Origin of the sequence: Clostridium vincentii, assembly GCF_002995745.1 — a bacterium.
Taxonomy (GTDB): domain Bacteria; phylum Bacillota; class Clostridia; order Clostridiales; family Clostridiaceae; genus Clostridium; species Clostridium vincentii.
Genome location: NZ_PVXQ01000004.1, coordinates 1 through 115,343 on the forward strand (window position 1 = coordinate 1; position 115,343 = coordinate 115,343).

The 115,343-nt window shown below is 30.8% G+C and carries 110 protein-coding genes, 1 other RNA gene and 3 riboswitches (1 of these 114 running past the window's edge); of the genes, 30 read left to right on the forward strand and 81 right to left on the reverse strand.

Features of this window, described 5'->3' with window-relative positions; translation table 11 throughout:
* Positions 1 to 352: 352 nt before the first annotated feature.
* From CLVI_RS02500 to CLVI_RS02510, 3 genes are all read left to right on the forward strand, one after another.
* Positions 353 to 1,600 (forward strand): ammonium transporter, encoded by a 1,248-nt coding sequence (locus tag CLVI_RS02500; protein WP_106058541.1) that lies wholly within the window; start codon positions 353 to 355, stop codon positions 1,598 to 1,600.
* 14 nt (positions 1,601 to 1,614) lie between these two features.
* Positions 1,615 to 1,953 (forward strand): P-II family nitrogen regulator, encoded by a 339-nt coding sequence (locus CLVI_RS02505; RefSeq protein WP_106058542.1) that lies wholly within the window; start codon positions 1,615 to 1,617, stop codon positions 1,951 to 1,953.
* A gap of 146 nt (positions 1,954 to 2,099) precedes the next feature.
* Positions 2,100 to 2,846, forward strand: a complete 747-nt coding sequence (locus CLVI_RS02510) for a TSUP family transporter (protein ID WP_106058543.1) — start codon at positions 2,100 to 2,102, stop codon at positions 2,844 to 2,846.
* 96 nt (positions 2,847 to 2,942) lie between these two features.
* Here CLVI_RS02510 and CLVI_RS02515 read toward each other — a convergent pair whose 3' ends face one another.
* The 3 genes from CLVI_RS02515 to CLVI_RS02525 form a co-directional block, all read right to left on the reverse strand.
* The gene (locus tag CLVI_RS02515) at positions 2,943 to 4,622 is read right to left on the reverse strand and encodes a cell shape-determining protein (protein ID WP_242980527.1); all 1,680 of its coding nucleotides are present in this window, start codon (positions 4,620 to 4,622) and stop codon (positions 2,943 to 2,945) included.
* A 141-nt stretch (positions 4,623 to 4,763) separates the two neighbouring features.
* Positions 4,764 to 5,267, reverse strand: coding sequence for a permease (locus CLVI_RS02520; RefSeq protein ID WP_106058544.1), 504 nt, complete (start codon positions 5,265 to 5,267; stop codon positions 4,764 to 4,766).
* Complete coding sequence (locus CLVI_RS02525) at positions 5,264 to 5,743, reverse strand: permease (protein WP_106058545.1); 480 nt, start codon at positions 5,741 to 5,743, stop codon at positions 5,264 to 5,266. Before CLVI_RS02525 ends, CLVI_RS02520 begins: the two co-directional genes overlap by 4 nt.
* 113 nt (positions 5,744 to 5,856) lie before the next feature.
* Between CLVI_RS02525 and CLVI_RS02530 the strand changes: the two genes are divergently transcribed.
* Both CLVI_RS02530 and CLVI_RS02535 read left to right on the forward strand, forming a co-directional pair.
* Complete coding sequence (locus tag CLVI_RS02530) at positions 5,857 to 6,603, forward strand: AzlC family ABC transporter permease (protein ID WP_106058546.1); 747 nt, start codon at positions 5,857 to 5,859, stop codon at positions 6,601 to 6,603.
* Positions 6,590 to 6,919, forward strand: a complete 330-nt coding sequence (locus tag CLVI_RS02535) for an AzlD domain-containing protein (RefSeq protein ID WP_170065571.1) — start codon at positions 6,590 to 6,592, stop codon at positions 6,917 to 6,919. The genes CLVI_RS02530 and CLVI_RS02535 overlap by 14 nt, the downstream gene beginning before the upstream one ends.
* Before the next feature lie 49 nt (positions 6,920 to 6,968).
* Here the strand turns inward: CLVI_RS02535 and CLVI_RS02540 are convergent, their stop codons facing one another.
* Both CLVI_RS02540 and CLVI_RS02545 read right to left on the reverse strand, forming a co-directional pair.
* Complete coding sequence (locus tag CLVI_RS02540; protein WP_106058548.1) at positions 6,969 to 8,270, reverse strand: homoserine dehydrogenase; 1,302 nt, start codon at positions 8,268 to 8,270, stop codon at positions 6,969 to 6,971.
* A gap of 91 nt (positions 8,271 to 8,361) precedes the next feature.
* Positions 8,362 to 9,456, reverse strand: a complete 1,095-nt coding sequence (locus CLVI_RS02545) for an AI-2E family transporter (RefSeq protein ID WP_106058549.1) — start codon at positions 9,454 to 9,456, stop codon at positions 8,362 to 8,364.
* 180 nt (positions 9,457 to 9,636) lie between these two features.
* Between CLVI_RS02545 and zupT the strand changes: the two genes are divergently transcribed.
* The 3 genes from zupT (at position 9,637) to CLVI_RS02555 (ending at position 10,956) form a co-directional block, all read left to right on the forward strand.
* The gene (gene zupT / locus CLVI_RS02550; protein WP_106058550.1) at positions 9,637 to 10,416 is read left to right on the forward strand and encodes a zinc transporter ZupT; all 780 of its coding nucleotides are present in this window, start codon (positions 9,637 to 9,639) and stop codon (positions 10,414 to 10,416) included.
* Between the two features lie 80 nt (positions 10,417 to 10,496).
* Positions 10,497 to 10,673, forward strand: coding sequence for a hypothetical protein (locus CLVI_RS17355; RefSeq protein ID WP_170065572.1), 177 nt, complete (start codon positions 10,497 to 10,499; stop codon positions 10,671 to 10,673).
* A 19-nt stretch (positions 10,674 to 10,692) separates the two neighbouring features.
* A complete protein-coding gene (locus CLVI_RS02555; protein ID WP_106058551.1) occupies positions 10,693 to 10,956 on the forward strand; it encodes a spore coat protein in 264 nt (87 codons plus the stop codon).
* Positions 10,957 to 10,999: 43 nt separating this feature from the next.
* Here the strand turns inward: CLVI_RS02555 and CLVI_RS02560 are convergent, their stop codons facing one another.
* Complete coding sequence (locus CLVI_RS02560) at positions 11,000 to 12,757, reverse strand: helicase-related protein (RefSeq protein ID WP_106058552.1); 1,758 nt, start codon at positions 12,755 to 12,757, stop codon at positions 11,000 to 11,002.
* 312 nt (positions 12,758 to 13,069) lie between these two features.
* Here CLVI_RS02560 and CLVI_RS02565 point away from each other — a divergent pair, with 312 nt between their 5' ends.
* Both CLVI_RS02565 and CLVI_RS02570 read left to right on the forward strand, forming a co-directional pair.
* A complete protein-coding gene (locus CLVI_RS02565; RefSeq protein ID WP_106058553.1) occupies positions 13,070 to 13,981 on the forward strand; it encodes a patatin-like phospholipase family protein in 912 nt (303 codons plus the stop codon).
* A gap of 63 nt (positions 13,982 to 14,044) precedes the next feature.
* A complete protein-coding gene (locus CLVI_RS02570; RefSeq protein ID WP_106058554.1) occupies positions 14,045 to 14,566 on the forward strand; it encodes a J domain-containing protein in 522 nt (173 codons plus the stop codon).
* A gap of 85 nt (positions 14,567 to 14,651) precedes the next feature.
* Here the strand turns inward: CLVI_RS02570 and CLVI_RS02575 are convergent, their stop codons facing one another.
* The 5 genes from CLVI_RS02575 to CLVI_RS02590 form a co-directional block, all read right to left on the reverse strand.
* Positions 14,652 to 16,040 carry a glycoside hydrolase family 1 protein gene (locus CLVI_RS02575; RefSeq protein ID WP_106058555.1) on the reverse strand — a complete coding sequence of 463 codons (1,389 nt, stop codon included), beginning with the start codon at positions 16,038 to 16,040 and terminating at the stop codon, positions 14,652 to 14,654.
* Positions 16,041 to 16,161: 121 nt separating this feature from the next.
* The gene (locus tag CLVI_RS02580) at positions 16,162 to 17,148 is read right to left on the reverse strand and encodes a lactonase family protein (protein WP_106058556.1); all 987 of its coding nucleotides are present in this window, start codon (positions 17,146 to 17,148) and stop codon (positions 16,162 to 16,164) included.
* Positions 17,149 to 17,167: 19 nt separating this feature from the next.
* Positions 17,168 to 17,458, reverse strand: coding sequence for a nitroreductase family protein (locus tag CLVI_RS02585; RefSeq protein WP_106058557.1), 291 nt, complete (start codon positions 17,456 to 17,458; stop codon positions 17,168 to 17,170).
* Positions 17,459 to 17,499: 41 nt separating this feature from the next.
* Positions 17,500 to 17,604, reverse strand: a complete 105-nt coding sequence (locus CLVI_RS18090; protein ID WP_170065573.1) for a nitroreductase family protein — start codon at positions 17,602 to 17,604, stop codon at positions 17,500 to 17,502.
* Between the two features lie 116 nt (positions 17,605 to 17,720).
* Complete coding sequence (locus tag CLVI_RS02590; protein ID WP_106058558.1) at positions 17,721 to 20,246, reverse strand: HAD-IC family P-type ATPase; 2,526 nt, start codon at positions 20,244 to 20,246, stop codon at positions 17,721 to 17,723.
* A gap of 131 nt (positions 20,247 to 20,377) precedes the next feature.
* Positions 20,378 to 20,466: riboswitch (NiCo riboswitch) on the reverse strand.
* 119 nt (positions 20,467 to 20,585) lie between these two features.
* On the opposite strand from CLVI_RS02590, the gene CLVI_RS02595 reads away from it, so the two are divergent.
* The gene (locus tag CLVI_RS02595) at positions 20,586 to 21,107 is read left to right on the forward strand and encodes a nitroreductase family protein (protein WP_106058559.1); all 522 of its coding nucleotides are present in this window, start codon (positions 20,586 to 20,588) and stop codon (positions 21,105 to 21,107) included.
* A 73-nt stretch (positions 21,108 to 21,180) separates the two neighbouring features.
* Here CLVI_RS02595 and CLVI_RS02600 read toward each other — a convergent pair whose 3' ends face one another.
* From CLVI_RS02600 to CLVI_RS02610, 3 genes are all read right to left on the reverse strand, one after another.
* Positions 21,181 to 21,957 carry a GNAT family N-acetyltransferase gene (locus tag CLVI_RS02600; protein ID WP_106058560.1) on the reverse strand — a complete coding sequence of 259 codons (777 nt, stop codon included), beginning with the start codon at positions 21,955 to 21,957 and terminating at the stop codon, positions 21,181 to 21,183.
* A gap of 5 nt (positions 21,958 to 21,962) precedes the next feature.
* Entirely contained in the window at positions 21,963 to 22,880 is a 918-nt protein-coding gene (locus tag CLVI_RS02605) for an aldo/keto reductase (RefSeq protein ID WP_106058561.1), read from the reverse strand.
* A 151-nt stretch (positions 22,881 to 23,031) separates the two neighbouring features.
* A complete protein-coding gene (locus CLVI_RS02610) occupies positions 23,032 to 23,616 on the reverse strand; it encodes a hypothetical protein (protein ID WP_106058562.1) in 585 nt (194 codons plus the stop codon).
* A 142-nt stretch (positions 23,617 to 23,758) separates the two neighbouring features.
* Between CLVI_RS02610 and nadA the strand changes: the two genes are divergently transcribed.
* Genes nadA through nadC form a run of 3 tightly spaced genes read left to right on the forward strand, consistent with a single transcriptional unit; the run spans position 23,759 to position 26,751 of the window.
* Complete coding sequence (gene nadA, locus CLVI_RS02615) at positions 23,759 to 24,667, forward strand: quinolinate synthase NadA (RefSeq protein WP_106058563.1); 909 nt, start codon at positions 23,759 to 23,761, stop codon at positions 24,665 to 24,667.
* Between the two features lies 1 nt (position 24,668).
* Positions 24,669 to 25,934: an L-aspartate oxidase gene (locus CLVI_RS02620; protein WP_106058564.1), complete on the forward strand. Its 1,266-nt coding sequence runs from the start codon at positions 24,669 to 24,671 to the stop codon at positions 25,932 to 25,934.
* The gene (gene nadC / locus CLVI_RS02625; protein ID WP_106058565.1) at positions 25,912 to 26,751 is read left to right on the forward strand and encodes a carboxylating nicotinate-nucleotide diphosphorylase; all 840 of its coding nucleotides are present in this window, start codon (positions 25,912 to 25,914) and stop codon (positions 26,749 to 26,751) included. The genes CLVI_RS02620 and nadC overlap by 23 nt, the downstream gene beginning before the upstream one ends.
* A gap of 42 nt (positions 26,752 to 26,793) precedes the next feature.
* Here the strand turns inward: nadC and CLVI_RS02630 are convergent, their stop codons facing one another.
* The 7 genes from CLVI_RS02630 to hflX all read right to left on the reverse strand — a co-directional run bounded on the left by CLVI_RS02630 (position 26,794) and on the right by hflX (position 34,692).
* Positions 26,794 to 27,669 carry a radical SAM/SPASM domain-containing protein gene (locus CLVI_RS02630; RefSeq protein ID WP_106058566.1) on the reverse strand — a complete coding sequence of 292 codons (876 nt, stop codon included), beginning with the start codon at positions 27,667 to 27,669 and terminating at the stop codon, positions 26,794 to 26,796.
* 246 nt (positions 27,670 to 27,915) lie between these two features.
* The gene (locus CLVI_RS02635; protein WP_106058567.1) at positions 27,916 to 28,581 is read right to left on the reverse strand and encodes a TIGR01906 family membrane protein; all 666 of its coding nucleotides are present in this window, start codon (positions 28,579 to 28,581) and stop codon (positions 27,916 to 27,918) included.
* A 418-nt stretch (positions 28,582 to 28,999) separates the two neighbouring features.
* On the reverse strand, positions 29,000 to 29,740 hold the full coding sequence (locus CLVI_RS02645; protein ID WP_106058569.1) for a YebC/PmpR family DNA-binding transcriptional regulator: 741 nt from the start codon (positions 29,738 to 29,740) through the stop codon (positions 29,000 to 29,002).
* Positions 29,741 to 29,816: 76 nt separating this feature from the next.
* Positions 29,817 to 30,470 carry a YigZ family protein gene (locus tag CLVI_RS02650; protein ID WP_106058570.1) on the reverse strand — a complete coding sequence of 218 codons (654 nt, stop codon included), beginning with the start codon at positions 30,468 to 30,470 and terminating at the stop codon, positions 29,817 to 29,819.
* Positions 30,458 to 31,879 carry a MocR-like pyridoxine biosynthesis transcription factor PdxR gene (gene pdxR / locus CLVI_RS02655; RefSeq protein ID WP_106058571.1) on the reverse strand — a complete coding sequence of 474 codons (1,422 nt, stop codon included), beginning with the start codon at positions 31,877 to 31,879 and terminating at the stop codon, positions 30,458 to 30,460. The genes CLVI_RS02650 and pdxR overlap by 13 nt, the downstream gene beginning before the upstream one ends.
* A gap of 11 nt (positions 31,880 to 31,890) precedes the next feature.
* A complete protein-coding gene (locus CLVI_RS02660; RefSeq protein WP_106058663.1) occupies positions 31,891 to 32,793 on the reverse strand; it encodes a nucleotidyltransferase domain-containing protein in 903 nt (300 codons plus the stop codon).
* Between the two features lie 102 nt (positions 32,794 to 32,895).
* Entirely contained in the window at positions 32,896 to 34,692 is a 1,797-nt protein-coding gene (gene hflX / locus CLVI_RS02665) for a GTPase HflX (RefSeq protein ID WP_106058572.1), read from the reverse strand.
* Between the two features lie 202 nt (positions 34,693 to 34,894).
* On the opposite strand from hflX, the gene hpt reads away from it, so the two are divergent.
* Positions 34,895 to 35,419: a hypoxanthine phosphoribosyltransferase gene (hpt, locus tag CLVI_RS02670; RefSeq protein ID WP_106058573.1), complete on the forward strand. Its 525-nt coding sequence runs from the start codon at positions 34,895 to 34,897 to the stop codon at positions 35,417 to 35,419.
* 100 nt (positions 35,420 to 35,519) lie between these two features.
* Here the strand turns inward: hpt and yunB are convergent, their stop codons facing one another.
* On the reverse strand, positions 35,520 to 36,167 hold the full coding sequence (gene yunB / locus CLVI_RS02675) for a sporulation protein YunB (protein ID WP_106058574.1): 648 nt from the start codon (positions 36,165 to 36,167) through the stop codon (positions 35,520 to 35,522).
* Between the two features lie 97 nt (positions 36,168 to 36,264).
* Here yunB and CLVI_RS02680 point away from each other — a divergent pair, with 97 nt between their 5' ends.
* A complete protein-coding gene (locus CLVI_RS02680; protein ID WP_106058575.1) occupies positions 36,265 to 38,811 on the forward strand; it encodes a transglycosylase domain-containing protein in 2,547 nt (848 codons plus the stop codon).
* 74 nt (positions 38,812 to 38,885) lie between these two features.
* On the opposite strand, the gene CLVI_RS02685 is transcribed toward CLVI_RS02680, so the two are convergent.
* Entirely contained in the window at positions 38,886 to 39,719 is an 834-nt protein-coding gene (locus CLVI_RS02685) for a hypothetical protein (RefSeq protein WP_106058576.1), read from the reverse strand.
* Positions 39,720 to 39,997: 278 nt separating this feature from the next.
* On the opposite strand from CLVI_RS02685, the gene CLVI_RS02690 reads away from it, so the two are divergent.
* The 5 genes from CLVI_RS02690 to CLVI_RS02710 are packed head-to-tail and all read left to right on the forward strand — an operon-like array spanning position 39,998 to position 44,267.
* Complete coding sequence (locus CLVI_RS02690; protein WP_106058577.1) at positions 39,998 to 40,537, forward strand: helix-turn-helix domain-containing protein; 540 nt, start codon at positions 39,998 to 40,000, stop codon at positions 40,535 to 40,537.
* Positions 40,538 to 40,561: 24 nt separating this feature from the next.
* Positions 40,562 to 41,611: a spermidine/putrescine ABC transporter ATP-binding protein gene (gene potA, locus CLVI_RS02695; protein WP_106058578.1), complete on the forward strand. Its 1,050-nt coding sequence runs from the start codon at positions 40,562 to 40,564 to the stop codon at positions 41,609 to 41,611.
* Positions 41,604 to 42,443: an ABC transporter permease gene (locus CLVI_RS02700; RefSeq protein WP_106058579.1), complete on the forward strand. Its 840-nt coding sequence runs from the start codon at positions 41,604 to 41,606 to the stop codon at positions 42,441 to 42,443. The genes potA and CLVI_RS02700 overlap by 8 nt, the downstream gene beginning before the upstream one ends.
* Positions 42,437 to 43,240: an ABC transporter permease gene (locus CLVI_RS02705; protein ID WP_106058580.1), complete on the forward strand. Its 804-nt coding sequence runs from the start codon at positions 42,437 to 42,439 to the stop codon at positions 43,238 to 43,240. Before CLVI_RS02700 ends, CLVI_RS02705 begins: the two co-directional genes overlap by 7 nt.
* On the forward strand, positions 43,224 to 44,267 hold the full coding sequence (locus CLVI_RS02710) for an ABC transporter substrate-binding protein (protein WP_106058581.1): 1,044 nt from the start codon (positions 43,224 to 43,226) through the stop codon (positions 44,265 to 44,267). Before CLVI_RS02705 ends, CLVI_RS02710 begins: the two co-directional genes overlap by 17 nt.
* 68 nt (positions 44,268 to 44,335) lie before the next feature.
* Here the strand turns inward: CLVI_RS02710 and ndk are convergent, their stop codons facing one another.
* A complete protein-coding gene (gene ndk, locus CLVI_RS02715; RefSeq protein WP_106058582.1) occupies positions 44,336 to 44,740 on the reverse strand; it encodes a nucleoside-diphosphate kinase in 405 nt (134 codons plus the stop codon).
* 116 nt (positions 44,741 to 44,856) lie between these two features.
* On the opposite strand from ndk, the gene CLVI_RS02720 reads away from it, so the two are divergent.
* A complete protein-coding gene (locus tag CLVI_RS02720; protein WP_106058583.1) occupies positions 44,857 to 45,129 on the forward strand; it encodes an acylphosphatase in 273 nt (90 codons plus the stop codon).
* A gap of 78 nt (positions 45,130 to 45,207) precedes the next feature.
* Here CLVI_RS02720 and CLVI_RS02725 read toward each other — a convergent pair whose 3' ends face one another.
* The 5 genes from CLVI_RS02725 to CLVI_RS02745 all read right to left on the reverse strand — a co-directional run bounded on the left by CLVI_RS02725 (position 45,208) and on the right by CLVI_RS02745 (position 53,009).
* Positions 45,208 to 46,647 (reverse strand): alanine/glycine:cation symporter family protein, encoded by a 1,440-nt coding sequence (locus CLVI_RS02725; protein ID WP_106058664.1) that lies wholly within the window; start codon positions 46,645 to 46,647, stop codon positions 45,208 to 45,210.
* An 8-nt stretch (positions 46,648 to 46,655) separates the two neighbouring features.
* A riboswitch (glycine riboswitch) is annotated at positions 46,656 to 46,744 on the reverse strand.
* A gap of 2 nt (positions 46,745 to 46,746) precedes the next feature.
* Positions 46,747 to 46,825, reverse strand: a riboswitch (glycine riboswitch).
* 163 nt (positions 46,826 to 46,988) lie between these two features.
* Entirely contained in the window at positions 46,989 to 48,659 is a 1,671-nt protein-coding gene (gene leuA / locus CLVI_RS02730; RefSeq protein WP_106058584.1) for a 2-isopropylmalate synthase, read from the reverse strand.
* 445 nt (positions 48,660 to 49,104) lie between these two features.
* Positions 49,105 to 49,785: a fructose-6-phosphate aldolase gene (locus CLVI_RS02735; RefSeq protein ID WP_106058665.1), complete on the reverse strand. Its 681-nt coding sequence runs from the start codon at positions 49,783 to 49,785 to the stop codon at positions 49,105 to 49,107.
* A gap of 28 nt (positions 49,786 to 49,813) precedes the next feature.
* Complete coding sequence (locus CLVI_RS02740; RefSeq protein ID WP_106058585.1) at positions 49,814 to 52,222, reverse strand: glycyl radical protein; 2,409 nt, start codon at positions 52,220 to 52,222, stop codon at positions 49,814 to 49,816.
* A gap of 34 nt (positions 52,223 to 52,256) precedes the next feature.
* The gene (locus CLVI_RS02745) at positions 52,257 to 53,009 is read right to left on the reverse strand and encodes a DeoR/GlpR family DNA-binding transcription regulator (RefSeq protein ID WP_106058666.1); all 753 of its coding nucleotides are present in this window, start codon (positions 53,007 to 53,009) and stop codon (positions 52,257 to 52,259) included.
* Between the two features lie 201 nt (positions 53,010 to 53,210).
* Between CLVI_RS02745 and CLVI_RS02750 the strand changes: the two genes are divergently transcribed.
* Positions 53,211 to 53,993 carry a glycyl-radical enzyme activating protein gene (locus tag CLVI_RS02750; RefSeq protein ID WP_106058586.1) on the forward strand — a complete coding sequence of 261 codons (783 nt, stop codon included), beginning with the start codon at positions 53,211 to 53,213 and terminating at the stop codon, positions 53,991 to 53,993.
* A 92-nt stretch (positions 53,994 to 54,085) separates the two neighbouring features.
* Here CLVI_RS02750 and lon read toward each other — a convergent pair whose 3' ends face one another.
* Together lon and CLVI_RS02760 are read right to left on the reverse strand one after the other, a co-directional pair.
* Positions 54,086 to 56,473 carry an endopeptidase La gene (lon, locus tag CLVI_RS02755; protein WP_106058587.1) on the reverse strand — a complete coding sequence of 796 codons (2,388 nt, stop codon included), beginning with the start codon at positions 56,471 to 56,473 and terminating at the stop codon, positions 54,086 to 54,088.
* Positions 56,474 to 56,597: 124 nt separating this feature from the next.
* A complete protein-coding gene (locus CLVI_RS02760) occupies positions 56,598 to 57,161 on the reverse strand; it encodes a TetR/AcrR family transcriptional regulator (protein ID WP_106058588.1) in 564 nt (187 codons plus the stop codon).
* Positions 57,162 to 57,295: 134 nt separating this feature from the next.
* Here CLVI_RS02760 and CLVI_RS02765 point away from each other — a divergent pair, with 134 nt between their 5' ends.
* The gene (locus tag CLVI_RS02765; protein WP_341458731.1) at positions 57,296 to 58,132 is read left to right on the forward strand and encodes an HAD family hydrolase; all 837 of its coding nucleotides are present in this window, start codon (positions 57,296 to 57,298) and stop codon (positions 58,130 to 58,132) included.
* Positions 58,133 to 58,240: 108 nt separating this feature from the next.
* Here the strand turns inward: CLVI_RS02765 and CLVI_RS02770 are convergent, their stop codons facing one another.
* Positions 58,241 to 59,197, reverse strand: a complete 957-nt coding sequence (locus CLVI_RS02770) for a D-2-hydroxyacid dehydrogenase (protein WP_106058667.1) — start codon at positions 59,195 to 59,197, stop codon at positions 58,241 to 58,243.
* Between the two features lie 144 nt (positions 59,198 to 59,341).
* Here CLVI_RS02770 and CLVI_RS02775 point away from each other — a divergent pair, with 144 nt between their 5' ends.
* Positions 59,342 to 60,208, forward strand: coding sequence for a 50S ribosomal protein L11 methyltransferase (locus CLVI_RS02775; RefSeq protein WP_106058590.1), 867 nt, complete (start codon positions 59,342 to 59,344; stop codon positions 60,206 to 60,208).
* A 37-nt stretch (positions 60,209 to 60,245) separates the two neighbouring features.
* Here the strand turns inward: CLVI_RS02775 and CLVI_RS02780 are convergent, their stop codons facing one another.
* The 8 genes from CLVI_RS02780 to CLVI_RS02815 form a co-directional block, all read right to left on the reverse strand.
* Positions 60,246 to 60,659, reverse strand: coding sequence for a hypothetical protein (locus tag CLVI_RS02780; RefSeq protein WP_106058591.1), 414 nt, complete (start codon positions 60,657 to 60,659; stop codon positions 60,246 to 60,248).
* 112 nt (positions 60,660 to 60,771) lie between these two features.
* Positions 60,772 to 61,113: RNase P RNA component class A (rnpB, locus tag CLVI_RS02785), an RNA gene on the reverse strand.
* Between the two features lie 49 nt (positions 61,114 to 61,162).
* On the reverse strand, positions 61,163 to 61,369 hold the full coding sequence (locus tag CLVI_RS17640; protein WP_106058592.1) for a hypothetical protein: 207 nt from the start codon (positions 61,367 to 61,369) through the stop codon (positions 61,163 to 61,165).
* Between the two features lie 107 nt (positions 61,370 to 61,476).
* Positions 61,477 to 62,265, reverse strand: a complete 789-nt coding sequence (locus tag CLVI_RS02795; RefSeq protein ID WP_423237129.1) for a Nif3-like dinuclear metal center hexameric protein — start codon at positions 62,263 to 62,265, stop codon at positions 61,477 to 61,479.
* Positions 62,266 to 62,273: 8 nt separating this feature from the next.
* A complete protein-coding gene (locus tag CLVI_RS02800; protein WP_106058594.1) occupies positions 62,274 to 62,972 on the reverse strand; it encodes a tRNA (adenine(22)-N(1))-methyltransferase in 699 nt (232 codons plus the stop codon).
* 60 nt (positions 62,973 to 63,032) lie between these two features.
* Positions 63,033 to 64,142 (reverse strand): RNA polymerase sigma factor RpoD, encoded by a 1,110-nt coding sequence (rpoD, locus tag CLVI_RS02805; RefSeq protein ID WP_207655311.1) that lies wholly within the window; start codon positions 64,140 to 64,142, stop codon positions 63,033 to 63,035.
* Positions 64,143 to 64,149: 7 nt separating this feature from the next.
* Complete coding sequence (dnaG, locus tag CLVI_RS02810; RefSeq protein ID WP_106058596.1) at positions 64,150 to 65,946, reverse strand: DNA primase; 1,797 nt, start codon at positions 65,944 to 65,946, stop codon at positions 64,150 to 64,152.
* Positions 65,947 to 66,094: 148 nt separating this feature from the next.
* Positions 66,095 to 67,132, reverse strand: coding sequence for a deoxyguanosinetriphosphate triphosphohydrolase (locus tag CLVI_RS02815; RefSeq protein WP_106058597.1), 1,038 nt, complete (start codon positions 67,130 to 67,132; stop codon positions 66,095 to 66,097).
* Between the two features lie 183 nt (positions 67,133 to 67,315).
* Between CLVI_RS02815 and CLVI_RS02820 the strand changes: the two genes are divergently transcribed.
* Positions 67,316 to 68,380 carry a CotS family spore coat protein gene (locus tag CLVI_RS02820; protein ID WP_106058598.1) on the forward strand — a complete coding sequence of 355 codons (1,065 nt, stop codon included), beginning with the start codon at positions 67,316 to 67,318 and terminating at the stop codon, positions 68,378 to 68,380.
* Between the two features lie 49 nt (positions 68,381 to 68,429).
* Here the strand turns inward: CLVI_RS02820 and ppdK are convergent, their stop codons facing one another.
* From ppdK to gpr, 28 genes are all read right to left on the reverse strand, one after another.
* Positions 68,430 to 71,057, reverse strand: a complete 2,628-nt coding sequence (ppdK, locus tag CLVI_RS02825; RefSeq protein ID WP_106058599.1) for a pyruvate, phosphate dikinase — start codon at positions 71,055 to 71,057, stop codon at positions 68,430 to 68,432.
* A 77-nt stretch (positions 71,058 to 71,134) separates the two neighbouring features.
* On the reverse strand, positions 71,135 to 71,770 hold the full coding sequence (gene ccpN, locus CLVI_RS02830) for a transcriptional regulator CcpN (RefSeq protein WP_106058600.1): 636 nt from the start codon (positions 71,768 to 71,770) through the stop codon (positions 71,135 to 71,137).
* 178 nt (positions 71,771 to 71,948) lie between these two features.
* Entirely contained in the window at positions 71,949 to 72,563 is a 615-nt protein-coding gene (locus CLVI_RS02835) for a DUF4342 domain-containing protein (RefSeq protein WP_106058601.1), read from the reverse strand.
* A 5-nt stretch (positions 72,564 to 72,568) separates the two neighbouring features.
* Positions 72,569 to 73,318 carry a DNA repair protein RecO gene (gene recO / locus CLVI_RS02840; RefSeq protein ID WP_106058602.1) on the reverse strand — a complete coding sequence of 250 codons (750 nt, stop codon included), beginning with the start codon at positions 73,316 to 73,318 and terminating at the stop codon, positions 72,569 to 72,571.
* A gap of 15 nt (positions 73,319 to 73,333) precedes the next feature.
* A complete protein-coding gene (gene era / locus CLVI_RS02845) occupies positions 73,334 to 74,218 on the reverse strand; it encodes a GTPase Era (protein ID WP_106058603.1) in 885 nt (294 codons plus the stop codon).
* 9 nt (positions 74,219 to 74,227) lie between these two features.
* Complete coding sequence (locus CLVI_RS02850) at positions 74,228 to 74,629, reverse strand: cytidine deaminase (RefSeq protein WP_106058604.1); 402 nt, start codon at positions 74,627 to 74,629, stop codon at positions 74,228 to 74,230.
* A 149-nt stretch (positions 74,630 to 74,778) separates the two neighbouring features.
* Positions 74,779 to 75,480 (reverse strand): diacylglycerol kinase, encoded by a 702-nt coding sequence (locus CLVI_RS02855; RefSeq protein ID WP_106058605.1) that lies wholly within the window; start codon positions 75,478 to 75,480, stop codon positions 74,779 to 74,781.
* A 23-nt stretch (positions 75,481 to 75,503) separates the two neighbouring features.
* Entirely contained in the window at positions 75,504 to 76,004 is a 501-nt protein-coding gene (gene ybeY, locus CLVI_RS02860) for an rRNA maturation RNase YbeY (protein WP_106058606.1), read from the reverse strand.
* 64 nt (positions 76,005 to 76,068) lie between these two features.
* Positions 76,069 to 78,126 (reverse strand): HD family phosphohydrolase, encoded by a 2,058-nt coding sequence (locus tag CLVI_RS02865; protein ID WP_106058607.1) that lies wholly within the window; start codon positions 78,124 to 78,126, stop codon positions 76,069 to 76,071.
* 35 nt (positions 78,127 to 78,161) lie between these two features.
* Positions 78,162 to 79,289 carry a sporulation protein YqfD gene (gene yqfD / locus CLVI_RS02870; protein WP_106058608.1) on the reverse strand — a complete coding sequence of 376 codons (1,128 nt, stop codon included), beginning with the start codon at positions 79,287 to 79,289 and terminating at the stop codon, positions 78,162 to 78,164.
* Complete coding sequence (yqfC, locus tag CLVI_RS02875) at positions 79,286 to 79,573, reverse strand: sporulation protein YqfC (RefSeq protein WP_106058609.1); 288 nt, start codon at positions 79,571 to 79,573, stop codon at positions 79,286 to 79,288. The genes yqfD and yqfC overlap by 4 nt, the downstream gene beginning before the upstream one ends.
* 91 nt (positions 79,574 to 79,664) lie before the next feature.
* The gene (locus CLVI_RS02880; RefSeq protein WP_106058610.1) at positions 79,665 to 80,114 is read right to left on the reverse strand and encodes a GatB/YqeY domain-containing protein; all 450 of its coding nucleotides are present in this window, start codon (positions 80,112 to 80,114) and stop codon (positions 79,665 to 79,667) included.
* A gap of 30 nt (positions 80,115 to 80,144) precedes the next feature.
* Positions 80,145 to 80,321, reverse strand: coding sequence for a 30S ribosomal protein S21 (gene rpsU / locus CLVI_RS02885; protein ID WP_106058611.1), 177 nt, complete (start codon positions 80,319 to 80,321; stop codon positions 80,145 to 80,147).
* A gap of 127 nt (positions 80,322 to 80,448) precedes the next feature.
* Positions 80,449 to 80,793, reverse strand: coding sequence for a histidine triad nucleotide-binding protein (locus CLVI_RS02890; protein ID WP_106058612.1), 345 nt, complete (start codon positions 80,791 to 80,793; stop codon positions 80,449 to 80,451).
* A 91-nt stretch (positions 80,794 to 80,884) separates the two neighbouring features.
* A complete protein-coding gene (gene mtaB / locus CLVI_RS02895) occupies positions 80,885 to 82,192 on the reverse strand; it encodes a tRNA (N(6)-L-threonylcarbamoyladenosine(37)-C(2))-methylthiotransferase MtaB (protein ID WP_106058613.1) in 1,308 nt (435 codons plus the stop codon).
* Positions 82,192 to 82,953, reverse strand: coding sequence for an RsmE family RNA methyltransferase (locus CLVI_RS02900; protein ID WP_106058614.1), 762 nt, complete (start codon positions 82,951 to 82,953; stop codon positions 82,192 to 82,194). Before CLVI_RS02900 ends, mtaB begins: the two co-directional genes overlap by 1 nt.
* Before the next feature lie 97 nt (positions 82,954 to 83,050).
* Positions 83,051 to 83,992: a 50S ribosomal protein L11 methyltransferase gene (gene prmA / locus CLVI_RS02905; protein ID WP_106058615.1), complete on the reverse strand. Its 942-nt coding sequence runs from the start codon at positions 83,990 to 83,992 to the stop codon at positions 83,051 to 83,053.
* 83 nt (positions 83,993 to 84,075) lie between these two features.
* On the reverse strand, positions 84,076 to 84,714 hold the full coding sequence (locus CLVI_RS02910) for a pentapeptide repeat-containing protein (protein WP_242980533.1): 639 nt from the start codon (positions 84,712 to 84,714) through the stop codon (positions 84,076 to 84,078).
* Positions 84,715 to 84,876: 162 nt separating this feature from the next.
* Entirely contained in the window at positions 84,877 to 85,992 is a 1,116-nt protein-coding gene (gene dnaJ, locus CLVI_RS02915) for a molecular chaperone DnaJ (protein ID WP_106058616.1), read from the reverse strand.
* Positions 85,993 to 86,091: 99 nt separating this feature from the next.
* A complete protein-coding gene (dnaK, locus tag CLVI_RS02920) occupies positions 86,092 to 87,939 on the reverse strand; it encodes a molecular chaperone DnaK (protein WP_106058617.1) in 1,848 nt (615 codons plus the stop codon).
* Positions 87,940 to 87,994: 55 nt separating this feature from the next.
* The gene (gene grpE, locus CLVI_RS02925) at positions 87,995 to 88,606 is read right to left on the reverse strand and encodes a nucleotide exchange factor GrpE (protein ID WP_106058618.1); all 612 of its coding nucleotides are present in this window, start codon (positions 88,604 to 88,606) and stop codon (positions 87,995 to 87,997) included.
* A gap of 23 nt (positions 88,607 to 88,629) precedes the next feature.
* Positions 88,630 to 89,664, reverse strand: a complete 1,035-nt coding sequence (gene hrcA, locus CLVI_RS02930) for a heat-inducible transcriptional repressor HrcA (RefSeq protein WP_106058619.1) — start codon at positions 89,662 to 89,664, stop codon at positions 88,630 to 88,632.
* A gap of 173 nt (positions 89,665 to 89,837) precedes the next feature.
* Entirely contained in the window at positions 89,838 to 90,962 is a 1,125-nt protein-coding gene (hemW, locus tag CLVI_RS02935) for a radical SAM family heme chaperone HemW (RefSeq protein ID WP_106058620.1), read from the reverse strand.
* 47 nt (positions 90,963 to 91,009) lie between these two features.
* Positions 91,010 to 91,450 (reverse strand): hypothetical protein, encoded by a 441-nt coding sequence (locus CLVI_RS02940; RefSeq protein ID WP_106058621.1) that lies wholly within the window; start codon positions 91,448 to 91,450, stop codon positions 91,010 to 91,012.
* A gap of 176 nt (positions 91,451 to 91,626) precedes the next feature.
* On the reverse strand, positions 91,627 to 93,432 hold the full coding sequence (gene lepA, locus CLVI_RS02945; protein WP_106058669.1) for a translation elongation factor 4: 1,806 nt from the start codon (positions 93,430 to 93,432) through the stop codon (positions 91,627 to 91,629).
* Between the two features lie 125 nt (positions 93,433 to 93,557).
* Positions 93,558 to 93,920 (reverse strand): hypothetical protein, encoded by a 363-nt coding sequence (locus CLVI_RS17645; RefSeq protein ID WP_207655312.1) that lies wholly within the window; start codon positions 93,918 to 93,920, stop codon positions 93,558 to 93,560.
* Positions 93,921 to 93,983: 63 nt separating this feature from the next.
* Entirely contained in the window at positions 93,984 to 95,018 is a 1,035-nt protein-coding gene (locus tag CLVI_RS02955; protein WP_106058622.1) for a stage II sporulation protein P, read from the reverse strand.
* Positions 95,019 to 95,102: 84 nt separating this feature from the next.
* A complete protein-coding gene (gene gpr, locus CLVI_RS02960) occupies positions 95,103 to 96,080 on the reverse strand; it encodes a GPR endopeptidase (RefSeq protein WP_106058623.1) in 978 nt (325 codons plus the stop codon).
* Positions 96,081 to 96,254: 174 nt separating this feature from the next.
* Between gpr and rpsT the strand changes: the two genes are divergently transcribed.
* Positions 96,255 to 96,518: a 30S ribosomal protein S20 gene (gene rpsT, locus CLVI_RS02965; protein ID WP_106058624.1), complete on the forward strand. Its 264-nt coding sequence runs from the start codon at positions 96,255 to 96,257 to the stop codon at positions 96,516 to 96,518.
* A gap of 62 nt (positions 96,519 to 96,580) precedes the next feature.
* On the opposite strand, the gene holA is transcribed toward rpsT, so the two are convergent.
* The 6 genes from holA to spoVAC all read right to left on the reverse strand — a co-directional run bounded on the left by holA (position 96,581) and on the right by spoVAC (position 103,817).
* On the reverse strand, positions 96,581 to 97,615 hold the full coding sequence (gene holA, locus CLVI_RS02970) for a DNA polymerase III subunit delta (protein ID WP_106058670.1): 1,035 nt from the start codon (positions 97,613 to 97,615) through the stop codon (positions 96,581 to 96,583).
* Between the two features lie 14 nt (positions 97,616 to 97,629).
* On the reverse strand, positions 97,630 to 99,333 hold the full coding sequence (locus CLVI_RS02975) for a ComEC/Rec2 family competence protein (protein WP_106058625.1): 1,704 nt from the start codon (positions 99,331 to 99,333) through the stop codon (positions 97,630 to 97,632).
* A gap of 20 nt (positions 99,334 to 99,353) precedes the next feature.
* Positions 99,354 to 101,843, reverse strand: coding sequence for a P-type ATPase actuator domain-containing protein (locus CLVI_RS02980; protein ID WP_106058626.1), 2,490 nt, complete (start codon positions 101,841 to 101,843; stop codon positions 99,354 to 99,356).
* 88 nt (positions 101,844 to 101,931) lie between these two features.
* Positions 101,932 to 102,288, reverse strand: coding sequence for a stage V sporulation protein AE (gene spoVAE, locus CLVI_RS02985; protein ID WP_106058627.1), 357 nt, complete (start codon positions 102,286 to 102,288; stop codon positions 101,932 to 101,934).
* A gap of 34 nt (positions 102,289 to 102,322) precedes the next feature.
* Entirely contained in the window at positions 102,323 to 103,345 is a 1,023-nt protein-coding gene (spoVAD, locus tag CLVI_RS02990; protein WP_106058628.1) for a stage V sporulation protein AD, read from the reverse strand.
* Between the two features lie 13 nt (positions 103,346 to 103,358).
* The gene (gene spoVAC / locus CLVI_RS02995) at positions 103,359 to 103,817 is read right to left on the reverse strand and encodes a stage V sporulation protein AC (RefSeq protein WP_106058629.1); all 459 of its coding nucleotides are present in this window, start codon (positions 103,815 to 103,817) and stop codon (positions 103,359 to 103,361) included.
* A 153-nt stretch (positions 103,818 to 103,970) separates the two neighbouring features.
* Between spoVAC and CLVI_RS03000 the strand changes: the two genes are divergently transcribed.
* On the forward strand, positions 103,971 to 105,152 hold the full coding sequence (locus CLVI_RS03000; RefSeq protein ID WP_242980534.1) for a 3D domain-containing protein: 1,182 nt from the start codon (positions 103,971 to 103,973) through the stop codon (positions 105,150 to 105,152).
* A 174-nt stretch (positions 105,153 to 105,326) separates the two neighbouring features.
* Entirely contained in the window at positions 105,327 to 107,060 is a 1,734-nt protein-coding gene (locus CLVI_RS03005; RefSeq protein ID WP_106058630.1) for a methyl-accepting chemotaxis protein, read from the forward strand.
* Between the two features lie 75 nt (positions 107,061 to 107,135).
* On the opposite strand, the gene sigF is transcribed toward CLVI_RS03005, so the two are convergent.
* The 7 genes from sigF to CLVI_RS03040 form a co-directional block, all read right to left on the reverse strand.
* Positions 107,136 to 107,891 carry an RNA polymerase sporulation sigma factor SigF gene (sigF, locus tag CLVI_RS03010; RefSeq protein ID WP_106058631.1) on the reverse strand — a complete coding sequence of 252 codons (756 nt, stop codon included), beginning with the start codon at positions 107,889 to 107,891 and terminating at the stop codon, positions 107,136 to 107,138.
* Between the two features lie 10 nt (positions 107,892 to 107,901).
* A complete protein-coding gene (gene spoIIAB / locus CLVI_RS03015) occupies positions 107,902 to 108,333 on the reverse strand; it encodes an anti-sigma F factor (RefSeq protein ID WP_106058632.1) in 432 nt (143 codons plus the stop codon).
* A 14-nt stretch (positions 108,334 to 108,347) separates the two neighbouring features.
* Positions 108,348 to 108,683, reverse strand: coding sequence for an anti-sigma F factor antagonist (gene spoIIAA / locus CLVI_RS03020; RefSeq protein ID WP_106058633.1), 336 nt, complete (start codon positions 108,681 to 108,683; stop codon positions 108,348 to 108,350).
* Positions 108,684 to 108,864: 181 nt separating this feature from the next.
* Positions 108,865 to 111,168: an AAA family ATPase gene (locus CLVI_RS03025; RefSeq protein WP_106058634.1), complete on the reverse strand. Its 2,304-nt coding sequence runs from the start codon at positions 111,166 to 111,168 to the stop codon at positions 108,865 to 108,867.
* Between the two features lie 197 nt (positions 111,169 to 111,365).
* Positions 111,366 to 112,532, reverse strand: a complete 1,167-nt coding sequence (gene trpB / locus CLVI_RS03030; RefSeq protein ID WP_106058635.1) for a tryptophan synthase subunit beta — start codon at positions 112,530 to 112,532, stop codon at positions 111,366 to 111,368.
* A gap of 373 nt (positions 112,533 to 112,905) precedes the next feature.
* A complete protein-coding gene (locus CLVI_RS03035; RefSeq protein ID WP_106058636.1) occupies positions 112,906 to 113,952 on the reverse strand; it encodes a DNA polymerase IV in 1,047 nt (348 codons plus the stop codon).
* A 13-nt stretch (positions 113,953 to 113,965) separates the two neighbouring features.
* Positions 113,966 to 114,916 carry a DUF4003 family protein gene (locus CLVI_RS03040; RefSeq protein WP_106058637.1) on the reverse strand — a complete coding sequence of 317 codons (951 nt, stop codon included), beginning with the start codon at positions 114,914 to 114,916 and terminating at the stop codon, positions 113,966 to 113,968.
* A gap of 270 nt (positions 114,917 to 115,186) precedes the next feature.
* On the opposite strand from CLVI_RS03040, the gene CLVI_RS03045 reads away from it, so the two are divergent.
* Positions 115,187 to 115,343, forward strand: partial view of a hypothetical protein gene (locus CLVI_RS03045; protein WP_106058638.1) — the beginning only. The gene runs 257 nt beyond the window's last position; the window shows 157 of its 414 coding nt (coding positions 1–157); the start codon lies at positions 115,187 to 115,189; the stop codon falls past the right edge of the window.

A 115,343-nucleotide genomic window follows, 5' to 3' on the forward strand; every position in this document is an offset into this window, starting at 1 on the left:
CATAAATCCAACTCCATTCTTTTTATCTTAGCAATAAAATTATAATGGATAATTTATGTATTGGGGAGATGTTTTTACATCTCCTTTATTTTTTTGCTACCTTTGCCTACTAAAATTATACTCTAACGCAAACCATTGTAATACATTTCCATATAATTATGAATTAAATATTAATATACTCTTTAAAGTTCAATTCAGCAAAAAAAATCTTTTCTTTTTATGAAATTTGTGATATATTATGTGAATAATAAAGATTTAACATACACAAAATATAGTATTACTGTCAATGAAGATAGTAACTTTGTCGAAAGATAGGGTTCCTATCTTTATTTTTTTGAAAGGAATGGTAAAAATGGAAATTAATTATGGAGATAGTGCTTTTATGCTAGTAAGTACAGCATTAATATTTCTCATGACTCCCGGTTTAGCTTTTTTCTACGGAGGGATGGTTAAACGAAAAGATGTATTAAATACTATTCTTTCATCTTTTTTCATGTGCGGTTTAGCATCTGTACTTTGGATAGTTGTTGGATATTCTTTATCCTTCGGAGATGATATAAAAGGTATAATAGGTGGATTTAATCATTTGTTTTTTATTGGAGTTAGTATGGAGCCCAATCCTCTTTATGCTGCTACAATACCAGAAACATTGTTTGCAGCTTTTCAGATGATGTTCTCAATTATAACACCTGCATTAATTACAGGTTCTTTAGTTGGTAGAATGAAATTTAAAGCATTAGCTATTTTCGTTACGGCATGGCTAATTCTAGTTTATTATCCTCTAGCTCATATGGTATGGGGAGATGGTGGACTTATACGTGAACTAGGAGCAGTTGATTTCGCTGGTGGTAACGTTGTTCATATTAGTTCCGGTATTACAGGCTTAGTAGCTTGTATTATGCTTGGGAAGCGTCGTGGATATGGTGCAGTCTCATACAAACCTCACAATATTCCATTTGTTTTCTTAGGAGCTAGTTTGCTTTGGTTTGGTTGGTTTGGTTTTAATGCTGGAAGTGCTTTAAGTTCAGGAGCCCTTGCTGTACATGCGTTACTGACAACTAATTCTTCAGCTGCAGCCGCTTTAATGAGCTGGATGCTTATTGAAAGAATTAAATTTGGAAAACCAACACTTCTTGGAGCTGCTACCGGTGCAGTCGTTGGACTTGTTGCTATAACTCCTGGAGCAGGATTTGTACCAATCTGGGCCTCCCTAATAATTGGTGCATTAGTAAGCCCTATATGTTTCTTCTTCATGTCTGTGATTAAAACAAAATTTGGATATGATGATGCCTTAGATGCCTTTGGATGTCATGGTGTAGGCGGAATATGGGGATGTATTGCAACTGGATTATTTACACAAACCTCCATTAACTCTGCTGCAAAGTGGAATGGCCTTTTCTTTGGAGATACTGAATTATTTGTGGCTCAGCTTATAAGCATAGTTATAACAATAGCTATTGCTTCTATAATGACCTTTATAATTATCAAAGTGATAAAATTATTTATGGATATTAGAGTTAGTACCTCAGATGAAGCTAATGGTTTAGATATATCTGAACATAGTGAATCTGCTTACCCATCATTTATGGGACTTGATTAAAGGAGGAATTTAATATGAAAAAAATCGAAGCTATAATCCGACCTGAAAAGCTTGAAGAGCTTAAAGATGCATTACACACTGCTCAAGTAGCAGGTATAACTTTATCCCAAGTTCTTGGTTGTGGCCAACAAATGGGATGGACTGAACACTATAGAAGTAATGAAGTTTTAATTAATGTCTTACCAAAGGTAGAAATTAAAATAGTCGTTGATGATGATAAGGTTGAAGACATAGTTAAAATTATTATTGATACAACAAGGACTGGTGAAGTTGGCGATGGTAAAATATTTGTATCAGATATAATTGATTGTATTAGAATTCGTACTGGCGATCGTGGTACCGCTGCTTTATAGTAAGAGAAAAGACTGTTAGAGGTTTTACTTCTATCAGTCTTTTCTTTTATCTTAAATTGAAGGCTTACCTTATAGTTCTATCTTTATTAAAAATTCCTCTCTATGGTATAATTAGCGAGTACTTATTTTAAAAGAGGTGTTAATTCTTGATTAGTATTATATTTTTATGCGCCGCAGGTTTCCTTGCTGCCTTTGTAGATTCAATTGCAGGCGGAGGTGGACTCATTAGTGTACCTGCATTTTTAATGGCAGGTATCCCTCCACATATTGCACTAGGAACAAATAAATTTTCCTCCTCTACAGCCTCATTTACAAGTTCTTTGAAGTTCGCTATTTCTGGAAAAATAAATTTTAATCTTATTAAATTTATGGCTCCACTAACTTTAGTAGGATCTATACTTGGAGTAAAGACAGTTCTACTTGTAGATCAAAGAATTCTTTACCCTTTAGTTATGGTATTAGTTCTCTTTGTTGGTGTGTATACTTTTTTTCAAAAGAACTTAGGAATGAATAATAACTTTACAGAAGTTACTAAAAACACTTTAGCTTTAGGTATGCTTTTAGCTTTCACTGTAGGTTTTTACGATGGCTTTTTTGGTCCTGGTGCTGGTTCATTTTTAATTTTTGGATTTATAAAGATATTTAAGTTTGACTTTGTAAATGCTGCTGGAAATGGTAAAATTCTTAACTTTGTTAGTAATATAACTGCTTTTATTGTATTTGCAATCGAAGGTAAAATATGGTTTTTTCAAGGTATATTCGTTGCAATATTTATGATATTTGGTGCACACTTTGGCACAAAAGCAGCCCTAACTAAAGGGGCAAAACTTATAAGACCTATCTTCATAATAATGAGCTTTGGAGTTCTAGTAAAGCTTGTACTTACTCTATAATAATATAAATGCTCTACTAAACTTTTAATTTCTATCCTTTTCTATACATAAAAAAAGAAGACCATTTTATTGGTCTTCTTCTTATTTTTATATATACTATTTTATATTTTCAAAACCACTAACAAGTATATATTTACTGTCCCCAACATTTATATATTTAATTCTTACCATATCTCCAGCCTTACTTAGAGCAACATTTCTTGATGTCTCCGTAGATACAGAAAATATTTTTTCCTCTTCTCCTTTTAATTTTACATCATATATACTAGTTCCTTCTTTTACCACTACTCCAATTCTTTCAATTTCTCCATCAATTGATTCATCTTGATTTGTTCCTTCAAGAGAAATATTTGTACTAGTTAAAACCTCTAAATATTTATTTAAAGTTCCTTGAAGAGTATCTCCAACTGCAACAGTATTATAATTCTTAACATTTACCATAGCAAATTGTTTCACTAGTCCACTTGAATCCTTTAATGTTGTAAAATAAGTTGATTCTCCTTGAATGTTTATTAAATATGGGAAAGTAGCTGTGTACCCAAATTGCTGAACTTTACCCTCTGCAGACTTCATTGCTGCGGACTCTATAGCTCCTGCAGTTTTATACATTGTAGTCTCAGCTGTTCTAGTATTAGTTAGTGTAAATCCAACTAATCCTTCATCATTTCCTATTGAAGTTATACCTGTATAATAAAAACATTCATTCTTATTAAAGATTAAATTCATTCCTTCTGTTGTCTTCAGTTTATCCTTATCAGCAAAGTTAAAGACACCATGTACTAATGATCCCCACTTATCTAAATAATTAACAATAAAATTAGTTGGCTGTATTCTATCTACCCAAACTGGCAAATCACTTATATCATAAGTTTCTGAAGTTCCTGTTTGTGCATTCATTACTAATGCCCCTGTGGCCTTTCTCTCGGAGATACCTACAGCTGTATCATATCTTGTTATTACCCAATAAGGATTTCCGTCATCATCCAACTCAAAAGTAAAATCTGTATGTCCAGCTTTCATATCCCTAAGATAGGAAGCTCTTCTTAAATCACTAAAGAAATATGATGAGTCCAAATACTTAATGTTTAACGCTACTCCATTAAGTTCTGTAATAAGCTGAACATCATTTTGATTAGTTGCACTTACTTTAATATATCCACTAGTTCCTTTTCTATTTGTTAACCATTTGATTATTGATGAATGTTCAAGGGGTGCTACATAATATAACTCTCCTTTAATACTTTGCAAAGTTAATTCTCCAATACTAACTTGACTTCCTAAAGATGGTATCTCTCCAAGCTTTTTATCAGCAAGTTTTTCCGCTAATTCCGTATCTATAATAGGTAATTGATTTAAATCAATATTTTCGATTTCATCTGAGAATTCAATCTCATTAACTGTTCCTATAAGATCTCTATGGCTTTTATAGCTAACCATTGGGCTAGATATAAATACTAATGCAAAGTATGCTATACCTGCAATTACTCCTATTAGACTTAAGCTCTTCATAGAATTTATAATTCCATAAACCAAAGAAACTACAGCCAACGGCATAATAATTATAAATGCATTTAATGAAAAATCAAAGACTAAACTAGAAGTCAATAACAATACCAAGGCTATAGCGAAATATATAATAAATAGCCACTTTAAAAATGATTTTATTGACCCATGTTTTATTTTATTTATATCATTTTTTTTGACTCCTCCAAAGAAATGTGAAAATATTTCTTTTATTTTTTCAGTATCAAATCCACCAAAATTTCTATTGTCCATTTTTCCCTCCATTATGTTGATTATTACTTATTTTATTTATTATTACATATCTAGAAGTATAACATATAACTCGCTTTTTAAATTCATAAAATATTATATATTCTCGCTAATATTTAAAGTTTTTCTACTATTTTATATATATTATTTTGTTCCTTTTTTTGATAGACTTCTTTCAATTATATGAGCAACTATAATGATACCAATAATTTCCACTATTAATCTTGTAATTGTAAATTTAATGCCTAATGATGATATCTCTATCAGTATCATTGGTACTTTAGTACACGCCCATGCGCCAGTAAAAAGCATTACATTTTTTATAGTTGATCCCTTTCTTAAAAGCATAGCTCCCACAGGAAAAGCTGCATATAGAGGTCCTGCTGAAAATGAACCTAATAAGAATGCTAATATACATCCTTTAAACCCTGAATTTACTCCCATAAACTTAATCATTTTTTCATTTGGAATCCATATATCCATTAGCCCGAGTAGTACAAACACAGGCGGTACTAATTTTATTAGCTCTAAAATATTCTTTAAAGTACCCTCTATTGCTTTTGATCCAATTTCTCTATTAACTAAATACATTACTATTAGTATAAACAGGAATATAATTGCATATTCATATCTAATAATTGTTTTCATCCACATACCAATCCTATTACTATTGCTACAATAAACGATATTATTATTCCCAAAATATTTCTCATAAGAGTTACTTTTCTACCCCAATATTTTATTTCTAATGGAATAGTTATTAGTCCTACCATCATTAAAGCAGAAATAAATCCAGCTATCTGAGCTACCCCTGCTCCTTTCTCCATAAGTACTGCACCTAAAGGGAATGCAACAAAACCTGCCATCATTGTAATTGAACCAACAGCAATTGATCTCAATATTCCTACCACACCTGAATTTGGTCCAATTACCGCGACTATAACCTCTTCATCTATAAGACTTAACGTTATGCCCACCACTGCCATTACTGAAAGTACCGTTGGTAGGATATTTTCAAAGGCTGTCCAGCCTTTTTTTAATGCTTTTTTTGTTTTTTCTTTATTCTTAACAAAAGATACTATAGTTAATGTAATAGCTATAATATATAAAAACACTTGAATCATATTATCACTTTTTATTATTGTTATAGTATTATTCTATGCTTAACCCAACTTTTGGTTTACCTTGTATTTTATGCTATACTATTAGGGTATTTTACCAATAGGGGGCATATAATATGGTACAAAACACAAAATCTAAAAAAACCATCAAATTTTTAAGTAGATGTGATCTTCTTGAAGGCTCTAAGGCTTCTATTCCAATCTGCTTAGGCTATATTCCTCTTGGAATAGCTTGTGGCATATTGTGCCAAAAAGCAGGTCTTTCAGCACTTCAAATCGGCACGTTATCTCTATTTGTTTATGCAGGCAGCGGACAATTTATAACTGCATCTTTATTAATAGCTAGTGCATCTATGTCTGCTATAATTTTTACAACATTTATACTTAATTTACGACATATGCTTATGAGCTCCACATTATCACCATATTTCACTAAATCTAGCCACAGATTCCTAATGCTATTTTCTCATGAAATTACAGATGAAACCTTTGCTATAAATTTATTGAAATTTAAAGAAAAGAGCTGGACTCCTAATCGAGCAATGTCGTTAAATATCATCTCTCATATTACGTGGATATTAAGTACTATTCTTGGAGGAGTGACCGGTTCTATTTTTAATTTTAATGATATAATTATAAATTTTGTATTAATTTCCATGTTTATTTGTTTACTCTGTCTTCAATTTAAAGGAGCAATCTATGTATTATGTGCACTAATATCTGGAATCATAGCAGTGTCATTATCCTTAATTATGAATAATACATTATACATAATTATAGCAAGCTTACTTGCTGCTACAGCTTGCTATTTTATAGAAAAGTTTATAAATGAGAGGAAGTCCTTACATAATGGAGTTAAGTAACTTAAATATTTATTTATTGATTATAGGAATAGCTATTGTCACCTATATACCTAGGTGCTTACCAATTCTTTATTTATCTAAAAAGGATCTTCCAAATTGGCTTAAGGATTGGATGAAATTTATACCTTCAGGTGTTTTTGCGGCTTTAATCTTACCTAGTGTCTTAATACAAGATGGTAGGTTAAATTTAGGTTTTACAAACATAAATCTGATTACTTCTATTTTAGTAGTTATAATTGCGGTAAAAAAGAAATCTCTAGGTTTATCAATAGCCGTAGGAGTATTTTCTATAACCCTATTAACTTTTATAATATAAATAAAGATAAAAAAAAGATGGAGAACTAATTGTAGTTCTCCATCTTTTTTTAATTTTCAAAATCTTCAATTCTTATTAAATTATCAATACTTTTAACTGCATCTAACTTTTTTATTTCTTCTAATGATTTATTAATATTATCTTCACGAGTTAAATGTGTAACTAATACTAAGTCTACCTTTTCTTCATTTTTAATTTCACCTTTTTGAATTACAGAACGCAGGCTAACATCTTGATTTCCCAAAATCGCTGTTATATCACCAAGAACCCCTGGTCTATCATCTACTGTAAGTCTTATGTAGTACTTGCTTTTGACTTGACCTACATCCATAATTTCCTTATTCCATAAATTATTCTTTACTACTAAATTAGTATTATCGAATTCTATGTTATTTCTAATTATTGAAACTATATCTGAAACTACAGCACTTCCTGTTGGCAAGTCTCCAGCTCCTCTGCCGTAAAACATTAAATCCCCTACTGCATTTCCTTTTATGAAAACGGCATTAAATGAATCATAAACATTAGCTAGTGGATGAGTCTCAGGTATCATTGTTGGATGAACCCTAAGCTCCAACTTTCCATCAGTATCCTTAACTATAGCTAAAAGTTTAATCACCATTCCAAAAGTTTTAGCATATTCCATATCTACCTCTGTTATATTTGTTATACCTTCTCTATAAACCTTCTCTACAGCTACCTTTGTACCAAAGGCTAATGATGCTAGAATAGCCAGCTTATATTGGGCATCAAAACCTTCTATATCTGATGTTGGATCTGCTTCAGCATATCCTTTTGCTTGAGCTTCCTTTAATATATCGTCAAACTTACTTCCTTCAAGTTGCATTTTACCTAGAATAAAGTTTGTTGTTCCATTTACTATTCCATATAATTGTTCTATCTTATTTCCAGTTAAGCTTTCATTTATAGCCTGAATTATTGGAATTCCACCTGCTACTGAAGCTTCGTAATTAAATCTTACTCCTTCTCTATCCGCCTTATGGAAAAGTTCATCTCCACCAGTTGCTATTAACATTTTATTAGCAGTAACTATCTGTTTCTTTTTTCCCATACACTGCAGCATATATTCTCTTGCAGGTTCAATTCCTCCCATAACTTCTACTACAATCTTAATAGAATCATCATTTAAAATATCATTAAAATCAGTAGTTACTATATTTTCTGGAACTTCCACACCTCTTTGTTTGCTTTTATCTCTTACAAGGATTTTTGCAATTTCTACTTTAAATCCAGAACGCTTTGCTATCTCTTCTTGATTTTCCTTTAATATTGTCCAAACTCCACGACCAACATTACCTAAACCAAGTAATGCTATTTTTACTTTCTTCATGTTTATATTTCCCCCTTTTTTTATCTTCCCCAACTTTTATATACATTACTTATTATATTACTTTTCCTACGAGAATTCTATACTTTACTCATTATTTCGGAAGTGAAATGATTTTATATAACAAACATCCTCCTATAAGGTAAAACGTTCCTATAAATCCTATAGGTGTTAATGCAAGGAACAATCCTATTATTATAACTAAAGGATGTAATCCTAAAAGTGATGATACTAGCTTTTGTTCTAGGAATTGTCTTATAAAAACGGCACCTATATATCCTACTAATACTATAATTGCGCCTTTAATATCCCCAGTAAAAAGACTTCCCATTGCTACAATTCCATAAACCATTCCTGCTCCAATTAATGGAAGTGCATCTAAAAGGGCAGTTATAATACCAATTACTATGGCATATTTAAATCCTGCTACTTTATATATTAATATACTATATATACATATTGCTATCATAATCAAGGAATAAGCCTTTATATATCCTCCAACAATAACATTTTTTTTATCTTGAATTCTTCTTAGAACCTGTAATCCCTTCTCTGAAAAAGCTCCCTTAATCTTTTGTAGAACCTTATCAATATCTTTTACAAGAAATATTGTAGCTATAATAGTTATAATTATCATTAATACTGCTATAGGTATAGAAACTATTATATTAAGTAAACTACCTACTAACTCTGATGTTAATGATGAAACTATGGAAATTATCTTCGTTAAAATTTCACTTAACTTATCTTCAATATCAGGACTAATATTATCCATACCCACAAGGACTTTTTGCAGGCTTTCATTAGCTGTATTTAATAGATTATTTAAAGTTTCCTTATCTGTTATATAACTATAATAACTTTTAAATTGTTCCGTAATCTTATACCCTATTACAAATATCAATAAGGATACTATGACTATAATCAATAAAGTTAATATTATTGATACTAATCCCTCTGAAATTTTGAATTTTTTATATTTACTATTTATTGATAATATCTTATTTTTTAACGGTCTTAAGGCCATTGCTATAAAGAATGCTATTACAAATGGAATGGCATATTTAAATCCAACTGCTACTATAAAGAAGCCAATTGTATATATAAACAAGAACTTCAATATTCTTTTAGTACTACCTATTAATTCAGGCGAAAAATATTTAAGAATACTATTCATAAAGTTTTTCATTTGCTTAACTCTCCTCTTATTTTTACTTTGGTTTATTAAAAATTATAGAATAATATAGCCTATTTTACAAGGTTTATATCTCTATATTTACATAATTTATATAAAAGTTAAAAATAGAGTACTTTTTATTTTTTATTTAAATAAAATTATTATTGACAAATAATTTTATAGGAGTACTATATGTTCAATTTACAATCACTACTTCCAATTTTTCTTTCCTTACTTGCAGGGTTATCTACAGTAATAGGTGCATTTATAGTTTTCTTTTCTAAATCCGGAAATAAAAAAATGATTACCTTCGCATTATCATTTTCTGCTGGAGTTATGATAACACTATCCTTTACAGACCTATTGCCTACTGCAGAAAAAGCTTTAAGTGAGCATTTTGGTATATTCACAGGTATTATGCTTTCTTTACTTTTTTTAATTATTGGTGTTTTAATTGCCATGCTTATTGATTTATTTCTCTCTTCAGAAAAAGAATATAGTTCTTCTAAAAATCAAAATAATAATTTATATAAAGTAGGTTTTGTATCTATGATTGCTCTAATGCTACATAATTTTCCAGAAGGTATTGCAACATATATCTCTGGTTATCAAAATATATCCCTAGGAATTAATTTAGCTATTGCTATTGCCCTTCATAATATTCCAGAGGGAATTGCTATAGCTATGCCTATATACTACTCTTCAAAAAGCAAAGGAAAAGCATTTAAATATACCTTTATATCTGGAATTGCTGAACCCATTGGTGCAATTTTCGCTTTTTTATTTTTAAAACCTTATATTAATGATTTAATTTTGGGTGTGATTTTTGCCCTAGTAACTGGGATAATGCTTTATATTTCCTTTGAAGAACTTATACCTGAAGCTAGACTCTATGGCTATAATAAACTTTACATTTTTTCTCTTGTTCTAGGTATATGTATTATTCCAATTAGTCATATTTTTCAAATATAAATCTTTTGTTTTATAGAATAATTAAAATTCCTAAGGGGAAAATAGAATTGTTCCACTTTATAAAAAGGAGGTAAATTAAAATGACTCAAAAAGAATTATTATATTTAGAAGATTTATTATCAGCTGAGAAGTTAGCACAAAGAACATGTGCTGATTATAGTACTAAAAGTCAAGATCAACAATTAAAAACTCATTTCAATACTTTGGCTAATTACCATCAACAAAACTTAACTAAACTATTTGGATTATTAAACTAAGAGGAAGGTGATTATAATTATGTTAACAGATCAAGATTTAGCAACTGAAGTACTTACTTTAGAAAAATCTCTATCTTCTATTTATCATTTTGCAGTACAGGAATCAAGTACAGAGCCGCTTCATAGCGAATTAAAAACTAATTTAAATGATGTTATATGTAAAGAAAGTGATACTTTCAAATTAATGGCTCAAAAGGGATGGTATCAAATAGAACAAGTACCTATGCCTCAAATTGAAAAAGTTAAAACTAAATTTGCACAAGATGCACAATCTGCCAGCTAATTTTAGTTAAAATATAAGAGATAAGGACAAAAGTCCTTATCTCTTATATTTTAACTAAAATTTCATTAATTTCTTCACTAACTTCAGCTCTTTCATCATAAATCCATTGCATATTAAATTCTAGGTTAAATAATTTACAAAAAGAGTAGTACATATTAATTTTTTGATAGTATATCTCTAGCTCCTCTAAATTAGCACCAATTATTATAGGTATTGATATTACTTTTAACTTAGCTACAAATATCTCATCTACATAAAATAAAAATTGTTTCATAAGTTCCTCTGATAAAACATCAAAGGGAACCTTAAGTAACTTCCATTGAATTTGTTCTTTAAGTTTAAATCTCTTAATACTGTCTAAAACAATAATGTAATCACTGATATCCATTTTTCTATAATATTCAAGTTTTTCTTTCCTAGTACTCCAAAGGGCAAGTTTTTCAATTAGGGGCAAAGTTTTTATTCTTAAAATAGCATCCGATGGTCCTATAACTGCTTGAGTTATTATTTTATCATCTTCACTTAGTTTCTCTTTTAAAAATTCACTATTATTTCCTAAGGCTGCTACATACCCTATATCATATATACCTTTTCTTCCTGCTCTTCCTGCGATTTGCTTAACCTCTTGTGACGTCAAATACCTCACTTCTTCTCCATCAAATTTTTTAATAGATAGGAATATAATTCTTCTAATTGGTAGGTTTACACCCATTCCAATAGCATCGGTTGTAATTAAAATTTTAGTTTTTTTATTAATAAACTGCTCATATTGTCTTCTTCTAACATCTGGTGGAAGATCTCCGTATATAATACTCGCCTTTTCTCCTCTTTGTGAATAAGCTTGAGCAAGTTCTAAAACTCTTTTCTTAGAAAATAAAACTATAGCGTCTCCATCTTCAATATCTTTCTGTAAAAATTCTTTTTTTTCAACCTCTAGAGGAATACTTCTAGTGTACTCGATAATTTCATATGGATCCTTACAATCCTCTAATATTGTCTTAATAATGTCCTTTGCATTAATTGCTCCACAAACATGAATTTCTCTAGATCTAATTCCAAGTATTGCTCGACTCCAAGCTGCTCCTCTTTGAGAATCATTAATCATTTGAATTTCATCAATTACTGCTACCTCATATTGCTTATTTAAATCAAGCTTCTCAATAGTACAAGATGTATGTGTTGCTCCAACGCTTATTATTTCTTCTTCACCAGTCTTGAGGTCACATAGAATTCCTTCTCTATTAAGCCTTTCATAATTCTCAAGAGCTAATATTCTTAGAGGAGATAGGTATACTCCATTTTTACATTCTTTAAGTCTTTCAACAGCATTATATGTTTTTCCTGTATTTGTATCTCCTAAATGTATTATAAATTTTCTCTCAATACCCCGTGCTTCTCTATATTCATTTTTAGGATTATCAGGAAAATTTTTTTCAAATTCTTCTGAAATCATTTTGGGAATATGATGTTTTGTAAGAACAGTCATTATACCTGAATTGAGTAAACTATTATAGTCTCCTCTAACTACTTGATAATAGTCAAATTTAGAATCATTTTTTTTATTATAGCTCTCTAATATTCCCTTAGCTACATATTCTAAAACTTCCTGATATCTATCTAAAAGGTCCTGATAATCCTTAAGCCCTTCATTTCCCATATCCATTAAAAGTAATATTTTTTTTCTGACAGTAGACTCATGTTCATGGAATGCTCCACCTTTAGAGTTTTTAACAATTTCTTCAATTTGATTGATTTGACTTTTAAGTTTTTTAAATTCCCTTTGTCCTGTAATCTTTTTCATCCTTATTGACCTCCTCTAGACGTTTTCATTCCATTTATTTTATAAGATAAAAAATAAAGCTAGAGAATTTAACCCCTAGCCCTACTATCTAATTTTTTTAATATTTCTAAAATCTTCTTATCCATATTTCACCTCATGCACTTTTAGTAAGTTATTTAATTATAACATATATTTACATTAATAATAATTTCTTTGCAGAATTATATTTTTATTCTTCCCATATATTATTTCATTTATGTATATAAAAATTAATAACATATTTATTAGTATTTCATAAATTATTACAAAGCACTTTAAAAAGGAGAGACATTTTTGCCAATTTTTAGAATTATTTCCTTCGATGGCGGTGGTGTTAGAGGAGCTTTATCTAGTAGCCTTTTCAATCGACTTATTCTTGATAACCCAAGCCTTATAAAGTATACTAACTTATTTGCTGGCACTTCAACTGGGGCATTAATTTCATTATCTTTAGCTTACGGGTTGACCGCTGACAAGGTCGATGCCCTTTATTCATTTATTAACATGAAAAAAGTTTTTACTCCTAAAAGATTTAATATTTTTCATCCTAAATATAAAAACAAAGCTCTAAGAGATCTTATATCAACTTCTATTTCACCAGATGCTACTTTAAATGATTTAAATAAATTTATATTTATTCCTTCTTTTAATCTAAAAGGAATCACAAAAAAACATTGGCAGGGGGTATTCTTTACTAATTTTAATAAAACATCCAATCATAGTGATAAGATTGTTGATGTAGCATTAGCTACTTCTGCAGCTCCAACCTATTTTCCATCTTATAATAATTTTATAGATGGAGGTGTAATAACAAATTCACCTGCAATGGCATCAGTTGTAACTGTTATGCACAAATTTCCTGGTAAATATAGATTACAAGACTTTAGAGTTTTATCAATAGGATGCGGAGATTATCAAAAAAGAATAGCGACTAATACATCGAAATGGGGAATACTTCAGTGGAGCATCAGACCATTTTCTTCTGTTAATCTTCCTATTATTTCCATACTACTAAATGATACATCTTCTTTAGAAGATCTTTATTGTAGAGAACTTCTTGGTAATGCTTACTTAAGAATTAATCCAAAACTTAGTGAAGATATTGAACTTGATGACTATAAAAAGGTTACTTTACTAAAAGATACTGCAAATAAATATGACTTGACTAATGCTAATTTATTTATTAGTCAGATTTTTCTAAAATAGGATGAATATTTTCAACAAATCTATACTATATTTATTATATAGCAATGCTAGGAGTATATAATAATGGATCCTTATAAAATACTAGGAATATTACCTCACTCCTCAGAAAGTGAACTAAAGGATGCTTATAATCATCTTATTGAAACCTACGATTTAGATGATTTACAGGATGATTCTGTAAAATCATTCTATGAAGATAAGCTAAGTGAGGCTAATGAAGCTTATAGAATAATTACTCACAACTTAACCTGCGACGAGGTAAGGGATCTAATTGAAAGTGATGATTTTATAGCAGCTGAAACTAAGTTGAATTATATCTCAGATTTATCTTCTGCAGAATGGAATTACTTAAAGGGTGTTCTTTTAATTAAAAAAGGATGGGTTGATTCAGGAGTGAATCATATAAAAAAAGCAGCAACCTTAAATCCTTATAATACTGAGTATGTTTCTACTATGAATAAACTTTCTGACAAGGTAGGTTCTTATAAGAAGAACTACTCTAAAAACGAAAAGCAAGGTGGTAATGCTTTAAATATGTGCGGTGGCGGAAATGATACCGGGGGTAACAAGGGCGGACTTTGTTAAATTTAGTATAAATAAATCTATAAAAATATTACTGGAAATTAGGCTTTCCAGTAATATTTTTCTTATATTCAGATATATTCTTTATCTAGTCTTCAAAACCATTATTTTTTCCTAATAGTTTATAAAATTCTCCACTCTTTTTTACTGTTCTCTTTTGAGTCTTTAAATCTAAACTAACTAGCCCATATCTATTTTTATATGCGTTCATCCATGACCAACAATCAATAAAGGTCCATAGATGATATCCATTTATATTACATCCTTCTTCAATGGCTTTATGAATATATTTCAAATGTCCTTTTATAAATTCAATTCTATAGTCATCATTAATTTGCCCATTTTCTATAAATCTTGCTTCATCAGCAACTCCCATTCCATTTTCTGAAATAAAAGCTTCTATGTTTCCATAATTATCTTTAACATTGTTACAAAGATCTAATATTCCCTTTTCGTAAATTTCCCATCCTCTATACTGATTAAATTTTCTTCCTGGAAGTACATAAGTATCAAAAAGCCATTCCGGCATAAATGGGGACTTAGTATTCACAGCATTATCCCTAGCTTTTGCTCTTCTTGGCTCATAGTAGTTAATACCCAAAATTTGAGCTGTATTCTCTTTTATTATTTTTAGGTCCTCTTTTGTATACTCAGGCATTTGATCATACTTTTTAAGAGTATCAACCAATTTCTTAGGAAATTCTCCCTTTACACATGGATCTAAGAAACTTCTATTATAAAACAAATCACAATACTCTGCTGCTTCTAAATCATATTTATTAGAACTTCTTGGATATGTTGGACTAAGGTTTAATACAATTCCGATTTTGGATTTAAGATTATGTTTCTTAAATTTCCTAATTGCCTTAGCATTTGCAAGTATTGTATTAAAAGCTACTTGTGTAGCTCTTTTAAAATCAATTACATTTGGATAATGAAAATCTTGCATATATCCACCAAGTACTGGTCCTAAAGGTTCATTAAATGTAAACCAACGTTCAATCCTATCTCCAAATAATTCAAAACATTTATCTGTGTAGTTTGCATAAGCTTTAACAACTTTTTTACTCTCCCATCCACCTTTTTCTTGCATAGCCATTGGCATATCAAAGTGATATAGATTAACAAAAGGAGTCACTTCATTTGCGATAAATGTATCAATTACTTTATTATAAAACTCTACTGCTTTTTCATTTACTTCTCCATCTCCATTGGGAAATAATCTTGCCCATGAAAGAGACATTCTAAATGAATTATGTCCTAGCTCTTTCATTAGCTTTATATCATCATCATATCTATTAAAAAAATCTGATGTTACATCTGGCCCAACTTCATCAAAGAATCTATTCTTTTCAATTTCAAACCAATGATCCCAAATAGTTTTTCCTTTACCTGTATTACCTTTCCCTTCTGATTGTTCTGCTGAGGAGGCACTTCCCCAAAAGAAACCTTCTGGAAAATTATAAAATTTCTTCATATACAACACTCCATTTATTTTATTTTACTAACAAAAAACATTTTCTTCTTTAATTATATATTTTTTTGCAAAATCGTCAATATCTTTATATTTAAATAGCATATCTTTTAAATTCAACATATTATTTTAAATTATTATTCCTAAACAATATACAAACAGAGCTATCTATACTTATCTCATCTGTTATTTCTTCTAGCATTCCATTATTTTTGTTACGTTTAAAACTTACTCCATTACTGGTGTCTTGATTTACTACAAGTAAAAATTCCTCACTAGGATCAAAATTAAAATCCCTAGGGGCCTGACCCTTAACATTATAGTAATCAATTATTTCCAATATCCCCTTATTTATTTTAAACGCTGCAATAGAATCATGTCCTCTATTACTTGTGTATAAAAACTTTTCATCACTACTTAACCTGATAGCAGCTGAACTACTTTCACCCTCAAAATCATTTGGCAAAGTAGAAATTGTTTGTTCTAATACATACTTTTCATTATATTTTTTAAATACAAATACTTCATTTGATAATTCAGACAGTACATAGAAATTATTATTATCTTTAGAAAACAGACCATGACGAGGACCACTACCTTCAGGAAATATTAATTCATCTACATATGCGAAATTATTATTTAAATCATATACCTTCACCCTGTCTAGTCCTAGAAAACATACATATATATACCTGTCTTTATTATCTAAAATAACACAATGGCATTTTGCATAGGATTTTTCATGGATTGTATGCACTGAATGTAATTCCTTGTTTGAAACTTTATATATATAGCATTTACCTTCATGATAATTACTGGCAAAAATATATTCTTTATTACTTGTAATATAGCAACAAGGAAATTTATTATTTATTACTGCATTAACTAATATTAATTTATCATTCTCATCTATAAAATAACTTATCCCGGCTATTTCATTTTCCTTAGTTATTGAAAAAACTTCTTTTCCTCTTACATTTAAATATGTAGGATTTTCAATTTCAGCCACTAAACCTATATCCGAAAATTTTCCTTCATCAAAATTAAAACTATATATTCCTTTGCTATCTTTTTTTGTATATGCTCCAAAATATCCTCTGCTTTTACTCATCGTTTTCTCACCTCTCTAACTAATTCTCTTGTATCCAACTTATAACATATTTATAATCATCTGACTCTACCTTTAATTCAGTATTAGTCTTTATAAATTTTCCCTTAATTCCGAATTCTATACAGCTTAAATCAAAGTGACACATGGCAATTCCCATATCCATTTTATAATTTTTATAGCCTTCTACTTCTAGATTTTTCTTTCCTATCTTGAAAAAGTAAAAATCATTCCCAGATTTTAATATCCTCCAAGGTTGTTTATTTACAGCTGAAGATGCTAACCTAACATTTTCAAGAACTTGTTTCATCATTCCAAGGTCTTCCTCCCCTGTCAATGGAGTATTGAAGTTCTCTAAGTAATATCCATAGCTTTATGAAACTCACTTCTTTTGAATGTTCCTGCCATCCAGCAAGTTCCAAGCCCAATACTTCTTGCATAAAGCACAAGAATTTCCATCTCATAATTAAACCTCTTCACCTAAATTTATTCGTTTATTTATTATACTCCAAATTTTCTACAAAAAAATAAGGAGTATAAATTAAAATACTCCTTATCTACCTCTTAAATTCTTATTAGCTTTTTCTATCTCTATAAGATTTAATAATCTTTACAAATTCATACCACATTACAGAAATTATTGCTATACCACTAACTATTAATAGTTGTTTCACATTTAATGAAGCCAAATTTAAAAATCCTGAAATAGGAGTATATATTATTATAAATAATCCTATTATAGTTCCTCCAGTTATTGCCCACATAACAGGGTCTTTAATTGTATTTTTAAATGAATTATACGCAAGCTCAGTTTCTGAACTATTAACATGAACAAGTATAATATTTGAAATCATAATTATTGCCAATCCCATTGTTCTAGCTGTTTTTCCTTGATCTACAGTATTTTGCAGGCATAGATAATAGGCCCCAAAAGATGCAACAAATATAACTAATCCTTGAATTATACTTTTCATTAGAATATGAGAAGTTAAAATATTCTCTTTTGCATCACGAGGCTTACGATTCATAATATCGTGTTCAGCAGGTTGCCTCTCTAAAACTATTGAACAAGTTGGATCTATTATTAATTCCAAAAGCACAACATGTACTGGCAAAAGAAATAACATAGATGCACTTATTCCAAGTATAGGTGCTAACAATGAAGCAAGGGCTATTGGAATGTGTATTGTAAATACATATCCTACTGCTTTTCTGATATTAATATAGATCCGTCTTCCATCCTTAACTGTATCAACGATAGTAGAAAAATTATCATCTAAAAGGATTAAGTCCGCTGCCTCTTTTGATACTTCAGAGCCTCTTTTTCCCATAGCAATTCCTATATCTGCATATTTAAGTGCAGGTGCATCATTTACACCATCACCAGTCATAGCAACAATATCTCCATTATTCTTAAAGGCTTTAACAATTCTCATTTTATGCTCTGGTATTACTCTAGAAAAAATACTAACCTCTTTAACTTTTTTCATTAGTTCTTCATCATTCATTTTATTTAAATCATCCCCTGTAATAATGTTACTGCTATGAGGTATTCCTACCTGTTTTGCAATTGAGCTTGCTGTAACTCCATTGTCACCAGTTATCATTACTACTCTTATCCCAGCATTTATACATCTTTGTATGTCATCTTTAATATCTCGCCTTGGTGGATCTTCGAGACCTACTAAACCTACTAATTCTAAATTGCATTTCTCTAATGTATCTGGAACTTCCTCTTTATTATTCACCTTCATTTCTCCAACAGCTATAACTCTAAGCCCAACAGATGACATTTTGTATATTTCTTCTTCTACTTTTATTATTTCCTTTTCTGATAAATTACAAAGTTTTATTATCCTCTCTGGTGCTCCCTTTACAGCTATAATAATTCCCTCTTTTCTTTCCCAAACATGCCCCATCATTTTAAGTTCATTTGTAAATGAATACTCTGCTAATAATTCACCTTCAAATAAATATTTCTTTGAAATATTCTTATTTTCACAATAACTAAGTATTGCTTTTTCCATAGGATCATAGGGGTCAGTCTCACATGCCATTCCAATAACTTCACACATTCTTATTTCTTCACCAAATGAAAAAGTATCAACTACAGTCATCTTATTTATTGTTATAGTACCTGTTTTATCAACGCACAACACCGAAATAGCCCCTAAAGTTTCTACCGATGGTAGCTTTCGTACTAGAGATTTCTTTTTTGCTAATCTCCATGCTCCCATAGAAAGAAATACAGTTAAAATAACAGGAAATTCTTCGGGTATCATTGCCATTGCAAGAGTTATTCCTGACAGAATACTTTCGATAATTCTATCTTTTAAAATATGGTCAATAAGATTTAGAAATGTTATTCCACTAACTAAAGCGCAAAATAAAGCTGCAATACCTGCACATATTTTAATAAGTTTTCCTGTTTGTTTTTGAAGAGGTGTAGGATCATCTGGCGCAGCTATAACATTCATACCAATTTTCCCATATTCAGTTTCTGCTCCAATTTTATCTACTAATATTATCCCACTTCCTTGGGTAACTAGTGTTCCTGCATAACAATAATCTTTTTTCCAATAATCATTATTCTCATCATCAAATATAATTTTCCATACGCCCTCAGCTTCACCGGTAAGGGAAGATTCGTCTATACACAGATCACTAGCTTTAATCACTTGGCCATCTGCTGGAATTTTCACACCCTCAGCAATTATCATCAAATCTTTTGGAACTAAATTTTCACTATGAATCAGCTTTTCTTCACTGTTTCGAATTACAGTTATATGAGGTGCTGATAAATTCTTTAATGATTTTAAAGTTTTATCAGTTTTCCACTCTTGAATAACATCAATACTTATAACGCCAGTAACAAACACTAACATTATAATTCCATCCTTTGGCTCACCTAATATAAAATAAATAATAGATGCTACAATTAGTAATAAAAACATTGGTTCCTTTAAAACTTCTAAAATTTTAAGAAAAAAACTCTCTTTTTTCTCAGGAGTTAGTTGGTTTTTACCAAATTTTTTTTGAGCTAGTTTAACTTGTTCTTCTGTTAATCCTCTCATATCATAGATTTTTTCTTGTCCTGTCATAAAAGTTACCTCCATTTTAATTCCTGGTTTTTCCCAAGAATAATTTACTTTGATAGCTCCATGGCATTGCATTGAACTTCTTGTTTTCAGCTAATGTTCTAAGGCAAATGAAAAATGCCCGTAGAACATTTTACTGTCCCACAGGTATTATAATAATCCTGTTGCCTAAAGGCCCGGCTCCAAAAATCAATACGATTTTGGCCTGATCAGTTTGTACTGTAGATATTTATGCAGTGCAAAGAGATTTCAATATTATTATATGCATGCCTTGCAATTTCTCCACTAACATATAAACTAATAATATAGATTAATCTAAAATATTTTAAGGAGGAATTATTAATGAATGAAGTTCTAGAAAATATATTAACAAGAAGAAGTGTAAGATCCTTTAAATCAGAACAAATAAAAGATGATGAGTTAAACCTAATATTAAAAGCTGGTACTCATGCTCCTAGCGCAATGAACAAACAATGCTGGCAATTTACAGTTATTCAAAACAAATCTAAAATTGAAGTTCTAGCTAAGGTTATCAGAGAAGCCCTAGGTAGAGATGAAAGTTATAATTTTTATGCCCCACCTACATTAATTCTATTATCTAATGAAAAGGATAATCCTAATGGGTTAGCAGATTGTGCCTGTGCACTAGAAAATATATTCTTAATGGCTAACTCTCTTAACATAGGTTCTTGCTGGATAAATCAATTAAAGGCTATCTGTGATGAAGCGGCTACACGAGAGATACTTACGAGTCTTGATATACCAGAAAATCATATAGTTTGGGGAATGGCAGCTATAGGTTATCCTAATGCAACACCAAAACCTCATTCTATAAAAAATGGAACAATTAAATTTATAAAATAAGGCATATAAAAAGAAGTAGCAGCTTAAAATTTAATTTAAGCTGCTACTTCTTTATTTCTTTTTTTAATAATTTCTAAGTAAAAGAAAAAATTAACTGTGTTTTTTCTCCTACCTTTTTAAATCCACATTTTTTATACATATCATTAGATGTATCTTCACTATCTGTAATTACATAAGCAATTTCAGCGTCAAGCTCATTTGCTCTTTTTAGCATATCTCTAAGTATTGTTGTTCCAAATCCTCTTCTTTGATATTTTTCACTTACTCCAAAGTCTTCGATCTTTGCGACCTTATTATAGCTTAATAATTCACAAGAACCCATTGGGATAGCATCTTTATAAGAAAGAAATGCTTTTAACTTATTATTATCCTTATAAGCTTTAACTTTCCTTCTTATTCTATCTTCAGAAAACTCCAAGCCCCAATTAGAGGCATTATCCAATATACTTAACTTTATCATTTCTTGAAATTCAAGTTTTGTTTTTACTTCTTCTATTTTACATTCTTCATTGAAAAACATATTTTTATATTCCATTGTTGGAATGCCCATATAATATAGTTTGTCTATACTTGAAGGCTTCATTTTTAAATCACCTAAAAATTCCTTCGACGGGCTACCATTTACTTCAATAACTAAGAATTCTTTCTTTAGCCTTCTACTATGTTTAAATTCATTAGATATAATATTGTTTATGTCATCAATAGATATAAAATCCTGAACTACGGTTAAATTATATGCATACATATCATCTAGTTCATTATCCCAAAATCTACTGAATTGTTTTGTTTTTAGTTCCTTTGAAAAACACCTTACATACTCAAGTTCTGCATCCATTAATAAATTAAACATAGACTTTATGGGAGTTTATTTCCTGCAGCTAAGTATATTTCATACCATTCTTGTCTAGTTAACACAATGTTTGATGCCTTACAGATGTCCTTAAGGCGATCAGAATTCATAGTTCCTACTATTGTTTGAATCTTAGCTGGATGTCTTAAAATCCATGCAGTAGCTATGGCAGTATTTGTTACACCTTTAATCTGTGCAATTTCATTTATCTTTTTATTAAGCTCTGGGAACTTATCATTATCTAAAAAGACTCCTTCAAACATTCCATATTGGTAAGGAGACCAAGCTTGAATTGTTATATCATTAAGACGGCAATATTCAAGTACGCTTCCATCCCTATCTATAGAAGAATCAACTTTCATATTTACGTTTATACCTGAATCTATCATTCCAGTGTTCATTATACTAAATTGAAGTTGATTTATAACTATCTTATTATCTAAATACTTGTTAAGTAATTGTATTTGCATTGGGTTATGATTACTTACTCCAAAATTCTTAACCTTTCCTTTACTATAAAGTTCAGCAAAAGCTTCACAAACCTCTTCCGGTTCCATAAGAGTATCTGGTCTATGCAATAATAAAGTGTCTACATAATCAGTTTTTAATCTTTTTAAACTAGCATCTACAGAACTTATAATATGCTCCTTTGAAAAATCATAAGAACCCTTCCTTATGGAACACTTAGCTTGAATAAGTATTTTTTCTCTTATATCATCATTCATATTAATAGCTTCTGCGAAAACTTCTTCTGATTTTCCACCACCATATATATCTGCATGATCGAAGAAATTAATCTCTTCTTCTAAAGCAGTCTTAACTATTCTCTCTGCAATATTTTTATCTTTACCTGCAATTCTCATACAGCCAAGTCCAATTTCACTAACCTCTAAATTACTATTTGCTATTTTAATTTTGTTCATTTAATTACCTCCCTAAATGTTATATCTTATGATAACATCGTTTTCATTTTTTCTCAACATCTAATAAATTTCAAAATTAAATATGGACATAAGAAAAGTAACCCCTATTTTTATTATTATTAAAAATATAGGTTACTTTAAATTATATCGATTATGATATTAATTCAGATATCTTATCTTCTGTTTCATTTCTATCTGTATATTTAAACTCTAAATTATTAATCATATCTTGATCACTCTGAGGTAATTGGCTAAATTGCTTTTTATCCTTAAATATATCAGTAGTTGGATTTTCTATAAGTAGATTTCCATCGCTATCACTTTTATAAATTGCAAAATATCCTTCGTATTCTTTTATATAATATTTGTTAGCCTCTATACTTTCCTCTATACTTCTCTTATAAGTAAGTTCAGTATCCTCTACAGCTTCTAAACTATATCCTTTCTTTTCTAGGACTTTGGTTAAATTCTGCTCACTTACTTGCCCTTCAAGAGCTAATTCATTTTTAATATCTTTTAAAGTAGTAACCCTTTCTTGGGTCTCTCCTTTAAACAATATTATTAAAACATCTTCACTTAAAACTGCTGCTTTATCTCTAGTAATAGCTGTTTGTTCTGCTTCTTCTTGTTCCAAGTTTTTATTTTCTAAATACTTATTGAATTGAAAAAAACTTCCTACAAAAATAATTGTTAAAATAATTACACCAATAAGTATACGTTTTTTAGTATCCTTCATCTTAATCACTCCCTATCGAGATTATTGACCCTTACCTTATATTTTATACATTTATATAAAATTAATTGACAAAAGCTCATAGCCAGCTTAAACTCTATACAGATGTATATACATCTAAAGTAAGTTTAAGGAGTTGTTAAAATTGATTTTAATTGAAGAGATTAAAAGACTAAAGAAAGAAAAAAATGCTCTCATACTAGCTCACCTTTATCAATCTCCAGAAATCCAAGATATTGCTGATATTGTAGGAGATTCTTATTTCTTAAGTAAAAAAGCAATGGAATCTGAGTCAAATCTTATCGTCTTTTGCGGTGTTAGATTTATGGCAGAAAGTGCAAAAATATTATCACCCAATAAAACAATACTCTTGCCTGCGAAGGATGCAAGATGTCCTATGGCTGATATGGCAGTTGTGTACAAGCTTCAAGCTTTAAAGGAAGATCATCCTAATGCTAAAGTAATTAGTTATATAAATACTAACCTAGATATAAAGGCTATGTCTGATGTTTGTGTCACTTCATCCTCAGCACTAAAAATAATGAATAATATTAAAGAAGATGAAATTATATTTGTTCCAGATAGAAATCTTGGAGAATATATAGGCGAGCATTTTCCTAATAAAAAGTTCATTTTATATGACGGTTTCTGCCCTGTTCATGAAAGAGTTGAAGAGAGTGATATTTTTGAACTTAGAACATTATACCCAACCTTTGAAGTATTAGTTCATCCAGAGTGTAATAAGCCTGTTCGTCTCTTGGCAGATTATATTGGAAGTACTTCTGAACTTATAACTTATTCTGCTACCTCGAGTGCTGATGGCTTTATCGTTGTTACTGAAGAGGGTGTACTTCATCAAATGAAAGCTAAAAGTCCAAACAAGAAATTTATTCCCCTCAAAAATTCAATGATTTGTCCTAATATGAAAATGACAACTCTTCAAGAGGTTTATAATTGCTTATTAAATGAATCAAATGAAGTTATTATAGATGAACAATCAAGATTAAAGGCTTTAAAAGCGTTACAAAACATGCATCTGTTAGGAGATAATTAATATGATTAAAACCTGTGACGTATTAATTGCCGGGACTGGTGTGTCTGGAGTATACTCTGCTTTAAATTTAAAAGAAAATCTAAAGATATTACTTATATCAAAGGAGGGTTTAAGGGATTGTAATTCTTATTTAGCCCAAGGAGGTATCTCTACTGCCTTAAATAGAGATGATATTGAGCCTTATATAAAAGATACCCTTATTGCTGGTAATTATAAAAATGATAAGGAAGCCGTAGAAGTTCTAGTTAGAGAATCAAGATCCAATATAGAAAGACTTATAAAGTATAATGTACCCTTTGATAGAACTGAAAAAAACACGTTGCAATATACAAGAGAAGGGGCACATAGTACATTTAGGATAGCTCATATTAAGGATCAAACAGGGAAATATATAATGGAAGCTCTATACAAAGAACTTGAAAAGAGAAGTAATATAGAAATTTTAGAAGAATGCACCCTTGTTGATATCATAAAAAAAGATAATAAATGTCTAGGTGGAATTTGTAATTATAAGGGAGAAGAAATTCAAGTACATGCAAAGTCGACCCTACTTGCAACAGGTGGCTTAGGCGGATTATTTACCTCTACTACAAATTTTTCTTCCTTAACTGGAGATGGAATATCTATTGCATTGAAAAACAATGTTGCTATAAAGGATATAAACTATCTTCAATTACACCCTACTGTTCTTTACGAAAAATTTTCTTCTGGTAAGAGACTCTTATTATCTGAATCCTTAAGGGGAGAAGGTGGAAAGATAAAAAATTTAAAAAGCCAAGAATTTGTAGATTCTCTTAAACCTAGAGATATAGTATCTAAAGCGATTCTTAATGAAATCGATAAAACTCCAGATACTCCTTTTGTTTACCTAGACTTAACTCATATAAACAAGGATTATTTAATTAAACGATTCCCCTTTTTATATAATGAGTGTTTAAAAAGAGGATATCATATGGAAAAAGACCTCCTTCCTATTTCCCCTGCTCATCACTATGCCATGGGAGGTATTAAGGTTAATTTATCGGCTCAGACAAGCCTTCCTAATCTTTATGCAGTTGGAGAAACAGCCTGTACTGGAGTTCATGGGAATAATAGATTAGCTAGTAATTCTCTTTTAGAAGGGGTGGTCTTCGGTTATAGATGTGCTCAAAAGATTAATAGTGACCTATACTTTTCGAATAGCTCTAATTACCCGACTAAAGAAGATTTAGTAGAATATTTAAAAGAAAAGGTGGATGAAAATTATGCTAAATTATTTAATTGTTGATGATTTAATCAGAAGAGCCCTTCAAGAGGATATGCCCTTTGGAGATATTACAACAAATGCTACAGTAGATGAAACCTGTATTGGGACTGTATCTGTATATGTTAAGGACGATGGAATTATTTGTGGAGTTAATGTCTTTAAAAGAGTTTTTGAAATTCTAGGTAATGTTGAAGCCTCCTTTACTGTACTAGATGGAAATCCTGTTGAAAATGGAGATAAAATTGGAGAGGTTTCTGGTAATGCCCGAAACATTTTGATGGGAGAAAGGATTGCCCTTAATTTAATGCAAAGAATGAGCGGAATAGCTACCACTACTAATAGATATGCTAAAGAAATTGAAGGACTAAACTGTAATGTTGTGGATACTAGGAAAACTACTCCACTATTTAGGCATTTAGATAAATATTCTGTCCTTTGTGGTGGAGGAGCAAATCATAGGTTATCCCTTTCTGATTCTGTATTAATTAAGGACAATCACATAGATGCAGCTGGTGGAATAAAAAAAGCTGTTGCTCTTGCTAAAAAGAATTCTTCCTTTACTACTAAAATTGAAGTTGAGACTGAAACTAAGGAAGATGTGCTAAACGCTATTGAAGCTAAGGCTGATATTATCATGTTAGATAATATGTCTACAGCTATGACTAAGGAAATGGTGGAACTTATTAATGGAAGAGCACTTATTGAATGTTCTGGAAATATTACTTTAGAAACCATTAGAGAATACGGCAAAACTGGAGTTGACTATATTTCCGTGGGCGCCCTTACCCATTCCTTTAATGTTTTAGATATATCCTTAAAAAACTTAATAATAAAGTAAAATGCAGCTAGTTAATCTTTTCTTATTAACTAGCTGCATTTATTATTTAGAGAACCTTTCACTATATCCGCATCTTTTGCAAAGTTCTTCTACTTTTTTTCTATTAGAGAATCCATTGTAAAAGTTCTTAGATCTATCCCCATTTAATATTTCATGAAGACTTTCTTTATATATATTTCCTAAGCTCATATCCCCTTCTCCATCAAGACAACATGGAACCACAGTGCCATCCACTAATATTCCAAAATGATCCCTTAAGCCATGGCAGAAACCAGTGTCCCCTAAGGGTTCAATATTCATATTAGGCCATTGAAATTTATCCGCCACATTTAAATATAAATTACCCATAAGTTTTGTTCTTTTTTGATTATTAAGAAGAGTTTTCAAATCCTCTTTATAATCGAAAACTTCCTTTATTTTATCCACTATATCAGCATTTAAGCTATTATCTCCCTTAATGCTATAGCTATCAAGATTCCATAGTCTCATAGCAGTTACGATACCTGTATTCTCATTAGCTTCCTTAATAAAGCCTAAAACTTCATCAAAATACTCCAAAAAGGAAACATCCTTATTATTTGCCTCAAAGCTATGTAGTGAAATATTAATTTGTCTTAAGGCTTTTGACTTAAATAATATATCCTTAACTTTCTTTAGGAGAGTTCCATTTGTAGTTATATTAACCTTAAAGTCCTCTTCATAGGCAATTTTCAGGAACTCCTCTAGATTTGGATTTAGTAAAGGTTCTCCCATTAGATGAAAATAAATATATTTTGTGTAAGGCTTTATTTCCTTTAGCACTATCTTAAATTCATCTACTGATAAAAATTTGCTTTCCCTCTGAGTTTTAGGACAAAAACTACAACTCAAATTACATACATTTGTTATTTCTATATATACCTTTTTATATGTTTTCATTTTATATTCCTTTTTATACTTTAGTTTATTTTTTCATACCCCTGTTATTATAAGCTGAATCTATGGTATTTTACAAATTTAATTCTACTATACCTCTTGTATATATCTATTATTTATGTTATTGTTAACAAGCAGTTGGTACAATAGTGCTAATTGGGGAGCCTAGGTGTCTTTCGCCGGATACTAGGCTCCCTCTGTTTATCCAATATTTTTTTACTAAATTATAATAAATATAAAAGCACTATATCAAATAGCGCTTTTTTTTGTGTCATATAATTTATATTTTTTATATACTAGTCTTAAAATAATACTCATTAACATTATCAATATCAATATCAATACAGCACAATGATAAAAAAATTCTTGTGGCAGTATATTAATAATCTGATCTACCCTTGGATTAAATATCCAATAGTCATTACTAAAAAATATTTTATGAAAAGCAGTGAAAGCACTGTCAAAATCAATAATAAAAATTATAAAAAGAACTACTGGAAGAATTATCAGCATTGAAGAACTTCCCTTTAAAAACCCAAGTCTTCTATTCTTAACATTAAAAAACACTCCTATAGCACTAAATATTCCCGTTATAACCAGAAGGTAATTAATAGCTGTAAAAAGTCCCTTAACATCTTTAAAATGTATTGCGCCATACTCTGTATATGGGATTGATGGTAGCTTAAACTCATCTTCCTTTGGACTTAATAAATAATCAATAACATAATCATAATTTTTTATTATTTCATCTCTACCAAACTTAGAATCTTCTTCAATATTTAAATAATCAATATCAAAATAATATAAAGGCTTAAACATTAACGTTAACTTTACTGCTGAAAAAATAATAAATAAGCTAAGGGTTATTGTTAGTAATATTTGAAATAGCTTATTTATGTAATTATGTCTATTCATTTAAAATCCTCCACTTGTTTATAGTTTATCCTCTGATTTCAACATCATTTTTTATTTAATAAATCTCTGCTATAATAAAATCCTCTATTTAAAATTCTTTGCTGCATTTTATTTTTCTGTATCTATAATTTCATATTATCATAACATTCCCTTTAAAACTATAAACTAGGTCTATGAGCCTTTATTATCTTCTCTATATTTTATACAAAAAGGCCTTTACACCCTTATGTTCCTATAACTTCTTTTCTATATATCTTCTTTTCTATTTATCTCGATATCTTTTTTTCTTCTTATCATTCTTGAATTTTCTGTATATATCTTAAATATAAAGATTAAGGAGGAGTATATTATGGCTAGAAAAAAACCTTTTAATCCCATTATAATTGAAATTAAAAGGTTTTTAAATTTAAATACTATATTATTCTTCCCATCCATCAGGGAACTCAGCATTATAATAAACTTCAGTCACATCGTCATTATCATCAAGTAAGTCCAACATCTTTTGGAACTTCTTAGCATCGTCTTCGTTAATTTCTGTATATAAATCTGGTATCATCTTAACTGCCGCATCTAGAAATTCTATCCCTTTGGATTCTAAACCTTCTCTAACTTGAGTGAAATCTTCTGGAGTTGTTGTTACTACGAAAATTTCTTCTTCATCTGCATTGAAATCTTCTGCCCCTGCATCAAGAGCCAGCATCATCATTTCATCTTCGTCTCTATCTTCTTTTTCAATAATGATTTCTCCTTTTTCTTGAAACATAAATTCTACACAGCCTGCATTTCCCATATGCCCGCCACCTTTAGTGAAAGCACTTCGAACAGTAGCTGCTGATCTATTTTTATTATCAGTAAGAGTTTCAACGATTACAGCTACTCCATTTGGTCCATAACCTTCATATACTATTGTTTCATAACTTACTGAATCCATTTCTCCTTCAGCCTTTTTAATAGCTCTAGTTATAACATCATTAGGCATATTTGCAGCCTTTGCCTTTGCAATAGCATCTCTAAGTTTAGCATTAGTATCTGGGCTAGCTCCACCACTTTTAATAGTCATAGCTAGTTCCTTACCTATTTTAGTAAATATTTTACCTCTTCGAACATCTACTTTACCTTTTTTTTCTTTAATATTACTCCATTTTGAGTGTCCTGACATGTTGATCCCTCCTAATATTTTCTAAATTAAGTTTATAAAATTATATCATATTTCTATACGGAATAAAATAATATACTTAAATAATAACTTCACTATATAATCTATTTTCTTCCATAAAATAAGCTCCCTCTTCACCTTTTTCAATAACTACCTTTCCGGAAGTCGCATCAACAATCTCTTTTTCTACAATATCTACTTTTCCAAATTCAGCCAAAATAAATATCTGAACCTTATCTGAATAAACAGAATCCTCTATATGCCAAAGACTTTGTGAACAAACATGTTGAACCTTTCCAAGTAAATCATAATCAAGGGTAATTGATATCCTAATACCTCGCACTTTCTCAACTACTCCAGCTGCTTTAATTGCAATTGAAGCACCCTTAGTATAGGCACGAGTAAGTCCTCCAGCTCCAAGCAAAACTCCTCCAAAGTATCTAGTTACAACAACAACACAATCTGTTATGCCACTTTTTTTTATAACCTCAAGTATTGGTATTCCTGCAGTCCCCTGAGGTTCTCCATCATCTGAATATCTTTGTATATCCATATTTTCACCCAGAGCGTATGCAAAACAATTGTGTCTTGCTTGCTTATGTTTTGACTTTATTTCATCTATAAACGCCCTTGCTTCCTCTTCTGAATCAACTCTCTTTGCATATCCAATAAATTCAGACTTTTTCTCTTTAAAAGAATCTTCACCAAAATTTCTAACAGTTATATACGACATAGCTCAAGTTCCTCCCTAATTATTTTTAGGCCCTTTGAAATTTTGTCTTTATCTGTTTGAGAAAACCCTATCCTAAAGGTTTTATTGCCATCCTTTATATTTCTAAAGAATAAGGCTCCTGGAGTTATATATACCCCTTTTTTTACAAGTCTTTGGAATAATAACTTTGATGTAATATGTTCATCTCTTAACGTTAAATAAAAACTTAATCCTCCACCAGGTTTATTGTAGCTTACACTATCCTTAAGTTCACTATCTATAAGTCTTGTCATAAGTTTATATCTCTTACGATATTCTATGCTTAAAGAAGAAATATTTTCTTTCCATTTCCCCTCTGCAATATACATTTCTAATGCTCTTTGCATAAGACTAGATGTTGCAATATCCGTATTAATTTTTGAATTTTGTATGCTTTCTTTAAATATCTTAGGTGAAACAATATATCCTATTCTTATCCCTGGTAGGAATATTTTAGAAAAACTTTTTATATAAACAACTCTATCATTTTTATCTAACCATTTAAAGGGTATGTAATCAACGGACTCATCATAAATTAATTCTGATAGATAATCATCCTCTATAATATAAAAATCATATTTCTGTGCTAACTCCATTATCTTCTTTTTCTTTTCTAATGAATAGCTAATTCCTGTAGGATTTTGAAAATAACTCATGGTATAAAAACAACTGATCTTATTTTTCTTTAAAACCTTCTCAAAGCTTTCAATATTAACTCCATCTTCTTCCATATCTACTTCAAATATATTTGCCCTTCGCCATCTAAATACTGATAAAGCACCACCATATGTAGGCTTTTCAACTATAACATTATCATTAATATTTAGGATAGCTTTAGAGGCAATATCTATTCCCTGTTGAGCGCCTGAAACTATAAGTATATCTTCATTATCTAGATCATTTCCCCAGAAAACTTTATTAATTGTTTTTCTCAAATTTTCATATCCAAGAGGATTTTGAGACACTAACGCCTCTGCTCCGTCCCTATCTAAAACTTTATTTATAATATCCTTAAAGTCCTTAATAGGAAATAGTAACTCCCCTGTGGTTTCCCCTGCAAAATCAATAGCTTCCTCTAAATTACCTGTGCTTAATCTTTTAAAAGTATTGGAATACTCCCTCATAAAGGTAGAAACCACCTCTTTTTTCTTAGCATATGTTCCACTACCTACCTTTTGATACGCAAATCCTTCTTGTTGAAGCTTTTTGTAGGCATTTACAACTGTTATCTTATTAACTTTTAGAAACTCTGTATAATCTCTGATTGGAGGAAGTTTTTCCCCATCCTCAATCACCTTAGTTTCAATTAGATTTTTTAAGTTATTTGCTATCTGAACATATTTAGGTACTTCTATCTCAAAATTCACTTTGAAAAATTCTTTAATATCCATAAATCCCACCTTCAGATTGTCTTATATATATAAACATTTTCTTCTAATATTTTATTTCCCTCTGAGTCTCTTAATATTCTTTTATTTTTTGTCACTACTTTTCTTTTTAAGAGCTCCTTTAATATATTCTCAATTTCAATATTAAATTCTCTAAAATCTTCATTATCTTTTATTTCATAGGCACTAAGGAATTCATTTTCCTTAGATAAATAATCTAATAGGAATTTGCTTGATAAAATTATGTTTTCATCTAAAAATTTATCTATGTATTCTATTGTATTTTGAATTGTTTTTCGTGACGGACTCTTTAAAAAAAGTTCTTCTACGATTACCTTAAACCTATTATCAATATTTGATGCCATGTTTAAAGAATCCTTAGATACTTGGTAGCCCATTAAGACTATAAGTAACTTTGAAAAACTGTCCAAGGTCCTAATTAATACTTCGTATGAGGTACTAATTCCACCAGTTTCAAGATATTTCTTACAAACATATGAGTCCTTTAGAAATTCGCCAAGATATACAAGTTTCAATCTTTCACTATGAATATCTATTGAATATCTAACTTTATCATATACTTTTACTATATCATTATCCTTATTAAAAACTAATTTAGATGTAAGTAATAGATTTCTTATTAGGCCCCTTTTCCCCTCTTTCTCATATAATTTAAAAAAGACCTCTTTATGTAATAATTTTGTATGAACAGGAATGCCTAGAACCTCTGAATGTACATCTCTTATTTTAGGAAACCCTGTTTCATATACAACAAATAAATCTATATCAGAGTCTTCCCAAACGTCCCCTGAAATTATACTGCCAAATGTAAAAATAGCTAGCACTTTTTTGTTTTTTTTCAGGGTATTCACTACGGATTGAAAAGCATTTTGTAACTGAGCAACAGTTTTTGCCATAGGCATTATCCCTCCTAAGGATTGTTACAGATAGTATAACATATTTATAATGCAAAAAAAATCCTGTAATGATTTCTATTAATATCATTACAGAACTTTATTTTATTTTATAACATTAATTATATATTCAATACTTTTATTATAAACTTCCTGATCTACCTCTACTTCCATAAAGGTACCTTCATCCCTGTAGTCTTCTGCTAATATCCTTCCATTTCTATGAAGAAATGATACCATATCTCCTTTGTCATAAGGGATTATATATTCTGCCTTAATTAAATTATATGGTAATTTTCTCTCTATTAATTGAAGTAACTCGTCTAAGTTATTTCCTTCCTTTGCAGATACTTCAATTATTTCATCATAATTCAAAGACTCTCTAAGGCTTATTAAAACTTCTTTATCTACCATATCAATTTTATTTAAAACTAATATAGTTTCCTTTTCCCCAGCACCAAGCTGTCCTAAAACGTCTTCTACAGCCTCCATTTGCTCTAATGCTACATCAGATGATGCATCTACAATATGGCAAAGTAAATCAGCATAAAGGACTTCCTCTAGAGTTGATTTGAATGCCTCTACTAAATCATGGGGTAGTTTTCTAACAAAACCAACAGTATCTGTTAATGTAACTAAACCTTTATTCTTAAGTACTATAGCTCTAGTTGTAATATCTAATGTTGCGAATAACATATCTGCTTCAAATACCTTTTCTTTACCCTTATTTTCTTTTACTGCTGCCATTTCACATAAAGCATTTCTTAGTGTAGATTTTCCTGCATTTGTATATCCCACCAAAGAAATATTAGGAATACTTTCTTTACTTCTCTTTACCCTTTGAACATCTCTATTTTTCTTGATTTTCTTAAGCTCGTCATTTAAATCATAAATACTTTCATCTATATTTCTTCTATCTGTCTCAAGTTTCTTTTCACCAGGTCCTCTAGTACCAATTCCTCCACCAGTTCTAGATAAAACAATTCCAAGACCTTGAAGTCTACTTTTTCTATATTTAAGTTGGGCAAGTTCTACCTGTATTTTTGATTCCTTACTTTTAGCCCTTCTTGCAAATATTTCTAATATAAGAGTAGTTCTATCTATAACCTTTGCTCCTGTAGCATTTTCTAAATTTCTAACTTGAGATCCAGATAGTTCATCATCAAAAATTATTAAATTTGCTTTTTTTATTTGTCTTAAAGATGTTATTTCTGAAACTTTACCCTTTCCTATGAAAAAGGCTGGGTCAATTCTGCTTCTACTTTGATATACTGTATCTAATACTGGTATATCACAGGCACTTGCAAGTTCCACTAATTCTGCTAAACTTTCTTTTGTATCAGAGCCAACTAGAATTGCTTTTTCCTCATCGTCCTCATTAATATCATTTTCTTTTATTAAGCTATCAATATGCCTTGCCCTATCTAAAATATTAGTTGCAAGTAGTTCTTCCATTGATAAATTACTCTTCTCCTCACAGATTAAAGTATCATTATATACATTTAACATTCCAATGGAAAAATCTATTACTTTTCCTTGTTGTATTCCAATAGCAACAATAGCATCTAGCTTTAATTTTGATAAAGCTGATAAATCTAATGCAGATAAATTACAGTAACCATTTGGATGGGTATGTATTACCCTAACTCCTGAAAGTCTTCCCTCTCTAATATCAAGTAAGGGTAATTCAACAGATGCTGAGTCTCCTATAGCAACTGAATGTACTTTTCCCTTCCTATCTATAGCTACACTAACTTCTCTATCAATTAAAGTTGATATTCTAGTCATTATATCTACAATACTTTCATTTACTACTTCATCTTTTGTAACTCTAACGGTATAAATTTGTTCTAATTCCTCTAAAAACAAATCTTTAACTCCACCTATATTTCCATTAATCATAATATTATCACCTCGTATATATTCCTATTTTTACACCTTTACTCTAATTTTATACTAACAATTACAAGTTGTAAACATAACCCTTGTTTTATTAAGCTATAATTTAAAGTTGCAACATTAATAAAAATTATGTAATATGAATTAGTATTAAATAAATAATAATACTAAAATTAAAAATATTTTATTTAGGCGGAGGATAATTATGGATACTAAAAAGCGTAATATTCTTTTATCAAAGGAGACTATAGATGAGAGAGTTAATATCCTTGGTAGGGAACTAGCAAAGGATTATGAAGGCAAGAATTTATATGTTCTTTCTTTATTAAGAGGTAGTTTTATATTTACAGCAGATTTAGTTCGTGCTATCGATGGCAAAGTTAAGGTAGGATTTATGACTACTTCAAGTTATGGCCATAGTGAGACAAGTTCCGGTGAAGTTAAAATTATAAATGATATTCCAGATAACATACAAGGTTATGATGTATTAATAGTTGATGATATCGTTGATACTGGATATACAATGGAATTTATAATAAACCACATTAAGAATCTTGGGGCTAATTCAGTTAAAAGTTGTGTTCTATTAGATAAGCCTTCAAGACGGAAGGCTAATATTCATCCAGATTATTGTTGTTTCGAAATAGAAGATGTTTTTGTTGTTGGATACGGGCTAGATTATGGTAATTATTATAGAAATGTTCCTTATGTTTTTAATTGGGAAAACTAGCTAGTAACTTTTTAATCATTATAAATTAATACATATTATTTAATTTATTAAGAATCAACAAATATATTTTTCATTGATTCTTAATAAACAAATATTTTACTTATTTGGTTTCTCCAAGATTAATTGCAGTGTTTGGAATTTTCCCTACTATTATTGTTTCCGATACTGGTATTTCACATGTAACAGTCATTTCTTCGTTATGTAAAGGGATGATTGTTTTAACAGTTGCCTCAACATTTAAATATATTTTATGTCGAGTTTGATTTATACCAGCACTTTCAAACACTGATTCATAAGAAACTTTAATACTCCCAATAGGCTTTATTTTCACAGTTACATTCGGTCCTAAATTATACATAACACTTTTATCAGTTATCCATCCAACAGGAACTTTCACCCCTAAATCCCCCATTTTTTGAAGTTTCTCATTACATTTTATTGAAAGTTGTGAGGATAAATAATTAAGTTTTACAGTATCTGCTCTTATTAGATTTATATCCCCCGCCTCATCCTTATCAATTATTATCATCTCATCATACTTAAACTCATCATTGAAAAGCTCCAGGCTAGTTTCACTTATGGTTTGAACTGTTTGCGCCTTAACCATACTTTGAGATTTTAATAAAACAGCAGGAAGAACTCTTGTATCAAAAAAATATAGAAAAAGATTAAATAAGGCAAAAATGGTAATTATAACTAGTATATAGGGCTTTATTTTTACTTTCCTCCGTTTTACATAATATTTCATATTCCACCTTTGTATTGAGTTATTAGTTTAATCATATTATAATTATGCTATGAGATAAATTATTATAATCAAATTGAATAAAATTCAGGAGGAACAAATGGCTATAGATAAAAATTTAAATAAACCAATTAGTTCTAAGACCTCTCCAGGGAATAATAATTCTCCCAACAAAAAAGAAAAGAAACCCAAAAGTAAGTTTAGAACTATTTTAAAAAGAACTTTCTTTGTATTCTTATTTTTATCATTAACTTTAATGGTTATAGGAGCTGGCTATATTTTTGCTGTTCTTAAGAGTACACCACCTTTAGATGTTAATGCAGTTACTAATTTAAGTCAGCCTACATCATTGTATGACGACAAAGAAGCCTTTATGGATACTTTGCATACAGAAGTCGATAGAACAATAATAACCTTCGATAAAATTCCTTTGGATTTAAGAGATGCTTTTATTTCCATAGAAGATGAGCGATTTGAATCCCATAGCGGTATAGATATTAGACGAATTGTTGGCTCTTTTTTAACAGATGTATCTAAAGTATTCTCTGGTGAAAGCGGGCTACACGGAGGTTCAACTTTAACTCAACAACTACTTAAAAACACAATTTTAACTGATGAAGATTTTATCGTAGAGAGAAAAATTAAAGAAATTTGGTTAGCTCTTAACCTAGAAAAAGAATTATCAAAGGATGAAATATTAAATCAATACTTAAATACAATTCCTCTAGGAGGAACATCTTACGGAGTGGAAGCAGCTGCAAAGCTTTATTTCGGTAAATCTGCATCTGAACTTACTCTTATACAATGTGCTTATATTGCTGGGGTTGCACAAGCACCAACCTACTACAGTGGTTATAATGAAAATAATATTAAAGACCCTACTCCTTACATTATTAGAACTAAATCTGTTTTAGGTAAAATGAAGGAGCTTGAGAAAATATCTGTTGATGAATACAATCAAGCTATAGCAGATATCGATGCTGGTAGTCTTGTGTTCTCATCTAAAAAAGAAAATTATACTCTTCAATATGAATGGTATATTAATCCAACAGTCTCTCAGGTTAAAGCGGATTTAAAAACAAAATATAAATATTCTGATGAGGAAGTATCAAAATTATTAGCAAATGGTGGTCTTAAGATTCAAACTAATATGAATAGAGAATTGCAAGATTACACACAAACTGCATTAAATAATTTTGGTGCCGGAAATGTTGGCCATGCAGAAACCTATATAGAGGGAACTAAAACTCCAGAATTTCAAGCATCAGCTACAATAGTTGACTATAAAACTGGTAAAGTTATTGCTATGATAGGTGGTCGTGGTGAACATGCTGCTCAATCAGCAAATAGAGCCTATACTTCCCTAAGGCCAATAGGTTCTACTACTAAACCTCTTACTGTTTATGGCCCAGCTATTAATGAAAAAATATTAACAGCTGGTTCAACAATTGATGACTCACCTATTCCTGAAAGCATAGGTAAACTTTATGGTCCAAGCGGAGATCCTTATGCTCCTAATAATGATGATTTTGCCTTTGCCGGTAATATTAGCTTAAGGGACGGTTTAACCAAATCAAAAAATGTGGCTGCTGTTTCAGTTGAACATGCCATAGGGTTAGAAACTGGTATTGCCTACGGTGAAAAAGTTGGTCTAATTTATAATGACGCTTCAAAATCTTCCATGGCGGCTTTGGCCCTTGGACAATTTAATAATGATAAAGATGGTGGTAATACTTATATAACTGCCTCGGCATTTGGAGTATTTGGTAACGGAGGAACTTACACCTCACCAAAACTTTATTCTAAGGTATTAGATGCTTCAGGCAATGTTATTCTAGAAGCTGAAGTTCAACAAAAGGAAGTATTCTCACCCCAAACTGCCTATATATTATATGATATTTTAAAGGGTTCTCGTGGTACCACAGGACCTGCTGCAAAATGGGGTGACATGCCTGTATCTGGTAAAACAGGTACTACAACTGATACCAAGGATTTATGGTTTACAGGTGTAACTCCATACCTTTCAGCCTCTGTATGGTTAGGTTATGATATTCCTGAAACAATGTCTGCTAATTCTAATAGTGCAGCAGGCGTCTGGGCTAAAATAATGGCTAAAGCTCATGAGGGTTATGAAGTTAAAGACATTGAACAACCTGATGGACTCGTGAAGGTTGCAGTTTGTAAAGACTCTGGCAAACTGCCTACGTCTCTTTGCTCTAGCGATCCAAGAGGTGATAGGGTTTATGAAGAACTTTTCATTGATGGAACTCAGCCCACAGGCTTATGTGAAAATCATGTTTTAGTTAAAATTAATAGGTTAAATGGTAAGCTTGCAACAGCTAATACACCACCTGGTCTAATTGTGCAGAAGGTATTTGTTAAGAAAGCTATTGCAAATCCTGCAGCAGATGATTATGAATCAACTGTTCCAACAGCAACTGATGATACAGTTGACACTTCAGTTGCTGACGCTGCAGCTGCTAAAGCTATTGCTGATGCAAAGAAAGCCACTGCTGATAAGGCTGCTACTGATAAGGCCGCTGCCGATAAGGCTACTTCAATAAAAGATGCTGCTACTAAAGCGGCTAAGGACGCAGCTAAAGCTATTACAGATGCCGCCAAGGACATTACTAATAAAAAGACATAAACTATATATAACTAAAAGAGTACTGATATTAATCTTATATTGATTAATATCAGTACTCTTTATTATTTGTTTTTTTATGCAGTTGTATTTGTAATATTACTCTTCTCAGTGTTATTTATATTTCCTGTATCTGTTGATATGAAATATCTTAACTTTATTTCTTTACTATTTTCGTCTGTTCCTTTAATAGTAATTATATAACATAATTCTAATGAATTATTATCCTTATTCGCATAAAATGCCTCATAACTATCTTCAGCAACTACTCCACCTTTATATAATTTAGAAAAATCTTCTAGTGCTATCTTTTGCCCTGTTTTAAAATCTAAATTAATAGCAATTGTACTTGGTTCCTTATCAATTGAAGAATTTGAATATCCATCAAGGATACCTGTCTCTTTATTAATATTTAGCGATAAATCATAACTGTAAAAAGCGTAACCATTTTCAAATTTAGAAAATACTATTGTATAATATGGTGAGCTCTTACCCACTTCTTCCTTTGTAACTTCCTTAAATTTGAATCCACTTTTATATATTTCATTTAAATACTCTTCTCCTAAATTTTCTGCCTCATCAGGTTTTATTTTAATCTCTGTAGCCTTACTATTCTTATTACTAAAGCCTAATACATTATAATCTGAATCCACATTAATTCTATAGTCTCCTACTGTTATACTATAATATTCTTTTTTGTTTTCAGAATCACTTTTCTTAGTAGATTTATAATCATTATTTCCCTCATCCATCGTAATTATATTATTACTCTGTAGTTCGTTCATAAATTTTTCAGCAGCCTTAATTTGTTTCGAGCCGGCACCAACAAAAACATACACTGATATTATTGCACCTATCAAAAGAAAAATGAAGGATCCGAAAATTATAATAGTTTTACTTTTATAACTCATTAGTTACCTCCAACACACAACTTTATTTAATATTTTTTGTCTTCTCTTGCTTCTTATTCTACAACACTAATTATTTTTAATAAAGGTTTTTATTGTTTCTCTTCATATTTAATGCTCAGTATAAACAGTATTAATCTCTTGCTATTCATAATTTTAGTATAAAAGCATGAAAACTATTGATTTTATTGAAAAAAATTTATATAATGGCTTTGTTTAGTAATTTTAAACTTTAAGTTTAGTAATAGTTATTATTAATAAATAGATTGTAGGTGTAAATTTTGCAAATAGGTGAAAAAATTAGAAAATTAAGAACAGAAAAACAGTTAACTCAAGAAGAGTTAGCAAATAGATGTGAGCTTTCAAAGGGCTTTATATCTCAGGTAGAACATGATTTAACCTCCCCGTCTATTGCAACTCTTATGGATATGTTAGAAATATTAGGTACAAATTTAACTGAATTTTTTAGCGAAGTGGAGGAAGAGAGAGTAACCTTTGGCTATGAAGATATGTTTGAAACTGAAGATGATAATCTAAAATATAAACTTATGTGGCTAGTTCCTAATGCTCAGAAAAACGCAATGGAACCCATTATGGTAACTTTAGAGGCTGAGGGCAGATATGTAGATGAGGCGCCTCATGAAGGTGAAGAGTTTGGCTTTGTTTTATTAGGAAGTATTCTTTTGCATTTAGGTAATAGACAATATAAAGTGAAGAAGGGTGAAAGCTTCTACTTTAAAGCTAAAGAAAGTCACTACATTTCAAACCCTTGTAAAACTCAAGCTAAGATTATTTGGATTAGCACTCCCCCATCCTTTTAAATATAAAAAGAAAGAGGTGTTTGAATGACTAAAAATATAATTGAATTAAAAGGAATTACAAAGCACTATGGAGATACCATTGTTTTAAATAATTTATCCATAAATATTAAGAGTAATGAATTTCTAACTCTTCTGGGTCCTTCTGGTTGTGGTAAGACTACCACCCTCAATATAATAGCGGGGTTTGAGACCTCAGACTCTGGCGAAGTTATTTTTAAAGGCAATGATATTTCAAATACTCCACCAAACGAACGACAATTAAACACAGTATTTCAAAAATATGCTCTATTTCCTCATATGGACGTTTATGAGAATATAGCCTTTGGGCTTAAAATAAAAAAGCTTCCTAATGATACAATAGATATTAAAGTTCAGGAAATGTTAACCTTAGTCTCCTTATCTGGCTTTGAAAAAAGAAATATTCAATCTCTAAGTGGTGGACAGCAACAAAGAGTTGCTATTGCAAGAGCGCTTGTAAATGAGCCCGAAGTCCTTCTTTTAGATGAGCCTTTAGGTTCTCTAGATTTAAAACTTAGAAAAGAAATGCAATTAGAGCTTAAAAGTATACAACAAAGACTTGGAATAACCTTTATTTTTGTAACTCATGATCAAGAAGAGGCTTTAACCATGTCAGATACCATTGTAGTTATGAACAAAGGTGGGATTCAACAAATGGGGTCTCCTGAAGATATTTATAATGAACCTGCTAACTCTTTTGTGGCTAATTTTATTGGAGAAAGCAACATATTAGATGGAATTATGGTTGAAGACTTAAAGGTTATTTTTTGCACCAAGGAATTTAACTGTGTTGATAGGGGTTTTAATCCTAATGAAAAGATTGATGTAGTTATTAGACCTGAGGATATTAAAATAGTTTCTAGTAAAAAGGGGATGCTTCAAGGAACCGTTAGATCTGTTATTTTTAAGGGTGTTCATTACGAAATGATAGTTGAGGGAAATAACAGATCCTGGATTATACAGAATACTAAATGTCATGATGTAGATTCTATTATTGGATTAGATATTTATCCAGAGGATATTCACATTATGAGAAAGGTAGCACGTAATGAATAAAAAAAGAAACACCCTAGCAGCATATCCTTATATTCTTTGGTGTTGCTTATTTATTATAATCCCCTTATTAATAGTTTTATTTTTCAGCCTAACTGAAGTTTCAGGTGATAGTTATGAATTTTCATTAGGAAACTATACTAGATTATTAAATCCTCAGTATGGAATGATATTCTTCCGTTCTATTAGACTTGCTTTAATTTCAACCTTAGCTTGTTTAATTATAGGATATCCAGTGGCTCATATAATTTCAAAAATTTCCTCTCCTAGAAGGAATCTTGTAATTATGCTTTTTATAGTACCTATGTGGATGAATTTTCTCTTAAGAACCTATGCATGGTTACCTATCCTAGGCAAAAATGGTTTAATCAATAATATAGTAGGATACTTTGGGATAAATCCTATTCAATTTTTATATAATGATGGTGCTGTTCTTCTTGGAATGATATATAATTTTCTTCCATTTATGGTGCTACCAATATATACAATTTTAATTAAGATGGATACCAATTTAATTAATGCTGCTCGAGACCTTGGAGCTGACAGAAAAACTATCTTTAGTAAAATTGTTTTTCCTTTAAGCATTCCTGGAGTAATATCAGGATTTACTATGGTATTTATGCCAGCTGTATCAACTTTTATTATTTCAAGTTTACTTGGTGGTGGACAATCTATGCTCCTTGGAAATTTAATAGAGCAACAATTTACCACCATGGGTGATTGGAATTTAGGATCTGCTATCTCCTTACTTATGATGCTTGTAATATTAATTTCTATGGCAATTATGAATAGGTTTGATAAAACTGATAAGAAAGGAAGTGCTACACTATGGTAAATAAATTTGAAAGCTTTCTTACAAAGTTTTATCTTATTATTGTTTTTATTTTTCTATATACTCCCATAGTTACATTAATGGTTTTTTCATTTAACGATTCGAAATCTATGGCCAATTGGGATGGTTTTACCTTTAAATGGTATGGAGAATTACTTCAAAATGATAAGATATTAAGTGCTTTATACTATACTATATTGATTGCTGTCTTAGCTTCAGTTATTTCAACTATTATTGGAACTATAACTGCAATAGGTATTCATAATATGAAAAAGGGTGCATCAAAGAAACTTTTACTTAATACAAACTATCTTCCAATATTAAATCCTGATATTGTTACCGGTATTGCGCTTATGTCCTTATTTATATTTTTAAAAATGAACTTTGGATTTATTACAATGTTACTTGCACATATTACCTTTTGTATACCTTATGTAATATTATCTGTTTTACCTAAACTTAAACAGCTTCCTCAGAATACTATCGAAGCTGCCCAAGACTTAGGTGCCACTTATTTCTATGCCATAAAAAAAATAATCATCCCTCAGATAAAACCAGGGATATTCACAGGCTTTCTAATGGCCTTTACTATGTCTATAGATGACTTTGTTATTTCTTTCTTTACAGCAGGTCCTGGAGTAACTAACCTATCAATAGAGATATACTCCATGGCAAGACGTGGTATTAAACCTGAAATTAATGCTTTATCTACTCTTATGTTTATAGTAGTATTAATTTTATTACTTATAGTAAATAAAAAACAAATGGTAGGAGGTAAAGCGTTTGAAAAAACTAAATAGATTTCTTGCTTTAGCTTTAGCTAATATTTTATCTGTAGCTTTATTGGTTAGTTGTGGACAAGATGCTGGTGATTCTAAAATAATTAATGTTTTTAACTATGGTGACTACATTGATGAAGATCTGATAAGTAACTTTGAAGAAGAGACTGGATTTAAGATCCAATACTCAACCTATGATACAAATGAAAAGATGTACTCTAAAATCAAATCTGGAAGTAACAGCTATGATTTAGTTTTTCCCTCAGATTATATGATTGAAAAGATGATTGCAGAGGATATGGCTGAGAGAATTAACTTTGATAACATTCCTAATTATCAATATATAGATGAAGATTATAAAAACCTTGATTATGATCCATATAATAAGTACTCAGTTCCTTATATGTGGGGAACTATTGGTATAATCTACAATCCTGAGGTCATAACAAGCCCTGTTACGAGTTGGGATATCCTTTGGGATGAAACTTACTCTAAGGATATAGTAATGTTTGAATCAGTTCGTGAGACCATGTCCATCGGTCTCAAAAAACTTGGATACTCAATGAACTCTACAGACCCAGATGAAATTAGACAGGCTGCTGACTTACTGATTGAACAAAAACCTTTAGTAAAAGCTTGGTTTGTGGATCAAGTTAAGGATTGTATGATAGAAGATGGGGCTTCCATTGCTACTGTATGGTCTGGAGATGCAGCTTATATTATGGCTGAAAATCCTAAACTTAAATATGTAGTTCCAATTGAAGGTTCAAACAAATGGTTTGATTCTATGGTAATTCCTAAATCATGCACTAATAAAGAGGGCGCAGAAGCATTTATAAACTTTTTGACAGACCCTGAAAATTCCAAACAAAATGTTGATTATATCGGATACTATACTCCTAATTCCGAAACATTTGAAATGCTGGATGATCAGGTAAAGGAAACTTATCCTTCTGATGAAATCTTAGATGATTGTGAAGTTTATAGAAGTCTTCCAAATGACACACTTAAATTCTATAACGATGAATGGATTAGAATAAAAAGCTAATGAAAAAATTCCTGAAGAAACTTTTTTTAATAAAGATTTCTTCAGGAATTTTTTATTCCATTATAAATTTAATTTGGAAACCACATTGCAATTTCTCGTTTAGCAGTCTCTACTGAATCTGAAGCATGAACGCAATTTTCAGTAAGATTTACTCCAAAGTATTTTCTTATAGTACCATCTTCTGCTTTTGCTGGATTTGTATGTCCATTAAGCTGTCTTATCTTGCTTATAGCGTCTTTACCTTCTAATATTATTGCACAAAGTGGACTTCTTGTAATATACTTTATCAATTCATCATAAAAAGCTTTACCTTTATGCTCCGCATAATGTTTGCTTGCAACTTCTTCAGTAATGTTTTCCATCCTCATTGCCATGACCTTAAGGCCCACCTCTTCATAGCAATTAATTATCTGACCAATTAAATTTCTTTCAACCGCATCTGGTTTTATTAGTATTAAACTTCTCTCTCTCATACCCTTGACCTCCTAAACAAATGTTGTGAGTTAAATTATACCATAATTTTCTGAATATTTGAAATATTTTATTTTCATGCTATAATTAATTTATATTTTGTATTGGAGGACATATAATGGTTAGATATTTTTTAGTAGTAGATGGACAAGTTCAAGGTGTAGGATTTAGATTTTTTGCTCAATGTAACGCCGCTAAATATTCCTTAACAGGCCTAGCTAGAAATATGGATAATGGTATGGTTGAAATGGAAGTTCAAGGGTCTGAAGAAGATATTCAGAAATTCATCTCTATAATAAGAAAAGGAAATAGATTTATTAGAGTTAATGATTTTTCTATGAAAAGGATAGATGTTATTACTAATGATAAAAAATTTAAAATTACATATTAATAGAAAAAAATAAACTCCTTCGAAATTCTTTGAAATAAAATCCAAAGAATTTAAAAGGAGTTTTATTTAATATTATATTTAAGCTTCTATCTTTTTTTGTTCCTTGAGATCTTTAAAAAACGCTTCGGTTTCCTGTACAATTACTTTCCTAAGTCCTATAATTCCAATTAAATTAGGTAGGGCCATAAGTCCATTAACTATATCCGCTATTATAAATATTAAATTTAGTGGCATAAAAGGTCCTACTGCTACAAGAACAATGAATATTATTCTATACGGCATAATAGCTTTTACACCAGCTAGATATTCCATACATCTCTCACCATAGTAATTCCAGCCTAGAATTGTAGTAAAGGCAAAGAATATTAGCCCTATATTTACTACATATTTGCCTATTTCAGCAAAAGGTAGTCCTGTTTCAAAGGCTGCTGTTGTTAATGCTGCCCCTTCAAGCCCAGTATCTAGTGAACCTGTAAGTATTATAGCAAGACCAGTCATAGTGCAAATTATGATAGTATCAAAAAATGTACCTGACATTGAAATTAGCCCCTGTCTAACAGGAGAATTAGTCTTTGCTGCAGCTGCGGCTATTGGAGCACTTCCAAGGCCAGCTTCATTTGAAAAGACACCTCGTCCAACACCCTTTTGAATAGCCATTTGAACTGTTATACCTGCTACTCCACCCAAAGTTGCTTCCGGGTTAAATGCACTGTTTAATATTAATGATACCGCTGCTGGAATTGCAGTATAATTAAAAATCAGTACTAACATAGCTCCCAGAACATATAAAACTGCCATAAAAGGTACAACCATTTCAGAGACCTTAGATATTCTCTTGATACCACCTAAAATTACAAGAGCAACAACAATTGTAACAATTACTGAAGTTACAATTACTGGTACATTAAAAGTGATACTAGCAGCATCTGAAATTGATTTAACTTGTCCAAAAGTTCCAATTCCAAAGAATGCAACCCCCACACCTAGAATAGCAAATATCTTAGCAAGCCACTTAAGTCCAAGACCATTTTGTATATAATACATAGGTCCCCCTGCCATTTGGCCATTCTCATCTACTTCTCTATATTTTATAGCAAGTACCCCTTCAGCATACTTAGTAGCCATACCAAAGAAAGCTGCTATCCACATCCAAAACAATGCTCCAGGTCCCCCTGCTGTAATAGCAGTTGCGACTCCTACTATATTTCCAGTTCCGATCGTTGCAGATAAAGCTGTACATAATGCAGCAAAACTTGTTACATCACCCTTTGTGCTTTCATCCTCTGACTCTTCATCTTTACCAAAAACGTATTTAAGCGCCAGTGGTAGTTTGAAAATCTGTAATAGTTTTAATCTTATTGTTAGATATACCCCTGTACCAACTAATAGTACTAATAAAGGTGTCCCCCATATAAGTTCACTAATCTTTTGTAAAATACCTTGTAGATCCACGAAAAAAATCCCCCTTAAAATAATAATTTTTAGAGGAGATAATAAATGATATGCCAAAATAAGCATACCTATATCCCCTGTCCTTTTTACCTGAGAGTTTCGACCTTTATTTTGTAAAGGCCATGCTCCTTCGGTGCTCCTCGTTTGTGAGTCTCTCCAGAGGCCCGTCCAGCAACGGTTCTTTATACCTGAAAGATTTACTTCTTCGGTGAACAATTTAATGTTTCTCTCCCGCCACCTTCAACCGGACACAATTCAATTATATATACAACATAGCAATTTTACACCATATTCTACTAAAAAGTATACCTTTATCGGTGGTTAACTAAAAACTTTTTGATAATATTGTAGAATTTATGAATAGACAGATTAAAAACCAGATAAAAATTTATCTGGTTTTTAGACTTTTATTTATATAATCTGTTAATTGCACTAAATATGGATTTTATGGATGCAAGGGTTATATTACTATCAACACCTACACCAAATGTAGTAATTCCAGTATCTATCCTCTTCATTTCAACATAGGCCGCAGCTTTAGCTTCTGACCCCTTACCCATAGAATGCTCAGCATAATCTACAACATGAGTATCAACTAAGTTAGATTTAACCAATGCCTTTTTCAATGAATCTATAGGACCATTTCCTTCCCCTACAAGAATCTTTTCCTCACCCTTATACAAGAATTTAACAGTAACTCTTGTATCATTATTAGGATCATCAGACTCTGGAATATCTGATATTGCACATTTAATTAACTTAAATATCTCTTCTCTATCAATATATTCTTCTTTAAACTTCTCCATAATTGTGTTAGGTGCAACCTCACCTTTTTGTTCAGATATCTTTTGAATTACATCTGCAAATTCCTTATGCATAGCCTTAGGCATCTTGTAACCGAAATACTTATCCATTACAAATGCAATTCCACCCTTACCAGATTGGCTATTTATTCTAACTAAGGCTTCATATTCTCTGCCTAAGTCCCCTGGGTCAATTGGAAGATAAGGAACTTGCCAGTATTGTCCTTCCCTTTCCTTATACTTAGCCATCCCTTTATTAATAGCATCTTGGTGTGACCCTGAGAAAGCCGTAAATACTAATTCCCCAGCATATGGATGTCTTACATGAACTGGAATCTTGCAACATTTTTCATAAACATCAATAATTTTTTGAATATCCTCAAGATTAAGTTCTGGATCAACTCCTTGGGAGAACATATTATACGCAATATTTAAAATATCTACATTTCCAGTTCTTTCACCATTACCAAATAAAGTTCCTTCAACTCTATCAGCTCCAGCAAGTATACCTAGTTCCGCAGTTGCAACTCCAGTTCCTCTATCATTATGAGGATGAACGCTTATTATAATACTTTCTCTATCTTTAAAATGAGTACTCATCCATTCTATCTGGTCTGCAAATATATTTGGAGTATCCATTTCTACTGTAGATGGAAGATTAAGAATAACCTTATTCTCTTTAGTAGCCCCCCAAGTTTCACAAACTGCTTCACAAATTTCAAGAGCATATTCAACTTCTGTTCCAGTAAAACTTTCTGGAGAATATTCAAGAACTAGTTCTCCCTTAAAATCTTTAGCATATTCCTTAACTATTTTTGTTCCTTCAATAGCAATTTGTTTTATTTCTTCCTGACTCATATTAAATACAACATCTCTTTGAAGAACTGATGTGGAGTTATATATATGAAGTATTGCCTTTTTAACGCCCTCTAAGGCTTCAAATGTTCTTTTTATAAGATGACCTCTAGCCTGAGTTAAAACTTGTATTGAAACATCTTCCGGTATTAAATTTTTATCCACCAAGGTTCGTAAAAAATCAAATTCTATTTGTGAAGATGATGGAAACCCTATCTCTATCTCTTTAAATCCAAGCTCTACTAAAAGCTTAAACATTTCAATTTTTTCTTCAATGGTCATGGGATTAATTAGAGCTTGATTACCATCTCTCAAATCAACAGAGCACCAAATTGGAGCCTTTGTAATTAACTTATTAGGCCATTTTCTGTCCTTAAGTTTAATTGTTTCAAATCTTTTATACTTTTTACTATTTAACATTTTAATAATCCCCCTTTTAAAATAAAAAAAGCATAATGACTCCAATTCGGAGCAATTACGCGGTACCATCCAATAAATTTATACTTAATTAAAATAACGGCTATAAACCGGCAAAGCCTACTAATTAGTTCAGCCCCACAGCTCGTGAGCGAGTTCAAAATGAAGACTTGCGGGCTCTCATCATACCCCTACTCTCTTTGAAGTCTCTTACCTTCTACTACTCTCATTCTTAGCTTTTAATTATCTATTTATATTGTATGTTACTATAATATGTATTATATGTCAATGAGTTAATTCTACAGATTAAATTTCTGTACCATTGCATTTCATTAACCTTCACTGCCATAATATAATATTATTAATTCCTAAGCTCTATAATGTGAAAATAGAGGGGACAGTCACCATGTGACTGCCCCCTCTTAATTCAAGAAATAACAATTCTTTTTTATACTAATTCAGTAATTGATTTATCTCCAAATATGACTTTCCAGTCGATTCCAAAATCATCAACAGCCTTTTTTATTGCAGGCATTTTTAATGCAGTCTCAAGGATTTCAGGTGCCATTGTAGCAGTTTGTGCTCCACATAAAAAAGCATCATTTACTTGACCCATATTCTTAAAGCTTGCTGCTAAAATCTTAGTTTTATATCCGTCTCTATCAATAATATCAGCAAATGCGGTGATTACTTCACGAGGATCAATATCCATATTCTCCATACGATTGAAATATGGTGCAATAAAATCTGCACCTGCCTCCATTGCTAAAAAGCCCTGTGCTTTTGTATATATAGCCGTTGCAGTAACTCCAATATTTAGTTTCTTTAATGCCCTGATTGCTTTTAAGCCCTCCTGTGTTACTGGGACTTTAATGAATACATTTTTATCGACATTTTCTAATATAACCTTTGCTTCTGACATAATACCTTCATAATTTTCTGCAATAACTTGTATATGAAGAGATTTATCTAAACCGATAATTTTTCTAATTTCTTTGAAATGATTGAAAAAGTCAATTTTACCTGTGGCCTTAATAATACTTGGGTTACTTGTTACTCCTGTTATATGAAAGTATTCATTGTATTTTCTAATATCCTCAATATTTACTGTATCTAACATGTATTCCATTATTATAATCTCCCTTTTTATATATTTTTTATAAACTCTGCTCTGTTCTTGCAATAATATCATCCTGTGTTTGTTTTGATAATACATTAAAAAATGCACTATACCCTGCAACTCGTACAATTAGGTCTCTATATTCTTCCGGATTTTTTTGTGCATCTATTAGTGTATCTCTTGAAACAACATTATATTGAACATGAAATCCTTTTAAACGATTGAAAAATGTCCTTACCAACGCAATAATTTTGATTTTATCTTCCTCTGTGGACAATAATTGCGGAGTAATTTTTTGGTTTAATAATACTCCCCCTGTAATCTTATCTGTTGAAAGCTTTGCAACAGATTTAAATACTGCTGTAGGACCATTTCTATCCATAGAATGAACTGGTGCACATCCTTCTGCTAAAGGTGTATGAGCATTTCTTCCATCAGGCGTTGCAAGTGTTCCATTTCCTTGTGGTACATTTGCGGAAATAGAAGATGTCCCTGCATAATAAACTCCACCTATTGGGCCACGTCCATATCTTGTATTATGATATTTTGATATTTCATCAATATATACATCATAAGCTCCACTTATAAGAGTATCTACATAATCATCATCATTACCAAACTTAGGCGCTTTGTTAATTAAAATGTCTTGAATACGATTTCCATCTTCGCCTTCAAAGTCACTTAGCATAGCATTCCACAATTCTTTTGTTGTTATTAATTTATCATCAAATACACATTTCTTAATAGCTGACAAAGAATCGGCTAAATTTGCAATACCAACCTGTAGATCACTTATAAAGTCATAAACTGCACCGCCTTCTTTTATTGTCTTTCCTCGTCCGATACAATCATCTACTAATGTTGAACATAGAATATCCGCAGTATCTTGTTCAAGAATCATATCAACAGTAGTATCTATAATGACACTATGTTTTGTAAATTCACGAATAATCTTATCCCATGCTGCTAAAACCTGATCAAAGGACGTCATATCTATAAATTGTCCCACCCCTTCTGATAATTTTGTTCCAGATTCTAAATCTATACCATTATTTAATGCAATAAGTAATGATTTTGGAAAGTTTAAGAAACTCATACCTGTACAACGATAACCCCATTTTCCAGGAACAGCTACCTCTACGCACCCAATTGCACTATAGTTATAAGCATCCTCTTCCTTTACACCTTTTTCTATGAATGATGGAATTATAATCTCATCATTATTAAATGCAGGCATTCCTGTTCCCAAACGAACTACTTCAATACATTCCTTCATAAATTTATCATCAAGACCTTTATGATATCTTACTGTAAGGTTAGGTTGCGGAAGTTTTACTTGTGCAACACTTTGAAGAATCAAGTAACTCAAAGGATTTACTGCATCCTTTTTATCAACAGTCTGACCACCAACAGTTACATTTTGATAAAGGGGACTTCCTGCGCTGAACTTTGTGTGAGACCAACTTCTTATTTTATTAATCGTAAATGTTTTTAACCAAAGATTTGTTAATAATTCAACTGTTCTATCCTCAGTAATTATTCCGTTTTCAAGGTCTTTTTTATAATAAGGATATAAAAACTGATCCATTCTTCCATAAGATAATGAATGTCCATTTGACTCAATCTGAAGTATTAGATGAATAAACCACATTGACTGAACTGCTTCATGGTAAGTATCTGCAGGTTCATAGGGAACCTTATTTAAAATACGTGCCATTTCAACTAATTCTTCAGCACGTTTTTTATTTTTTTCTGTTTTTGCCATATCAGAAGCTAAATTAGCATACCTCTTTGCAAAGGCCACTACTGAATCAATAACAATTATGATTGATTGATAAAAATATAATTTTTTCAAATTATGGTAATCAGTTAAATCTAAATTTTCAATTTGTTCAAGAGTTCTCTTTTTATAATCCTTAAGTCCGAGCTTCATTACCTCTTCATAATTAACAGCAAGATGTGCGTCCCCTGAGGTAATATTGCCTTCCGCTTTAATAATTCCTAAATCATAAAATACTTTACTAGCCTTTGGCATTGCAGCAAGGGCTTTTTCTTTTAGCGTATTATTCATCCAATAAGGTTGAATTTCTCTTAATTTCTTTTTGCTTTCCTCTGTTATATAAAACACATCACCATCACGCTTTTCAAATTCATCTAACTCATCTATAACCCAGTCCATAGCATATTCAGGAAAAATAGGAGCAGAACGATTTGAAGATGCCTGATTTCCAGCAATCAATGTATCTGTCTCAATAAATATACTCATATGCTCTAGAATATTTTGTAACATATATGCACGTTTTATTACCAAAGGTTTATCACCATGTTTTTTATAGCTCTGGGTTGTTAGAATTGCTCTTTCTACACATACATAAGGTTTTGCTTTTAATAATTCCTCACGAAAATTATCCATTCTATCCGTAAGTTTTCCAAAATAGTTATTCATAAAATGCCTCCTTTAATATTTTTTCAAAAAACTATTATCTTTTCACTGTTCGTAATTCCACGTTATTCTCTAATAAAATCTCTCGTGCATATTCAGGTATTGCATCATCTGTAATCACAAAGTCTACTTCTTCTTTTCTGAACTGTGCTACCACCCCTTGTTTTTTGAATTTTGAGGCGTCTGTAAGAACAACTACATGACTTGCGGATTCTGCCATTGATTGCACAGTTTCAGTTCTCATTAAATCATTGCCAGTAAACCCAAACTTTTCTGTAAACCCATCTGTACCTACAAATAGTTTGTCTACAAAAAAGTCTTTAGCACATTTTTTAGTAATAGGACCAACCATCACCTGAGATTTCGGTTGATAATCCCCTCCAAGTAGAACTATTTTAACAGAAGGAATTTCTCTAATATAGGAAGCAATAAAAGCTGAATTTGTAATTATTCTAACATCTTTCTTGTTAGCTGCAAGTTCTTCTGCAAGCAATGCGCAACTCGAACCTGATTCAATCATTACAGTCTCACCATCTTTTACAAGTTCTGCTGCTAATTTTGCAATACTTCTTTTTATTTGATAATTAAAGGCTAATCTATTATTAATATCATCGCTTGCATTCATAACTGCGTAACCATGTTCTCGTCGTAACAAACCTTTTTCTTCTAATATATCAAGATCTTTACGTACTGTAACTTGAGAAACTTTCAAAAGTTCAGCTAACTGCTTTACCTCAATACGTTCATTATCTCCTACAATTTCAAGTATTCTTGTATGTCGTGTTTCTATTTTAACCACCCTTTACATAAATTATTATTTCTATGAGTTCTATGAGCTGATTTTTTACTATAACTATATTTTAGCTACTCTCTTTCATATTGTCAACATTTATGTTTCATTCGTAAGTATTTATTTTTTAAATGTAAGTTTTGCGTTTACATAATCCTATTGTAATGCTACTATTGATATAAAGAAAGGTTTGGTGTTTTTATGAATGAAAAGAAAGCTAACATCTTTAATATACAAAAATTTAGTATACATGACGGTCCAGGAATAAGAACTGTGGTATTTTTTAAGGGATGTCCTTTAAGATGCTTGTGGTGCTCAAATCCTGAATCCCAAAGTAGTACAATAGAAATTCCTTGGAAAGATACCTCTTCTTCTGTGGCACTTTCAATTGTAGGATATTCTAAAACTGTATCTGAAATAATGATTGAAGTAATGAAAGATATAGATTTTTACGAAGAATCAGGCGGTGGTGTTACTCTATCCGGAGGTGAAGTTCTACAACAAGCGGATTTTGCAATTGAACTATTGCAAGAATTGAAAAATAAAGGTATACATACAGCAATTGAGACAACTGGTTATACGTTCTCTGAAGTGTTTAAGAAATGTATAACTAATGTAGACCTATTGCTCTTTGATATAAAACACTATGATAGAGATAAACATCTCACAGCTACAGGTGTCTACAATGATATGATTATTAAAAACATGAAATATGCTGCCTCAATTGGTAAAACAATAATAGCACGTATTCCTGTTATACCAGATTATAACAACAGTCTAGAAGATGCCAAAGAATTTAGTAGTCTCTTAAATAAAATAGGGATAAAAAAAGTAAACCTATTACCTTTCCACCAGTTTGGACAAAATAAATATGACCTATTGGGAAGGCCTTATACCATGGAAGGTATTAAACAGCTTTATCCAGAAGATTTAGAAGAATTTAGACAAGTATTTCTTGAAAAAGGGTTAGATTGTAGTTTCTAATCTCACCTAATTTAGATAATTTCAGTTATAACCCCTAGATATTTAAAATGCAGTTGATATAAATTTCTTTATATCAACTGCATAAGTCTTATTTATATTTGGTTTAGATTGAAAACTCCTTCTGTAGATCCACTTGGATTAAATACATGCTCTACTCTAGGTAATGATATTCCCAAGGTTTCCCTAAGAACATCCTCTACAGTTTCTACTGTTAAAATAGTTAACTGACTCTTAACCTCTTCTGGCACATCCTTTAGATCTATTAAATTATCCTTTGGAATTAATATTTTTGTTATTCCAGCTCTTTGAGCTCCGAGTAATTTTTCCTTAAGACCTCCTATTGGAAGTACTGCTCCCCTTAATGTAATTTCTCCTGTCATTGCAAGTTTTGGATTTACCTTTATACCTGTAACAAGGGATGCAAGGGCAGTAAATAATGTAATTCCAGCTGATGGCCCATCTTTAGGTACAGATCCTGACGGAACATGTATATGTAGATCTCTTTCCTTAAAGTTTATAACATTTATTGGTAATCTTGACTTCAAAAGACTTAAAGAAATCTTTGCAGATTCTTTCATAACATCTCCTAATTGACCCGTTAAAGTAACTTGTCCACTCCCTACCATATCAGTAGCTTCAATGAAGAGTATCTCTCCCCCTACAGCTGTCCAAGCTAAGCCTGTCACAACCCCCGGTGGATTATCCTTTTGAGCCTTATCATGACTTGAAACCTTTCTTCCAAGCAAATCATCTAGTTTATCCACAGTAACTTTAAATGGTAATTCTACCTTGTTAGATACAATTTTCTCTGATGTAACTCTTGCAAGTGTAGCCAACTGTTTTTTAAGACCTCGAACTCCAGCTTCTTGAGTATATTCACTAATAATTTTTTCCATAGCTTCATCTTCTACTACTAATTGATCTTTATTCAATCCATGTTCTTCAAGTATTGAAGACATTAAATGATTTTTACCAATATGAAATTTTTCATTCATAGTATAACTAGATATTGGGATTATTTCCATTCTATCTAATAAAGGTCTAGAAATATTATCTAAGGAGTTAGCTGTAGCTATAAAAAACACCTCTGATAAGTCATATGGTAAATCTAAATAATGATCAGTAAAGCTATTATTTTGTTCTGGGTCTAGTACCTCAAGTAATGCACTTGCGGGATCTCCATTATATCCTGTCATTAATTTATCTACTTCATCTAAAACCATAACTGGATTTCTTTCTCCTGCCTTCTTAATGCTTTGAAGAATTCTTCCTGGCATTGCTCCTATATAAGTTCTTCTATGCCCTCTAATTTCAGCTTCATCACGTATACCGCCTAGACTTAATCTTATATACTTTCTATCAAGTGCTTCAGCAATACTTTTACCTAAGCTTGTTTTTCCAGTTCCAGGAGGTCCGACTAGTAATAAAATAGAACCTTTTTTGTCCTTTTTAAGTTGCATAACTGCTAAATGTTGTATTATTCTATCCTTTACCTTTTCAAGTCCATAATGCTGTTCATCTAAAATACGTCTTGCTTGTCCTAAATCAATGGCTTTAGGTTCACTCTTTTTCCACGGAAGTTTAACTAATAGATCTAAATAGCTACGTATAATATTGTAGTCAGAACTATTTGGACTTTGACTTTCTAACTTTTCTAATTCCTCAAGTGCAACTTCCTTTATTTCAATTGGCATTTGAGCCTCTTCAATCTTAGTTAAATAATTTTTGTCTTTTTTAGCACCCTTACTTTTGCCTTCATTTAGTTCAGTTTGAATAACTTTTAATTGTTCTCTTAGAACTGATTCTCTATAACTTTTGTTAGCTTTTTCTGTTAACTTCTCTGCCATCTCAAATTGCAATTTCAAAGTTTCTTTTTGTTTCAAGATGTAATCCATAAATTTTAGACTTCTCTCTTTTAATGATTTAGTTTCTATTAAATCATACTTTTCCTTGTTTGAAAGTGGCATAAATTGAGTAAGATAACCTATAATTTTATTTAGATCTGTTTGTTCCTCTACGGTTGTCATAAACTCATCTGCGCCCTTGAAATTCTTACTAACTTCACGAGTAATTTTTTTAATATATTCAACTATTTCTTCTTGACTCTCTTTTGTAAGATCACTAACATCTGATGCAAACTCAAATTCTGCGCTAATAAAATTATCACTCACATTAAGTCCTTTAATTTCTACTCTATCTAACACTTCAATTTTTGCTTCATATCCTTTTTCTGTTTTTTCAATCTCGTTTAAATTAAAAGATACTCCAATACTATTAAAATCTTCCTCTTTTAGCTGACTTTGATTAAAATTTTGCTTCAAAGATAATGCAATACTAACTTGATCTTCTTTAGCTAAATTTTCAAGTTCTCTTTCACTGATGTTATTTAATTTCAGGGTATAAGTCATTCCTGGTAATAAAACTATACCAGCTACAGTAATTACCATTCCTTCTTTATTATTTTTATCTAAGTTCATCATTATAATCATCCTTTCTTTTAATAACATTCATAAGTGAATGTTCGTTTAATTATTTATCTAATAACAGCGAGATATTTCTGCGATTATTTCTTCACAAAATTTTCTCGCTTTAATAACTCTTTTTTTATACTAGTAAAGCATCCTGAACAATCCTAATCATTTCTTTTAGTAATTCAAGCTGTTGAGCTTGTCCAATACATGGCTTAGTTGCAATGGATTTTATTGGATAAAAAAGTATTGCTATCAAATTTTCGTTTCTAAAATCTTTAAACACTTTTTTTATTTTCATATCTTCCAATAAATTATTTAAAATAGTGATACCCCTTCGTTCTGAACATTGATTTGCTAGAGCTGGACAACTTGAAAATTGATCTACAAAGTGAAAAATTTCACCATTTTCTTGAATGTAAGTGTAATATCCTGTGACTAGTATTTCAATAAGCTGTCGTCCATCCATGTCATTATCAAGCTTACTAAGTAAATAATCGAAGATTTCTTCCGAATACTCAAGATATATGTCCTGAAGCATTACTTCTTTATTTTCATAATAAATATAAACTGTGGCTGGAGAAATTCCTGCTTCTTTAGCAATTTTTGAAATAGAAGTACCATGAAAGCCTTGTTCAAGTATTAACTTAATAACTGCTTCTTTTATCTTCTTCTCTTTCTCATCATCTTTTCTTCTCACTGTGAACACCTCTATTATATTCTATAATAAACGACCGTTCATTTATTGTCAAGTGCTTTGCCATATTAATAATTTCTTCTATGATGCTATTCCCCAGATGTTCTATATGAGACTTTCATTTTGCAACACTTCTATTGTATACTAGACTTACCCTAATAAAAACAAAAGAAATGAGTGATATGATGATAAAACTAATAGTAACAGACATGGATGGTACCTTATTGAATCAAGAAGGGAAACTTCCAAAAGATTTTTTTAGCACTTTAGATAAATTAAAAGCTAAAAACATAAAATTTGTAGTAGCTAGCGGACGCCCCTATGTTACTCTTCATAACAATTTTGATCCGATATCTGATGAGTTAGATTTTATATGTGATAATGGAGCTTTCATAGTTGAGAATGGACAAGTTGCCAGTATAGCCATTATGGACAAGACTAAGGTAAATGAAATTATAAAATTTTACGATAATATTCCTGATATTGAAATTGTCCTTTGTGGAATTAAAAACGCTTACCATCATAGTTTATCTACTGACTTTGCGAAAGAAATAGACAAATATTATCTTAAATATGAAACTATTGACGATCTTACAACTGTTGATGATGATATTTTCAAGGTATCAATTTGTAATTTAAATGGTTCAGCTACTAATTGTTACAAAGTTTTAGAACCAATATTTAATGAATATTTTAATATAGTAGTTTCCGGAGCGACCTGGGTAGATCTAATGAGGAAAGGTATTAATAAAGGCTCTGCTCTAGAGAAAATTCAGAAAGATGAAGGCATATCATATGAAGAGACTATGGTTTTTGGAGATTTCTATAATGACGTAGAAATGCTTGGGAAAGCACACTATAGCTTTGTTATGGAAAATGCTAATGACGACATGAAGCAATATGGAAATTTCATAGCTAAGAGAAATACTGAAAATGGAGTTATCAAAGCTATTGAAAAATATGTTTTAAAATAAAAAAACAGGACACAAACTTAATTGTGTCCTGTTTTATTTTATCCAAATACCTTATTAGCATTCAATATCCCTTTGTCATCAAAAACTTTTTTTACACTTCTTATAAGACTAAACTATTCTATTTCTTCTTTCTCCTTTATAATAAGCCCGAATATTCTCAATTAAATCAGAAAACAATCTATTTCTAGCCTCAACACTTGCCCAAGCTATATGAGGTGTTAGAACAATTTTGTCCTTATTTTTAACCTGTAGCAAAGGATTATCTAAAGACATTGGTTCAACAGAAAACACATCTAGGGCAGCTCCTGCAATAATTCCTTCATCAATGGCTCTTGCTAAATCCTTATCGACAACTATAGGACCTCTTCCCATGTTAACAAGAACAGCTTCTTTTTTCATTTTTTTTAAATTATTATAGTTAAATAACCCTTGAGTATTATTATTTAAAGGTGCGTGAATCGAAATTATATCGCAATTTGCAAGTAATTCTTCTAGTTCAACTCTTTCATAATCATAATTATTATTTATACCTGAAGTTGAATAGTATACAACCTTTGCTCCAAAGGCATCAGCTATTTTAGCAACCTTTTTACCTATAGCTCCAAGACCTATTATTCCCCAAACTTTGCCTTCAATATCATTATATGGTTTATCCAAATTCGTGAACATTCCACTCTTTGAATATTCTCCACTCTTAACAAAATTATCATAATAAGCTATCTTATTATAAAGGTGTAGCAATGTGGCAAAAGTGTGTTGAGCAACAGTTGGAGTTGAATAACCAGCTACATTTGTAACTGCTATCCTTTTATCTTTTGCATAATTAATACCTATATTATTGTACCCTGTAGCTGTTTCACATATTAATTCTAGTTTATCAGCATTCTCCATTACATCTTTATTTAATAAAAGCTTATTTGTCAAAACTATAGACGCATTCTTTATTCTTTCTTTAACATCGCAATTTTCGGTTTTATCATAATATACTACATTTCCAAATTCTTTTAGTTTATCAAAATCAACATTCCCTATTGTAATTCCATCTAATACTACTATTTCCTTCAAGTTCATGATATTTTCCCCCTTATTTTCTACTAATTTCATAATAACCTAAAGGTATATTTTTGTAAACGTACAACCATTAGGACTTTTCATTCTTTATTTGATATAATACTAGAGTATTAATTTAAAATTGAAAGGAGAATTCCGATGTTTATTATTTGTTATGAAATGTCTTCAGATAAAGTTGAGGCTGCTATTGAATTACTTCAAATTAATGATATTTATGATGCTTTCTACGAAAGTGCTTTAGAGATAACTACTGACGAAAATGGTTATGGTTACACAGAAAAGGAAGAAGAAGATATAACCCTTAAGGTAGCCTTTGAAAGCAAAAATGAGGATTTAGAGGATTTAGAAATATTTATGAATAAAGTTACTTCTTTAGTTGGTAAAAAACCCTTTGATGTTTTTGAAGAGTCTTCCAACTATGAAGATTTCTCCATGCCCGCTATTCACATAGATGATAATTGGGTTCTAGCTTCCCCTGATGAGGAGTTTGAAGGTAAAAATAAAATTAATTTTGTCTCTCAAGGGGCCTTTGGTACAGGTCTTCACGAAACTACTCAAGACCTTTTAAAAATCATATTATCAAAGGATTTCTCCAACAAAAGAATATTAGATATAGGAACTGGCTCTGGTATACTTTCTTTAGCTACTGCTATAAAGGGGGCAAGTGAAGTTATCGCCCTTGATATACGAGATGTTGCTGATGAAGTATTACTTAATGCTTCCTTAAATAATATTAATACCATCAGACCTGTTATTGGAGATGTTCTAGCGAAAGAAGTCACTATAGAAGGTATTTTTGATTGGATATATATAAATATCGGCGGTGAAGAAACTCATATGTTTATGGATCTAATTAAAGAACATCTTAAAGAGGATGGGTACCTCTTAGTATCCGGCTTGGTTGAATGGAGCTTCAATAAAGTCTCTGATATGATTGAAAGCTATGGATACACACTTGTTGAAAAGCACCAAAGTAAAGAATGGGTTACAGCTATATATAAGTAAAAAAAGATTAAATAAGAGGGCACTTTTCAGTGCCCTCTTAAATTACATCTTTTTTATTTTCTCTCCTAGTTATCTCCTCTTCTTCTAACAACTTTCTATACATCTTTTTCTTTTTATTGTCAATCTTCCTCCCCAAAACAATTATTTCAGTCTTTAACCTTATATCATTTATTATCTTCCTATTTATATCTTCTTCTTTGATACGACGCTTGTCCATATCAGTCACAAACATAATAGAAAAAATAGCCCACATAATTCCCATTATGATAGCTATTCCACCAGCTATTATTGCACTATCTATAGATGGTAGTTTATTAACTCGTTTATTATATGAAAAAGATGTTATCCCTACAAAAACAGTAAAAATAGAAGCGAATTTTACTACATTCCATTTGCTTATTCTGATTTTATTTACATATTTTTTAATTACTTTATCAATAAATTTCATCATACAATTCTACCTTCCTTCTTGTTGTTCCTGACTAATTATACCATTTAATTCTTATTTTGTCATTTTTATATAATAAAAGAAGAACACTTGGTATTAACCAAGTGTTCTTCATGTTACGAGATAAGCCGTAAGCGGGGTCCTGTCGTGGGCAATCATCTATCTAGACCTACCGTTGCCGATAGGTTCAAGCGACGCACCCGGAGGCGGAGCGGGCAACTCCAAAAAGCCTCTCTATTCGGTCTTGCTCCAAGTGGGGTTTACATAGCCGTGAAGTCGCCATCACGCTGGTGAGCTCTTACCTCGCCTTTCCACCCTTACCTACAAAGTAGGCGGTATATCTCTGTTGCACTATCCTTCAAGTCACCTCGACTGGACGTTATCCAGCACCCTGCCCTGTGGAGCCCCGACTTTCCTCTCCTAGCTCAAGGCTAGAAGCGATTGCCTGTCTTACTCGCAAGACCTATAATATCATATTATAGTACACATTACAAGTCATCTTTTTTCTAAGGTAGAAATATAAAAAGTAATACAAGTAATATAAGTACTATTAATCCATATAATCCAACTCCTGAAATCAATAAAGTAATAAACAGTCCAACCAAAGCACACCATTTAAAGGGACTTAGCAAATGGAAAATAGCTAATTTTCTCCATCTATTTAAGTAATTATTATTACAATTGTCCCAGCCATCTTTAAAATTGTTAAACATACCTTTATATTTTTTACTAATTATAGCTCACTCCCATTTAATTGTTAATTGCTATTATTAATATAATATTCTATTATGTTTATAAATAGATGTGAATATTCTTTTTTTTAAAAGAATATATAGGGATCCTTATTTACTTTAGAGTGAATAAATTCTATATCCTTAAATAATTCTTCTATTTTTTTCATAACCTTTAAAAACATAATCCATTCTGTAGAAAAATGTCCTGCATCTATAATTGTCACTCCCATTTCCTTATAATCAAGAGCAAAATGATATGTAGTATCCCCAGTTATTATACAATCGGCTCCTAAATCTAATGCTTTAGCGAAAAAATCTTGTCCACTACCATTTATAAATGCAATTTTTTTAATCCCTTTATCTGCAACTACAGCTCTAAGACTTTTAATTAAAAGCTTTTCTTTAACTAAATTTATAAGATCTTCAACTAGAATTTCCTCTTCAAGCTCTACTATTCTTCCTATTCCGGCCTCTTCATATCCCTTAATATTCTTATTATCTATTAATTTACTATTTTTGAATCCTAATGACTTAACTAATTCTTCATTTATTCCACCTTTAGCTGCATCTAAATTAGTATGGCTAGAATAAATAGAAATATCGTTTTTGATAAGTTCTATTATCTTCCATCCTTGAAGATCTTCACTTATTATTCTACTTGGTTTTCTAAATATTAAAGGATGATGGGTTATAATTAAATCCACATTGTTCTCTTTAGCTTCTTCTATTACATCTTTAGTGCAATCTAAGGCTAAAAGAATTTTTTCCACTTTCTTTTCCTCTGTACCGACCATAAGTCCCACATTATCATAACTTTCCTGCAAAAAAGGTGGCGCTAAAATTTCCATTTCCCGTATTATGTCCCTTACATTTATCTCCAAAATTACCTCATTCCTCTCTTAAACCCTTTTATATACTTAAGTTTCTTTTCAATATCTTCTTTTCTTTTCACAGCACTCTCACTATTCTCATTTAAAAACCCTAATATCTTATTATATTTTTCTTCTTTACTCTCCAAATAAGAATTCATTAACGGATGTTTATTCTTTAAGAGCACTGGAGATATTTCATATGAAATGGGATTTAGTTCAATAACATTAGCCTTTCCAGCTTTTTTAACTTTAAATAGTTCATAATATACTCCCTCATCAAAGCATAAATCCTCATCTAATATTTCATATCCATTACAATATAAATATTCTCTAAGAACCTCTGGATTCTGAGCCGGCTGAAGGATTAAAAATTCGAATGTAGGGACCTTATATCTATCTTTCTCCAATATTTCTTTAATAAGGTTTCCACCCATTCCCGCTATTATAACTCCTTGAACCTCACCCTTAGTAATAGTATTTAGCCCTGCCCCAAGCCTTACTTCAACTTCCTTGGAAACTCCTTCTGAAACTACATTTAATCTTGCTTTTTTCACTGGATCTTCATTAATATCAGAGGCTATTACCCTTTCACATAAATTATTTTTTATGGCGTAAATAGGAATATATCCATGATCCGTTCCTACATCTACAATACTTCTACATTTATCTATATGATTTGCAATAAACTTGAGTCTTTTACTTAATTCCATACTATTACCTACTCCTTAGCTAGTAAAAAACATCTGTCCTAAAACAGATGTCTTTATATATTAATCTAAATAATCTTTAAGTTTTTTACTTCTTGAAGGATGTCTAAGCTTTCTTAAAGCCTTAGCTTCTATCTGTCTAATTCTTTCTCTTGTTACGTTAAATTCTTTACCTACCTCTTCGAGAGTTCTTGCCCTTCCATCGTCAAGTCCAAATCTAAGTCTTAATACTTTTTCTTCTCTTGGAGTCAAGGTATCTAAGACATTTATTAATTGTTCCTTAAGCATAGTGAAAGCTGCTGCTTCCGCAGGAGCTAGTGCATCATCATCTGGAATGAAATCTCCTAAGTGACTATCTTCTTCTTCTCCAATAGGTGTTTCTAATGATACTGGTTCTTGAGCTATTTTCTGAATTTCTCTTACCTTTTCAACTGGTAAATCCATAACTTTAGAAATTTCTTCTGGGAATGGATCCCTTCCAAGCTCCTGAAGTAATTGTCTTTGTACTCTGATCAGCTTATTTATAGTTTCTACCATATGAACTGGTATTCTAATGGTTCTTGCTTGGTCTGCAATAGCTCTTGTTATTGCTTGCCTAATCCACCAAGTTGCATATGTAGAAAATTTAAATCCTTTTCTGTAATCAAACTTTTCAACTGCTTTTATTAAACCTAAATTACCTTCTTGTATTAAATCTAGGAAAAGCATTCCTCTACCAACATACCTTTTTGCAATACTTACTACAAGTCTAAGGTTTGCTTCTGCTAATTTCTTCTTAGCATTTAAATCTCCTGCCTCTAGTCTTTGTGCAAGATCCATTTCCTCTTTTGAAGTTAATAACGGAACCTTTCCTATCTCTTTTAAGTACATTCGTACTGGATCATCTATAGATATTCCTTCTGGTACTGATAAATCTATATGTTCTTCTTCTTCTTCTTTTTCACTTGCTTCCCCAATAACTTCTATACCCATTGATTCTAAAACTTCATAAATCTTTTCTATTTGCTCAGGACCTAAATCTATATTTTCTGCTTCATCAATTAACTCTTTATATGTTAAAGTACCAGTTTTTTTACCTTTTTCTATTAGATTTTTTACTATTGTCATACGATTACTTTTATCTTTAATATCTCCATTATTTTTACCTGTCTTAGTTTTTGTTTGTTCTGCCATCTTTTTATTACCTCCTTCCGTCATGATCTTTAGCCCCTCTCTGTATCTTTGATTCTTCATTTAATTTTTTAATCTCTATAGCAATTTTTATAGATTCTTCTAGCATTCCTCTATTTTCCAATACTTTTAGCTCCTTCTTTAGGTTTTCGAGTTTTTCCTGTAGTTTAAATTCTTTGATTTTATTTATATAATCTCTAATTGATTTTTTGGTATCTTCTGCTTCTAATACTGTAAGCTCTGTAATCTTTACCCATCCCTTGGAGGATTCTATATCATCACAGCCACTTTCTACATAGGTTAAAAGATTACTTGAACTTTCTTCTATTCCCTTACATAATAAAGAAAATATTTTTTTATGAGCATTTAAATTAAAATCCTCTACTGTTAGAGTCTTTATTATGATTGCATAATATTCATTATTAAGCATTAATTTTAATAAAGATTTCTCTGCCTTCAAATACCCAGGTTCTATATATGATTTTGTTCCATTTTCTACCTTTTTATTCATTAAAGAGATTTCTTTACTATTTTTAGTCATAGTTAGCAAATCATATAATGATTGTTCCTTTAATCCTGTGTCTTCTGATATTTTTTTTATGTATACATCTTTTTCAACAGGATTTAGCTCTGCTAAAATATTTGTTACCTTACGACCATATGCTATAAGAGATTCTTGGTCTTTAAAATTAATTCCCTCTTCTGCTCTTTTTAACCTATATATAATTAAAGGGAGCGCTGATTCAATTAACTTTAAAAATGCAATTTTTCCATTTGAACGGACAAATTCATCAGGATCTTTTCCTTTAGGTATTATAAGCACTCTAACATCGAATCCTGCATCTCTTAAAACTTCTAGTCCTTTTATAGTTGCTGTTTGTCCCGCCACATCAGCATCATATGAAATAATTGCCTTATCGGCATATCTTTTAAGTAGCCTAGCTTGATTGACAGTTAATGCTGTACCCAATGAGGCAACAACATTTGTTATTCCATACTGGTGAAGAGAAATACAATCCAAATACCCCTCTACTATAATAAAACATCTATCTTCCATCTTATTTTTAATGGCAAGATTTAGTCCATACAAATTAGTTCCCTTTTGAAAAACTAAAGTTTCTGGCGAATTAAGATACTTTGGTTTCGAATCATCTAAAACTCTTCCTCCAAAACCAATTACCCTGCCTTTTATATCAAATATGGGAAACATAACGCGATTTCTAAATCTATCAAATATGTTACCCTTCTTCTCATTTCTAATAACTAATCCTGCTTCAAGCATAATTTCATTACTAACGCCTTTTTTCCTTAATTGATAGATTAAATTATTCCAACTATCAGCTGAATAGCCTAATCCAAACTTTCTTATTGTAGATTCTTGTATTCCTCTGTTTAGAAAATAATTCTTTGCAGATTTATTAATAGCTAAATTATTAAAGAAAATTCTTCCTGTTTCAATATTAGCTTTAAAAAGCATTTCCCTTTTTCTGCTCACTTCACTAGGCTCTCCACTACCTAAATCTAGAGGAATATTTGCCCTTTCAGCTAAAACTTTAAGCCCTTCTACAAAGTCTAATTTTCTTTGTTTCATAACATAAGTTATAACATTGCCGGCTTCCCCACAAGAAAAACATTTATAAATCTGTTTATCTTGAGACACAGAAAAAGATGGCGATTTCTCATTATGGAATGGACAAAGTCCCATATAATTTCTGCCACTTCTCTTAAGCTTTACTGTTTCAGATATAATATCTACAATATCATTCTCTTGTTTGATTCTCTCTATAATATCTTCTGAAATACGCAAGGAGTGTTCTCCCTCCTCACAAAAATATTTTTTCTTTTCTGCAATTATATAATATTCGACATATTATTTAAAATTCCTTTTTTAATTAATATATTATTTATTATTTCTACTTCATTATCTTTCCTAAAGTGTTGGCAAATTATTCTTTTCATTTATAAATTACCAATTTAGGAACATAAAGTTCACTAAATAAGTTTAAGCAATAATCATCACTCATACCTGCTATGTAATCTGCAACGCCTCTTTGTAGGCCTTCAGCCTCACTTATTTCTCTATAAAGCACTGGCATTTCGTCTGGCATTTTCATAAAATGATTAATTAGTTGTTCTAATATAAATTTAGCCTTATTTCGTTCAACTTTTAGCTCTTCACTTAAATAAACATTTTTAAACATAAATGATCTTAACTCTTTCATTGCGTTTCCTACTTCAAAGCTTAAACCTACTTCAACAATACCATTAGATAAATTTTGATTGGAAGTTTTTATTAAATCTAAAACCAAAGTTTCTATTCTCTCAGAATGAGTATTTCCTAGAACTTTTAAAAGTTCCTTAGGAAGTGATTCCTGTGAAAGTAATCCTGCCCGTATAGAGTCATCAATATCATGATTAATATATGCTATTTTATCACTATATTGAACAATTCTTCCTTCTAAGGTTTTAGCCCCTTTATCTTCACCAATATTTCGAAGACCACTATGATGAAGTATTCCATCTATTACCTCTTCCGTTAGATTTAATCCCGATCCATTTTTCTCTAACTTAGTAACAACTCTAACACTTTGTTCGTTATGCCTAAAACCCAATGAGAGAAAATTATTTAATACTTCTTCTCCATTATGGGCAAATGCCACATGTCCTAAGTCGTGTCCCAAAGAAATTGCCTCAACTAAAGATTCATTTAATCCAATTCCTACAGCAATAGTTCTTGCTACTTGAGAAACTTCTAGAGTATGTGTTAATCTGGTTCTATAATGGTCACCAAAGGTTTTTATATAAACTTGAGTTTTATGTTTTAGTCTTCGGAAAGATTTCGAGTGAATAATTCTATCTCTATCTACCATAAAACAAGTTCGAATATTATCTATTTCTTCAATTCTTTTTCTTCCTTTTGTCCCAGCAGATAAAGTTGCTTCTTTTATTAACATCAATCTTTCAAAACCTTCAACTTTTTCTCTTATGTTCATATATAATCACCTCTTAATTTAATATTCTATACTTTACTTCTAAATCCTTTAATTATTGTATGTAAATATTATTTGTATATTCTTAATTTTAATATAATAAAATTATTTTTTAGTTCTATATACAGTATATTTAAGATATTTAATTAATATTATACTAATGAGTAATTTTTTAAGGAGAAGCTAATGAGTAGTATTTTATATCCCCTAGATAAGTCTATATTCACTGAAGAAAATATTTCTAAAAATATTTTACCTTACTACGATCTGCATAACGCAGATATTTCTATGGTCAAATTTAAAGACACTGATAAACAAAGAGCTGTTTATAAAATTTCTGCAAACAGCAAATATTATTCTTTAAAAAAAATATATTTTTCTGAAGAAGATTTACTTTATGTATATTCTTCTATAGAGTGGCTACATAGAAATGGACTATATGTACCAAATCTAATTTCATCAATTAGTAGAAACAAATTTGTGAAATATAATAATATGTTGTTTATCTTAACGCCTTGGATTGAAGGCATTAAATGTAACTTTGATAATTTAGAACATGTAATTTCTTCAGTTACAGAACTAGCTAAAATTCATAAATGCTCAAAACATTTTGTTCCTATACTAGGTAGTTCAAACAGAGAAGGTCTAGATGATTTGCAGCAGTCAACATATATCCATTCAGAACAGCTATTAGAAACTTATAATTTAGCATTCAAATGTAGAGACACATTTTCAAAAAACTATATTGATATCTTTGATAAGAATTTAGAGTTAGCTAAACTCTCCCTTCAAACTGCTAGTAAAATAAATATCGATGATTTATCAACCTCATTATGTCATGGCGATTACGTAAATAAAAATATAATAATTTCCCCATCTAAAGAAACATGGATAATAGATTTTGATAAGTGCAAATATGACTATTGTTCTCATGATCTTTCATACTTTATGAGGCGATTATTAAAAAGGCAAAAGACAAACTGGGATATAAATATTACACTGTCAATTCTTAAATCTTATAACTTGTATAATCATTTAACTAGTTCAGATTTAAGATATATAATTGCTTATATATGCTTTCCTCAAAAATACTGGAAAATTTCAAGAGATTATTATAAGAATATAAACAAATGTAATAAAGTTGCCTTTGTTAACCTACTTAATAAATATAATACTAGAGTCTGCACACACTTAGAATTTGCCAACTCTATTACCAAGATAATGGATGATCTAAATTGGCAATTAAAATAAAAATATCCCGTAATAAGATTCCTCTTATTACGGGATATTTCTAATTTAATTATCTTTTATTTTTAACTTGTGCCTGTGCTGCTGCAAGTCTTGCAAGTGGAACTCTAAATGGTGAACAAGATACATAATCGAGTCCTATATTATGACAGAACTCCACTGATGATGGATCCCCTCCATGTTCTCCACAGATTCCCAATTTAATATTAGGTCGAGTAGCTCTTCCTTTTTCTACAGCTAGCTTAATTAACAAGCCTACTCCCTTTTGATCTAATTTAGCAAATGGATCTTGCTCATAAATCTTTTTATCGTAGTATGCTCCTAAGAATTTAGCAGCATCATCTCTTGAAAAACCAAATGTCATTTGTGTTAAATCATTTGTACCAAAGGAGAAAAATTCAGCCTCTTCAGCAATTTCATCTGCTGTTATAGCTGCCCTTGGAATTTCAATCATTGTTCCAACATGATATTCAAGTCTAACTCCTTTTTCTGTCATTACAGTTTCAGCAGTCTTAACAACTATGTCCTTAACATATTTCAATTCTTTAACTTCTCCAACTAATGGAATCATTATTTCTGGAATTATATCATAACCTTTATTGTTTTTAACTGTTATTGCAGCTTCTATAATAGCTCTTGTTTGCATTTCAGCTATTTCAGGATAAGAAACCGCAAGTCTACATCCTCTATGTCCCATCATAGGATTAACTTCATGTAAACTTTCAATTGTAGCAGTCAACTCATCAACTTCTAAGTCCATTTGATTTGCTAAAACCTTAATATCTTCATGGCTAGTAGGCAAAAACTCGTGTAATGGTGGATCTAAAAATCTAATGGTTGCTGGCATTCCTTCTAATGCTTCGTAAATTTCAATGAAATCTTTCCTTTGTATTGGAAGAATTTTATCTAATGCTCTTATTCTTTCTTCTTCATTTTTAGAAACTATCATTTCTCTAACAGCCATTATTCTATCTTCTGCGAAGAACATATGCTCTGTTCTACATAGTCCAATACCTTCTGCTCCAAATTCAACAGCTTGCTTAGTATCTCTTGGAGTATCTGCATTAGCTCTAACTTTTAATTTTCTTATCTCATCAGCCCAGGCCATAAATATTCCAAAATGTCCTGTTATTTCTGGTGATATAGTCTTAACTTGTTCTGTATATACATTACCTGTGGAACCATCTAAAGATATATAATCATTGTCTCCATAGGTTTTTCCACCTACAGTTAATGTTCTAGCTTCCTCATTCACCTTCAGACTACCACATCCAGCAACGCAACAAGTTCCCATACCTCTAGCAACAACAGCCGCATGAGAAGTCATTCCACCTCTTACAGTTAATATTCCTTCTGCAGCTACCATTCCTTCAATATCTTCTGGTGATGTTTCCTGTCTAACTAAAACAACTATTTCACCTTTTTCTGTTCTTTCCTTAGCTTCATCAGCTGTAAATGCGATCTTACCACAAGCTGCGCCTGGTGATGCAGGAAGTCCCTTTGCAACAGCAATTTTTTTCTTTAGGTCTTCAGGATCAAAAGCTGGGTGAAGTAGCGAATCTAATTGTTTAGGATCAACTTTCAAGATTGCGTCTTCCTTGCTTAACATCTTTTCCTCAACTAAATCAACGGCAATTTTCAAAGCTGCTTGAGCTGTTCTTTTACCATTCCTAGTTTGCAAAAAATATAATTTACCTTCTTCAATAGTAATTTCCATATCTTGCATATCTTTATAATGAGTTTCTAATGTATTAATTATATCAATTAATTCTTTATATATAGTTGGATTTTGTTCGTCAAGTTGTGAAATTGGTTGCGGAGTTCTAATCCCTGCAACTACATCTTCACCTTGCGCATTCATTAAGTATTCTCCATATATTTTATTTTCGCCAGTTGCAGGGTTTCTTGAGAATATAACTCCCGTACCTGATGTTTCTCCTTTATTCCCAAATACCATTTGTTGTACATTTACTGCTGTTCCCCATTCCCCTGGTATGTCATTTAATCTTCTATAAACTATAGCTCTTGCATTATTCCATGATCCAAATACAGCAGTTATCGATTCCATTAACTGTACTTTTGGTTCTTGCGGAAAATTTTCTCCCTTTTGTTTCTTATATACTGCCTTAAATCTATTTACCAATTCTTTTAAGTCATCAGCGGTAAGATCTGTATCAAATTCTACGTCTTTTTCATCCTTCATTTCTTGAATCTTATTTTCAAATAGTCGCTTTTCTATACCCATAACAACATCTGAAAACATTTGAATGAATCTTCTGTAGGAATCATATGCAAACCTTGGATTACTAGTAAGTTTAGCCACAATTTCTACAACTTCATCATTTAACCCAAGATTTAATATTGTATCCATCATTCCTGGCATTGAAGCTCGTGCTCCAGATCTAACTGAAACAAGCAATGGATTTTGTGCACTTCCAAATTCTTTACCAGATAATTTTTCAAGCTCTTTTATACTTGCTTTAATTTCTTCCACAATTTCCGGTGAAATTTGTTTTCCATCCTCATAATACTTATTGCAGGCTTCTGTTGTAACAGTAAACCCTGTTGGAACTGGAATCTCTAATCTAGTCATTTCTGCTAAATTGGCTCCCTTGCCCCCTAGCAAATTTTTCATAGTTGCATTTCCTTCACTGAAAAGATAAACATACTTTTTTTCCATCTCAATACTCCTCCGTTCAATACAAATTAACTATATACTAACGGGGCCACTACAGTCCCGGAAGTTACACATTTAAGCTATTTACTTTTACCCATTTTAACAAATAGCTTTGTAATATTAGTTTTTGAAACCTTTCCTATAATCTTATATTGCTCTTTATCACCATCTACTTTTAAGGTTTCAACTATTGGTATACTATCAATCTCATGTTCTATAATCTTACTAGCTATTTCATAGGCACTATCATCTGCTCTACCACAAATAATATTCGGCATTCTAGTCATTATTATTCCCACAGGGACTTTATGAATATCTGTACCACCTATAGAAATTTTCAAAAAATCTTTCCTAGATGCTGCACCTACTAAGTTCCCATTATTCTCTACAAAAACTGTACCTACATCATTCAAAAATAAGTATACGATTGCATCATAAACCATAGTACTCTCACTTATTACTGCTGGCTTCGACATAATTTCAGATACCTTAATATCACTTATATAATCTAAAAGTAAATTTCTTTTAGGCTTATCCGAGTAAACATATCCTACCTTAGGCCTAGCATCTAGTGTTCCTATCATTGTTAATATAGCTAGATCTGCTCTAAGAGCTGCCCTAGTAACTCCAAGTTTGTCAGCTAAAGCTACACTTGTAACCGGCTGTCCAACTCTAACTAGATCGATTATTTTTTCTTGCCTATCTGACAACTTCATTCTAATCCCTCTTCCTAGAGATATAGTAATATTACATTTATAGTAACTTTTCTTACTACAGTATAATTATAACACTTTATTATAGTTTAACTATACTAAATTTTCAGAAAAGTCACACAAATTAGTTTAATATTTCTTATTTATCTCTCTTAATTAACATCTTTTACTAATTTAACTGTTATTTTTCACTTTCTTCCTTATCAAAATTAACTGTGTAACTATAAACAGTTTCTTCTCCAGTATAAACTTTTTGTTTTTCAGATTCCTTGTTTGCAAAGTTTTCTTTTACTTCATCAAATTTATTTTTTATGTGCCCTGCAAAAATCGTACTTTTCCCTTTTACTTCATCAGCGACCTTTGAAATGTACTTATTAACTACTTCTACAGAACCATCCTCTTTTGTTATTTCTATAGTTATTTTTGTAGCAACTGCTGCTATAACTACAAAAGCAAGTATTGGTGGAATAATTATAGCTATAACGGTTGCTGCAATACCTGCATTTACTGGTATATCTACTAACATTTTATTATCTTTTTTTATCTTAACCCTTGATATATTTCCTTTCTGGATTAAGTCTCCTAACCACTCTTTAAATTCATTTATATTTTCAGTATCTTTTTCTGATTCATTTTCTTTATTATCACTATGATTAATTTTGTGATTTTTTTCTAAAAGTATAATTGTCTCTAGAACATTACCACCACAACTTTCTAATCCCTTTTTAGCTTCAGCATAACTTACTCCAGTTCTTGCCTTAACCTGATCAACCTTTTCCAATGTAATTTCTTCCATAATACTCACTCCTTTATATAATTTAACATTTGCAAGCTTTTTGGTTTTCTTGCATAATTTGAAGAAATAATAAACGTGGATATCTTTTCTATTTCTTTTTTTATGTCCTTAGAAAGATTTAATTTATAAATCTTATCAGATGGAGTATTAAATAAAAACTTTATTGCATTATAAGCACCCTTTGATATATATATTCCGTGTTCATTATTGCATTCTTCGCATATCCCTCCAAAGGATGTAGGACTTATATAATTTGACACATTTATTTTCTTTTTGCAAGAGGTACAATATTCTAAATCTAATCCATATCCAGTAGCCTTTAAAAGTTTCAGTTCAAATGATCTTATTAGAAGTTCATAGTCTATAGCATCTGTATTTAATAAATATAAAGTGGTTACGAACTGCTTAAAAAGCAGTTCATCACTTTCACCTTCTAATAATGCAATATCAATTAACTCACATATATATGATGAGTAGGTAAGCTTATCTAGATTATTTAAAAGACCTTGAAAGGAATTGTTAATTTTCCCCTCTTGCAAATTAAATAAGTTTTTACCCTTAAAAACTAAATATTCACCATAGCAAAAGGGAAGAGTAACTGCAAATAACTTGCTCTTACTTCTTTTTGATCCCTTTGCTATAGTAGTTATCTTTCCTAGCTCATCAGTATATAACCATACAAGTTTATCATTTTCCTTATAATCTTGAGTCTTTATTACTACAGCATTACATTTCAATAGCGACAGTTTAACCATCCCCTACGTTATCCTTTATTTTTTATATCCTAATTCCCTTAATAGATTCTGGTTATCTCTCCACTCTTTTCTTACCTTTACCCATATCTTTATATTAACTTTTGAATCAAACATTCTTTCAAGTTCATATCTAGCAGTTTCTCCAATTTTCTTTAGACTTTGTCCATTCTTACCTATTATTATGCCCTTATGTGAGTCTTTTTCGCAAATTAGATCTACTTCTATATGATATGTACCATTTTCTGCTTGCTTCATTTGTAGAACATCTACAGCTATACCATGGGGAACTTCATCTCTTAATGTTCTTAAAGCTTTTTCTCTAACTATTTCCGATACAATAAATCTTTCTTGAACATCTGTTATCATATCCTCTGGATAGTACATAGGCCCTTCAGGTAGATTTTGTACCATAAGGTCAACTAAAACATCTACATTCTTGCCTCTTAAAGCTGAAATTGGTACTATTTCCTTAAAGTTAAATTCTTGAGAGTATTTTGCTAAACATTCAGCAACATTTTCCTTAGTTGCTTCATCAATCTTATTCAATACTAGAAAAACAGGTGTTTTTGTATCTTTCAAAGATTCAAGAATAAACCTATCTCCTCGTCCAAGTTCCTCACCTGGGTTAGTTATAAATACTATTATATCTACTTCTTTCATTGAATTTTTTGCTGAGTTGACCATATATTCTCCTAATTTATGCTTAGGCTTATGTATTCCGGGTGTATCTACAAAAATAATCTGATGTTCTTTGCTTGTTAAAATAGTTTGAATATTATTCCTTGTAGTTTGGGGTTTGTTTGAAACAATTGATAACTTTTCCCCCAAAATACGATTCATCAATGTCGATTTTCCTACATTAGGTCTTCCTATAATAGTAACATATCCTGATTTAAACATTTTTCCTCCTTAATTGTCCAAGTCCTTACTAGTAAAGGCTCCTGGCATTATCTCATCTAAAGTTTTAACTAAAATCTCATCTTTATTTTTTACTATATAAATTTTCATTTCTCCATTTTCTGCGAATTCAGAAATAACTTGCCTGCATATACCACATGGATATGTAAAAGCATTTACATCCCCAACCAAGGCTAATGCCTTAAGAACCTTATTTCCCTTTGATATCCCATTAAATATTGCAGTTCTCTCTGCACAATTAGTGGCGCCAAAGGAAGCATTCTCTATATTGCATCCAGTATATATCTCCCCATCTTCAAAGATGGCTGCCGCTCCAACCTTAAAGTTAGAATAAGGACAATATGCCATTTCTCTAACATTTAAAGCTCCTTCTATTAATCCTATGATATTCATGTTTATTCCTCCATGGAAAATCAAACTTTTATATACATATCTCAACTCTATATTATATGTAATTTTATTATAGCATTTTACATATAATTAAAAAAGCATAGAAATAAAAAGATGTTAAATATTAAACATCTTTTTAATATAATTTGAAATTAGATCTTAAATATAGTGAATATTAGGACAGTTAATATCATACCAAGGGCAGCTCCAGCTACAACCTCCGATAAGGAATGGACTTCAGAGTCCACTCTACTTTGAGCTGTTATAAAAGCCATTAAGAAGCTTAGCATTATACATATTGGCTCTTCTGTAATAAATGCTATTGCTGTAGCAATTGAAAATGCCAACGAGCTATGTCCACTTGGCATTCCACCTTTTAAAGGAGTTCCCTCTCCAAATATAGCCTTTGCAATTATAGTTGAAATACTAACTATCACTAATACAATAAAAATAGTATAAGGTTCTGAATTCTTAACCTTATGAACAACTACATAAGAAATATTAGATAACTTATCCCAAAATATAACGTATCCTATTACAATAGCATTAATAGCTGTTATAAAAACAGCCCCTGCAGCTGCATTTTTTGCTACCTTTGCAAGAGGATGATAATAGTTTGTAGTCATATCTATCGCAGCTTCAATAGCTGTATTTATCATCTCAGCTGCAATAACCATTGTTATAGTTATTGCTAACACTAAAAATTCTATCTTTGATACATCAAATAAGAAGCAAGCGATAAAAACTATTAAAGCTACTATTAGATGTATTTTCATATTACGCTCAGTTCTTACCGCATCTATAATTCCATTTATGGCATGATTAAGACTATCAATAAGTTTTTTTAATTTCATGTATTCTCACCTCTTAACTTTAATTATCTACTTATATTTAGTTTATTTAGTATGTCTTCTTCTCTTTTTCTCATTATATCTTTTTCTTGTCTCTCCATATGGTCATATCCTAATAAGTGAAGAACTGAATGAACAACTAAATAAGAGGCTTCTCTTTGAAATGAATGTTCATACTCTTTACTTTGTTCTAAAGCTTTCTCCAGAGAAATAACTATATCTCCAAAAACAAGGTATTCTCCGTCCATATATGTTTCATCAAAATTGAAATCTTTATATTTATCCTTGTAAACTTTATTGTTAGGGTAATCTAACATAGGAAATGACAACACATCAGTTGTCCTATCAATACCTCTAGTCGTCTTATTAATTTCTCTAATTTCATCATTATCTACTAACAACAAAGAAACTTCAGTAGGAATTAAGACTTCTTCCTCATTAAGAGCAAATATAATTGTTCTTTTTAATTCCTCTATTTCTGTATTCTTTATTTTTACTTTATCTTGTCTATTATCCACGTATATCATTTTTTCTCCTACCTTAAAATGAATGGTAAATAATTAATCTTCATTAAGAATTTACCACTAACCTTTATTTTTTATTTTTTTCTGTTGGATATTCTATTCTTTTATGATATATACCATTTAGTGCTTTTAAAAAGCACCTTCGTATTTTACCTAAATCCTTAAGAGTTAAATCACAATCATCTAATTGCCCTGTATTAAGTTTATCTTTTATAATATTATTTACCATTTCCTCTATCTTACCCTTTGTAGGATCCTTTATGGACCTTACAGCAGCTTCGGTAGAGTCTGCAAGCATTATTATCCCTGATTCTTTACTGCTCGGTATAGGGCCTGGATATTGAAAGTCCTCTTCCTTAATTTCTTCTGGGTGTTCAGATTTATTTTTTACAGTATAGTAAAAATATTTGACTATAGTTGTTCCATGGTGTTGTGCAATTATATCTTGTATAATCTTTGGAATTTTATATTCCTTTGCAAGTTCAAGTCCCTCCTTAACATGAGAAACTATTATTAACGTGCTTAAACTTGCATTTATCTTATCATGGGGATTTTCTTTAGTTAATTGATTCTCTTTAAAGAAATACGGTCTTGTTATTTTGCCAACATCATGATAATAAGCTCCTATTCTAGTAATAACAGGATCAGCATTAACTTCTTCTGCTGCCATTTCAGCAAGGTTTGCAACCAACATGCTATGATGATATGACCCAGGGGCTTCCATGAGTAATTTTTTAAGTAATGGACTGTTAGGGTTACTAAGTTCTAATAACTTTAATGTAGTAACTATATCAAACATACCTTCTAAGAAAGGCAATAAACCAATAGCTAATATACCTGATATAAATACTCCAACTATAGCAAACAAAGTATTTAATAATGTTTGTGTTATATTACTGGATAGAATTACTCCTACAGAAAAATTAATTAGTATTACTAATACCACAATATTAATTGATGCATAAAGTATATCATTTCTTTGTTGCATTTTTCTTAATATAGTTGCCCCTAACACTGCATTTACTAGTGCTATAATAATTACCCCTGTATCAAATTGAACAACTGAACTTATTAAAATTACATTAACTACACTTGTAAATAAACTTATCTTATAATTAACTAAAAGTGTTAATAATAATGGAGTACAAGCAAATGGAATCAGATAGGGATTTGCTATATATAATACTCTAGCAATTAATAGCGACATAACATTAAGCAAACTTATTAACAATAACTTGCTTAAATCATTATAAATCTCATTATAATTCTTATTAATATAATAATATTGTATTAATAAAACTACTCCTACTAATATTACAAGGACTAAATACAGGAAAACGAATCCCTTCCCAGAGTTCGCCCCTAAAACTCCCAACTCCTTTAAGACATCTATCTGACTTTGAGTAACTGGCTCTCCATCATTTATAATAATTTGGTTTTTTTTAATTATAACTTTCTCAGTATTTTTTTTTATCTCCGCTATTTTTTCTTGAGTTTTTTCCTCATCGTAGAAAAAATTAGGTTTTATTTCTTGAATAAATATATTTTTTAGCAAAGTTTCTAAATCTGAATTTAAATTTAAGTTGCTAATTTCCTTTATAGCTATATTTTGAGCAACCTCTTCACTTTCTTGACTATCTTCAACATTCTTTTCATAGCTAGCATCTAATATTACTGGTACGCTATCTTTAATTGCAGAAATTTCTTCCTCCGATAACTTTAATAATATAGCACATTCATCGTTATTTAATTTTATATTCTCCAGCTTTGCAAGTGCAGCTATTTTTTCATTTTCTGGCAAAGTTGATATGCTTAAAGCATTTGCCTTTTCTAATAAACCCATTATATTTTCTTCCGCTTGTGTTCTAACTTGAACTTTTATAGTAAATTGTTTATCAACAACATTTAACAATGCCTGAATCTTTTCCTCGGAACCCTTCTCATCAATAGTATCTCGCGTTGCTTTAATATCACCATTAGGTATATCTCCAACTTGCAAGCTATACTTTTTAGGCACTATAGCACTTGCTATAATAGAGTAAGCTATAACAAATGTAATTCCAAATAAAATTATTCGTTTTGTTTTTTTCCTAATATTAAGGCCTTTATTTTTATCCACTCTCATATTTCCCACCTTTTCATCAATCCGTGACTATTCAGTTATCCTGCTATATTTTGTTCAACTAAAAACATCACTTTAATTCTAATTACTCCATCTCCAATATCTTCAACATGAACCTCTTTATTAGATATTTTAACATCATTACTTAGAGCTTTAGATAATGATTCTTCCAGTTGTACTGTTGCATCTACTACAGCTTCTTCCTGATTTATTTTTATCTCGTTTTTTTCTCTCTCAAAATAAGTTACTTGATTTATGAAACCTTTCTTATTATCTATAGTATCATAATACTTAAAGTTATTTATAGCTTTTTTTAAGTAAATCTTTTTATTAAAAAACTCTAAGTATATATCATTGTCCTTTTCTCCTGTCTTTTCAAGTTTAGTTCCACTTGTCTTTATTTCCATTTCCTTCTCATAAAATGTATTAGCTATAACCGTCCCCGTAGCATCTACTGAATATTCGCCCCCCTCTTTACCTTCTATACCTTTAATCAAAACATCGCCCTCTTTAATCATATCTCCTGGGGCTACATTTGAAGTTCCCGATTTTATATATATACGTTTAATTTCTCCATCCATTTTAGCCACACAATCTCCAACAGTATCCACCTTAATAATTTTTGGAGGAGCAACCTTTTCTTCTATTACAACCTTTAATGTAGACCCCTCTATTCTGGCCCTAATCCAAAGAATATTAGAATTTACATCTTCTATTTTTTTTTCTAAAGTATATACATTTATATTATTTTTACTCAACCCTGGTTTTATCCCTAGGTCAGCTAGCTGTTTTCTTATTTCAAAAGGAGCGACATTTTGTTTTGTAGTTATTTCAATAGCCCAAAGATGAGTAGATAATAAATATAATCCGCCTAAAAAAACTAAAACACCTGCTAGTAATGATATTTTTCTTTTCACTCTTATAATTAGAAAAATTAACCCGTCTCGACTTACAATACGAATTTTTGCTTTACATTTTTTTGCAGCTTTTTCAACTTCTTTATATTCTCCATAACCTATTTCAAGGCTAAGAGTGTTTATATTAATTCTATTTACATACTTTATCCTAACGCCTTTATTCCATAGTAGATTCAAGAATTTTTCAGGTACAGGAGCACTAACCTCTAATGTAATTCTTCCAATCTTAAATTTTTCTAAAAACCTCATTCTGTACATCCCTCATATATAATTGCTTTAAACGTTCCACTAATACTTATTGTATCTCCTCCTATGTACAATATTTCAAAATTGCTCCCCTGAATTTTAATTGCGCCCACTCTAGAATTTATTTTTATTTCATTTACATCAAAGGCTATAATACCTTTATGATTTTCTATTGTAATATCTCTATTACCTATAACTATTATCTTAGGTACATCAAGAGACAATTCCCTTGGCATATTTAATTTTTCTGTGATTACTTCTTTTCCATGCCTTATTTTATCCTCCACTTTGCTCTCCTCAAATTATTTCTATCAATGTACTTTATGATTTAAGGCAAAAAAAAATAACAAAAAGAACTCAAATGAGTCCTTTTGTTATTTATTTAGTTAAATATTCTTTAACGAATTGACTTACAAGTTTGCCATCAGCTTTACCTAATATCTTAGGTCTAAGTAAAGCCATAACTTTTCCCATGTCTTTAATGCTACTAGCGCCCGCTTCTATAGCTGATTCTTCGACCTTTTGCTTAATCTCTTCTTCATTTAATTGCTGAGGAAGGTAGTTTAACAAGATTTCAATCTCAGATTTATTCTGATCTACCAAATCCTGTCTATTACCTTTTTCAAATTCAAGCATTGCTTCCCGGCTCTGCTTGATTCCTTTAGCCAATATTTCTATAGCTTCTTCATCTTCAATCTTTCTATTATCAGTTTTTTCAACTAATAATATTGCCGATCTCGCTGTACTAAGAACACTGGCTTTAACCTTATCTTTAGATTTCAATGCAGCTTTCCAATCCTCTTGAAGTCTCTCTTTTATTGTTGGCATACCTTAAAACCTTCTTTCGAAAGAAATGTTCTATTTAAACTTTCTCTTTCTAGCAGCTTCTGACTTCTTCTTTTTCTTAATACTTGGCTTTTCATAGTGTTCTCTTTTCCTTATTTCTCCTAGAACTCCAGACTTAGCACATTTTTTCTTAAATCTTCTTAACGCACTTTCTAGTGTTTCATTGTCTCCAACTTTAATTTCTGACATTAATTATCCCTCCCTCCGCTAGCTAAAATCTCTAAATTCAACTCAGCTACGGGCTTAACAACACACGTTATATTATACAGTGATAAGTAAAGACCTGTCAATAATTCTTATGAATTATTTTTAAATATTAACCTGGTGGCCAAGTAAGATTTCTTCCTCCAAGAACATGAAAATGGATATGATTTACAGATTGCCCTCCATCTTCTCCCGTATTATTCACTATTCTATAACCCTGTTTATCTATCCCTAGCTCACTAACTAATTTATTAATTACAAGGAAAATGTGTGAAACTATTAATGAGTTTTTTTCATTTATTACGTTCACACTCTCTATATGTTCCTTTGGTATTACTAAAAAATGTACTGGCGCTTCTTTATTAACATCATGAAATGCAATTACCTTGTCATCTTCATAAATCTTATTACTAGGAATTTCACCTTTTATTATTTTACAAAAAATGCAATCCTCCATAAATTCACCCCCTTTAAGTGAAAGTCCGAATTTTATATTCGATTACTTGAACTTACCCAACGAACTTATGTGAGCCGGGTTTACTCTAAAATTATTCAATGTAACTACCTACAGCATATTCTGCATAAGCCTCCTTAATGTTACAATTGATTATTTTTCCTCTCATATCAGCTTTCGTCTTTTTCACTTTAACTTTTATATAATTTCTAGTATATCCTTCAAGACTACCATCATCAGCATTAACCTTTTGCTCTAAAAGAACCGACATATTTTTTCCAATATACTTTTTTATAAAATCTTTTTCATTTTTTTCATTTAATTGTATAAGTTCTTTACTTCTTTTCTCTTTTATTTTTCCGTCTAATTGCTTTGGCATATCCGCCGCTTTTGTACCTTTTCGTGGGCTATATTTAAAAATATGTGTTTTAGTAAGCTTGATTCCCTCTAAAAACTTATAAGTTTCAATAAAATTTTCCTCTGTTTCTCCTGGAAAGCCAACAATAACATCTGTAGTTATTGAAACATCCTTAATATTGTCTCTTAATACATTAACTATCTTCTTATATTCTTCAGCACTATATTGTCTATTCATCCTCTTTAATATTGAATTACATCCACTTTGAAGGGATAGATGAAATTGGGGACACAATTTCTTCATTTTTTTTAGCTTTTCAACTACTTCTGCAGTAAAAAAAGCTGGCTCAATTGAACCTATTCTTACTCTTTCAATTCCATCTACCTTTTCAATATCCTCTAGTAAATCTACTAAAGTAATCTTGCCATCTAAATCTAATCCATAAGAAGCAGTATGAATTCCTGATAAAATAACTTCTTTAAATCCATGTTCACTTAATCTTTTTATCTCTTCTATTACACGCCTAGGATCTTTTGAGCATACTGAACCTCTAGCGTAAGGTATTGTACAATATGTACAAAATCTATTACATCCATCTTGTATCTTTAGGAAAGCTCTAGTCTTATCTTGATAATCTTCTATGATAAGTTCCTCGAACTTATTGTTTTTAAGAACTCCTTCAACATGAACTTGAATTTTCTCTTCATCCCTAGCCTTATTTACATAGTATACCACATCGCCCTTATTTCTTGTACCAAGAACAACGTCCACACCATCAATAGCCGAAACTTCGTCAGGTGCCATTTGAGAATAACATCCTACAACAGCTATTATCCCCTCTGGATTTAATCTTCTTGCCCGTCCAATTGTTTGCCTAGACTTCTTATCACCCATATTAGTTACTGTACATGTATTAATAACATAAACCTGAGCCACTTCTGAAAAATCAACAACCTCATAGCCCTCTCTAATAAATTTTTCTGCCATAGCCTCTGATTCGTATACATTAACTCTACATCCTAGAGTAGCAAATGCAACTTTCATTAAACTATACCTCCTAAATCACCTAACTCATATTGTATTAAAGATGTAGCCACAAAACCCGCTGTTTCAGTTCTTAGTATTCTCTTGCCAAGGGTTATGATATATGCCCCCGCATCTTTTAGTTTATTTATTTCTTCCTCCTCGAAACCGCCTTCAGGACCAACCATTACGCCTATTTTCTTTACTTTATTTATCTTTCCATTTTTTATAATATCTGAAACTACTCCCTTAATTCCAAAGTTTTCAGCATTTTCATAAGGAACTAAAAAGATGTCCATAGTATTTATCCTTCTTAAAACCTGTTCAAAATCTATAGGGTCTGAAACTATTGGTATTAAGCTACGTTTGCTTTGCTTTGCAGCCTCTAAAGCAATTCTATTAAGTCTGTCAAGTTTTTTAAACTCACCCTTAAGCTTAACATCTACCCGTTGCGTAATTGTTGGTATAAACTCGGTTACACCAAGTTCTGTACCCTTTTGAACTATTAAATCCATCTTTTGAGACTTTGGTAATCCTTGAAATAGATATATTTCTACTCCACTCTCATTATTTATATCAAGTTTTTCAAGTATTTTAATAGAAACCTCAGTTTTAGAAATATTCGCTATCTCGCCAAGATACTCCGTGCCCTGACAGTTGTTTAAAACAACCTTCTCTCCCTGGACTAATCTTAAAACCTTATATATATGTTTTACATCATCGCCTGTTATTTTCCCCTCATCCATATTAATATTTTCAGCAGGGGTGAAAAATTTATGCATTTTCCTTCTCTCCTTAATTACTTAACTTCTTAATTTATTAATTACTTAATTTCTCAATCATTTAATTTCTTAATTATTTAATTACTTAATTACTTAATTACTTAAGTTTTGCAATAATACAGTTCCATTTCCCATCTTTATTAACTGTTTCAACAACAAATCCGCACTCTTCAAGTTTATTTGTAACCATTTCCACCCTATCATGAATTATACCTGATGTTATAAAGTATCCCCCTGATTTAAGAACACGACTAACATCTTCTGCTAGGATACAAATAATTTCAGCAAGTATATTTGCTACAACTATATCAGCCTTACCTTCTATTACCTCAATTAAATTTCCATGTAAAATTTCGATATTATCAAGATTATTATAAGCTACATTCTCTAATGCAGATTTTACAGCCACTGGATCTAAATCCACTCCAACAGCCTTTTTAGCTCCTAATTTTGCTGCAGATATAGCAAGTATTCCTGAGCCACATCCAACATCAAAAACAGTACTATCCTTTTCTACATACTTCTCCAAGGCCTGAATGCACATCTTTGTAGTTTCATGATCACCAGTTCCAAATGCCATACCAGGGTCAAGTTCCACTATTAATTCAGAATCCTTCTGTTCATATTCTTCCCATATTGGCTTAACTACAATCTTTTCACCAATTTTTAAAGGCTTGAAATATTTTTTCCATGTATTTGCCCAATCTTCTTCATGAATTTTTATAGATTCAACTCTTCCAAGACCTACATCTATACCTAACCCCTTAATTTCTTCAACCTTTTCCTTTATGTATGATAATATTTCTTCTATGTTTTCCTCATCTGGGAAGTATCCCTTAACAACAGCAAATTCTCCCTTATACTCTAAAACATTTATATCTGCAAAATCCCAAGTAAATGGTCCTTGTTCTCTCCCTAGCAAGTCTTCTGGGTCCTCTATAGCTACCCCTTTGCAGTCAAGGCTGTAAAATATACCTGAAATAGGTTCTAATGCCTCACTTTTAGTAATAACTCTAATTTCTATCCACGTTCCGTTCAAAAATATCGCCTTCCTTTCTTAGCCACTTAGACTAATATAATATATTACACTTTTAAAAAGTATAGTGTCAATAATTTTTTCTTTTATTTAACTAAAACACCTAATAACCCAACAAGTTCCATAGCCTGTCCTGGAGATACTATTGCTCCCTTAAGTTCTTTTCCCATTAAATTTAAAGCCATTATTTCGCAATCTCTAAAATCTATTCCCTTAAGAATAGTGCTAGTAAAATCTACTTCATTTAATTTACATTCCTTAAAGTCTATTTTATTAAAACTACTTTCTAAGAATGTTGCTCCTTGAAGATTACAATTAACAAACTTAATAAACTTCATTTTACAATATGCAAAACCTGCATACTTTAAAATAGATTCACTAAATACGACATTTTTAATATTACCTTCTGAGAAGTTGCTTCCTGTAAGTTTACAATTATTAAATTCTACTCTATGAATGCTTCCTTCTGAAAAGTCAATATTAGACAAATCACAATTTTCAAACTTAACATCCAACAAATCTATATTCCTAAAAGAACAATTGCTAAAGACTACATTTTTAAAATACGATCCTCTGATTTCTATGCACTCTTCTATATCTTCTATCAAGTCACCACTAACAAGATTGTCTATTATCTCTCTCTCATTTGTTAATAACTCTTTAATATTCATGTTATCCACTAATTCACTAATTAAATTAGGTTTCTCTATTTTTATATTTCCCACTAGCGCTAATTCTCCTTACTATTAAAATTATTTATCATTATGTTCCATTTATATAATAGCATATTGAAAATTAAAGACATCCTTTAAGATTAATACTAAATAAAAAAGTTATCTTAAATCGAAACTAAATTCTAATTTAAGATAACTTTTTATACAATAAATCTATTTATGGAAAAATCCTTTTTTATGTTTTTCTTCTTTTGTTATCTCTTCTCCTGATTCTTCCATAAATACAAATAGAGCTTCCCTTTGCTTTTCATTAAGATTTTTAGGAATATCCACTATAACCTTAACGTATTGATCTCCTCGTCCACTGGAATTAACTCTTGGCACTCCCTTAGATTTCAGTCTAAATAAAGTTGCTGATTGAGTTCCTTCTGGAATAGTATATTTAACATCTCCATCTACAGTAGGAACCTTAATCTCAGTTCCTAGAGCTGCTTTACCCATTGATATATGGGTATCAACATAGATATCATTACCCTTTCTTGTAAATTTACTTGAAGGAGTAACTCTTATCTTAATGTATAAATCACCTGGTGGGCCACTATTATCACCATGTTCACCTTGACCTCTTAAAGGCATAACGTTATTTGTATCAACTCCTGCTGGAATATTAACAGTAACTTTTCTATTTTTTCTAACCTTACCTTTTCCCTTACAGGTATGACAAGGAGTTGATATAATTTTACCAGTACCGCCACACTTATCACATGTAGTTGTGCTTACAAAGTTTCCAAGAGGAGTTTGTCTTTGTACCCTTACTTGGCCAGCTCCACCACATTGAGAGCAAGTAGTTGCACTTGTGCCCTTTTGTGCTCCGGTTCCATTACAATCTTCACAATTTTCACTTCTTGTAACAGAGACCTCTTTCTTAGTTCCAAATACAGCTTCCTCAAAAGTTAAAGTCATGCTATATTCAAGATCACTTCCCCTAGTTGGTCCGTTTCTTCTTCTTGATGAGCCGCCACCGCCGCCACCAAAGAAACTGTCAAAAATATCTCCAAAACCACCCATATCAGAAAAGTCAAATCCCCCGCCTGGATTAGATCCATTAGGGTCAGCTGTTCCATATTGATCATATCGAGCCTTTTTTTCTGGATTTGAAAGCACTTGATAAGCTTCATTTACTTCTTTAAACTTATCTTCTGATATTGTATCTCCTTGATTTTTATCAGGATGATACTTTATAGCTTGCTTTCTAAAACCTTTTTTTATTTCATCATCACTAGCACCTTTTTGAAGTCCTAGAGTTTCATAATAGTCTTTGTTTGCCATCTGTTATTTCACCACCTATGTTTATCATTAAGAAGAGGGAAGACGGTTATCTTCTGTCTTCCCTCTTTTATTATATTAGATTTTAACTAGCTTTGATAATTATTTTTCTTCATCCACCTTAAAATCTGCATCTACAACATTATCATCATGTGGAGCCTCTCCTGCTTCTGCACCTTGGTTTGGATCAGACCCTTCAGCTCCTGGTTGTGCTGCTGCATCAGCATAAATCTTAGAAGATACTGCATAGAATTCTTGATTTAATTCGTCTATTGCCTTTTTAATAGCTTCTGTATCATCACTATCTTTAAGCTTCTTTACTTCTTCAAGTTTAGCTTCTACTTTAACCTTATCCTCAGCACTTACCTTATCTCCAAGTTCAGTTAAAGTCTTTTCTGTTTGGTAAATAACTTGTTCAGCATTATTATGAGTTTCTATCTTTTCTCTTCTATTCTTATCTTCTTCAGCAAACTTTTCAGCTTCCTTAACAGCATTCTCTACTTCATTATCACTAAGATTAGTTGAAGCAGTAATTGTAATGTTAGCTTCTTTACCAGTTCCCTTATCTAATGCTGATACCTTAACAATACCATTAGCATCTAAATCAAAAGTAACTTCAATTTGAGGAACTCCTCTTTGAGCTGGAGCAATTCCTGATAATGTAAATTGTCCTAATGTCTTATTATCAGCAGCCATTTGTCTTTCACCTTGAACTACATGAATTTCAACTGATGTTTGACCATCTGCAGCTGTTGAGAATGTTTGACTCTTCTTAGCTGGAATAGTTGTATTTCTTTCGATTAAGTTTGTAGCAACTCCACCTAAAGTCTCAATTCCAAGTGTTAATGGAGTAACATCTAGTAATAATACATCCTTAACTTCTCCAGTTAATACTCCAGCTTGAATAGCTGCACCAATAGCAACACATTCATCAGGATTAACACCCTTTGAAGGATCTTTGCCTGTAAAGTCTTTAACAGCATCTACAACTGCTGGAGTTCTAGTAGATCCACCAACTAATATTACCTTATCTATTTGATCAATTGAAAGACCTGCATCAGATAATGCCTTCTTCATTGGTCCTACTGTTCTTTGAACTAAATCATGAGTTAACTCATTGAACTTAGCCCTAGTTAAGTTTATATCAATGTGCTTAGGACCTGTTGCATCTGCAGTTATAAATGGTAAGTTAATATTTGTTTGAGTTGAAGAAGATAATTCTATCTTAGCTTTTTCAGCAGCTTCCTTCAATCTTTGAACAGCCATCTTATCAGTTCTTAAATCCACACCATTTTCAGCCTTAAATGTTTGAGCTATATAATCTATAACCTTTTGGTCAAAGTCATCTCCACCTAATTTAGTATCACCATTTGTTGATAACACTTCAAATACTCCATCTCCAAGTTCAAGAATAGATACATCGAAAGTACCGCCACCTAGATCGTATACTAATATCTTTTCGCTATGATCAGTCTTATCTAATCCATAAGCTAATGCTGCAGCTGTTGGTTCATTTATTATTCTTAAAACTTCAAGACCTGCTATTTTACCAGCATCTTTAGTTGCTTGTCTTTCAGCATCATTAAAATATGCTGGAACAGTAATTACTGCTTGAGTTACTTTTTCACCTAAATAAGCCTCAGCATCAACCTTAATCTTTTGAAGTACCATTGCTGATATTTCTTGTGGTGAATAATCTTTTCCATCAATATTTGTTTTGTGGTTTGTACCCATTTCTCTCTTAATTGAAATTATTGTCTTATCTGGATTTGTAATCGCTTGTCTCTTTGCTACTTGACCAACTAATCTTTCTCCGTCAGGTTTAAATGAAACTACTGAAGGAGTAGTTCTAGCACCCTCTGAATTTGATATAACAGTAGGCTCTCCACCTTCCATAACTGCTACACATGAATTTGTTGTACCTAAGTCAATTCCTATAATTTTTCCCATTTTTAATGTTCCTCCTTAAAATAAATCTTTTATTTTTATATATTTAAATTTTTAATTAATTAGCTACCTTTACAACTGAATGTCGTATAATCTTTTCTCCTCTTTTATATCCTCTCATGAAAACTTCCACTACAGTATTTTTTTCAATAGCTTCATCTTCTATATGCATTACTGCTTGATGTAAATTAGGATCAAATTCTTTGGAGGCATCAATTTCTTCAACTCCAAGTTTTACAAGGGATCCTTGTACTCCCTTTAATGTCATTTCTATACCTTTTTTCAAATCATCAATGCTACCATCTGCTACAAATGCTCTCTCAAGGTTATCTATAACAGGAATTAATTCCTTTAAAACATCCGAACAAGCTTCTGTATATATGCCTTCTTTTTCTTTTGTAGTTCTTTTTCTAAAATTTTCATATTCAGCAGTTACCCTAATGAGTCTATCCTTATAAGTTTCAACTTCATTAGTAAGCTTTTTAATTTTATCTTTATTTTTTCTAAGCATATCTAATTCATCCTCATTACTTTCTTCCTGAACTTCTTCTTCGACTATATCTTCTGAATTAATTACTTCTTCAACATTTTCATCAATGATTTTTTCATCCTCTTGGATTATTTCTTCATTGTCTTCTAATATTTCTTTTTTATTATCCTCTTTTTTCAAAACTACACCTCGTCTCTTATAATTTAGTTATCTAAGCCTTGATTTTTCAAGGTCTCATTTAGCTCCTTCATTACCTGCCCCATTATGGCTATTACCCTGGAGTAATTTATCCTTCTTGGTCCTATAAGGCCTATAGTTCCTAGAGGTTTGCCTCCAAAAGAATATTCAGCAGATATTACACTGCAATTCTTTGCTTCTGGCAAATAATTTTCATCTCCAATTTTTATTGAAAGTTCGCCATTTGGTTCAATAATTTCAATTACATAATCTTTATTATATAAAAGATTCAAAATTTCTTTTGTATTATTTATATCGTTATACTCTGGATAATTAAATATATTTGTTGTTCCTTCCATGAATATTTCCGATGAATTTTCAGATTTTAAGGTATCATATAATGCTGGAACTATTGCATTAAATAAATCATCATATCCTTTAAGATCTCTCTTAACATCATTTATAATTTCCAGATTTATCTCATCTATATTTAAATTTCTAAGTCTTCCATTAATTACATTATTAATATCAACTAATTCTTCTAAAGATGGCATTTTTGAAACTCTAATTCTATGATTTTTTATAGCTCCATTATCTGTTATTATAACTGACACTAGGTTATGTTCATCAATTTTCAATAATTGAACGGATTTAATATAGCTTCTCATTATAGATGATGTTTGTACTATACAAGTTAAATTAGTTAGTTCAGATAGCAGGGTACTTGCTTGCTTAACAATTTTATCAACTTCTAACATAGCACAGTCTATAATATATTTTTTTATATGCAGTTCTTCTTCTACGGATAAAAGAGCTTTCTCCATTAAACTATCTACATAAAGTCTGTATCCCTTGCTTGAAGGTATTCTTCCTGAAGAAGTATGTGGCTGCTCTAAATACCCCAAGTCTTCCAAATCAGACATTTCATTTCTAATAGTTGCAGGACCAACACCTAAATCATATTTTTTTGCTATTGTCCTTGAGCCTACAGGCTCTCCTGTATTGATGTAATCATTGATTATAGCTGCAAGAATTTTGATTTTTCTTCCATCAATAGCCATACCCTCACCTCAATTTTGTTAGCACTCTCATTACGTGAGTGCTAATGACTACACTATTAATATAGTATTTCTTTTTTTCTTTGTCAATTTAAAATAGATTTAATTTGCTTTATCTACGGCAAAATAGATTGATTATCGCCTTATTACTCTTGTTTTCATCTAATTACTCTATTTTACAGAATCATATCACTCATAACTATATTTGATAGTTCAATACCAACCTTACTTAGATATATTTTGCCACTTTTTCTAATTAATAAACCTCTTTTGATATTATTATCTATAACATTTTTGTAAATAGAATCTACATCTACTCCGAATCTATTTTTAAATTCATCTTCTTCTATTCCCTCAATCATTCTAAGTCCCATAAACATAAACTCTTCCATATTATCTTTTTGTGTATTTTCATGTTCTTCTTCAGTAAACTTTTCATTTCTATTTATTTTATTTATGTATTCTTCTAAATTATTCAGATTTTTAAATCTCTTATTTTCTATATACGAGCTAGCTGATGCACCCACTCCCATATATTCTTCACATCTCCAGTAAACTTTATTATGTAAACACTCTTTACCTGATTTAGCATAATTGGAAATTTCATATTGATTGTATCCAGATTCTATTAAAAACTTTCTTCCTTCATCATACATTTTTCTTTCATCTTCCTCTAGCGGCAAAGAAAGTTTATCATCTTTATATAATTTATTGAAAATCGTCCCCTCTTCTATAATTAAACCATAAGCTGATATATGCTCAGGGTTTAATTTAACAACCTCTTCCAAACTAGACATCCAATCATTAACCTCTTGCTTAGGAAGCCCAAACATCATATCTATATTAATGTTATTAAATCCTATATCTCGAGCTAAATGATAGTTTCTTTCAAATTCTTCAAAACTATGAATTCTTCCTATACTTTTTAACAAATCATTTTTTGTAGTTTGCAAACCAAAACTTAGCCTATTTATTCCGCCACTTTTCATTAACCGAAATTTCTTTTCATTTACAGTTCCAGGATTACATTCTATTGATTTTTCTGCATTTGATATAAAATTCAATTCCTTTATTGTATTCATTAATATCTCTAATTGAACCTCATCCAAATAAGTAGGTGTTCCACCACCAATAAATAAACTTCTTATCTTGTATCCCTTACACCTTTCTTTTATTTCCTTACACAATGCAGAAATATAATCATTAATTAACCCATCTTTTTTTGCATATGATGGAAAATCACAATAAAAACATTTTTGCTTGCAAAAAGGAATATGTATGTATAACGCTGTTTCTTTCATCTTAAACTCCTTAAAAAAAAATAAAGGGCTATACGCCCTTAATTGTTTTATGCTAATAAAAGTTCTGCCTCGTCTTTTAGTAATTTAATCTTACTATCTGATTCAACAACAGAAAAATCATATACATCTTTGAAATTGAAAAAATAATTTGCAAAAGCTATCTTCTTAGCTCTTTTTATATCTAAGCCTACAGCAATTTTATCAAGGAAATCTATTTCCCTATCGCCATATTCGCCATCTACTAATGCTAAACCTACTAATTCAAAATACACTATTGATTTGACCCTATTAGTACCTTTTTTCAATTCATTAATTATCTCTTCATAATTTAATGAATTAAGTTTGTCTCTCTCTACATTTAATTCCTCTAAGTAGCTTTTAATTAATTCCTTTTCTTCCTTAGCAAAAAACTCATCAATATTTGCAAATTGGTTTACTAAATTAATAAATGCAACTGCCTCTTGTCCATTCAATTCATTTAAAAACATCCTAAATCCTCCTTATTTATGAATATTATCTATAATATCTAAGACAATTATAACTCATTTTTTTCTGTTTTTATACCTCTTTAGTATAAAGTTTTTCTTAAATAATTCTTAAAAGAATTTATTAAAAAAATGGCAATAAGAATTTATCTCTTATTGCCACTTTAAAGTAAGCTAGTCTAATCAACCTTAAGAATAGCCATAAAAGCCTCTTGTGGAACTTCAACTGATCCCATTTGTCTCATTTTCTTCTTACCTTCTTTTTGTTTAGAAAGAAGTTTTTTCTTTCTAGAAATATCTCCACCATAACATTTAGCAAGAACATCTTTTCTCATAGCCTTAACTGTTTCCCTAGCTATAATCTTTGCTCCTACTGATGCTTGTATTGGAATTTCAAACATTTGTCTTGGAATAATTTTCTTAAGCTTTTCAGTTATTGCTTTCCCCTTTTCGTACGCTCTTTCCTTTGGAACTATCATAGATATTGCATCTACGACCTCTCCATTTAACAATAAATCAAGCTTAACTAATTCAGTTCTTATATAACCTTTAAATTCATAATCTAAAGAAGCATACCCTCTTGTTCTTGATTTTAGAGTATCAAAGAAATCATATACTATTTCATTTAATGGTATTTCATAGTTTATTATTGCCCTAGTTTCCTCCATATACTGCAAATCTATATATATGCCTCTTCTCTCTTGGCAAAGTTCCATAACTGTCCCTACATATTCTGTTGGCGCAATAATTGAGGCTTTAACAACAGGTTCTTCCATATATTCTATCTCTGTTTCTAGTGGAAGGTTTGTAGGATTAGTAATATCAAACTTCTCTCCATTAGTCTTTGCTACCTTATAAATAACAGAAGGTGCAGTTGTAATAATATCTAAATTGAATTCTCTCTCTATTCTCTCTTGAATTATTTCCATATGCAAAAGTCCAAGAAATCCACATCTAAAACCAAAGCCTAAAGCATTAGATGTTTCTGGTTCAAAGCCTAAGGCCGCATCATTCATTTGTAATTTTTCTAATGCTTCCCTTAATTCATCATATTTTGCTCCATCTACAGGATATATTCCTGAAAACACCATTGGTATTGCAGGTTTATATCCTGGAAGTGCTTCTTTTGTAGGTCTTAACGCTTCAGTAATTGTATCTCCTACTCTAGCATCTCGTACATTTTTAATAGATCCTGTTATATAACCAACATCGCCAGCTCTTAATTCATCTACTGGTAATAATTTTGGTGTAAAGACTCCTACTTCTACAACTTCATAAATCTTATCAGTTGCCATAAGCTTAATCTTTGTTCCTTGTTTAACTTTTCCATCCTTAATTCTCACATAGGATACTATTCCTTTATAGCTATCATAATATGAATCAAAAATCAAAGCCTTTAAAGGAGCTTCCTCATCACCTTCTGGTGGTGGAAGTTTTTCAACAATTTCTTCAAGAACATCTATAATGTTCAAGCCAGTCTTAGCTGATATCATAGGTGCATTTTGTGCTTCAATCCCTAAAACGTCCTCTATTTCTTTTTTTACTTCCTCTGCCCTTTGAGAAGGTAAATCTATCTTATTTATTACAGGAATAATTTCTAAATCGTTATCTAAAGCTAAATAACAATTTGCTAGGGTCTGTGCTTGAATTCCTTGGGTGGCATCTACTACAAGAATCGCACCTTCGCAAGCTGTTAAACTTCTTGAAACCTCATAGGTGAAATCCACATGCCCCGGGGTATCAATAAGATTTAAAATATATTCTTCTCCATTATCTCTTTTATATACAAGTCTTGCAGCTTGAGACTTAATTGTAATTCCTCTTTCCCGTTCAAGGTCCATGCTATCTAAAACCTGATTATCCATTTCTCTTTGGGTTAAAGTTCCTGTGGCTTCTAAAAGTCTATCTGCTAAAGTAGACTTGCCGTGATCTATATGTGCTACTATGGAAAAATTTCTTATGTTTTTTTTTCTATCACTTGTCATATATTTAAACTGTCTACACATTAAGACAGTTATTTCACCCCCATTTTAATAAATCAGATAAATTATATCACAAATTGCCCACCTAATGTCAATAAAAACAACTCTTTAGAGGACTATTGCTTTATCTAACCTAATATATTTCTATCTATCTTATCTTTTATTTGAGAAAATAGAGTTCCTATTTTACCTGATATATTATTTGCAAAAGATTTAATATCTGATTCTCCTCTTATTGTAAAGTCATTATTCCAAGCTTTCACTACTATATCCTGTGAATCTCCATTGTAAATTTTAATTGGTGCATTATCCTTTATAAAACTAGAAAAATCTTCTCCAAGTTCATCTTTGATTTTTTCATAGTTATCATTTGTTTCCCCTAAAGGAGATAAAGCTTTTGTGTTAATTATATTTATCCTACCTAATCCAACCATGACTAAAACAATCACAATAACCATAAATACTATTTTCAGATTAATAATTTTTTTCAAAAGAGCACCCCTTAATTTTTTCTATCTTTAAAGGATGCTCACTTTTCTATGTTTTATACGGTTTTATTTTTTATTAATGTGCTCAGCTATTAGCCTTGCAATTAGTCTTCCAGTTGCCTGTGCCTCTGCTGAAGTATTACTATCTGCACCACACTCAATAAGCACACTTCCATCACTCAAACCTAGATTAAAGCCATTTATCCCTCTATTATAGGTATATGTCGGCTTTGTTAATCCTGGGAAGATTTCATTAGCTTTATTATATAATTCATCTACTAATGCTTGATTTTTAGCATATTTAGTGCTGTTCTTTGTAGTAACAAACATAATTTTCGCTGCACTTTCTCCATTAATATTTGTTGTAAAAGCACTCTTATTACTTCCAGAATCCCTATGAAGATCTATTATTATTTTAAAGTCCCCATATTTTTCTAAGTATCTGCTTACAGTCTCATTAGACCTATCATAACTATTATTGTAAGAAACACTATGATTTGTCTTGTCATGAATGACTGCAATCCCGTAGGTTTCTTCAAGTTCTCGAGTAATCTCATCCCCTACTCCAACTACGCTATAATTTTCGTCTAAAGTATCTCCTCCAGCCTCCGCGTAATTCTCTGTAGTATGTGAATGATATATTAAAACCTCTACCTGTGATTGATCTAAAGTCTTTTTTAAAGAAGCATCAAGTGTGTTGGAATCTTTCTCTCCCCTAACAATAGTACTGTCGTTTATATTAAAAGAATCTAGTGCTACAGTTGTTATATCTGCTTCTTTAGAAAAACCTTGGTTGTAAAAGTTAACTTCATTATTTACTATAAAAAAATTATCTATACTTGATAATCCTAAGGCTTCTAAACATACTGCCTTTACAGATAAATTATTTTCTGCATATGATGCCTCATCATATATTTTGTTTTCAATTAGTGGCATGCCAAAATTAAGAATCTGTACATATGCAAATCCGCCTCTCTCATTATTATCATTTAAAATATTAATAACTCTGTAAGAGAAAATCCCTATAAATACAATCAATATAATTATTCCTATATTTACTATAGGTTTAGTAGTTTTTCTTTGTACATTTTTTTTGTACATCTAAAATCCTCCTCTCTTATGTTAAGCAATAAGATTTACACTTTATATTTATATGAGGATTTTACATAATTATATCTGATTATTTTAATTTAAAAACTTATTAATATCTTCAACTGTAAGATTAGGCTGAACTGCAATGTTTATCCCATTAGAAATTATTTTTGATAAAGAATCTATCATAAGATCTATATCCTTAGGCGTAACCACTAGGTCTTTAACAAAAGGATTTAGAACTTCCCTAATTAACACACTTTTTTCATCTTTATCAACTTTTTTAAGCATATTATAAAATTCTTTTCCATCCTCTGATTGACGTATTAAGTCATCAAGGACTAAATCTATAGTATCGTTTGCTATAGTTGCTGCATCCACCACTGTAGGTACTCCTACAGCAATTACCTTAACTCCAAGGCTTTGTTCATTTATTTGCATTCTATGATTACCCACTCCAGATCCAGGTGAAATTCCTGTATCACTTATTTGAATAGTCCTATTTAACCTCTCTATTTTTCTTGAAGCTAAAGCATCTATACAAATTACTAAATCAGGTTTGATTTTTTCTACTAAACCTCTAATAATTTCTCCTGTCTCAACACCTGTAATTCCTAAGACTCCAGGAGCTATTGCAGCAACTGGTGCGATACTATCATCTATTGTCTCTGGCATTATTGCTTTTAAATGTCTTGTAACCATTATTCCTTCTATAACCTTTGGTCCTAAAGCATCAGGAGTAACTTTTCTATTACCAAGACCTACAACTAAAACTAGCTTATCCTCACTTAAATTAACTAACTTCTTTAAGGTTTTTCCTAATACCTTTGAAACATCATCCATTAATTCTCCATCATAGGCAGTAAATTCTGGAATATCTAAGGTAATATAGTTACCTATAGGTTTTCCCATATTTTTAGCTCCCTCTTCATTTAAAATTCTAACGGTGGTTATCTTTGTTCCCTCTTCCTCTACTTCTTCAACAACAATTCCATCTGTATCTTCGTCATTATTTTCTTCTTTATATATTTGCCTTGCCTCAATTGCTAAATCAGTTCTTACATTTATCATTTCTACACCTCAACTCAAAATTATTCTTATTTCTAGTTTTCCACTTTAGTCAAATTTAATACTTGAATATAATAATTTTGAATGCTATAATATGGTGTATTGAATACGACTCTTGTGTAGATTTCCCCAAAAACTGCACAGGTGCTCTAAAATTTAGAGGGGGTGAATCAATAAATGGCAAATATTAAATCATCAAAAAAGAGAATATTAGTTACAGCAACTAAGACTGCTCAAAACAGAATGGTTAAGTCTGCTTTAAAGACTACTATAAAGAAATTTGAAGTAGCTTCTACTGCAAGCAATGCTGAAGAAGCTAACGCTTTATTCATTAAGGCTGCAAAGGCTTTAGATATGGCTGCTCAAAAGGGCATACTTCATAAAAACATGGCTGCTCGAAAGAAATCAAGATTAGCTGCAAAGTTAAACGCAATAGCGTAGTAGTATAAAACCGACCGTATAGGTCGGTTATTTGCTTTTTATAGGGTTTTTATTATATCTTTTTATTTTTTTATCATAACTGTATTTACAAGCATTAATTCTAATTCCATAGTCTTATCAGTTCCAGATGATTTTAGCATTCTTTCAGTTCTTACACATAACCTCACTAAACCTTCTAGTTGTCTTAAAGAAAATTTCGAACTCAAATTCATTAGTTTTTCACATACGAAGGCTGGTATTCTAAGTTCTGAAACAAAGTAATCAACTCTTTTACCCTCCATCATCCCTACTTTTATCTCATACAACTTTTTAAACTGAGATTCTATAGCCGTAATAATTAACATATGTTGATCTGCCTTAAATAATAATTCATCTAAGATATCTATTGCCTTATCAATCTTCTTTTGAGATATCAAATCTACTAAATCAAAAATATCATCTTCACTTTTTGAAGGAATAAGCTTTTCAATATCCTGCTTTTTTATATCTCTGCCATTTGTGTAATCAATAAGCTTATCGATTTCTCTTTTTATTACATTAAAATTATTTTGAACTCTTTCACAAAAAAATCTAAGTTCAACTTTCCCTATACTTTTACCCTTCTCATTAAATATATCCTGGACCTTACCTATTAATTTATCTTTTTTAAGCTTATCAAAATGAACAATAGTTAAAATTTTATCTAATGACATAAGCTTTTTATTTTTCTTTGGAGTTTCTCTCTTATCCTGAAACAAATAATACATTATTAAAACTGTATGTTCTGGTATATCTTTTAAATATTCCTTCATTTCCTTAAAAACCTTTGTTGATGAACTATCTGACTTGTCCCTTAAAAAATTCGCCCTATATACTAAGACAACTTTTTTTTCACCCATAAAAGGCATAGTCTCACAAGCATTCATAATGTCATCTTTTGATGTTATCATACCATCTATCTTTATGTAATTTAATTCTTGAAATCCATCCTTAATCAATGGATTAGCTAATAAATTAATACCAGCCTTTATAAGTTCCTCATCTGCTCCACAAAATATATATGAATTTTTTATTGTTTTATCTTTTATATTCTTCTCAAATACATCATTAGTAATCAAAATCTCTCCGCCTTTCAAAAAAGTAAAAGTCTATCACCTAAAATAAAGAACCCCTTATTGTCTCCGTCTACAAAGTTAATTATATCATAATTTTCCTGAAGCTTTTCTTTCTTGTTCATTGTTAATAAATATTCTTTTTCCTCTATCTTTAATACATAGTTCTTCTCTTTGGCCTCTATCGTAGCCCCACTATCTATTCTTATCTCGTTAACTTCTCTAAACCCTTCTTTAGCTAAAGTTATTTTCTTTAAACCAGCCATATCTATTGTAGACGTATTTGATATTATCTTTCTATCTCCTCTATAAGAAATCAATAATGCCCCTCCCTTTAGATAATCTATTCTAGCTAGAGGACTATAAATATATATCATTACTACAAAAATAGCTGCAAAAGGCAAAATTCCAAGTTTTCTTTTTCCTTTTATTACGAAATATATACTAATAATTATTGAGCAATATATTATAACCATACCTTGATTAACTATATGACTTCCTATATCTATATCATAAAGAAATTCAGTACATATATCTAATATTTTTATAACTTTAAGGATAACATAACTTAAAAAATCAAATACAAACGATATGGGTAGAGCCAATAACATAAAATTCCCTAATATTATTAAAATATTTAAAATAGGTACAATAATAAGATTCCCTAATATAAAATTCAGGGAATATTCTTTAAAACATGCCATAATAATTGGAATAGTGAATACCTGGGCAGATATAGAGACTGCAATTGTTTTCCTAATAAATTTAGGTAATCTATATAATTTTTTATTTACTTTACTAGAAAATAATACTATTCCTAAAGTTGCAAGAAAGGATAACATAAATCCCACTTGAAAAGGTGCATAGGGTTTTATAACAGTAATTAGAGCTGCACTTAATGCTAAAGCTCCTAACGGACTGTATTTCTTCTTAACCTCCGGAGCTAAATTTAGGGCAAATATCATTATTAATGACCTTATAGAAGAAAAAGGTGCTCCAGTAAATAATACGTATATACAAAGAATTCCTAAAGTCGTCCCTTTTCCAAAAAATTTCCTTAAAACAGAGAAAATTAAAGCAACATGTAATCCTGATACACTAATTGCATGAATAACCCCCAAAGTTTTCATTTCGTCTTTATCTTCAACATCTAAATAATCTGAATATCCAAAGGCTAATGAAGCTACTAATGCTCCTTTTCTTTTTCCTAAATTCTCCTCTAGTTTACGATAAATTTCAGTTCTGATTCTATATAACTTACTTATTAAAGTATCTTTAAGTTTTATCCCTTCATTTATCGTAACAGTTCCTATTATTCCCCTTTCCTTATCTATTTCCTCTTTGAAATCCCCTTTTATGTATACCTCATCCCCTAAAGATAAATCCAAACCTTCACCTTCTAAATAAACTCTTCTACCATTAATTTCGCCTATCTTATAATAAGACTTTTCCTCAACCAGTCTCACTTTAGCAACAATATTTTCAGATAAGTTAGCATCATAATAATTAATATTAATAAATACTCCAAGAATGAAAAACAGTACTATTAATATTGAAAATTTAATATTTGTCTCTCTCCATAAATATATAAAAAACAGACTAGCAGTAGATACTGCTAGCCATGAATAATTTTCATATAATCCATAACAAATAGAACTTAGTATTATGGATACTGATATGTGAATAATAGGTTTTTTAACCTCTTCTATAGCTTTAATATTCATGGATGAATCACCTCATCCTTCTATTTTTGCCATTTTTTCATTATTAATTCAATTATTAAATAAATAATTAGACCTATCCCTATCTTTATAATCACATCTATAGAAAAAGATTCATTATTTAAATAACCTAATATACCTATTGATCCAATCCATAAAAGCACTCCAATAATTATTATTAAAAGTGATGAATTCCTAATGGATATTTTAGAATTGGCAATTGTATATATCATCATCATTCCACCTAGAATAAGTACTAGCACAACTTCATTTTCCATGTTGATATCATACAGCCCACTAAGTGATAGGACTATAAACATAAGACTTCTAATCACTAAATTATTCTTGCCCGCTATCCCAGGGAATTTTAGTAATACTATAAATAACGGAACTGCTAAAATAGCGTTAATAATTATTAAAGGAATAACATTAATAATATTTCCCTTACTAATAATAGATATGGCATTAATTATAATAATCTCAGCAAAAAGGAGTACTCCCATCAATGTTTCTATTTTTCTTACTCCCCTATTAAATCGTTCTGATATATGGAATAAGCTTAAAAACCCTCTTAAGTAATTTCTTTGTATAAATACATCTGCAGCCTTTTTTATAATTTCCGAAGCATTACCCTTACCAATTCCTAATCTACATAAGCTCATAACTGATAAGTCTCCTAAAGTTTCACCACAAGCTGCTACTGGATAATTATCCTTGGTAAACAATCCTATAATTTTTGCTTTAGTCTCTGGATTAGCTCTAGAGAATATTCTAGTTCTAGATACTGTTTCTATTAATTCTTCAGAGGATAAAGCATCTACTTCAACTCCAGTAATAACTTTATTGTCCCGAAGGGCCACTCTAGTTTTCTTGCCTATAGATGTTGCCGTTATCTTATTATCATCTGTGAATATAATTGGGATTATTCCCCTGCTTTTAATTTCTTCTATTTCTTCTTCTATATTTTCACTTAAAGGATTTTCTAAAGCTACAATTCCTACAAAAACTAAATTACTTTCAATATTTTCAGACTTAGTTGGATTATAGCTAAAACTTCTATATGCTACACCTTGGGTTATTAATCCTTCTAAAGAAAATTTAAAGTCTATAGACTTAATTTTATCAATATCTTCAAGGGTAATTTCTTTTTCTAATCCATCAATCATAATATAGGTACATCTACTTAAAACGGCATCAAGACGCCCCTTAACGTTCGCTCTACATCCTCTCTTACCTTTATTTAAAGTTGTCAATACACCCTTATCAGAATCCATAGGAATTTCAAACACTCTCCTATACCTAGATTCAAGCATAGTTTTATGTGCTAACTTTTCATCTCCAAACTTTAGATATGCAACTTCAATTAGATCTCCCTTACCAGTGCCTTTTTCTGGGGAATATATTGCATTATTACAAAGTACTATAATTTCTATCAATCTAATTATATTAATCTCCTTATTGAAATTAATATTTTTTGCTTCAAATATATTATTATTTACAAATATTTTATTTACAATCATTTCTTCTTTAGTAATTGCACCTATTTTATCTATAAATAAGACTTGTATTTGGCTAATTAGATCTAATGTAGAAAAATTAATTAGATCTATTCCTTGTTTTCTCATATCCTTTTTAAGTATATATCCATATAAAAAAGCTATGCTTACAATAGGTATACTCTGAGTTGCAAAAAGAGACAATTTTAAGGAATAATATGCTTGTCCATATCCCTTTGTTACTAAAAACATCCCTATTGAAAAAGCTGAAATAATAAATATCATTATCCCTAACTTTCCTTCTAATTTTTTCCCTAGGGTATGCTTATTATTATTAGCATACATAAGCATTGCCAGCATTTTTCCAAGCTGAGTAGAATTCCCTGTTTCAACAACTATTCCAGAGCCCTCGCCCTCTTTTATTATGGAACCCCTAAATAATATATTTTTCATTTCTTCTACTAGATAATTATCTCTGTCCATCTTACTTTCAAATTTATCTTTTAGAAAATTTTCTCCAGTAACATTTTTTTCATCAACCTTAATATCTATTGCTCTAATTATTCTAATATCAGCCGGAATTAAAGATCCCTTTGAAAATATTACAATATCCCCCTTAAGTACCTGTTCTGATTTAACTATTATTTCTAATCCATCCCTAAGTACTGTAGTTGTTGTATTATTAAGCCTTTGCAAAAACTTTATGTTATCTTGTTTATTTTTCCCATGAAGAACCTTTATTAATATACCTGCTAATAGCAATCCTACTGAAATAATTGCCATGACAATTTCTCTAGAATATATTAAATAACATGAAATCAATATGCTAATAAATATATGTAAATGTATGAATTCTTTAATAAAACCTAATTTTCCATTTCCATAGGGAACAAACACCTTATTATTCCCAAAGGCCTTTTTTCTTTGGATGCAATCATTTTCACTTAATCCCTTGCTTATATCGCTTTTAAGCATTGCAACTATGGTTTTCCAAGAGTTATTGCAATAATTGTTCAAGACGGTTCCTCCATTCAACTAATTTTTCACTATTTATATTATAGTCTAAAACTCCTACTACTAAAACCTTATTATTAAAAAAGTTAAATTATTGCTTTGTTTTAGGATTAAATATTATTGCCATAATATATCCAAAGAAAATTGAAGCTGTTATTCCTGCAGCTCCTCCCTTTATTCCACCAGAAAAAGCACCTATAAGACCTAAGGAGTCTACCTCCTCAATGGTCGCTTTAGCTAAACTATTGCCAAATGAAGGTAATGGAATAATTGCTCCTGCTCCTGCAAAATCTATTAACTTATCATAAAGCCCAAATGCTCCAAGGATTGCACCTAGCGTAACAAATATTACTAATATTCTCCCCGGAGTTAGCTTAGTTGTATCCATCAAAATTTGTCCTACAACACAAATTAATCCACCTATTATGAAAGCTTTAACAAATTCCAATATTATTCACCTCCAATATTATTCACCTCCAGTTTTAATCATTCTCAATGGAAACTGCATGGGCTATTCCGGGTATACTTTCCCCTTGAAGAGATGATGTGGTACTCATTAGGGCCCCTGTTGATACTAACAGAACTCTTTTAATTTCCTTTTTCATTAATCTCTTATAAATATACCCTGTTGAAACCACGGCAGAACATCCGCATCCACTTCCTCCAGCACCGGTATTTTGTTCTTCCTTATTAAAAATTATATCTCCACAGTCAATATAATTACCACTAATATCATACCCATATTCTAGAAGTAATTTCTCTGTAATTTCTTTACCAATTGCCCCCAAATCTCCCGTTGCTATAATGTCATAGTCTTTAGGAGTTCTTCCTGTATCCTTAAAATGCTTGTAAATAGTATCTACTGCTGCTGGTGCCATAGCTGCCCCCATATTATTAGCATCTTTAAATCCATAATCTTTAACCAAACCTGTAGTGACATATCTTATTTCAGGGAAATCTCCACTTTTCCCTAGAACCATAGCCCCCGAACCTGTTACTGTCCATTGAGCAGTTTGACTTCTTTGAGCTCCATATTCTAGTGGAAACCTAAATTGTCTCTCTGCTGAACTAAAATGAGAGGATGTAGATGCTACTACATATTCTGCAAACCCTCCATCTATCATGAGTGCTGCTAAACTTAAAGATTCTGACATAGTAGAACAGGCTCCATACAGTCCAAAGAAAGGAATACTAAACTCCCTAGCTGCAAAGCTTGATGATATTATTTGATTTAATAAATCACCAGAAAACAAGTAATTTATATCAGTTTCCTTAAGTGATGCTCCTCTAATTGCTTCCTTAATAGCAGTAAACATCATATCACTCTCTGCTTTCTCAAAACTATCCTTTCCGCATGTATCATCATTTAATATTTTATCAAAATATTGTTTTAATGGTCCCAGCCCCTCTTTTGGGCCAACTACAGAAAAAGTGGATATTATTTTAGGAGGATTTTTAAGTTCTATAGTCTGAGTCCCTCGTCTTTTTGTAGAATTATCAGTCATAATCTCTCCTCCATCAAAATAAATTAATCAAATAATGTATTATTCCAATAATAACTGATGTACCTATTCCATATACCAATACAGGTCCAGCTATTGTAAACATCTTCGCTGCCACTCCAAAAATAAAGCCTTCCTTTTTGAATTCTATTGCAGGTGCTACAACAGCGTTTGCGAATCCCGTTATAGGAACTACTGTACCCGCTCCACCAAAATTCGCTATCTTATTATAAATACCTACTGCAGTTAATAGAGCTCCTAAAAACACCATTACCACTGTGGTAATTGATGAAATATCTTCTTTAGAATACTCTAATTTCCTCAATACATAAGTAATAACCTGACCTACCTCACATATAGTTCCACCAACTAAAAATGCCATTATACAATTCTTTATAATTTTGGGTTTTGGTTCTATTTCTTTAGTTAATGTTTCAAAACTATCTATTATTTTTTCTTCTTTAACCACTGGCATTCACGCTCCCTATATATAATACTATTTATATTATCTGCAAAAATTTAATTATAACTCACAATATTTCTTTCAACCCTAAAAATGACTTGTCCATCTTTTTGTGCTATTGTATTACCTAGAAAGGTTTTTGTAAAAATATAATTTAGGTGATATATGAAAAAAACTTGTTTTGTTATACTAGCGTTTGTAATTCTTTTACTAAATATTACTCCAACTGTAAAAGCAGCAAATTCATTAAATGACAATAAGATAACATTTAATCAGATTTCTGATAACTTAAAAGAGTTAGATTCTGAGCTAGCTCAAGTTAACAAAGAAATAGAATCCTTAAAAACTCAAGTTAGTTATAATGAAGGAACTATTTCCAATACAGAAGAAGAAATAAAACAAACTGAAGAAAACATTACTTCTCTACAAATCGAAATAGATAAAAGTAAAGCAATATTAAATAAAAGATTACGAGAAATGTATAAATCTGATGCATATAGCGGAATTAATTACTTGGATTTTTTATTTGAATCTGATAGCTTAAATGATTTTTTCTCTAAAATGCAGGCTTGTAATATTTTAATAACCCAAGATAATAAGCTTATAAATGCAATTAAGGACAAGGTTTCTGAATTAGATGAATCGAAGATTTTAATAAATGAAAAAAAAGAGAGGTTAGTTGCATTAAATGAAGCAACTAAAAATAAGCTTAAAGAAGTTCAGGATAAGGAAAGTTCTATAGTAGAAATTAAGAACAAGATGGCAGCTGAGAAAATTTCAATAAGTGCCCTTATTGAAGAAAACGAATTAAATTTGATTAATTATTCTTTATCAGTTGCAAAATCTAGTGATTCAAGTAGCAATGAATTAAACCAAGCAATAAAAAGCTTAGGAGATATTATACCCCAACTTTCAACGCCTTCCGTTATTGCTAAAGCAAATGAAGCAATTATTAAAGGAAAAGAAAATTTAGTCATAATAGGTAATTCCGCTAAGAATAATATTCCTGATGCTGTTGTTCCTGACAATAATATTTCTGGTGATAATTCCTATAAGGAAACCTATAGTATGGAAGCCACTGCATACTATGGAGGATATATTACCAAGCTTGGATTAACTCCAGTTAGGAATCCTGATGGATTAAGTACCGTAGCAGTTGATCCAAATGTAATACCTTTAGGAAGTAAATTGTTTGTAGAAGGTTATGGTTATGCAATTGCTTCAGATACTGGTAGTGCAATAATTGGAAAGAAAATAGATCTTTATATGAATAGCACTGCAGAATGTATCTCCTTTGGAAGAAGGAGCATGACAGTTCATTTAATAGCCTACGAAGGGCAATGGTAGTACAACTTGTAAAACTAAATTAGTTATTAGAAAAGTCTATTTAAATATAGACTTTTCTTTTTTATTTCTCCCCTGATTTTATATATTTTTTTGTTAAATATGATATAATTATGTAATATAATGTTATATTTTAGTTATAGCCGTTAATTATTACATATTACAGGGGGAGATTATATGAAAAGTCTTAAAGGAAAACTAATTGTTATTTTCACAGCAATTTTTGCTGTAATGGTTCTATCTATATGTATTTCCGGTTACGCAAAAGGCAGTGTCTATATGAAAGAAATTTCTAATCATCATATTAACAATAAACTATCTAGCGATATCAATGCGCTTTCAACTTATTCAGAGTTGATTTATGGGAATCTAACAATATCAAATGGAAATTTAGTTGATGAGAATGCTGGTACCATTAAAGGTAATTACACTGCAGTTGATAGAATCTCTAAAGATCTTGGAGATCTTGCAACAATATTTGTAACTGATGGGGATGATTTTATAAGGGTCTCTACTAATATAATGGATGAAAACGGTCTTAGAGCTGAAGGAACTAAACTCGATACTAATTCAGAGGCATACAAGTCTTTATCAAAAGGCGAAAGGTATATTGGTTCTTCTACTATTTTTAACGTGGATTATGAAACAGTATATGAAAACATTTTAGATTCTAAAGGTGATGTTATAGGCGCATATTTTATTGGAATTCCAACTACTACTGCAAACGAAATAATAACTATATCTTTAAATAGCTTAAGAAATCTATTTATAGTTTTATCTTTAGTATTTTTTATAGTTAATGAAATTGTTATTACACTTGTAGCCGGTGGATTGACTAAGACTTTAATTGCTATAAAAGATTTCTTTAAGAAGATTGAAAATCTTGATGTTTCAGAGGATGTTCCTAAAGAATTACTTAAGGCAAAAAATGAATTTGGAGATATAATTCGTGGTGCTGATAAAGTTGTACGAAATTTAAGAAGTTTCATGGAAAATGCTAATAATTTAGTTTCCAATGTTACAGCTTATTCCAAAGATTTAATTCAAAATATGGAACAGGTTAATTATACTGCAGGAGAAATATCTAATGCTGTTGTCCAAATTGCAGAAGGTGCAAGTAAACAAGCTAGCGATACCGAAGGTGGTGCCCATAAGGTTTCTGACTTAGGAGAAGGTATGGATCATAATAAATCTAATATGAATAATTTAAACGTTGCTATAAATAATGTTGAAAAGTATAAATCTGAAGGTATGAAGATGTTATCTTCCCTTGAATCTCAAAATATTGAAAGTACTAAGGCTGTAAATGAAATTCATGATGTTATTTTAAATACTAATAACAAAGCTACTGAAATCCAACAGTCAAGTATAATGATTAAAGATATAGCAGAACAAACTAACCTTCTTGCTTTAAATGCTGCAATTGAGGCTGCTAGAGCTGGTGAAGAAGGAAAGGGTTTTGCAGTAGTTGCTGAGGAAATCAGAAAACTTGCTGAAGAATCTACTAGATTTACTGAAGAAATAGAAGAAACAATTACTGAGTTAACTTCTAGAACTCAAATAGCTGTAGAAACTATGAATAAAATGTCAGACATAATGTCAAGTCAAACAAAAAGTGTCTATGGCACCTCAGATAAATTTAAGGGAATATCAGATAGTGTAGAACAAACACTATCAATCGTAACTGATCTAAATAAAACAAGTACTGTTATGGAAAAACAAAAGAACTCCATGATAGAAATAATGGAGGGTTTATCAGCTATCGCCGAAGAAAATGCAGCCTCTACTGAAGAAGTCTCCGCATCTGTTGAGGAACAAACTGCCTCTATATCAGAGTTTAATAATTCTGTATCAAAAATGGCTGATTTAGCTGAAAATTTAAAAATTAATATTAATAAATTTAAATATTAAAATCAAAAAATTAAGAAGCCTGAAATAAGTACCATATCTTATTTCAGGCTTCTTAATTTTCTATTTAATTATTCTCTACTCCGTAAGCTTTTCTCTCATTGAAAATAAAACCTTCTTTTCAATTCTAGATACCTGCACTTGGCTTATACCTAGCATTTTAGCTACCTGCACTTGAGTTTTATCCTTAAAATACCTAAGCATTATAATTTGTCTAGACTTGTCATCCAGACTTCTCAATGCTTCCTTCAAAGCTATCTTATCAATCATGTCAGTATCATCAGCACTCGTCTCACTTAATTTGTCTATTAGCAGTACTGGTGCTCCATCATCTTGATGGATAGTGTCATGTAAATATTGTAGACTTGAAGCTGATTCAACTGCAAATACTATATCTTCCTTTGCAATCTCACAAAACTCAGATAACTCCTCTATAGTTGGATCCCTATCAAGCCTTCTTGTTAGTTCCTCTTTATCAAAATAAATCTTACGTGCGAGACTTTTTGTATTTCTACTTACTTTAATCATACCATCATCTCTTAGAAATCTTTTTATTTCTCCGATAATCATAGGAACAGCATATGTTGAAAACTTTACTTTAAAGGTTGGATCAAAGTTCTTGATTGCTTTAACAAGGCCTATACAGCCAAGTTGAAAAATATCCTCATATTCGTATCCTCTATTTAAAAATTTCTTACTCAATGAAGATACTAGGGGAAGGTTCATTTCTATTAATCTATTCATTGCAGCTTCGTTACCCTCTTTTGCTAAAGGAAGTAACCGGACGTTATCATCATAATTGAATTCCTCTCTTTTAAAATTCCCTTTTTCCATATTTTTTCACCTAACTCACTGAATTAAATTTCTTCTTTAATATTATCCGTGTACCTTCTCCCTCTGCGCTTGTAATTTCAATACTATCCATAAATGTTTCCATAACAGTAAACCCCATCCCTGACCTTTCTAAATCAGGTCTAGAAGTATATAAAGGCTCCCTGGCCTTATCTACATCTTTTATACCTTTTCCAAGATCACTAATTATTATTGTAATTTCATTTTGAAGCAACTCTGCTTCAATGAAAACTATTCCTTCATTTTTTCCCTCATAGCCATGAATAATTGAATTCGTAACTGCTTCTGACACTGCTGTCTTAACATCAGTTAATTCGTCTAATGTTGGATCAAGCTGAGAAGCAAAAGCTGCAATAGCGACTCTAGCAAAACCTTCATTTTGAGATTTACCTTCAAATTCAATCTTTATTTTATTATCATACATGTAAAACCCCTCCACTAAATGCACTTTAATGCTTCTGCCACATCCTTATAGTTATCTATTATTTTAAACAAACCTGCTAATTCAAAGACCCTATTTACGCCTTTATTAGCATTAGTTACACATAAGACTCCCCCTTTTAATGTCATCTTTTTGTATCTTCCCACTACTACCCCAATGCCTGAGCTATCCATAAAAGTTACTTCATTAAAATTGATAATCAACTTATTTATATTATCTCTCTCTATTCTATCGTCGATTTTAACCCGTACCTCCTCAGCACTATGATGATCTAATTCTCCAGATAGAATTGCAATTAACTTATCTTCTTTTTTCTCAAATTGTAGATACATATTATGTTACTCTAAGAATCACCCCTTGAGAGTAATTCACCTCCTCTCTATGCTCTTTTTCCATATTTTAACACAAATAAATATATATAGTCAATACTTTATCAAATATTTTACATTTATTAGGATTAGACAAAAATTTAAAGCGAAGCATTTTAGAATATTTAATCGCTTCGCTTTAACTTTAACCTAATTTAACTTTAGTTTTATATTTTAATATCTCATTATTAATTATCTGGTAGAAACTATCCATATTTGTTTTTTCATCTAACATCATAATCTCAATAGCATCTTCAAGGGTGTCCATAGTATAAATGTGAAATTCCCCTTTACTAATAGCCTCTTCAACTTCTTTCTTTAATATAATTTCCTCCTTATTTAAGAAAGGAATTAGCACACCTTTATTTTTATCATTATTCATTAATTTACAAGTCTTATAAAATCCTTCAATCTTCTCACTAACTCCACCTATAGGCTGAACTTCTCCAAATTGATTTATGGAACCAGTTACTGCAATATTTTGATTAATTCCTTTTTTGCTTAATGATGACAATATACACAATATTTCTGCAACTGAGGCACTATCTCCATCTATTATCCCATAGGTTTGTTCAAAACTCAGATGAAAATCTACAGGTAATTTTTCATATTGAGATATAATATTGCTTAGTAAACCAGAAATTATATTTATAGACTTTTCATGTATATTACCCGATAAATTACTTTCTTTTTGAATGTCAATAATTTTACCATCACCCTTACATACAACGCAAGTAACTCTCAAAGGCCTTCCAAAACTATAATATCCTGAACTTAATACAGCTAATCCATTTATACTACCAATTATTTTCCCTTCTAAATTTAATAACATCTTCTTATTTTTGTACATTTCCATTATCTGATCTTCAATTAATTCTTCTTCATATGCACTTTTTCTTATATCTATCGCTCCAATAATGCCTCGCCCTGGAAATTCAATTTCACTATTAGACAATACCAATAATTTATCGATTTCCTTAACATCTATACTTATTTTTCTCTTACTTCCTGCAATTCTACATAAATACTTTATTATTTCTTTAATGGCCTCTGGATCAATTTTATTTATCTTATATTTTTTAGCTCTATTTTTAATATAACTTGTTAAAATACTTACATTGATTTCATTAAATTCTACTATATCTAAAAATTCAGCACGAAGAGGGAATAGTTTTTTGAAATCTTCATCACTATCATAAAGAATATCGTAACTTTCATAGTCTCCTATAATAACTACTTTTACATTTACTGGTATAGCTTTAGGTTTTAGTCCATTTATTGATAACATGTCTAGATAACTTCTTGATGAATAAATACTCACCTTTCCATTCATTAAAGTCTTCTTCAAATAATAATAACTATATCCATTCATAATTAACTGACTTAACCGTAATATAATACATCCTTCATTAGCTAATAATAACGATCCTGGTGAAATTAACGAAATATCACTTGTATACACGCCATTATGGTTTTCGTACTCCACATTTCCAAATAAATTAACTATATTTGGATCATCCTCATATATTACCCTAGGTTTTTGATAATCACTATTATCAACTAAAACAGTAACATTAAACTTTTCTAGAAAGTTATTTATTAGAGCTTCATCCTCGTCGATATTAATGCTGTAGCAATTAACAAGTCCATTCTCAATATTAGAGAATAATTTTTCTAAATACTCATACGCTTCATCTTCAGTAATAAAATTCAATAAAATATCTTCTTTCTGCACTTCAAGTTCAACATCTAAATATTCTATATAGATTTCTTTTAATTTTTTTATAGATTTAAGTTCAATGTTTTTTAGTTTCTCAAGAACTACCTCTGCCTTCTTTTTAAGCTTTGCAGCTTTTTCAACAATTGAATCTTTTGAATCCTTTGGTAATTCATCATACTCCTTCTCAGTCATAGATTCACCTTCCTTAATAGGAATAAAAGCAAATCCTCCAGTTGTAGCTTTAACATCAAATCCTTCTAATTTTGAAAGTTCTACTAATTCGCCAATATAACCACTTCTCTTATTGTGAATTTCATCAATTATGATGTCTTTTTCAGATTCTGAAGAACTATTATAAAATTCTGTAGCAGCATCATAATAGCAATTTTTGATATTTTCTACTGCTTCTTTAAGTTCCTTCCCCTTACCATTAGTTAAAAATATCGGCTCTGGTTTTTTTGGATCTTCCATGTTAACATAGCAAATATCTTTTGGAGCTTCACAATCTTTATAAATATCCTCAATGAATTCAGTTAAATTCTGTAGTTTATCCTTAGAAAAAGTGTCTATTAAATATAAATTGTAGCCTTCCTCTTCAATACTTAAGGCTCTCTTTATTTTTTTGTATCCTAATGATACTTGTGGAATATTTTTAAGTTCTATCTCTTCTGATTTTTCATTCAAATCAACATTAAATAGTATTTCACTTGGAGTTAACTCTCTTTTCATTTAATTATTACCCACTTTAAAAACTGTATTTTAGCAGTCTTACTCAAGTAGTTCCCTCCTTTTTTCTAATCTCCTATATAAGTATTCTTTGGAGACTGTTTTAGATAACACTTTCGTTAAATTTTAATTAATTTGTAGCATAAAAAAAGATCAATTTTTAAACTTAATTAAAAATTGATCTTCTTTATTTAAAACAATTATTTTATTTTACCCATTAACTCCTCAACATCCTTATCGCCTCTACCAGAAAGATTTACTATAATATAATCATCTTTCTTAAAATTCTTAGCATATTCCATAACATATGATATTGCATGAGAACTTTCTATAGCTGGTATAATTCCTTCAAGTCTTGATAACATCTTAAAAGCATTTAAAGCTTCCTCATCTGTACATGAGACGTATTTAGCCCTGCCTTCCTTACAAAGATATGCATGTTCTGGTCCTACTCCTGGATAATCCAAGCCCGCTGAAATAGAATAAACCTCCTTAGGCTCTCCCTTTTCATTTATTATGCACATAGTTTTCATACCATGTACAATAGCGACTTCCCCTTTAGTCATTGTAGCTGCATGCATATCTGTATCCAATCCCTTACCAGCTGCTTCTACCCCAATTAGTTCAACGTCTTTATCATCAATGAATTCTGCAAAAGCTCCTATGGCATTACTACCTCCACCAATACAAGCTACTACAGCCTTTGGTAGTTTACCTTCACACGCAAGCCCCTGTCGTCTAGCTTCAATACTAATTATCCTTTGAAATTCCTTAACTATAGCTGGATACGGATGTGGTCCAACAGCTGATCCTAATACATAGAAGGAATTATCTATATCCTTAACCCATTCCCCTATAGCAAGGTCTACTGCCTCTTTTAAAGTCCTTGTGCCGCTAGTTGCTGACACTACCTCAGCTCCAAGAAGCTCCATTTTAAATACATTTAAGGCTTGTCTTCTCATGTCTTCTTCACCCATATATATTATACATTCCATTCCCATTAAAGCTGCTACAGTAGCAGTTGCAACTCCATGTTGTCCCGCACCAGTCTCTGCGATAACTTTCTTTTTACCCATTCTCTTTGCAAGTAGCATTTGTCCTAAGACGTTATTTATTTTATGAGCTCCTGTATGATTTAAGTCTTCTCTCTTTAAGTAGATCTTACATCCTCCTACATAATCTGTTAATCTTTCTGCAAAATATAGTGGATTTTCTCTACCTACATACTGTTTTAAATAATAATTATACTCTTCAACAAAACAAGGCTCATCCTTATACTTTAAAAAAACTTCCTCTAATTTGTTTAATGCTTCTATAGCTGCTGGCGGTACAAATTGTCCTCCGAATTCTCCATAAAACTTTTCCATAAATAATTCCTCCTATCTATTTTTTTGTACAAAAAAAGAGCCTATCTCTTTGGGACGATAAACTCGTGGTGCCACCCATATTTTGAAATAACAAATACTTTATAAGTTATCTCTCTTAATTAAAATACAGAAGATATTCTTCGATATTCTACCAAAGTAACGCTTGGACACGGCTAAACTAATCTCTATCAAATAGATTTCATCTCGCATCTACTAAAGCCCATTCCTTAAAATTTCCTGTTCCGTACCTTCCACTAACCGACGGCTCGCTTTTACATTCAATAATAAGTACTATCTCTAGTCACAGATTTTCTACTATTTGTTATTATTATATTTATTTTGAAAAAATTTGTCAATGATTTTCACATAATCTTTAAAAAAGTTTTAATTGTTCTATTCTATCTTCTTTGAATGAAGATATACTTACCCCGATAAGTCTTACCTCCTCATCCAAATCTTCACTTTCAAGTAATTCGGTACTGACCTTAAATATTTCTTCAAAAGTTCCTATATAATTATTTAAGGTTTTACTTCGTGTATGACTTTCAAAGTTTGCTGTCTTATACTTTAATGTAACTGTTTTGCCTAAAATATCCTTAGTTCTCAAAATAGCACTTATGTCCCTAGAAAACTCACTAATGTAGATAAGAAGTTCCTCCTTATCTATAGTATCTAACTTTAAAGTTCGTTCCTTTCCAACAGATTTTCTTTCCCTAAATGTTTCAACTTGCCTATTATCAATACCACGTATTCTATCATAAACTTCCAGGCCTAACTTACCCATAAATTCGTAAAAAAAGCCTTTTGGTTGTTCATACAAGTCCTTTACAATAAATATGCCCATATTATTTAATCTCTCTACAGATTTTTTACCAATTCCAAAAATCTTAGATATAGATAATGGTAATAATATATCCGGTATCATTTCACTTGTAATAACCATCATTCCATTAGGCTTATTCCATTCTGAGGATAGTTTTGCTAAAAATTTATTATAGGATACCCCAATAGATAATGTTAATCCTAATTCTTTTCTAACCCTATTCTTTATATATAAGCCAGCCTCTTCTCCAGTTTTAAATCTACTATTAGTAATATCTAAAAACGCTTCATCTATAGAGAGCGGCTCAATAATATCTGTAACCTCTTTAAATATTTTGAATATTTCATTTGATATTTCAGTATATCTCCAATATCTACCAGGCAAGAATACTCCCATAGGACAAATAGATCTTGCCATAAAAATTGGCATAGCTGAATGGACACCATATTTCCTTGCCTCATAGGAGCAGGTTGAAACAACACCTCTTTCTCCTACCCCTCCTACAATGACTGGTTTTCCTATTAAGTTTGGATTATCTCTTTCCTCAACAGATGCAAAAAAAGCATCCATATCAACATGTATTATTATTTTTTCCATATTTCATACTTTTCTAAGCTAATCTCTCTTCAAATACCCCTTGGTTTTTACTTATTATTGAGGAGTATACTCCCTCTGATAAAAGCTCATTAATATACCTCTCTTCTTTAATATTTCTACTAGCCTCTACTAATACAATTCCTATAAATACTCTAAAGCTCTTATCCATATAGAACTCGTACTCTCCTTCTTCTTTGCAAAGATAGTTAATTACTTCATCAACTTTTTTTATATATTCTTTTGGCTTGTCATATCCTACAACCATTCCTAGTAATGATAAGAACTGATGTCCTATTTTAACATCCTCTTCTTCAAACTCTATTAATAATTTTTCTACTTCATATGAAGCTTTCTTATTTTTGTTTAATAACACAGCCATAGTTAAACTTTGAATACTATTTTTCGAAAGATTTTCAATTTCCGAATAATCCCTAAATAAATTATCCATATGTTCTATAATTCTTTCCTTCTTAATTCCATTTATGGAAAGAAGTGCACACTCTAGATAATCCTCATCATTTGTAACATTCCTATACTTAGATTTTATTATTTCATAAATATCCTTCATCATAACCATATTTGAAAATAATTCTTTTTCTTTACTATGTTTAACTAATGTATAACAGGTTAAAACCAAATATTTGCTTTCTTTAAATCCAATTTCTAAAAGGTCATTATATGAACTTAATATTTTTGAAATAAACCCCTTAACATCATCCTCTAAAGCAATTAGAAATGAAACCACATATAAAATATCCCCTCTAAATGACGACATCCTTGAGGTTTTTTCTTTTATTGAACTTCTAATTAATTTAACCTGTCCACAAGGAACCTCCCGTTTAGCTCCAGCGTATATTAATGCCGCAAGATGATTAATATAATCTCCGTCATATCTTAATTCTTCTCTAACTTTTCTATAATTTTTTATTGTTAAATCACATATTTTTTTTGTTGTTATTTCCATACTTAATTCCTCTTTTCTTAAACAGTTAATTTATAACTGTCTATATTTATATTATACTATATATTTATCACACATTCATTAATCTCTTTTAATTCCCTACCTAAATTTTATATTTTTTCTTTGTCAAATTGGTGTCAATTATAGTTTTTAAAAATTCTTTTAAATGTTTTCATATGTTATAAAACCTTAAACTATGGTATAATACACTTTGATAAGATATCGTACAATTAGTTATTATATGTATAATTTATTCAAAGAAGGAGAATTATTATGGGATTTAAAGATAAGTTTAATAAGTATTTTCAAGATTCATATTATCAAAAGTATGGAGATAGAATAGCAAGCACTTCAGGAACAGTAGTTTCCGTTAAATATCACGAAAAAAACTATATTTTATTTCACACTTTAGTTGTAGACATGGTTCTTA

What these genes read in the sequence shown, in the direction of transcription:
- CLVI_RS02500 (WP_106058541.1), top strand. Translation starts at nt 353, where the DNA reads ATGGAAATTAATTATGGAGATAGTGCTTTTATGCTAGTAAGTACAGCA.
- CLVI_RS02505 (WP_106058542.1), top strand. Translation starts at nt 1,615, where the DNA reads ATGAAAAAAATCGAAGCTATAATCCGACCTGAAAAGCTTGAAGAGCTT.
- CLVI_RS02515 (WP_242980527.1), bottom strand. Translation starts at nt 4,622, where the DNA reads ATGGACAATAGAAATTTTGGTGGATTTGATACTGAAAAAATAAAAGAA.
- CLVI_RS02520 (WP_106058544.1), bottom strand. Translation starts at nt 5,267, where the DNA reads ATGAAAACAATTATTAGATATGAATATGCAATTATATTCCTGTTTATA.
- CLVI_RS02525 (WP_106058545.1), bottom strand. Translation starts at nt 5,743, where the DNA reads ATGATTCAAGTGTTTTTATATATTATAGCTATTACATTAACTATAGTA.
- CLVI_RS02530 (WP_106058546.1), top strand. Translation starts at nt 5,857, where the DNA reads ATGGTACAAAACACAAAATCTAAAAAAACCATCAAATTTTTAAGTAGA.
- CLVI_RS02535 (WP_170065571.1), top strand. Translation starts at nt 6,590, where the DNA reads ATGGAGTTAAGTAACTTAAATATTTATTTATTGATTATAGGAATAGCT.
- CLVI_RS02540 (WP_106058548.1), bottom strand. Translation starts at nt 8,270, where the DNA reads ATGAAGAAAGTAAAAATAGCATTACTTGGTTTAGGTAATGTTGGTCGT.
- CLVI_RS02545 (WP_106058549.1), bottom strand. Translation starts at nt 9,456, where the DNA reads ATGAAAAACTTTATGAATAGTATTCTTAAATATTTTTCGCCTGAATTA.
- zupT (WP_106058550.1), top strand. Translation starts at nt 9,637, where the DNA reads ATGTTCAATTTACAATCACTACTTCCAATTTTTCTTTCCTTACTTGCA.
- CLVI_RS17355 (WP_170065572.1), top strand. Translation starts at nt 10,497, where the DNA reads ATGACTCAAAAAGAATTATTATATTTAGAAGATTTATTATCAGCTGAG.
- CLVI_RS02555 (WP_106058551.1), top strand. Translation starts at nt 10,693, where the DNA reads ATGTTAACAGATCAAGATTTAGCAACTGAAGTACTTACTTTAGAAAAA.
- CLVI_RS02560 (WP_106058552.1), bottom strand. Translation starts at nt 12,757, where the DNA reads ATGAAAAAGATTACAGGACAAAGGGAATTTAAAAAACTTAAAAGTCAA.
- CLVI_RS02570 (WP_106058554.1), top strand. Translation starts at nt 14,045, where the DNA reads ATGGATCCTTATAAAATACTAGGAATATTACCTCACTCCTCAGAAAGT.
- CLVI_RS02575 (WP_106058555.1), bottom strand. Translation starts at nt 16,040, where the DNA reads ATGAAGAAATTTTATAATTTTCCAGAAGGTTTCTTTTGGGGAAGTGCC.
- CLVI_RS02580 (WP_106058556.1), bottom strand. Translation starts at nt 17,148, where the DNA reads ATGAGTAAAAGCAGAGGATATTTTGGAGCATATACAAAAAAAGATAGC.
- CLVI_RS02585 (WP_106058557.1), bottom strand. Translation starts at nt 17,458, where the DNA reads ATGATGAAACAAGTTCTTGAAAATGTTAGGTTAGCATCTTCAGCTGTA.
- CLVI_RS18090 (WP_170065573.1), bottom strand. Translation starts at nt 17,604, where the DNA reads ATGGAAATTCTTGTGCTTTATGCAAGAAGTATTGGGCTTGGAACTTGC.
- CLVI_RS02590 (WP_106058558.1), bottom strand. Translation starts at nt 20,246, where the DNA reads ATGACAGGACAAGAAAAAATCTATGATATGAGAGGATTAACAGAAGAA.
- CLVI_RS02595 (WP_106058559.1), top strand. Translation starts at nt 20,586, where the DNA reads ATGAATGAAGTTCTAGAAAATATATTAACAAGAAGAAGTGTAAGATCC.
- CLVI_RS02600 (WP_106058560.1), bottom strand. Translation starts at nt 21,957, where the DNA reads ATGTTTAATTTATTAATGGATGCAGAACTTGAGTATGTAAGGTGTTTT.
- CLVI_RS02605 (WP_106058561.1), bottom strand. Translation starts at nt 22,880, where the DNA reads ATGAACAAAATTAAAATAGCAAATAGTAATTTAGAGGTTAGTGAAATT.
- CLVI_RS02610 (WP_106058562.1), bottom strand. Translation starts at nt 23,616, where the DNA reads ATGAAGGATACTAAAAAACGTATACTTATTGGTGTAATTATTTTAACA.
- CLVI_RS02620 (WP_106058564.1), top strand. Translation starts at nt 24,669, where the DNA reads ATGATTAAAACCTGTGACGTATTAATTGCCGGGACTGGTGTGTCTGGA.
- nadC (WP_106058565.1), top strand. Translation starts at nt 25,912, where the DNA reads ATGCTAAATTATTTAATTGTTGATGATTTAATCAGAAGAGCCCTTCAA.
- CLVI_RS02630 (WP_106058566.1), bottom strand. Translation starts at nt 27,669, where the DNA reads ATGAAAACATATAAAAAGGTATATATAGAAATAACAAATGTATGTAAT.
- CLVI_RS02635 (WP_106058567.1), bottom strand. Translation starts at nt 28,581, where the DNA reads ATGAATAGACATAATTACATAAATAAGCTATTTCAAATATTACTAACA.
- CLVI_RS02645 (WP_106058569.1), bottom strand. Translation starts at nt 29,740, where the DNA reads ATGTCAGGACACTCAAAATGGAGTAATATTAAAGAAAAAAAAGGTAAA.
- CLVI_RS02650 (WP_106058570.1), bottom strand. Translation starts at nt 30,470, where the DNA reads ATGTCGTATATAACTGTTAGAAATTTTGGTGAAGATTCTTTTAAAGAG.
- pdxR (WP_106058571.1), bottom strand. Translation starts at nt 31,879, where the DNA reads ATGGATATTAAAGAATTTTTCAAAGTGAATTTTGAGATAGAAGTACCT.
- CLVI_RS02660 (WP_106058663.1), bottom strand. Translation starts at nt 32,793, where the DNA reads ATGGCAAAAACTGTTGCTCAGTTACAAAATGCTTTTCAATCCGTAGTG.
- hflX (WP_106058572.1), bottom strand. Translation starts at nt 34,692, where the DNA reads ATGATTAATGGAAATATAGGTGGAGTTAAAGATTTGTTTTTAGAGGAA.
- hpt (WP_106058573.1), top strand. Translation starts at nt 34,895, where the DNA reads ATGGATACTAAAAAGCGTAATATTCTTTTATCAAAGGAGACTATAGAT.
- yunB (WP_106058574.1), bottom strand. Translation starts at nt 36,167, where the DNA reads ATGAAATATTATGTAAAACGGAGGAAAGTAAAAATAAAGCCCTATATA.
- CLVI_RS02680 (WP_106058575.1), top strand. Translation starts at nt 36,265, where the DNA reads ATGGCTATAGATAAAAATTTAAATAAACCAATTAGTTCTAAGACCTCT.
- CLVI_RS02685 (WP_106058576.1), bottom strand. Translation starts at nt 39,719, where the DNA reads ATGAGTTATAAAAGTAAAACTATTATAATTTTCGGATCCTTCATTTTT.
- potA (WP_106058578.1), top strand. Translation starts at nt 40,562, where the DNA reads ATGACTAAAAATATAATTGAATTAAAAGGAATTACAAAGCACTATGGA.
- CLVI_RS02700 (WP_106058579.1), top strand. Translation starts at nt 41,604, where the DNA reads ATGAATAAAAAAAGAAACACCCTAGCAGCATATCCTTATATTCTTTGG.
- CLVI_RS02705 (WP_106058580.1), top strand. Translation starts at nt 42,437, where the DNA reads ATGGTAAATAAATTTGAAAGCTTTCTTACAAAGTTTTATCTTATTATT.
- ndk (WP_106058582.1), bottom strand. Translation starts at nt 44,740, where the DNA reads ATGAGAGAGAGAAGTTTAATACTAATAAAACCAGATGCGGTTGAAAGA.
- CLVI_RS02720 (WP_106058583.1), top strand. Translation starts at nt 44,857, where the DNA reads ATGGTTAGATATTTTTTAGTAGTAGATGGACAAGTTCAAGGTGTAGGA.
- CLVI_RS02725 (WP_106058664.1), bottom strand. Translation starts at nt 46,647, where the DNA reads ATGCTTATTTTGGCATATCATTTATTATCTCCTCTAAAAATTATTATT.
- leuA (WP_106058584.1), bottom strand. Translation starts at nt 48,659, where the DNA reads ATGTTAAATAGTAAAAAGTATAAAAGATTTGAAACAATTAAACTTAAG.
- CLVI_RS02735 (WP_106058665.1), bottom strand. Translation starts at nt 49,785, where the DNA reads ATGGAATACATGTTAGATACAGTAAATATTGAGGATATTAGAAAATAC.
- CLVI_RS02740 (WP_106058585.1), bottom strand. Translation starts at nt 52,222, where the DNA reads ATGAATAACTATTTTGGAAAACTTACGGATAGAATGGATAATTTTCGT.
- CLVI_RS02750 (WP_106058586.1), top strand. Translation starts at nt 53,211, where the DNA reads ATGAATGAAAAGAAAGCTAACATCTTTAATATACAAAAATTTAGTATA.
- lon (WP_106058587.1), bottom strand. Translation starts at nt 56,473, where the DNA reads ATGATGAACTTAGATAAAAATAATAAAGAAGGAATGGTAATTACTGTA.
- CLVI_RS02775 (WP_106058590.1), top strand. Translation starts at nt 59,342, where the DNA reads ATGTTTATTATTTGTTATGAAATGTCTTCAGATAAAGTTGAGGCTGCT.
- CLVI_RS02780 (WP_106058591.1), bottom strand. Translation starts at nt 60,659, where the DNA reads ATGATGAAATTTATTGATAAAGTAATTAAAAAATATGTAAATAAAATC.
- CLVI_RS17640 (WP_106058592.1), bottom strand. Translation starts at nt 61,369, where the DNA reads ATGTTTAACAATTTTAAAGATGGCTGGGACAATTGTAATAATAATTAC.
- CLVI_RS02800 (WP_106058594.1), bottom strand. Translation starts at nt 62,972, where the DNA reads ATGGAATTAAGTAAAAGACTCAAGTTTATTGCAAATCATATAGATAAA.
- rpoD (WP_207655311.1), bottom strand. Translation starts at nt 64,142, where the DNA reads ATGGCAGAACAAACAAAAACTAAGACAGGTAAAAATAATGGAGATATT.
- CLVI_RS02815 (WP_106058597.1), bottom strand. Translation starts at nt 67,132, where the DNA reads ATGAACATAAGAGAAAAAGTTGAAGGTTTTGAAAGATTGATGTTAATA.
- CLVI_RS02820 (WP_106058598.1), top strand. Translation starts at nt 67,316, where the DNA reads ATGAGTAGTATTTTATATCCCCTAGATAAGTCTATATTCACTGAAGAA.
- ppdK (WP_106058599.1), bottom strand. Translation starts at nt 71,057, where the DNA reads ATGGAAAAAAAGTATGTTTATCTTTTCAGTGAAGGAAATGCAACTATG.
- ccpN (WP_106058600.1), bottom strand. Translation starts at nt 71,770, where the DNA reads ATGAAGTTGTCAGATAGGCAAGAAAAAATAATCGATCTAGTTAGAGTT.
- CLVI_RS02835 (WP_106058601.1), bottom strand. Translation starts at nt 72,563, where the DNA reads ATGGAAGAAATTACATTGGAAAAGGTTGATCAGGTTAAGGCAAGAACT.
- recO (WP_106058602.1), bottom strand. Translation starts at nt 73,318, where the DNA reads ATGGTTAAACTGTCGCTATTGAAATGTAATGCTGTAGTAATAAAGACT.
- era (WP_106058603.1), bottom strand. Translation starts at nt 74,218, where the DNA reads ATGTTTAAATCAGGATATGTTACTATTATAGGAAGACCTAATGTAGGA.
- CLVI_RS02850 (WP_106058604.1), bottom strand. Translation starts at nt 74,629, where the DNA reads ATGAATATCATAGGATTAATAGAAGGAGCTTTAAATGTTAGAGAAATG.
- CLVI_RS02855 (WP_106058605.1), bottom strand. Translation starts at nt 75,480, where the DNA reads ATGAAATTAAAAAAACTTATTGATAGTCTTAATCATGCCATAAATGGA.
- ybeY (WP_106058606.1), bottom strand. Translation starts at nt 76,004, where the DNA reads ATGATATACGTGGATAATAGACAAGATAAAGTAAAAATAAAGAATACA.
- CLVI_RS02865 (WP_106058607.1), bottom strand. Translation starts at nt 78,126, where the DNA reads ATGAGAGTGGATAAAAATAAAGGCCTTAATATTAGGAAAAAAACAAAA.
- yqfD (WP_106058608.1), bottom strand. Translation starts at nt 79,289, where the DNA reads ATGAGGTTTTTAGAAAAATTTAAGATTGGAAGAATTACATTAGAGGTT.
- CLVI_RS02880 (WP_106058610.1), bottom strand. Translation starts at nt 80,114, where the DNA reads ATGCCAACAATAAAAGAGAGACTTCAAGAGGATTGGAAAGCTGCATTG.
- rpsU (WP_106058611.1), bottom strand. Translation starts at nt 80,321, where the DNA reads ATGTCAGAAATTAAAGTTGGAGACAATGAAACACTAGAAAGTGCGTTA.
- CLVI_RS02890 (WP_106058612.1), bottom strand. Translation starts at nt 80,793, where the DNA reads ATGGAGGATTGCATTTTTTGTAAAATAATAAAAGGTGAAATTCCTAGT.
- mtaB (WP_106058613.1), bottom strand. Translation starts at nt 82,192, where the DNA reads ATGAAAGTTGCATTTGCTACTCTAGGATGTAGAGTTAATGTATACGAA.
- CLVI_RS02900 (WP_106058614.1), bottom strand. Translation starts at nt 82,953, where the DNA reads ATGCATAAATTTTTCACCCCTGCTGAAAATATTAATATGGATGAGGGG.
- dnaJ (WP_106058616.1), bottom strand. Translation starts at nt 85,992, where the DNA reads ATGGCAAACAAAGACTATTATGAAACTCTAGGACTTCAAAAAGGTGCT.
- dnaK (WP_106058617.1), bottom strand. Translation starts at nt 87,939, where the DNA reads ATGGGAAAAATTATAGGAATTGACTTAGGTACAACAAATTCATGTGTA.
- hrcA (WP_106058619.1), bottom strand. Translation starts at nt 89,664, where the DNA reads ATGGCTATTGATGGAAGAAAAATCAAAATTCTTGCAGCTATAATCAAT.
- hemW (WP_106058620.1), bottom strand. Translation starts at nt 90,962, where the DNA reads ATGAAAGAAACAGCGTTATACATACATATTCCTTTTTGCAAGCAAAAA.
- CLVI_RS02940 (WP_106058621.1), bottom strand. Translation starts at nt 91,450, where the DNA reads ATGTTTTTAAATGAATTGAATGGACAAGAGGCAGTTGCATTTATTAAT.
- lepA (WP_106058669.1), bottom strand. Translation starts at nt 93,432, where the DNA reads ATGACAAGTGATAGAAAAAAAAACATAAGAAATTTTTCCATAGTAGCA.
- CLVI_RS02955 (WP_106058622.1), bottom strand. Translation starts at nt 95,018, where the DNA reads ATGTACAAAAAAAATGTACAAAGAAAAACTACTAAACCTATAGTAAAT.
- gpr (WP_106058623.1), bottom strand. Translation starts at nt 96,080, where the DNA reads ATGATAAATGTAAGAACTGATTTAGCAATTGAGGCAAGGCAAATATAT.
- rpsT (WP_106058624.1), top strand. Translation starts at nt 96,255, where the DNA reads ATGGCAAATATTAAATCATCAAAAAAGAGAATATTAGTTACAGCAACT.
- CLVI_RS02975 (WP_106058625.1), bottom strand. Translation starts at nt 99,333, where the DNA reads ATGAATATTAAAGCTATAGAAGAGGTTAAAAAACCTATTATTCACATA.
- spoVAD (WP_106058628.1), bottom strand. Translation starts at nt 103,345, where the DNA reads ATGACTGATAATTCTACAAAAAGACGAGGGACTCAGACTATAGAACTT.
- spoVAC (WP_106058629.1), bottom strand. Translation starts at nt 103,817, where the DNA reads ATGCCAGTGGTTAAAGAAGAAAAAATAATAGATAGTTTTGAAACATTA.
- CLVI_RS03000 (WP_242980534.1), top strand. Translation starts at nt 103,971, where the DNA reads ATGAAAAAAACTTGTTTTGTTATACTAGCGTTTGTAATTCTTTTACTA.
- CLVI_RS03005 (WP_106058630.1), top strand. Translation starts at nt 105,327, where the DNA reads ATGAAAAGTCTTAAAGGAAAACTAATTGTTATTTTCACAGCAATTTTT.
- sigF (WP_106058631.1), bottom strand. Translation starts at nt 107,891, where the DNA reads ATGGAAAAAGGGAATTTTAAAAGAGAGGAATTCAATTATGATGATAAC.
- spoIIAB (WP_106058632.1), bottom strand. Translation starts at nt 108,333, where the DNA reads ATGTATGATAATAAAATAAAGATTGAATTTGAAGGTAAATCTCAAAAT.
- spoIIAA (WP_106058633.1), bottom strand. Translation starts at nt 108,683, where the DNA reads ATGTATCTACAATTTGAGAAAAAAGAAGATAAGTTAATTGCAATTCTA.
- CLVI_RS03025 (WP_106058634.1), bottom strand. Translation starts at nt 111,168, where the DNA reads ATGAAAAGAGAGTTAACTCCAAGTGAAATACTATTTAATGTTGATTTG.
- trpB (WP_106058635.1), bottom strand. Translation starts at nt 112,532, where the DNA reads ATGGAAAAGTTTTATGGAGAATTCGGAGGACAATTTGTACCGCCAGCA.
- CLVI_RS03035 (WP_106058636.1), bottom strand. Translation starts at nt 113,952, where the DNA reads ATGGAAAAAATAATAATACATGTTGATATGGATGCTTTTTTTGCATCT.
- CLVI_RS03040 (WP_106058637.1), bottom strand. Translation starts at nt 114,916, where the DNA reads ATGGAAATAACAACAAAAAAAATATGTGATTTAACAATAAAAAATTAT.